This is a genomic window from Longibaculum muris, assembly GCF_004343035.1.
Classification (GTDB): Bacteria; Bacillota_I; Bacilli_A; order Erysipelotrichales; family Coprobacillaceae; genus Longibaculum; species Longibaculum muris.
The window spans coordinates 1-82,324 of the sequence record NZ_SMCQ01000013.1; the positions used below are offsets into that span (position 1 = coordinate 1).

Sequence of the window (82,324 nt, forward strand, 5' to 3'; positions counted from 1 at the left end):
TATGAGATATATCAAATGCACTTTCACCAAATGCATTATATTTTTTTACCCAGCTACTCACTATATTAGCTGCTGTATTTATTTCTTTGGCTAAAAAGATGGTTGATCCTTCACCCTCTAAATATCTTTTGACAATACTTAATTTTAATTCTTTTGAATATTTATTTTTTCTTCCCAATATAAAAACCTCCCGTATCAGTGTTTAATTATTTACACTGTCTACTGGGAGGTTATCATATCAATTTGTTATAGTTTTTTTATTCAACAATCATTGCATTAGGAATAGGTGCTTTTGGATTATCTTTATTAATATGATCATAAAAGAGTTTACCATCAAAATGATCAAGTTCATGTTGTAAGCAGATAGATAAAAATCCTCTAGCAACAATAGTTACATCTTGATGAGTTAAAACATCATATCCTTTAACTGTGACTTTTGCATGTCGAGGAACATATCCATCAACATCATCATTGACACTTAGACATCCTTCACCATCTTTTAAATAAGATTGTTTTTCTGTATAAGATACGATTTTAGGATTGACTAAGGCATAATCATCAGCTTTTTTTATATTTCCTTCATCATCATATGTAAGAACATGGATAGCACACATTCTTTTTAAAATTCCAAGTTGAACAGCAGCAATTCCAACAGCTGGTCTTAATTGATATTTTTTTGACATTTCTTCATCTTGAGAATTTACTAAAAATTCATGCATATCAAGCAATAATTTTTCATCTTCCTCACTTACTGGCATTTCAACAGGTTTTGAAATTTCACGAATAAGAGGATGATGATCATCAATAATATCTTTCATTAAAATCATTGTATTCACCTCGCGTTCTTCATTCTATCACAAAAATAAAAAATATGCTAGAAATCTAGCATATTTTCATGTGTTTAACAGATTTTTGTACATCCACAGATGATAAGCAATAAAAAGACAACTAATACAATAGCAAACCAAGTACATCCACTACCTGATCCAAATCCACATCCACAAGATGACATGACTGGGAAAGATTGACATCCACACCCACATCCACTACATCCGAATGGATTACAAGGAAATGTTGGCATATAGCTATTGCATCCGCATCCTCCATAATTATAACAAGAGTTCATTGAATTCCCTCCTTTCAATTTAAGGTATTCTTCTTTTACAAAATTGCTAGTGTTTCTACCCAATTCTTATTTTATTTTTTTTAAATATCATGTATAATAGTGAGGACAAGGAAGTGAGAGAAATGTATGATTACCCATTAGACCCTTATTGGAGTACACAAGACATTATTGATGTGATGTCATTATATAATGCAGTTGAAAAAGCTTATGAAGAAGGAATATCTAAAGCAGAGTTTATGGAATGTTATCGTAAATTTACAGCAGTTGTTGATTCAAAGAGTGAACAAAAACAAATTGATGCTGCTTTTGAGAAAGCATCCCATTATTCTATCTATCGTGTTTTTTTAAAGGCTAAAGACAACGATTGGATTGACATGCGATGATTAGTTTATTAAAAAGAATATTTAAAAGCCGGGGTGTTGATAAACTTATTTATGCCTGTGTGGTTATTTTAACAATCTATGGGATTGTTATGATTGGTAGTGCATCGGTTGGACAAACAGCTAAATATGGTCCTACATATGCAACTATGAATATGATTAAGCAAATGATCTTTGTATTGAGTGGTTTTGCTTTTATGATCTTTTTTACCCGTTGTTTTAAAAAAGGGTGGGTTAATTCACCTTCAACTTGGGTAACATATGTCATTGGTTTAGGGCTGATGATTGTCTGTTTGGCGTTTAGAGATGTAAAAGGATCACATGCATGGATTCAGATTGGTTCTTTTACTATTCAACCAGCTGAATTTATGAAGATAATTATGATCTTGTTTTTATCTTTTCATTTTGGTGAAATTGAAGAATATTGCCAGATTCCTAAAAATATTAGTCGTAAAAAGAAAGAAGAATTACAAAAAAGAAAGCTCTGGTATTGTGTTGTTAGACCAATACTTGCGATTATTGTAGTCTTTTTTGTAGGGGTTCTTTTACAAAAGGATTTAGGGAGTGCATTGATTTTAGCATTTATCTGTATGATGTTATTCTTTATTACACCGCGACCTTATTATACAAAATATAAAAAACTATCATTGATCTTATTAGTTATTGCATTTGTTGTTGCGATTTTAGGAATGAACTTTATTTTGAAGCCTCACCAATTAGGAAGAATTACAACTTGGCTTAATCCTTTATTAGATGAAAAAGGGGATGGCTGGCAATTGGTAAATGCTTTGGTCGCTTTTTCTAATGGTGGATTGTTTGGTCAAGGCTTTGGCGCTTCAAGACAAAAGTATGGTTATATTCCTGAATCACATAATGATTTTATTGTTGCAATTATTTATGAAGAATTAGGTTTAGTTGGATTTTTGTTATTTTTAATTCCTTATTGTATCATTATATATAAGATGTTTCATTATGGAATGAAAGTGAAAGAGACTAAGAGTAAATTAATTTTATATGGTGTTGGGCTTTATTTCTTTACTCATTTATTAGTTAATGTGGGTGGAGTTTCAGGATTGATTCCAATGACCGGTGTTCCGTTACTATTGATTTCTTCAGGTGGTTCATCAACATGGGCAGCAATGATTGGTATAGGAATAGCTCAATCAATTATTGCAAAATATAATCGTGATCTTTTAAAAGAACAAATTTCATAGTTTTGCATATTCTAATATAGGTGAGAATATGGAAATAGATGATTTTAAGAGTTTTATTAGAACGATTCCTTCAATTAAGGATGAGGTTGTTAAGGGACGATATACTTGGCAACAATTGTATGAATTTTATGTTCTTTATGGTGAAGATGATAAAATGTGGGAACCCTATAAGAAGTCTCAGGTAGATTTAACAGGTATTTTTGATATTATTAAAAATGTTGATTTAGATGCTCTATCAAAGAGCTTTGAAGGAATTCAGAAAGTTTTAGATTTGGTCAGTGGGTTTGTTGTGAAAGAGGAACCTAAGAATGTAAAGAATAGGCAATGGTATGATGATTGATGAAGATATTAGAATGTATTTAAGATTACATCCCAAATGGTATTTGATTCTTTCACGCTATCCACAAGAATTTCCAACTTTATTAGAAGAATATCGAGTGGAAAATAAACTAACAATGGCTGATCGTATTGAAAAGATAGGAACAATGTTACAGATGTTAGAAGTTTTATTATAGGTGAGAATATGGAAGAAATAATCAATGAACTGATTGATGCTATTTTAAAAGATGAAAAATTTAAGGCTTATCAACAAGCACAAGAGGCATTGTATGATGAAAAAACCTTAGCGTTATTGTCACGTCAAAAAACAATGCAGGAAGATTATTTGAGATTGAAAAACTATCTAGATGAGTCATCTTTAAGTCAGATGAAAGATGAATTAAGAGAAATAAAAAAAGAAGTTTTAGATAATCCTAAAATCAAAGCATACTATCAAACTTATCATGAATTAAATGATTTGTTAGAAGATGTAACAAAAACGGTTTTTCAAGGAATTAGTGAAGATATTACATTGGAAAGATTTCAATTGTGAGGGAAGTTATGAGAGTTATTGCAGGTAAATTTAAAAGTCGTCAATTAAAGAGTGTAGATTCATCTCACACGAGGCCTACAACTGATAAAAATAAAGAGAATTTGTTTAATATGATTGGTCCTTATTTTGATGGTGGAATATGTTTAGATTTGTTTGGTGGTAGTGGAGGACTTGGAATTGAAGCTTTGAGTCGAGGAATGGATGAACTTTATAGTGTTGATAAACAGTACAAGGCTTTTGCAACTATAAGAGAAAATTTTAAATTGTTGAAGATTGAGGATGTTGCTCATGTCTATAAGATGGATTTTAGAAAAGCATTACAACAATTTGCTCAATTGGGATTGAAGTTTGATTTGGTTTTATTAGATCCACCTTATGGTTTAAAGATTAATCAAGGGATTCTTTCGTTTTTAGATGAACATCATATGTTAAATGATGGTTGTCTTGTTGTTGTGGAAGATTTAAATGAAGAAGCATTTGAAATAACTCAACCATTTGTATTAAAAAAGCAACAGTCGTATGGAATTACAACATTACAAATATTAGAATATAAGGAGTAAACGATGATGAAGGCAGTATATGCAGGAACATTTGATCCCGTAACAAGTGGACATTTAGATATTATAGAACGAGCTAGTCGTATGTATGATCATTTATATGTGACTATTTTTGATAATCCAACGAAAAAAACAATGTTTTCTTTAGCTGAAAGATTAGAATTATTACAAGCTGTAACGGCTTCTTTTGAAAATGTTTCAGTTGATTATAGTAGTGCTTTAGCTGTTGAATATGCTAAAGAAGTTGGGGCGAGTGTTTTGGTGAGAGGACTTCGTGCAACAATGGATTTTGAATATGAGTTACAACTTGCTTTTTCTAATCAATATTTAGATGATAGTGTTGATATGGTCTTTTTAATGACAAGACCTAATCATTCTTATATTTCTTCATCATCGGTGAAGGAAATTGCAACTCATCATCATAGTGTTGAGGGACTTGTTCCACCAATTGTGGAAAATGCATTAAAAAAGAAAATCGATGAATAGATAATTGTCAAATCATAAGAGTTTTGGTATGATATTAAAGATAAAGGTATATCTATTCATGAAATATAAATATACCGTTAAGGTATATTTTTTTTGGAAGGAGACAAGCATGAAGAATATTGTAAATTTAGATGATTTAAGTCTTGATGAAATTAATGATTTAATTGATGAAGCATTGGCTTTTAAAAATGGTAAGGTTGTTGATTATCAACAAAAGAAAGTCGTTGCAAATCTGTTTTTTGAGCCATCTACAAGAACTCATTATAGTTTTGATATGGCAGCAGGAAATCTTGGTTGTCGTACACAAAATTTTGAAGCAAGCAATTCAAGCTTAAAAAAAGGTGAAACTTTATATGATACTTGTAAATTATTTGAAAGTATTGGTTGTGATGCATTGGTTATTCGTCATAGCGATGATGACTATTATAAACAATTAACAGCTTTAAATGTACCTATTTTAAATGCTGGTGATGGAAAAGGAAATCATCCTTCACAATCATTATTGGATTTAATGACAATCAAAGAAGAATTTGGTCATTTTGAAGGATTGAAAGTTGTCATTGTGGGGGATATTCTTCATTCAAGAGTTGCTCATTCAAATTATAATGTGATGCAACGTTTAGGAATGAGTGTATACACATCTGGACCATTAGAATATAAACAAGAAGGATATAATTATGTGGATTTTGATGAAGTGATTGAAGATATGGATATTGTGATGTTACTTCGTGTTCAACATGAAAGACATCAAGGTGATGAAAACTTCTCAAAAGAAAAATATCATCAAATTTATGGTTTGTCATTAGAAAGATATAATCGTATGAAAGATACAGCAATTATTATGCATCCGGCACCAATTAATAGGGATGTAGAAATTAAAGATGAATTAGTAGAAAGTGAGAAAAGTCGTATTTTTACGCAAATGAGAAATGGTGTTTTTGTAAGAATGGCGATGATTCATAAGGTGTTAGAAGATGAATAGTTATTTATTAAAGAATGCGCATTTGTATATTAATCATCAATTTGAGAATGTTGATATTCTTATTGAAGATGGGATGATTACAAAAATTGAAAAAAATATAGAAAGTGATGTTCCTACTTATGATTTAAAAGGAAAAATGGTTGCACATAACTTTATTGATATGCATACCCATTTAAGAGAACCTGGGTTTGAACATAAAGAAACAATCTACAGTGGAACAATGAGTGCCTTGTATGGTGGCTATGGAACTGTTGTGGCTATGGCAAATACTTTACCATGTATGGATGATTTAGAGACAATTGCTGATTTTAAAAAGAGAGTTATAAAAGATGGACAAGTGAATACTTATACATATAGTGCAATTACAAAAGATTTAAAAGGTAAAGAACTTGTTGATATGGCACATATTGTTGAAGAAGATATTGTCTTAGGTTTTTCAGATGATGGAAAAGGTGTTCAAAGTGATGAGATGATGGATTTAGCAATGCAGCTTGCAAGTAATATTGATTCTATTATTGTTGCTCATTGTGAAGATGAAAGTGAATTACATGGTGGATGTATTCATGAAGGACACTATGCAAAAGAACATGATTTAATTGGTATTAATAGTGCTTCTGAATACAAACAAGTGGCAAGAGACTTAGAAATAGTCAAACATTATCAAAATCGCTATCATGTTTGTCATATTTCAACAAAGGAAACAGTTGAATTGTTAAGACAAGCAAAAAAAGATGGCTTACCAGTTTCAGGAGAAGCAAGCCCTCATCATTTGATTTTAACAGAGGAAAATATTAAGGATTGTCATCCAAACTATAAGATGAATCCACCACTACGCTCAATTGAAGATCATCAAGCTTTAATTGATGGGTTAAATGATCAAACAATTAAAGTTATTGCGACTGATCATGCACCTCATGCCAGAGAAGAAAAAAATAAACCAATTCAAGATGCGCCGTTTGGCATTATTGGGATTCAACATGCTTTTCCATTATTGTATACATATTTAGTAAAAAAGAATTTGGTGAAATTAGAAACAATTTTAGATGCTTTAACAACTGGTCCTGCCCATGTTTTACGTTTAGAAGGAGATGTAAAATTAGGACAAAAAGCCAATTTATGTATCTTTGATTTAGATAAAGAATTTGTTATTGAAGAAGATGATATCAAATCAAAATCAATCAATACACCTTTTTTAGGAGTCAAATGTTATGGAAAGATTGTTGCCAATATTGTTAATGGAAAAATGACAGAAATGGAGGAAATGTAAATGGCAAATTATCAAGGAATAATGACTATTGTTTCAAAAAGAGAACTTGTTAAAGATGTCTATGAAATGATTTTAGAAGGTGAAGCAGCAAGCTATATTACAACACCTGGTCAATTTATTAACATTAAAATTAATGATTCTTTACAACCTTATTTAAGAAGACCAATGAGTATTTGTGATTATGATAAAAATCATATAACAATTATCTTTAGAGTTGTAGGAGAAGGAACAAAAATCTTAGCACAAAAACAAATCGGAGATCAACTCGATTGTTTAACAGGTCTTGGAAATGGATTTATTGATTTAGATCATCAAAGTGCTGTTGTCATTGGTGGAGGATTAGGAGTTCCACCAATGTATAAACTGGCAAAAGACCTTTTGGCAAAAGGTGTTAAAGTTACAGCAATTTTAGGTTTTAATACGAAAGATGCTGTATTTTATCAAAAAGAATTTGAAGCATTATGTCCAACATATGTTGCGACAATGGATGGAACGCTTGGTGAAAAGGGAACTGTTGTTGATGTTTTAAAAAATCATGATTTTGATATGGATGTGTATTATACATGTGGTCCTGAAAAAATGTTAGATGCTTTAGCGTTGGCTTATCCTGATAATGGATATTTGTCATTTGAAGCACGTATGGGATGTGGATTTGGTGCATGTATGGGATGCTCATGCAAAACCAAAACAAAACCATATAAGAGAATATGTGTAGAAGGACCGGTATTACATTCAAGCGAGGTGATTGTTAATGGCTAATTTACGAGTAAAACTACCAGGTTTAGATATGAAAAATCCAGTGATTCCAGCAAGTGGAACTTTTGGATTTGGTTATGAATTTGCAAAATTTTACGATATTAATGTTTTGGGTTCAATGATGTTAAAAGGAACAACTTTAGAACCACGTTATGGGAATCCTTTACCAAGAATTGCTGAAGGACCAAGTGGCATGTTAAATGCAATTGGTTTGCAAAATCCGGGTTCAGAAGCTGTTTTCCATGAAGAATTGGCAAAATTAAGACCATTATACCAAGATAAAGTGATTGCTAATATTGGTGGAAGTGCCATTGATGATTATGTTCAAACGGCAAAATTACTATCTTCACATGATATGGTAGGGGCATTGGAATTAAATATTTCTTGTCCTAATGTTCACTGTGGTGGAATCCAATTTGGAACAAATCCTGATATGGCTGCTGAAGTTACACGTGCTGTGAAAGCTGTTAGTCAAAAACCTGTTTATGTCAAATTGTCACCAAATGTAACAGATATTGTCGCAATGGCAAAAGCTGTTGAAGCTGCTGGAGCAGATGGAATTACAATGATCAATACAATGATTGGTATGCGTTTTGATATCAAAACGGGAAAACCAATTATTGCTAATAAAACAGGTGGATATAGTGGCCCAGCTATTTTCCCAGTGGCTTTAAGAATGGTTTATCAAGTTTCTCAAGCTGTCAATATTCCTATTATTGGTATGGGTGGAATTTCTAGTGGAAAAGACGCGATTGAAATGATGATTGCAGGAGCAAGTGCAGTTGCAGTTGGCTGCCAAAATCTTGTTGATCCATATGCTTGTCCAAAAATTATTCAAGAAATGAATGATATCTTAGATGAAATGGGAATTGAAGATATCAATGAAATCGTGGGAAAATCACATCAATATTAAGATGCATCAATGAGTGCATCTTTTTTTATTTTAAAAAGGGCAAACGTTAAAAAGTTTGTTATTCTACTAAGTTTGATTTTTTATTTTTAAATATCAATAATATAATTATGATTTCATCATAAGAAAAAATTTTTTATCTTATTAAAATTTGAATTATCCGCTTTTATTTGTGCATACTATTTTGGGTGATGAGATGTCTATATATATTCAACTTTTACTTGCAAGCTTCTTTTGGGGAAGTAATGTTATTGTTATGAAATTACTTTTAAAAGAAATACCTTTTTTATTATTGGCATCAATGAGAGTCTTTTTTTCTTTTATGTTTATTGCTATTTATATGAAATTTAAAAAGTTTGATTTTCATTATGAACATAAAAAGAAGGCATTGTTTATTGGTATTTTAGCTATCTATTTGAATTTCTTTTTTACTTTTTTAGGGATGAATGAAGTGAAAGGAATTGATAATGCTTTTATGAATGCATTATCACCAATGTTAACTTTTCTATTTTCTGTTTTATTATTAAGACAAAGAGGGAGTCTTAAAGAATATATAGCACTTTTTTTAACTGTTTTTGCATTTTTATTATCTATTCGTTTTCGAATTTTTTCTATTAAATTAGGTTTCTGGTATTTATTTTTAGGAATGATTTTATATATGCTAGCTAATGTCATGATTCAAAAATGGCATTTACATAATTCTTTAACTTTGACTTTGTATGAATTGTTATTTGGTTTTTTGTTTTTAGCAATCCATTGTTTATGGAAAGGACAATTTCAATATCAAGCATTGTTAAAGATGCCATTATTTCATTGGATCTTGTTTTTGATTATTTCTGGAATAGGTTTTGCCTTTATTCAAGTAACATATATGCAATCGATTGAAAAGATAGGGGCTTTTCAGACAAGCTTTTTTTTAAGTTTAAATCCTATTGTGACATATGTTGAATCATTAATATTTTTAAATGAAAAATTTGATTGGTTACATTTTATTGGTTTTATCATTTTAGCAATTGCAATCTATTTGATGAAAAACCACAAAGAAAAAGGAACTACTCTTTCTCATAATAATGAATAAGAGCTTGTGTTCCTTTTTCGTTTTCAGCTAATTCTTCATACATTTTTAATACTGTATCTAAAACTTTTAAATGAATATCTTCATCGCTCATTTCTTTTTGAGCTATCTTCATGTCTTTAATAAAATGTTTAATATAAAATCCGGGCTCAAAATTATTCTCAAGAATAGCTTGACCATTATGCTCTAATTGCCAACTGGCAGCTGCACCTTGACTAATACACTTCATCATCATGTCAGTATCAAGACCTACTGCTCGGGCATAATGAATAGCTTCTACTACCCCAGCGATATTTCCAGCAATGACAATTTGATTGGTCATTTTGGTATGTTGTCCTAAACCAGCTTGACCAACATACTGAATAGATTTTCCTAATACCTGTAAGATAGGATTAACTTTATTGAAGCAATCCTGATCACCACCAATCATAATTGATAATGTTCCATTTTTAGCTCCAATGTCACCACCAGAAACTGGGGCATCCAAACTGCTTAGATGTTTTGCTTTTGCATCTTGATAAATTTTTTGAGCAAGAGCAGGTGAAGATGTTGTAAAGTCTATTAATATTGCGTTCTCTTTGGCGTGATTTAAAATACCATCTTCACCATAATAAACAGCTTCAACATCACTTGGATAACCTACCATAGTCATAATAATATCTTTATCATGAATACAATCTTTTATTGTATCTTGCCAATCAATGCCTTCTTCAATTAAATCTACCACTTTATCTTTGGTACGGGTATAAATAGAAACATAGTAGCCAGCTTTTTTTAAGTTCCTAACCATTGATTTTCCCATAACCCCTACACCAATGAATCCTATTTTTTCCATAATGTTCCTCCTTGTTTTCTTATTTTACCACATTTATTTGAGATAGAAAAATCTTTTTATGAGGTATATAATGAAGTTAGGAGATGAGTGAAATGAAAAAAGTATTGATTTTGATTGGCATCATAGCAGTTGGAATATGTCTTTATACTTGTGCAACTTTTAAGTTGAAGGATGATTCTTTAGAAAAAATTGAGACTATTGAGAATCAATGGTCAATGACTTTTCCTAATCATAAGACTTTATTATATCAAAAAGATACTGTAGAAGGATTTCACAGAGATGGAAATCAATATTTTGTCTATTCTTTAGATGAAATTGATTCTCATGATTTTTCAAGTTTTCAAAAACAGCCTTCTCCAACATTAGAAAACCATATAAAATCATTATGGCATGATGATGGTTTAGATGAAACAGTGCAGCCAGATTTTAATGATGATTATACTTATTACATAGTTTCAAAAGATGAATTTAATCATTTATATGTTTTACTTTTTGAAAATCAAAGGAAACTTTATATTATTCATGAAAAAATTTGAGAAATACATAGGAAAATCTTGACATTTCCTCTATTATCCATATAATAACAAGTGCGGCTATCTCTAGGATATAAGAGTCCTCGACCTATACCTTGGATTTGGCTAAGTTAATATATAAGGAGGAAAACACATGTTAACTAAAGAAGAAAAAACTGCTATTATGAAAGAATATGCAAGAGCTGAAGGAGATACAGGTTCTCCAGAAGTACAAATCGCTGTATTAACTGCTGATATCAACAAATTAAATGGACACTTTAAAGTTCATAAAAAAGACTATCATTCAAATAGAGGTCTTTTAAAGAAAATCGGTAGAAGAAGAGATTTATTAAAATATTTAAAAAATAAAGATCTTGACAGATATACAACATTAGTTGACAAATTAGGATTAAGAAGATAAAAGATATTCAAAAAAGAATATCTTTTTTTCTTTATTTTGTTTATAATATATATGGTTTTGTCAAGAAAGGATGTGATTTGTATGTTTTATAGTAATAATGAAGTTCCCGAGCCGTTATCCTGTTTACATACAATAAATATCTTGGAGGGACAAATATGGAAAAGAGAATTGAAGAATTAGAAAATCAAATTAAAGATTTATTGAATGATAAAAAATATCATCAAATAAGAGAGTTATTAGTAGATTTAAATGAAGCAGATATTGCTGAAATTATTGAAACCATTGATAATAAAGAAGATGTTGTACGTATTTTTAGGTTATTGCCTAAAGATAGTGCAGCGGATGTTTTTTCTTATATCCCAGTTGAATATGAACAAATGATTATTGAGTCATTAACCAATCGTGAAATTGGTCAAATTATGAATGATCTTTATTCTGATGATGCGGTTGATATGTTAGAAGAAATGCCAGCAAATGTCGTTAAAAAAGTATTGGCGGCAACAGATAAAGAAACTCGTAGAGATATTAACAGTTTATTGAAATACCCAGAAGATTCTGCGGGAAGTATTATGACGGTTGAGTATGTTGATTTACGTGCTTATATGAGTGTATCTGATGCGATTGATCGTATTCGTCAAACGGGTGTTGATAAAGAAACAATCAATACTTGTTATGTGACAGATGCGCAAAAGCATCTGTTAGGGATTGTAACTTTAAGAGAAATCATTTTAGCAAAAACTGATGAGAATATTAAAGACTTAATGACTGAAAATGTTATTACTTTTCATACTTTAGATGATCAAGAAGAAGTTGCTAAACAATTCCAAAAATATGATTTTGGAGCGATGCCTGTTGTTGATAATGAAAATCGTTTGGTTGGAATTATTACGGTTGATGATGTTATGGATATCTTAGAAGAAGAAGCAACTGAAGATATCGAAATGATGGCAGCCATTACTCCAACGGATCAACCTTACATGAAAACAAGTGTTTTTGATACATATAAAAAACGTATTCCTTGGTTATTGTTGTTGATGATTTCAGCATCAATTACTGGAAAAATTATTCAAGGTTTTGAAACTGCCTTATCGACATATGTAATTTTAACTGCTTTTATTCCAATGTTGATGGATACGGGTGGAAATTGTGGTTCACAAGCTTCAGTTTCGGTTATTCGTGCTTTGTCATTGGATGAAGTGGAATTTAAAGAATTACCACTTGTTGTATGGAAAGAAATGAAAGTATCTATTTTAGTTGGTGCCACTTTAGCAATTGCTAATTTTGCTAAAATCATGTTGATTGATCAAACATCAATGCTGGTTGCTTTTGTTGTTTGTATGACTTTGTTTGTAACTGTCGTTGTAGCAAAATTTGTTGGTTGTACTTTACCGATTTTAGCTGATAAAATTGGTTTTGATCCTGCAGTTATGGCAAGTCCATTTATTACTACTATTGTTGATGCTTTATCATTACTTGTTTATTTTAATGTGGCAGGAGCATTTTTAGGGATTTAGAAAAGAGGAAAACAATGAATATCCGTTATGCAATAAAAAAAGATTATTTAGGTGTTGAAAATATTATGCAGCAAGTCCAAACAATGCATGTCTTCTGGAGTCCTGATATTTATCAAAAGGTAGATATAGCTATGCCTAAAGAAACATTTGAGATACTTGTTTTTCAAAAACAATTAATAGTAGCTGAAGATGAGAATCATCAAATATTGGGTATTGTTTCTTTTGAAGAAAAACAAAAGCAAGCTATACATCTTGTGAAAAGAAATATTATTTATATCCATGTCATAGCTATTGATGAAAAATATCGTGGTCAGGGAATTGGTCGTCAATTGCTTGATTTTATGAAAAAGATGGCTAAAGATAAACATTATGATGGGTTGGAGTTATCGGTGAATGTACACAATCAAAAAGCAAAATCAATGTATGAAAATTATGGATTTGAAGAAAAATCAATTCATATGAATTTAAAGTTATAATGTTTATGAAGGGAGATTGTGATGCTTGATTCAATATATTTATCATGGTTAGGAATTATTTATCTTATTATGCTTTTTATTCCTAATTTCTTTTGGACAAAGCATCAACCTCTTGGTTATGATGCAAAGTCAGAGAATTTGATTTTATTAATCCTAGAAAGAATAGGTCAAGGATTGGTGACTTGTTTTGCCATAATAAGTTTTCAAAAAATAATTTGGCAATGGGATATTTTATTGATAATTGCAACAATAGCTATGTTTTTGTATGAAGGTTATTGGATACGTTATTTTCGTAGTGATTGTACTTTGCAAGATTTTTATACTTCGTTTTTAAAGATTCCTTTAGCTGGAGCAACTTTACCAGTTTTAGCTTTTTTGTGTTTAGGAATCTATGAAAGACATATCTTGCTTGTTATTTCTACAATTATTTTAGGAATCGGACATATAGGAATACATTATGAACATTTTCGAAAGATAAATGCTTGATTTCGAAGATGTTTTTTTGTTTTTTTCATGATTTTAGGAATATATCAAAAATAAATAGTTTGTTATTGGGATAAATTATGCTATAATAACAAAGATAATAAATGAGGTGGAAATATAATATGTCAAAACAAGTGTTTAGCTTAGAATTTTATGGAAAGACATTAACTGTTGAAACAGGTGAACTTGCCAAACAAGCCAATGGCTCAGTATTGGTTAGATATGATGATACAGTTATTTTGTCAACAGCAGTTGCTGGGAAAGAACCAAAAGATGTGGACTTTTTCCCATTAACAGTTACATATGAAGAAAAATTATATTCTGTAGGAAAAATTCCTGGAGGATTCTTAAAAAGAGAAGGGCGTCCTAGCGAACATGGAACATTAACGGCTCGTATGATTGACCGTCCAATTCGTCCATTGTTTGCTGATGGATTTAGAAATGAAGTGCAAGTGGTGAATACTGTTTTATCAGTAGATCAAGAAGCATCACCAGAAATGGCAGCAATGTTTGGTGCATCTCTTGCGTTATGTTTATCTGATATTCCTTTTAATGGACCAATTGCTGGTGTCAATGTTGGATTAATTGATGGTGAATTTACAATCAATGCTGGTCCAGAAGATATGGAAAGAAGCTTAATTAATCTTGAAGTTGCTGGAACAAAAGAAGCAATTAACATGGTTGAAGCTGATGCTAAAGAAGTTGATGAAGAAACAATGTTGAATGCTTTAATGTTTGGTCATGAAAAGATTAAAGAATTAATTGCTTTCCAAGAAAAAATTGTTGAAGCATGTGGTAAGGAAAAAATTGAAATTCCTTTATTTGAATTAGATCCTGCAATTGTAGAAGAAGTAGAAGTTTTAGCAAAAGAAAAAATGATTGCGGCTGTTTCTATTCCTGGAAAATTAGAAAGATATGGCGCTATTGATGATATCAATGCTGAAGTTGTTGCGCTTTTTGAAGAAAGAGATTATGCAGATTTAAAAGAACATGATTCAGTCATTAAACAAGTGAAGATTGTTTTACATGACTTAGAAAAAGATGAAGTCAGAAGATTAATTACTGAAGATAAGATTAGACCAGATGGAAGAAAAATTGATGAAGTGCGTCCATTAAATGCACAAGTTGATTTATTACCAAGAGTTCATGGTTCAGCTTTATTTACCCGTGGTGAAACACAAGTTTTATCAGTGTGTACATTAGGAGCTTTAGGTGAACATCAAAAAATTGATGGTTTAGGTTTAGAAGATCAAAAACGTTTTATGCATCACTATAACTTCCCACCATATTCAGTTGGTGAAACAGGAAGAATGGGTGCGCCAGGACGTCGTGAAATTGGACATGGGGCCTTAGGAGAAAGAGCTTTGGCTCAAGTAATTCCTAGTGAAGATGAATTCCCATATACAATTCGTGTTGTTTCTGAAGTTTTAGAATCTAATGGTTCTTCTTCACAAGCTTCTATCTGTGCATCATCAATGGCTTTAATGAGTGCCGGTGTTCCTATTAGCAATCCAGTTAGTGGTGTGGCTATGGGATTAGTAAAAAAAGGTGACGATTATACAATTTTAACTGATATCCAAGGGATGGAAGATCATTTAGGTGATATGGACTTTAAAGTTGCAGGTACAAAAAATGGTATTTGTGCTTTACAAATGGATATTAAAATTGATGGTATCACAAAAGAAATTTTACAAGAAGCTTTAGCACAAGCTAAAATTGGTAGACAACAAATTATGGATTGTATGTTAGGGGCTATTCAAGAACCTAGAAAAGAATTAAGTCCATATGCTCCAAAAGTCTTTATGATGAGAATTAATCCTGATCAAATTAAAGATGTTATTGGACCAGGTGGTAAAAATATTAATGAAATTATTGAAAAATCTAATGATGTCAAGATTGATATTGAACAAGATGGTCGTGTGACAATTTATCACTTTGATCAAGATGCTATTAATACTGCAGCTAAATTAATCGAAAATATCGTGAAAAAAGCTGAAGTTGGTGAAATCTATGATGGTAAAGTTGTTCGTGTTGAAGATAAATTTGCCTTTGTTGAATTATTCGAAGGAACAAATGGATTCTTACATGTAGGTGATGTTGCTCATGAAAGAATCAATAAAGTATCTGATGTCTTAAAACTAGGAGATACTGTTAAAGTTAAAGTTACAAAAATCACAGATAAAGGTGTTAATGTTTCAAGAAAGGCTTTATTGCCAAAACCAGTTCAACCAAAGGAAGAAAAAACAAGTGAATAAAATTATCTTGGCTTCGACTTCGCCAAGACGAAAAGAATTATTAGAAAGTACGGGCATCGATTTTATAATCGATGCTTCTTCTATAGAAGAAGTCATGGATGAAACATTACCTTTATCATTAAGATTACAAAAACTAGCAACTGATAAAGCTTATCCAATTCATCAAAAATATCCTCATGATATTGTTATTGGTGCGGATACAATTGTTTATTTAGATGATGAAATCATCGGAAAAGCCCGTGATGAAGCACATGCTCGTGAGATTTTAATGAAACTTAATCATCGTAAACATAGTGTTTATAGTGCTGTGGCTATCTATTTTGGTGAAGAACTTGTGACATTTGTAGAAAAAACAGATGTTTATTTTAAAGATATAACAAATATGATTGATGATTATCTTGCTTCAAAGGAATGGATGGGTAAAGCGGGAGCTTATGGAATTCAAGGACGTGCTGATTGTTTTGTTGATCATGTTGATGGTGATAAAAACAATGTTATTGGATTACCTCTTTCAAAAGTTATGGAAGTCTTAAAACAACATATTTCATTTGAGAATCTCACTTTATAGTGAGATTTTTTTGGTGATATATGAGTAAACTGCAATGATAAGTGATAGATTCATTTTTTGTTGATGAATCGAAGATAATTTTTAAAAATAAGATAAAGAGGGTAAGATATTAAGAAAAAATGGTGGTTTTATATTTTTAGATATCTTGTGTTTTTTTATAAAAATATGTAAACGGATTCATTTTTATGTTGTAGTCTTATTGAAATTTTATTATAATAAGTGAGAAGGAAAAATGGAGGATGAAAATATGGAAAAGAAAGTTAAGAGGATTGCATTGCTTTCTGGAGGTGGAGATTGTCCAGGATTGAATGCGGTAATTAGAACTATTACAAAAACTGCTATTCGTAAATATGGTTGGGAAGTTATTGGATATGTTTATGGATACCGTGGTTTATACAATAATAACTATATTGAATTGACTGAAGAAAAAGTAGAAGATATTTATAAAGAAGGAGGAACTATTTTATATAGTTCTAATAAAGATAACCTTTTTGATTATTTAGTTGATGATGGAAAAGGTGGTAAAGTAAAGAAAGATGTCAGTGATGTTGGAGTTGAAAACTTAAAGAAAGCTGGCGTTGATGTTTTGGTTGTTTTAGGTGGAGATGGTACATTAACAAGTGCAAGAGATTTCTCTAGAAAAGGAGTTAATGTCATCGGGGTGCCTAAAACAATGGACAACGATTTAACAAGTACAGATTTAACTTATGGATTTATTAGTGCTATGAGTGTTGGAACTGATTTTATTGATCGTTTACAAACAACAGCAAAATCTCATCATCGTGTTATCTGCTGTGAATTGATGGGGAGAGATGCTGGATGGATTGCTTTATATTCAGGACTTGCTGGGAATGCTGGTGTTTGCTTAATCCCAGAAATTCCTTTCACAATTGAAAACATTGCAAAACATGTTGCTAAACGTGATGCGGAAGGATTGCCTTATACTGTTATTGCTGTAGCAGAAGGAGCTAAATATGCTGATGGAACAAAAGTTATTGGTAAAATTGTTGAAGATTCACCAGATCCAGTTCGTTATAGTGGTTTAGCTGCTAAAGTTGCTGATGATTTAGAAAAAGTGATTCCAAATCATGAAGTGCGTGCTGTTAATCCAGGACATATTATTCGTGGTGGAGATATTACAGCATATGATCGTATCTTATCAATTCGTTTTGGAGTGAAAGCTTGTGAATTAATTGATGAAGGTTTATTTGGTAATGTTGTTACCCTTCATGGTGAAGATATGGATTATACTTCTTTAGAAGAAGTTATTGGTGATGCAAAATTCGGTAAACAAAAACGTGTTGATCCTAATGGTGAATTGGTACGTGCTGCTAAAGCTATTGGTGTTTGCTTCGGAGATGAATAAGATGAAAAAAGTCATGAAAATGGCTTTTTTATTTGCTTATATTTTTTTTCTTTGATAGAATGAGGATTGCTAGTTAAAGGAGGACGAAGAATGATTGATGAATTAATACAAAGTGGTGAATATAATCAGGCACTTTCTTTATTGAATGATATGAACGATGAAAATACCCGTTATTTAAGATTGGTTTGTTTAGTTGGTCTACAAGAATATCAACAAGCTAAATTAGAAGGTGCGCTAGCCAAAGCGAAAGCTGAAGAAACATATTATGATGTTGTTTCGATGTATGTTACAACACTTAAAGAATTGGGTGAATTTGAAGAAGCAATTAATATTTTAATTGAGGAATTATCAATGCCTTACATTCCTTATCAATATGAGATGCTTTTTAATACGGCATATGATGAAATTCTATTAGAAAAACAAGAAGCTCATTATGAACTTGAATCTAAGAATCAAATCTTTTCAATTGAAGAAATTGAACAAGTTTTAAAGAAAAAAGATTGTAATGAAGATTTGTTATATATGGTTTTAGATCAACTACAACAATTAAATGTACGTATGATCATTCCAACAATTAAAGACTATTTATTGGATAGTCGTCGTCATTTCTTTGCCAAAACTTTATTAATAGAAATTATGATTGATCAACAAGTTGATGAAGATATGGAAGTAGAGAAGTTTGGTGCGTATTATCATATTAATCCAAGTTATATGCCACTTGTTTTAGCTCAAGATGCTTACCAAGGAATTGGACAGTATTTAGAAAATGCACTTGAAAATGATAATCCAACCATGTTTGAACAATGTATGGATTATCTAGAATATTTTCTTTATGCTTATTATCCTAAAGAAATATATGATGATAAGTATAATGTTGTAGCAGCTTCAATTCATTATTATGTTGCGACTTTACAATCTTATGATATAGATATGTCTGATTTAGAAGTGACATATTATTGTGATGAATCACAAATTCAAGGGGTTGTTCTTTTGTTAAAACAGATTGAAGTCTAGTAAAACATAGGGAAAGTATTGATAAATAAAGGATATTATGGTATATTTATTAAGCTATTTATCTATTAGAATAGAAATGGATTGCCAAAAAGTAGATAAATATAGAAAAGCATGAAGTACATAAATGAAATAGATTTTTAGCACTCTTACAATAAGAGTGTTAAAATAGTTGCAATCTTATATTTATTCATGTATAATATGCGTGTTGAAATAATGGAGGAAGTATAAATGGAAACAGTTTGTAACAAACTTGAAAATTGTATGGTGGAAGTCAAAGTAACTTTCACAACTGAAGAATGGAAAGATGCACAAGACAAAGCATTAAACAAATTAGCAAAAAATGTAAAAATTGATGGATTTAGACAAGGGAAAGCGCCTGCTAAATTAGTTAAAGCAAGAGTTGGTAAAGGAGCTATCTTAGAAGAAGCAACTGACATCATTTTACAAAAGAATTATGCAGGTATTTTATTAGATAATGATGTACATCCTGTAGGTCAACCAGAAGTAAAAATCGATGAATTAACTGAAGAAACTTTAAAAGTTACTGTTAACGCTCCAGTTGCACCTGAAGTGACTTTAGGACAATATAAAGGATTAGAAGTTAAAAAAGGACAAGTTAAAGTAACTAAAAAAGAAATCGAAGCTGAATTAAAGAACTATCAAAATCAATTTGCTGAATTAGTGATTAAAGAAGAAGGAACTGTTGAAAACGGAGATACTGCAGTTATCGATTTTGAAGGATTTAAAGATGGAGAAGCTTTCGAAGGTGGAAAAGGTGAAAACTATCCATTAGAAATTGGATCTGGTTCATTTATTCCTGGATTTGAAGAACAATTAGTAGGTATGGGTATTGATGAAGAAAAAGAAATTAATGTAACTTTCCCAGAAAACTATCAAGCTGCTGAATTAGCTGGTCAAGCTGTTGTTTTCAAAGTTAAAGTTCATGAAATCAAATCAAAAGTTTTACCTGAAATTGATGATGAATTAGCAAAAGATGTTAATATTGATGGTATTGAAACATTAGCTGATTTAGAAACTTATACAAAAGAACAAATTAAAAACAGAAAACAAAGTGAAGTTGAATCAAAATTCAGTGATGATATCTTCAATGCAGTTATTGAAAATACACCATTAGAAGTACCAGAAGTTATGGTTGAAACTGAAGTTCAACAAATGTTAAGAGAAGTAGAACAAAACTTATCTCAACAAGGTTTAAATATGGAATTATTCCAACAATTAACTGGTAAGACTATGGATGATATGAAAGCTGAAATGAGAGAACAAGCTGAAAAACGTGTAAAATTTAACTTAATTTTAGCTGAAATTGTAAAAGCTGAAAATATTGAAGTGTCTGAAGAAGAAGTTGATGAAGAAATCAAAGAAATCGCTACATACTATAGCAGAGAATTTGATGAAGTTAAAAAATTATTTGAAAGTCAATTAGGACAAATCAAATCTGATTTAGCAACTCGTAAGGCTGTTCAATTAATTAAAGATAACGTAAAATAAGACGCACTTGCGTCTTGTTTTATTAAGACGTTTTGATAGACAAATGACTCATTATTATATATAATGATGAAAATGGATGGATTGATGATTCATCTTTGTAAAGGAGGTAATGAATTATGGAAGAATTAGAAATTGTTGTTGATTTACCTGTCATTTGCACAAGGGGAATGATTGTTTTCCCTAAACATGAAATTTCTTTAGATGTTGGAAGAAGTTTTAGTTTAAAAGCAATAGAAAAAAGTATCAATGAGTTTGATGAAAATATAGTTTTTATTTCTCAAAAGAATCCAATTGATGAAAATACAGATTTTGAACATGTTTATCACTATGGAACTTTATGTAAAGTGAAAAGAAGAATTAAAAGAGATAATCATGGAACAATTAAATTAACTGTTGAAGGTCAAAAGCGAGTAGAAATTACTCAATTAGAAGAAAGAGATGGATGTTTATTTGCCAAAACAAAATATCTTGAAGATATTCCTGGTGAAAAAACTGAAGAAATTGCATTGGTACGTAAAGTTTCTGAACAAATGCAATCTATGAATAAGAACTTACAAATGTTTCCACGTGAAGTTTTCTCAAACTTATCACAAGGTATGAGTGCAAGTGATTTGGCTGATACAATTGGTCAATATATCAATGTTGAATTACAAACAAAACAAAAAATCTTAGCTGAATGTGATATTAATAAACGTTTACTTCTTGTTTTAGGTAGTATGGAAGAAGAAAAAGTGATTAATGAACTTGAAGAAAAGATTAATTTAAAAGTGAAAGAAAGCATTGATGAAAATCAAAAAGAATATTATCTAAGAGAAAAGTTACGTGCAATTAAAGAAGAATTAGGGGATACGCCTAATAAAGAAGATGATACAGATTATATTCGTCAAGAAATGAAGGATAAACCTTATCCACAATATATTAAAGATAAGATTGAAGAAGAATTAAGACGTTATGATATGATGCCTTCAGCATCTTCTGAAGCCAATGTTGTGAGAACATATATTGATTGGGTATTAAAGACACCTTGGTATCAAGAAACTGAGGATAATCAAAATATTGGTGATGTTGAAAGAATCTTAGATGAAGATCATTATGGTTTAAAGAAAACAAAAGAAAGAATTGTCGAACATCTTGCGGTAAAACAAATGACACAATCTTTAAATGCGCCAATTATCTGTTTGGTTGGGCCACCAGGGGTTGGGAAAACATCGATTTCTAAATCGATTGCTAGAGCATTAGGTAGAAAATTTGTAAAAGCATCATTAGGTGGTGTTAAGGATGAAGCTGAGATTCGTGGACATCGTAGAACTTATTTAGGTTCTATGCCAGGAAGAATTATTCAAGGAATGAAAAAAGCTGGCGTCGTCAATCCTGTATTCTTATTAGATGAAATTGATAAGATGTCTAGTGATTATAAAGGGGATCCAACAAGTGCAATGCTTGAAGTCTTAGATCCAGAACAAAATCAATTTTTCTCAGATAACTACTTAGAAGAACCTTATGATTTATCTAAAGTTTTATTTATTGCGACTGCTAATGATTTAGGAAGTATTCCTGAACCATTAAGAGATCGTCTTGAAATTATTGAAATTTCTTCTTATACTGAACAAGAAAAATTACAAATTGCTAAACGTCATCTTTTAAAGAAAGAATTAGAAAGACATGGTTTAAAAGCTGAACAATTAATGATTAGTGATGAAACAATGATGTCAATCATTCGTCATTACACACGTGAAGCAGGGGTTCGTCAATTAGAAAGATTGATTGCTCAAATTTGTCGTAAATCAGTTTTAAAGATTTTAAAGAATCCAGGACTTGTTTTAGATATTCAAATTGCTGATTTAGAAGAATTCTTAGGTAAAGCACCATTTGAACATACAAAGAAATTAGATAAACCACAAATTGGAGTGGTAACTGGAATGGCATATACTCAATATGGTGGAGATATTTTACCAATTGAAGTCAATCATTTTAATGGAAGTGGTAAATTTATTATTACTGGTCAATTAGGTGATGTGATGAAAGAATCTGCGTCTATTGCTTTAGATTATATGAAAGCAAATCGTGAAAAATATGGATTAGAAAATATTGCTTTTGATAAAGAAGATATTCATATCCATGTTCCTGAAGGAGCAGTGAAAAAAGATGGACCAAGTGCTGGTGTGACTTTGACAACTGCAATTCTATCTGCATTTAGTAATCGTCCTGTTCGTGATGATGTTGCGATGACTGGAGAAATCACTTTAAGAGGTCAGGTTTTACCAATTGGTGGGTTAAAAGAAAAATCTATTTCTGCTCATCGTAGTGGTATTCGTACAATTATTATTCCTAAAGATAATGAAAAGGATATTGATGATATTCCTGAATCAGTTCAAAAGGATTTAAAAATTGTTTTAGCTGATCATATTGATACAGTATTAGAAAATGCATTAGTAAAGTAGAGTCTTGATGACTCTATTTTTCTTATAGTTATTTGTTAAGAAATATGTTAAGATGGATTCAACAAGGAATAAAGGAGAATATTATGTATAAAGTCAATAAAGCACAATTTGTATTATGTGCAGCCTGGAAATCACAATGGCCAGAAAATGATTTGCCTGAAATTTGTTTGGCTGGACGTAGTAATGTAGGGAAATCAAGTTTGATTAATACAATAACAAATCATAGTAAATTAGCAAAAGTATCAGGGACACCGGGAAAAACACGTACTTTGAATTTCTTTAATATCAATGATGAGTTAAGATTAGTTGATGTGCCGGGCTATGGATATGCTAAGGTCAATGATAAAATTAAAGAAAGTTTTGGAGATATGATTGATACTTATTTAAGAGAACGAGATGTTTTAAAAGGATTGGTATTAATTGTTGACTATCGTCATAAACCAACGCGTGATGATATTGAAATGTATGAGTATGCAAAGTATTATGAAATTCCAGTTATTGTTGTGGCAACTAAAGAAGATAAATTAAAACGTAATGATTTAAAGAAAAATGAAAAAATGATTAAACAAGTTTTGGATTTTGATGAAAACGATCAATTTGTTAGATTTTCAAGTTTTAACAAGACTGGGATTCAAGAACTTTGGGATGCAATTTTGAAGCTTTGTTAAATTAAAACTTAACAAAAGGCAATGTTTGTTGTATAATCACTAGCAGGGGGTAATAGTCATGATAAATATTATGTTATGTTGTGCATCTGGGATGTCAACAAGTTTATTAGTAGAAAAAATGAAGAAGGCTGCTGCAGAAGAAGGGGTAGAAGTGAATATCTGGGCAGTTGGAGCTAATGAAGTGAAAGCAAATGCTACAAAAGCTGATATTATTTTACTTGGACCACAAGTCAGATATGCGCAAAAGAAAATTGAATCTGAAGCGCCAGGTGTTCCAGTTGCAAATATTGGAATGCGTGAATATGGTATGATGAATGGTAAGGCTGTTTTGGCTCAAGCTATTGAATTATGTAAAAAGTAAGAAGTAGAAATACTTCTTTTTTTCATATTCTGTATTTTTTTGCATACAGTTTGTTAGGAGGGAAAGTATGCAAAAAATATATTTTAAAAAAATTGTGGACTTGAATCATCGTTTGAAGGAGCTTGTATCTATTTCTGTTGATGAATCAATCAGTTATAAAATGGAAACTCAAGGTATGAGAGCCGTTGGAAGTATTATGATTAATGGTGAGTATAAAGATGACAATACCAAACAAAGCTTTCATGAAACGATTGATTTAGATATCTTAGCTCAATTTGACAAGATTACAGATAAACGTGATTTTCATGTTAAAGTTGAAGATTTTGATTATACACTCAATGAAGGAAATATGGCATTGGTTATTCAAGCCTGTGTATATGGTGTTTTAGATGATGAAGATCGTGTCATTGAAACTTCACAGATTGTTAGTGATGAAGTACAAAGTGATGAAGATGTTGCTTTAGAAATTGAAAATCTTTTAAGGGAAGAAGATGAGATCATAATGACACCACCTGTGGAAGAACCAATATTAGAGCTCGATGAAGAAATCGTTGTACCGCAAAAAGAAACAAAAGAAGTCATAACAAAGTCAAACAATGAGGATGAGGAAGATGATGAAGATATTGGTACTTATTACTTATATGTTGTATCTGATGGAGATAGTTACCAATCCATAGCCGCTCGTTATCAAGTTGATGAATATCAGCTTAAAGAATACAACCATGATCGTCCGCTTTCCAAAGGTGCGATTGTGATTGTACCTTATTATGCATGAAAGAACAGCTTGAGGAATATTATGGAATTCATGTGATTGGACAAATCACATTAAGTCAAAAAACATATAAGTTAAAATGTATTGAAGGTTATTATGTATTAAAATGTGTAAAAGATAAGCATGTACAAAGAACCTTAGAATATATTGAAACATTGCATATGACTTGTTTTGTGCATGTTTTATTAAATAAAAATAATGAGTATGTCACACCTTATCAGCAACATTATATTTATTTGATGCCCTATATTGATAATTCACAGGGACAATTAAAAGAAATGAAAATAAAGTTTTACTTTGAAACCTTAGCTTATCTTCATTACCATAGTTTTTATTATACAAAAGTCAATCAACAATATTTTGAAACATTACAACATGATATCATTACAATCATCAATGAACGTTTTGCATATTATGAACAAATGATTCAAAATTTTGAAAACATCATGATGCGTTCACCTAGTCAATGGATGTTAGTGATGAACTATTATCGTATTTATGAAGCTTTATGTAGTGCTAGACAATATTTGTCGCAATATTTAGAAAAAACGAAAGAATATCATCAAATTAGAGTTTGTATGAATTATAAGCATTTTGATTATGATCATATTTCTTTAAAAGAAAAATGTTTCTTATCAATTGATAATGTCTGTATAGATTTACCAATCTATGATTTATTTGATATTTATCAAAGAATTCCTGATATTTTATTTGATTTAGATTGTTTTAGTGAATATTATTTAAAAAAGATTGAATTAAAAGATGATGAAAAATTGTTATTGTGTTGTTTGATGAATATTGTTCCTTTAATTGATTATGGACAAGATGAAATCGAAAATATTATCAAACTTTCACGATTATTATATTATTTAGATTCTATCACCCATTTTATTCATCAATTGTAATTGACAAGACATGGTAGCTTTGTTAAAATAAGAATACGTTGATGAGGAGGAGTACATCTTGTATTCTTAAAGAGAGTCTCTGGAAGGTGTAAAGAGATAGAAGAAAAGATGGAAGGTAGCCTCGGAGTATGTTTTTTGAACTCACAGTAGGAAAACACGTAGAACTGCGTTAAAGTTTAAGAGGTATACAAATGTATACGAATTAAGGTGGTACCACGAACATTCGTCCTTAAACGAATGTTCTTTTTTATTTGAAGGAGGAAAAATTATGAGTTGGAAGATTTTATTGGTTTGGGTATTGTTTATTGCAGCTTTGATGTTTTTAAGCTATTTCTTTACTAAACGTGTCAAAATGAATAAAGAAATAAGAAAACAAATCCAGACTGAAGAAGCAGCAAGAAAACAAAAATATACATATCTTAAACCTGGTATTTTTGATGAATGTCCAAGAGAGGATGTTTCTGCAGCTGCATTATTTCATTGTATAAGAAAAGAAGATGAGGATTTTGATCACTACTTTGAAAATATGAATGAAAGTGAAAAAGTTGTTTATGGAATTTATCAAGTTGGTTTAACATTACAAGGACAAGGGGCTTCTTTACACAGTTTCTTTTTAAGCCCATCAACAAAACCATTTGTTCCTATTATTGTTGATATTTTTGAAAAAGTTGGATCACATGAATTGGCTGATTTAATGCGTGCAGCAAGACGTTTTGCTGAAATTATTGAAAATGATGAAGATGATGATGAAGATGATCCAGAAATGGGAGATTATTCACGTTATAACTTTTCTGATTTTACTAATGAATTTGCAACTTTAGTAAGTACAACTAATTTAAATGAAAAAATTACAAACTTTATTTTAGATCATAAAGAAGATTTCTATGATAAATATATTCCTGAAAAAAATGAAGAAAATGGAGTTGATGAAGATGAAGGAACTAGCAACTAAATATGATCATAAGAAAGTAGAAGAAGGAAAATATAAGACTTGGATTGATAAAAAATATTTTGAAGCAGGAGATATTTCTAAAAAGCCATATAGTATTGTTATTCCACCACCTAATGTTACAGGAAAATTACATTTAGGGCATGCTTGGGATACAACATTACAAGATATGATTATTCGTTATAAGAGAATGCAAGGATATGATGCTTTATGGTTACCTGGAATGGATCATGCTGGAATTGCAACACAAGCAAAAGTTGAAGCAAGAATGCGTGAAGAAGGGATTTCACGTTATGATTTAGGACGTGAAAAATTCTTAGAAAAAGCTTGGTCTTGGAAAGAAGAATATGCTTCTATTATTCGAAGTCAATGGGAAAAATTAGGTTTATCACTTGATTATTCAAAAGAAAGATTTACTTTGGATGAGGGATTAAGTGAAGCTGTTAAAACTGTATTCGTGACGCTTTATGAAAAAGGTTTGATTTATCAAGGTGAACGTATTATTAACTGGGATCCTGTACAAAGAACAGCTTTATCAAATATTGAAGTTATTCATAAAGAAATTGAAGGACATATGTATTATTTCAAATACAAGGTTGTGGAAACAGATGAAACACTTGTTATTGCGACAACTCGTCCTGAAACAATGTTTGCTGACCAAGCAATCTTTGTTCATCCAGATGATGAAAGATATACACATTTAATAGGAAAACATGCAATTAATCCGGCTAATGGTGAAGCTTTACCAATTATGGCTGATAGTTATATTGATATGAGCTTTGGAACTGCAGTTATGAAATGTACTCCTGCACATGATCCAAATGACTTTGCTTTAGCAAAGAAATACAATTTAAAAATGCCAATTTGTATGAATGATGATGGTACAATGAACGCTATGTGCGGTAAATATGCTGGAATGGATCGTTTTGTATGTCGTGAAGCTTTGGTTAAAGATTTTGAGGATGCTGGAGTGGTTGATCATATTGAAACACATATGCATCAAGTTGGACATTCTGAACGAAGCAATGCGATTGTTGAACCATATTTATCAAAACAATGGTTTGTTAAAATGAAACCATTGGCTGAAGCAGCTTTAGCTAATCAACAAACTGATTCAAAAGTCAATTTTGTTCCTGGACGTTTTGAGAAAACATTTAATCAATGGATGGAAAATATTGAAGATTGGTGTATTTCACGTCAATTATGGTGGGGACATCAAGTACCTGCTTGGTATCACAAAGAAACTGGAGAAGTTTATGTTGGTAAGAATCCACCCGCTGATATAGAAAATTGGAAACAAGATGAAGATGTCTTAGATACATGGTTTTCAAGTGCTTTATGGCCATTTTCAACAATGGGTTGGCCAAATACTGATAGCGAATTATTTCAACGCTATTTCCCAACAAATACATTAGTTACAGGATATGATATCATTTTCTTCTGGGTATCTCGTATGATTTTCCAATCATTAGAATTTACGCAAGAAAGACCTTTTAAAGATGTTTTGATTCATGGTTTAATTCGTGATGAACAAGGAAGAAAAATGTCTAAATCTTTAGGTAATGGGGTTGATCCAATGGATGTTATTGATGAATATGGTGCTGATACACTTCGTTTCTTCTTAACAACTAATTCAGCTCCAGGAATGGATTTAAGATATATTCCAGAAAAACTTGAAGCATCATGGAATTTCATTAATAAGATTTGGAACTCTGCACGTTTTGTTTTAATGAATATTGATGAAGATATGAAATATGAAGATTTAAGTTTTGATCATTTGAATTTATCTGATCAATGGATTTTAAATCGTTTGAATGAGGTTATTGTATCTGTTGATGAAAATATGGATAAATTTGAGTTTGTTAATGTTGGAAGTGAATTGTATAATTTTATTTGGGATGATTTCTGTTCATGGTATATTGAATTATCTAAAGTTCATTTAAATAGTGAAAATGCAAATGAAAAACAAGCAACCCAAAATACTTTGGTTTATGTTTTAAATGCGATTGTTAGATTATTACATCCATTTATGCCATTTGTGACTGAAGAAATTTATCAAACAATTCCTCATTTAGAAGAATCTATCTGTATTTCATCTTGGCCACAAGTAAATCATGAATTTGATAATCAAACAATTAATGATCAATTCCAATATTTAATTGATATTATTAAAGGAATCAGAAATATGCGTGCTCAATATGTCATTAAAAATGCGATTGAAGTTGCTTATAGTATGCAAACAAAAGATAGTGCATTAGAAGCATTATTAAAAGACTTAGCACCATATATCTATAAATTATGTCATGCACGTTGCATTGGTTATAATGTAGAAACATCACAAAATGTAGCGACTGAAATGATCAAAGGTGGAAATGCGTTGATTATTGAACTTGGTGATTATATTGATTTAGCAGCTGAAAAGAAAAAATTAGAAGCAGAACTTCAAAAATTGGCTGGCGAAATTAAACGTTGTGAAGGTATGCTTTCAAATCCTAACTTCGTTAATAAAGCACCAGCTAGTAAAGTAGAGGCAGAAAAAGAAAAATTGGCTGATTATCAATCTAAATATGAAGCTGTTCAAACAAAATTAGGGAATATGTAAAAAGTGAAATGAAAAAATTTCACTTTTTTTCATTTTTGACAAGAAAAATTGATACAAAGAAGCGTATATATAAGTAGGGGCTACTTTTGAAAGGAAGGATAATTATGAAAGAATTAACATTACAAGAACAATATGAGATTCAAGGTGGGTCATTGGTTGGGACAGCTCTTTTGTATTTATTGTTAGGAGCAGGTATTTATAAGATTTGGAAATCAAAGAAAGGACGTATTTCTATTCCAAGACTTATTAATATTGAATGGCGTAATTAAATGTGAAAGGCTTTATGCCTTTCATATTTTTTATGTTGTATGCATAGATATTAAAAGAGGTGATATGCGATGAAGTTTGAATATAAGATTGTTATTATGGGGATTCTTTTTTCTTGTTTATGTATCTTACTTTTTACATATGGAACGACACTTGGTCAAAAGACGATGTATGTTTATCAAGTAGGTATTTATAAAGAAGAAAAGAATAAGGAAGATAAATTGGATGAGTTATCTAAGCAAGGGATAAAAGGATATTGTTATCAAAAGGAAAATCAATATTATGTTTTATCTATGATTAGTGAAAATCGTCAAGAAATTGATACTCATGCCAGTCAAGTTAAAGGTATTTTAAAGACTTATAAAGTATCTAAAGATACTACTGTAGATATTTTACTGCAAAATTTAGCTAAAGGAGTTACACATGATTAAATCATTACCAAAAGAAGAAAATCCTAGAGAAAAGGCATTGAATTATGGCATTGAGTCATTGAGCAATGTTGAATTATTAGCTTTGGTTTTAAGAACAGGAAACAAAGAAGAATCAGTTATTCAATTGGCTCAGAGATTATTAAATGAAGTAGGTGGATTTGAAAGATTGAATGATATTTCCTATGCTCAATTGATATCACTTAAAGGAATTAAGCAAGCTAAAGCAATTGAAATTTTAAGTATTCTTGAAATTGCAAAGCGTCTAAAGAGTAGAGTTCAAGATGCACAATCTTTAATGACTCCGTTTGATATTTATTATTATGTGAAGGATAAAATGATGTTTTTAAAACAAGAACATTTTGTTGTTTTATGTTTGGATAATAAAAATCGGGTTATTAAAGAAAAAACCATTTTTATTGGTTCGATTAATATGAGTGTAGTGACCCCAAGAGAGGTGTTTAAAGAAGCTATTCATGTGAGTAGTGCCAAGATTGCTTTGGTGCATAATCATCCTAGCGGGGATGCTTCACCGAGTCAGGAAGATATTTATTTGACAAGACAGTTTAAAGAGTTGGGAGAAATGATGTCAATTGAAATCATTGATCATATTGTTGTAGGGTGGCATCAGTTTTATAGTATCAGTGCAACGCATCTGTTTTATGATGATGACAAAATTTAAAAAAATAAATTAATTTGATAAAATCTATATCTCGAATTGCTTTTTTTCACTCCAGATATTATAATGTACTAGATTAGGGGTGATATTTTGTATAAGAAAAATAACAAATGGAATAAACATAACAAAAGAATTGTTATTGTGACAATCGTTTTGGTTCTTTTTTCAGTTTTTACCTTAGTAACAAGTCGATCAGCTTCTGGAATTGAAACGATGTTTAAAGATACAATTGCCAACATTGAATATTATGTCATTAAGGCACCAATAGAATATGTGAGTCATCTTTTTGATGAATACAGTGATTTAAAAGATGTCTACAATGAAAATGCGAAGCTTAAAGAACAGTTAGATAATCTAGCAAGAGAATCAGCTATGAATGAAACTTTATCCAATGAAATAGAAGAATTAAAGAAGTTGACAGGAATTGATTTTCTACCAACAGAATATCAAGTCAAATACACAAATGTCATTGCTAGAGATGCTGAAAGCTGGAACAATCAAGTTACAATTAACTTAGGTAATCTTTCTGGAATTAAAGAAGGAATGGCAGTTATTAGTTCTGATGGAATGATTGGAACGGTAACAAATGTAAGTGAAATTTCTTCAACGGTTTCTTTATTATCAAGTGAAACGAGCAAGAGTCAGTTGCCTGTAATGATAATAAGTGGTGATGAAGAATATTATGGCTTATTGAATCGTTATGATTTGAGTAGTAAAAGTTATCGTATTACTTTATTGAGTGATGTGGAAAAACTAGAAAAAGGAGCCAAGGTTGTAACGAGCGGTTTAGGTGGTGTCGGCAAGAGTCCGAAAGGTATTTTAGTAGGGACAGTTGAAAATTATACTGTTGGAGATGATGCGACTGAATCTGTTTGTATGGTAAAGCCAAGTGTCAATTTTGATTCATTGAACTATGTTGCTGTGGTTCAAAGGGTGAATGAAAAATGAGAACAAGAATGAGAGATAGTTATCTTTTTAAATGTTTTGTCGTCGTTTTTCTTTGCTTTATTATAGATAGTACTATGGGTTATTTTTTACCATATAACTATACTAAAACTGGAATAACGATTATTCCATGTCTTGGTTTAATGATGTTTTCATTGTTAGTTAAAACGATTGATGGCGCAGAAAGATATTTCTTTGCAGCAATATGTGGTGTTTATTATTCTATTGTTTATTCGAATTCTTTAGCTATATATATACTTATTTATTGTTTAATCGCCTTTGTTCGATCTTATATTGTAAAATTAGAAAGCTTTAATCTTATTGAATCAATGGTTTTTTGTTGTTTGACAATATTTGCGCAAGAAAGCGTGCTATATTGGTTGATGTGGATTACCAATATGACAAGATATCCTATTTCATCATTTTTATTGATGAGGATATTACCAACGCTGATTGTGAATTTGATTCTATCGATGGGAGTTTATTGGGTCTACAATAAAGTGAAGATCGAGGTGGAATAATGAATATTGAAGTCAAAGGGGTTAATGAAATATTGATGATGAAAGTCAATCCCCATTGTTTATTTGAAGAAGTTTTAAATGATTTAAATATGCTCTTGGATCAGCCTATCTTTAAACAAGATGGCTATTATCCAAGGGCATATTTTGATTTTGGATGTCGACTTTTAAAAGATGATGAATTAAAAAGTTTGATTGTGTTGTTAAAAGCAAAAAAGCGGGTTATTTTTGAAGGATTATCTTTACCTAAAAAAGAACATGCACTTTCAATTCAACGGGAACAATTGAGAAATGGTGAAGAAATTTATATTGAAAATGAAACATTATTTTTAGGAACAGTTAATCCAGGAAGTTATGTTTATTGTCATGATAACGTTTATTTTTTAAATACTGTTAAAGGAACAATTATTGCGATGAATGAGAATGTAAAGATTTATGGGCATGATTTTCAAAAAGCACAAATCATAATAAATCAACAATCTTTGCATGATTTGACAACTTCTGCACTCACAAGTGTCTATTATAAAGATAACCAGATTAAGGCAATGAAGGAGGATGGTTATGAGAACGATTGTCATTACATCAGGTAAGGGTGGTGTAGGAAAAAGCAGTATGACGATTAATATAGGTTATGCGCTGGCTTCCTCAGGTATGAAGGTTTGTTTAATAGATGCGGATTTTGGTTTAAAGAACCTTGATGTCATGATGGGACTTGAAAATCGTGTGATTTATGATTTGAAGGATGTGATTTCAAATAAATGCTCACTTAATCAGATATTGGTAAAAGATAAAAGAATGGAATCTTTGTATTTATTACCAGCATGTAAATCATTATCATTTGAAAATTTAAATGTTGATTACATGACAAAGATGATTGAACAATTAAAAGAAGAATTTGATTACATATTGATTGATAGTCCAGCAGGAATAGAAAAAGGTTTTCAATATGCCAGTGGACTTTCCCAAGAAGCGATTATTGTTGTCACACTTGATGTTGTTTCTTTGCGTGATGCTGATCGCGTGATTGGCTTATTGTTAAAACAGGGAGTAAGTCATTTACATATGTTAGTCAATAAATACAATGATGAGGATATTCATAAAGGACGTAGCTTAAGTTTAAAAGATGCTTATGATATTTTATCTATTCCTTTATTAGGGATTGTTTATGATGATCATGCTATGATTGAAGCAAACAATAAAGGAATGCCTGTTTTTATGGATAAGAATTTAGCAGTTTCAGGTTGTTTTAGTCGTATTGTGAAGCGTTTAGAAGGGGTGGAGGTTCCATTTCAAAAAAATAAGAAAAAACCTTTGTTGGAACGTATTTTTGGTTGATTGATTTCATAAGTTGTAAAGAGGTGACAAACTTGTGAATGAAATTGATGAAATCAAAAGAAGGATGAAAAAAAGGAAAGCGTATCGTAGTCCTAGTCCTACATTGACGGATTATCATTTTTCAAAGCTTTATAATGCAATGATTAAATGTATGGTTGTTTTACTTGTTGGAATTGCGATATGCGCTTATGTGAAAGTCAGTCCAAATGGTGAATATATTAAAGATTATGTCTTGAATGATGTACATTTTACTGAATTAACAAAATGGATTAATCATCAGCTTTTATCTTTTCAATCCAAACAAGATCAAAGTGTAGCTGTTAGTAATCAGGTGAGTTATACAAATATAAAAGATAATTATTATACAAATCAATCAAATGAAGTATTGAATTTTGATAAAGGACGAGTTATTTATGTTGGTAAGCAAGATTTACTTGGTCAATATGTGACGGTTTTATTAGAAAATAACGTTGAAGTGACTTATGGTGGATTAAGTGATGTTTTTGTAGGAATGTATGATCAAGTTGATAAAGCTACAATTATTGGTACTTATCAAAAACAAGTCATGCTGGTTTTTACCCAAGGTGAAAAAGAAATTGATTATTCAACATTTGAAGAACTTATTTCATAGATTAAAGATTCATCCATTAACAGTTCTTTATTTTGGTTTTGCATTAATAGGAGGATATTTAAAATGGTATCTTTCAGCTTTAATGATTGTTTGTTTACATGAACTATGCCATCTTTTGATGGCATATTATTTTCATTTTGAAATTGAAAAAGTAGAAATCTTACCTTTTGGAGCTTATTTATCTTTACATGATTTTTATTTTCATTCGTTAATGGAAGAAATATGTGTTGTTTTAGCTGGACCATGTAGTCATTTGATTATTTATTCTATGATTTGTTTATGTTCTCAAGGTGTTTATCGAGATTATCTTTTATTAATGAATATGTGTGTTTTTGGGTTTAATCTTTTGCCTATCTATCCAATGGATGGTTATCGCTTGATCAATTTATTATTACAAAGTTTGATTGATTTAAAAAAAGCATTTTACTTCAGCTTGAAACTTTCAGTATTTTCTTTTTGCATCTTTTTTGTGTTTTATTTAAGAATCAATACGATTGTTATTTTAGGATATTTATTTGTTCAACAATTTTATTTACTCAAGTTTATTCCTGAATATTTAAGGCGATACTATAGTGAAATAGCAACTTTGAAACCTGCTAAAAAGGTGAAACTTCATCATCATTTGAGTTATCGTCGTGGTTATCATAACTATTATTTATTAGATCAGGGTATTAAAGATGAAAAGGAAATGGTCTTTATCTTTTTAAAGAATGTAAAAAAATAGAAAATATCACAATAGAACTTGTATTTTTGTCATTTATATGATATCATACAACAGGTATTTCAAAATACACACATTGTGAATTCGTAAATCGAGTGCCTAATGGTGGTTTATGTTAGAAACAATGGAGGAAAAAAACGAAAAGGAGGAAGTTACAATGGCAGTAATTTCAATGAAAAAATTATTAGAAGTTGGTGTTCATTTCGGACATCAAACAAAAAGATGGAATCCAAAAATGGCTCCATACATTTTCACAGCAAGAAATGGTATTTACATCATCGATTTAAAGAAATCATCTGATAAAATTGATGATGCTTATGCAGCTATGATGGATATCGTTGCTAAAGGTGGAAAAGTTTTATTTGTAGGAACTAAAAAACAAGCTCAAGAAGCTGTACAAATGGAAGCTGAAAGATCTGGAAGTTTCTATGTTAATTCTCGTTGGTTAGGAGGAACTTTAACAAACTTCAAAACTATTCAAAAGAGAATTAGAAGATTAAAAGAATTAGAAAAAATGGAAGAAGATGGAACTTTAGAATTGTTCACTAAGAAAGAAGCAGTTCTTATGATGAAAGAAAAAGCTAAGTTAGAAAAGAACTTAGGTGGTATCAAGGAAATGAGAAGATTACCAAATGCTTTATTCGTAGTTGATCCTAAAGTTGAACATAATGCAGTAGCAGAAGCTAAAATCTTAGGTATCCCTGTATTTGGTATCGTTGATACAAACTGTGATCCTGATGAAGTTGATTATGTTATCCCAGCTAATGATGATGCTATTAGAGCAGTAAAATTAATCGTTGCTGCTATGGCTGATGCTGTATGTGAAGCAAAAGGTGAACCTGTAACTGTTGCATACGTTAAAGATGAAGATGACAAAGAAGTATCTATGAATGATGCTGTTGCTTCTGTAGAAGAAAGTAAACAAAGAGGACCAAGATACAAAAATAACGGACGTCCAAGAAATAACAAACCTGCTGAAGTAAGCAAACCAGCTGAAGTTAAAGAAGAAAAAACTGAAGCATAGTTGTAATAAGGGGAGGCTTATGTCTTTCCCTTTTTTATAAAAAATATTAATGGAGGATAGAGAGAAATGGCTATTAGTGCAAAATTAGTAAAAGAATTACGTGAAAAAACTGGTGCTGGAATGATGGATTGTAAAAAAGCATTAGAAGCTTGTGATGGTGACTTAGAAGCATCATTTGACTGGTTAAGAGAAAAAGGAATTGCAAAAGCTGCTAAAAAAGCTGACCGTATCGCTGCTGAAGGGTTAACTGCTTTTGTTATGGATGGAAATGCTGCTGCAATCGTTGAAGTGAACTCTGAAACTGACTTCGTTGCTAAAAATGCTGAATTCCAAGAATTAGTAGCAAATGTTGCTGCAATTATTGTTAAAAATCAACCAGCTGATTTAGAAGTTGCATTAAAATTAGATGTAGATGGTAAAGATTTAGAAACAGTTATCGCTGAAAAGAGTGGTAAAATTGGTGAAAAATTAAGCTTAAGAAGATTCGTTGTTATGAATAAAGCTGATGATGAAGTTTTCGGTGCTTATTCACATATGGGTGGAAAAATGTCTGCCTTAGTAAAAGCATCAGGAATTGATGAAACAAAAGCAAAAGATGTTGCTATGCAAGTTGCTGCTATTAATCCACAATATATTGATAGAAGTGCAATTCCTGCTGAAGTTTTAGATCGTGAATTAACAGTTTTAAAAGCTCAAGCAATGGAAGAAAATGCAAATGCTGCTAAACCTAAACCAGAAAACATTATTGAAAAAATGGTTCAAGGTCGTTTGAATAAAAATTTACAAGAAATTTGCTTAGTTGATCAAGCATTTATTAAAGATTCTGATTTAACAGTTGCTAAATACTTAGGAAACGGAAAAGTATTAGAAATGGTTCGTTTCGAAGTTGGTGAAGGAATGGAAAAAAGAGAAGAAAACTTTGCTGAAGAAGTAGCTGCTCAAATGAAAGGATAATTATATACGGGGGAGGACACTTTTTGTGCCCTTTTCTTGTAAAATGAAGGAGAACGTATGAAGTACAAGAGAGTATTATTAAAGCTTAGTGGAGAAGCTTTAGCCGGGGAACAAGGTTTTGGAATTAATCCTGTTGTTGTTGCCGATGTAGCAAGACAAATTAAAGATGCAAAAGATTTAGGTGTTGAAATTGCCATTGTTTGTGGTGGTGGAAATATCTGGCGTGGTAAGACTGGTAGCGATATGGGTATGGAAAGAGCTGCTGCTGATTACATGGGGATGCTAGCAACTGTCATGAATGGTATGGCCTTACAAAATGCTTTAGAAGCGATTGGTTTAGATACAAGATTATTATCTGCGATTGATATGAAAGAAGTTGCTGAACCATATATTCGTAGACGTGCTGTTCGTCATTTGGAAAAAGGACGTATTGTTATTTTTGGTGCTGGTACTGGTAGCCCATTCTTTACAACAGATACAACTGCTGCTTTACGTGCTGCTGAAATGAATGCAGATGTTATTTTAATGGCTAAAAATGGTGTTGATGGTGTTTATTCAGCTGATCCTAAGATTGATCCTCAAGCGAAAAAATATGATCACATCACATATTTAGATGTATTAAATGAAGATTTACATATCATGGATCAAACTGCAATTACTTTATGCAAGGATAATGGTATTGATTTATGTGTATTCAACATGCAAGAAGATGGTAATATTGCGCGTGCTTGTGATGGTGAATCAATTGGAACAATTATTTCAAAAGGAGGAGAATAGACATGTTAGATTTGATTTTAGAAGAAACAAAAGAAAGAATGGAAAAATCTATCGAAGCTTTTCGTCATGAATTAGCAACTGTAAGAACTGGACGTGCGAATCCAACAATGTTAGATCGTGTTATGGTAAATTACTATGGTGAAAAGACACCATTAAATCAAACAGCTGGTATTTCTGTTGTTGAAGGTCGTCAATTATTAATTAAACCTTATGATAAAAATTCTTTAAAAGATATTGAACATGCTATCTATGAATCAGGAATTGGCTTAACACCTCAAAATGATGGTGAAGTTATTCGTATCAATGTTCCTGCTTTAACAGAAGAAACAAGAAAAGAATATGTTAAACAAGCAAAAAAATATGCTGAAGAAGCAAAAGTAGCTTTACGTAATATTAGAAGAACTTCTAATACTGAAGTTGAAAAAGCTGGTTTAACTGAAGATGAAGAAAAACAAGGTAAAGAACAAATTCAAAAATTAACAGATGAATTTGTAAAAAAGATTGATCAATTAACAAAAGAAAAAGAAACAGATTTAATGACAGTTTAATATGTTTGAGGGATATCAAAAGGGATATCCCTTTTTTTATACATCTTTTTCTTTTTGTTTTCAATACTTGTTGTTTATGGTATAATACAAAATGATTATGAGGTGAGAACATGTTTTTTAACAAAAAGAAAAAAGAAGATTATGATTTAGATATGGATAATATTCCTGCTCATATTGCTTTTATTATGGATGGTAATGGACGATGGGCAAAGAAAAGAAAGATGCCTAGAACTTATGGACATCATGAAGGAACGAAAACTATCCGTACTTTGGCTTTAGAAGCTAATCGTTTAGGGGTGAAGGCAATGACTGTTTATGCTTTTTCAACTGAAAATTTTAAACGTGAAGCAAGTGAAGTTGAATATATTTTTAAGTTACCTAAAGAATTTTTTAATCTTTATTTAAAAGAATTAATGGATAACAATGTTCAAATTCGTTATATTGGTCATTTAGAAATGGCACCAAAAGAAACTCAGGATATTATTCAGGCAGCTATTGATCAAACGGCTAATAATACAGGATTAATTTTAACTTTTGCTTTTATTTATGGTGGTCGTGATGAAATTGTTGAGACGACAAAAGAAATTTGCGAAAAGTATAAAAATGGTGAAATATCTTTAGATGATATTAATGAAGATTATTTTGAAAAGCATTTAATGACAAAAGATTTACCACCTGTTGATTTGATGGTTAGAAGTAGTGGTGAATGTCGTTTATCTAATTTTTTACCTTGGCAGTTGGCTTATGCTGAGTTTATCTTTGATGAGACATTATGGCCTGATTTTGATGAGGAACATCTTCATCGGGCAATTGCAATATATCAGGGAAGGGAACGTAGATTTGGAGGTGTAATTCAATGAAAACAAGAATTATAACAGGAATTGTATTGGTTTTGGTTATTTTACCTTGTGTTATTATTGGGCAAATTCCTTTTCAAGTTCTTTTAGCGCTTGTTGCAGGAGCCGGAATTTTTGAGATGCTTTCTATTTGTGATCGACCAAAAGCTAATATTTATCTTTATCCACTTGTTGGAATCTTTGTTTATTATTCTTTATTTTTAGATCAATCTTTGATGATTCCTACGGAAATCATTGTTTTATATTTAATTGTTTTATTAGCTTGTAGTATGTTTGATGATGGTATGAATTTTTTAAGATTGTGCTATTATTTTACAGCAGGTGTTTTAATTGCTATGGGGTTACATATGCTTTATCAATTGCGTTTAACATATGGATTTAGTTATATTCTTTTATTAGCTCTAGCAACTTTTGGAACCGATACAGGAGCTTATTTTAGTGGTATGATGTTTGGTAAACATAAATTAAATCCGAGATTATCTCCTAAAAAGACAATTGAAGGTTCAATTGGAGGAATGTTATTAGGGACTGTTCTTTCAGTTGCTTATGGTGCATATATTCATATAGAGATTCCTTTTATTTATTTGATTGGTATTTGTTTTATTTTGACAATTACAAGTCAAATTGGTGATTTGACTTTTAGTAGTATTAAGCGGGTATTTGAAGTGAAAGATTATTCACAGTTGTTACCTGGACATGGTGGAGTTTTAGATCGTTTTGATTCGATTTTATTTAATGCTATGGTGTTTGGAATTTTACTTCGATTTTTAGCAATGGTGGTGATGTAATATGAAGAAAATTACTGTTTTAGGAGTTACGGGGTCGATTGGAACACAGACAGTTGATGTTGTTAAACATCATCGTGAAGAATTTGAAATTATTGCGATGAGTGCTGGAAGAAATATTGAGTTGTTAGAAAAAATCATGGTTTCTGTGCATGTTCGTCATATTTGTGTTCAAAATAAAGAAGATAAGGAATATTTGGAAAACAAATATAAAGATTGTTATTTTTATTATGGTCAAGAAGGTCTTATTACTATTGCAACCCTTCCTGAAGTTGATGTTGTCTTAAATGCAATTGTTGGCTTTGCTGGTTTATTACCTACAATGGAAGCCATTAAAGCTCATAAAGATATTGCTTTAGCTAATAAAGAAACATTGGTTGTGGCAGGACATTTAATCATTCCTTTGGTTAAAGAATATGGTGTTGCATTATTACCTGTAGATAGTGAACATTCAGCGATTTTTCAATCTATGAATGGAGAACATCATGGTGATATTTCTAAAATTATTTTAACAGCAAGTGGTGGAAGTTTTAGAGATAAGTCACGTGAAGAATTAAAAAATGTGACGGTTGAACAAGCTTTAAAACATCCAAATTGGTCAATGGGAGCAAAGATTACAATTGATAGTGCGACATTGTTCAATAAAGGTTTAGAAGTTATGGAGGCAAAATGGTTGTTTAATGTTGATTATGATGATATTGAAGTTTTAATTCACCCTGAAAGTATTGTTCATTCAATGGTTGAATATCAAGATACTTCAGTCATTGCACAATTAGGAACACCAGATATGCGTTTGCCTATTCAATATGCTTTAACTTATCCTCGCCGTCAACCTTTGATTGGTGGAAAACGTTTATCATTGGCTGATATTGGAACTCTCCATTTCTATGCTCCAGATTTTAAACGTTTTAAAGCGTTGGAATTAGCTTATGAAGCAGGAAGAAAAGGTGGTTCCATGCCATGTGTTTTAAATGGAGCTAATGAACAAGCAAATGCTTTATTCTTAGATCGTAAAATCTGTTTCTTGGACATTGAAAGATTAGTAGAAGAAGCGATGCGTGCTCATGAATGGGTAGATCATCCATCTTTAGATCAACTTTTAGAAATTGATCAATGGGCTAGAAATTATGTTTTAAAAAGAGTAGGAGAAGATGAATGCAAACAATAATTAATATAATCGTCTTTTTATTGATTTTAGGTTCAATTATTATTATTCACGAGCTTGGACATTTTTTAGCAGCTAAGTTCTTTGGGGTCTATTGTGGTCAGTTTTCAATTGGATTTGGACCTAAACTTTGGTCAAAAAAAGGCAAAGAAACAGAATATGAAATTCGCGCTTTACCTTTTGGAGGATTTGTTGCAATGGCTGGTGAAGAAGACCAGGCTGATAATGAAGATATGCAAGATTTTCCTGTTGAAAGAACTTTAAAAGGAATTAAAACTTATCAAAAAGTCATTATCTTTTTAGCTGGTGTCTTTATGAATTTTGTTTTGGCTTTTGTGGTGACTTTAGGGGTCAATGTATTTGCTGGACAATTGCCAGTGAATGTTGCTCAAATTGGTCAAATTGAAGCCAATTCACCAGCGGCTCAATATGGTCTTGAAAAAGATGATGTCATTCAACAAATTCAAATTGTTGAAACAGGAGAATCTATTTTAGTTTCAAATTTTGAAGATGTTCATTTAACACAGGATACTCTAAAAACAAAAGCTAACACTTTAAATATGAAGATTACGGTTTTAAGAGATAATCAAAAAAAAGTGATTGACATGAAGGTCCCTTATAATGTAGAGGCAAGTCGTTATAGTTTAGGTATTCAACAGGCAACACGTGATATGAATATTGCTGAAGCTTTTCAATATACATTTATTTCTTTAAAAAGCATGAGTGTTGCGATATTTGCTGCATTAGGTCAACTTGTTACAAAGTTTTCTGAAACTGTGACTCAGTTATCAGGGCCTGCAGGTATTTATCAAATTACAGCGCAGGTAACTGAAACGGGGCAAATTGCTTATGTATTAAATTTATTAGCTTTATTATCTGTCAATATTGGAATTTTTAATCTGATGCCAATTCCTGGTTTGGATGGTTGTCAAGTTCTTTTTGCAATCGTTGAAAAGATGATTGGTAGGGAATTACCAGAAAAATTAAAGTTAACTTTACAAATGATTGGGTTAGGCTTGGTTTTATTATTGATGGTATTTGTCACATATCAAGATATATTAAGAATATTTGGATAAGGGATATTTTATCCCTTTTCATATTGAGGGAGGAATTTTATGAATAAAATGTTGATTTTATTACAACAACTCCATTTAGAAAATGAAGTCAACGAATTAAAAAGAGCAACTATTGAGAAAGTTGTTGTCAATGCTGATAATTCATATGTGTTTTATATTGTTGCTTCACATATTGTGCCATTAGAAGAAATAAGGGTTCTTTTTGCTGCTAAAAATGAATTTCCTTATCCTTGTGATTTTATTTTTGATTGGATGTCATCTTATACTGATCAAGATGTAAAAGAATATGCGCTTTTTATTTTTAATGGTTTAAAGAAACGTTTTCCTCAGATTGAATTTTTAAATCAGGATTCTTTATCTTTTGAAGAAAATACATTAAAGATGGAAGTTTTAAATGAAATTCAATTGAATCAGTTACAACATTTATATAAGATTTTTGATAAATATTTTAGTAAGTTTGGAATTCAGATTGGCTTTGATGCTTATATTGATCAAAATAATGAAACCTATCAGTCTATTCAAGAAGAAATGAGTGCTTTAAATGAAGTTCAAGTTGATGAAAAAACTTTTCATCAACAAGTAGAATCTCCTGTTGTGGAAAAGAAAGCAAAGTTTCAAAGTTATAAAAAAGAATATTTTTCATTAACAATTGATGAAATTGATGAAACTGTTAAAGAAGTTATGATTCAAGGATATGTCTTTAATGAAGATTCTAAAAAAGTCAAAACAGGAAAAACAATTCAATCACTTTATGTGACAGATTATACAAATAGTATTGTTGTTAAGCGTTTTGAAAATAAAGGTGGCAATAGCCTTGAAGAAATGAAAAAAGTGAAAAAAGGTGGCGTATGGGTCAGAGTTAAAGGAAATGTTGAATATGATACATATGCGAAAGATACTGTTATAATTGCTAGAGAGGTTGAAGTGATTCCTTCACCTAAAGTTCGACAAGATAATGCACCTAAAAAACGTGTAGAATTACATGTCCATTCAAAAATGTCAGCAATGGATGGAATTGGCAGTATGAGTGAATACATAGAGCGTGCAGCTTATTGGGGACATCAAGCGATTGCTGTGACAGATCATGGTAATGTTCAGTCTTTCCCAGAGGCCCAGATGGCTAGTATTAAAAATAAGATTAAGATGATTTATGGGGTTGAAATGTATATGATTGACCCTGAATTTAGTGTTGTCTATAATGAAAAAGATGTGCCATTAAAAGATTTGACCTTTGTTTCATTTGACCTTGAAACAACTGGACTTTCAGTCATGGATGATGATATTACTGAATTTGGTGCTGTACGTTATAAAAACGGGCAGGAAATTGGTCGTTTACAAAGTTTAATTAAACCTAATAAACGCATTTCTCAAAAGATTACAAATTTGACCCATATTACAAATGAAGATGTCAAAGATGCCCCAACAATTGATGAATTTATTCCACGTATTTTAGATTTCTTTAAGGATGATGTTATTGTTGCTCATAATGCAACATTTGATGTTGGTTTCTTAAATGAAATCTTAGTCAGACATGGTTATCAAAAATTAACGAATCCTGCTGTCGATTCTTTAACTTTAGCATGGAAATTACTACCTGAAGCAAAAGGTTATCGTTTGGGGAATGTAGCTCGTCATTATCGTATTGCCTATGATGGAGAAGCAGCCCATCGTGCTGATTATGATGCAGAAGTCTTAGCTGGTGTTTTTAATATGATGCTTCATGATATGATGCAAAATCAAAAAGACAATCTATTAGATATGAATGCAATGGAATGTGTCAATGCATATAAGATAGTACGTCCAAAACATATGTGTGTCCTAGCTAAGAATAAAGATGGTCTAAAGAATATGTTTAAATTGGTTTCTGAAGCGAATACAACTTACTTTGAAAAGACTTCACGTATTCCTCGTGAACGTTTACAATTCTATCGTGAGGGGCTTTTATTTGGGAGTGGGTGTTATAATTCAGAAATCTTTGAACTTGCAATGACGCGTAGTTTGGAGGAATTAAAGCAAGCTATTTCTTTTTATGATTATATTGAAGTTTTACCTTTGGATATTTGTGATTACTTTGTAGAAAGAGGAAGAATTGATACAGAGGAAGATTTAAAACGTATTTTACGTCGTATTGTTGATGCAGCTAAGGAAATGGGTAAAATGATAGTAGCAACAGGGGATGTTCATTATCTTGATCAAAAAGATAAGATTTTTAGAGATGTTTTTACCTGCAATCCTAAAATTGGTTTAGGTGGTACTCTCCATCCTTTAACAAACCGTAGTGATCCAAAAGCTTGGACACCGGATGAATATTTCCGTACAACGGAAGAAATGCTCGCTAGTTTCCCTTATTTAACACCAGAAGAATGTTATGAATATGTTGTTGAAAATACGAATAAGATAGCTGATATGATTGATGGTAGTTTCCATGTTGTTCATGATAAATTATTTACTCCTCATATTGATAACGCAGATGAAAATTTAAGACAATTGTGTTTTGATAATGCGCATAAACAATATGGTGAAGTTTTACCTGAAATTGTTGAAAAACGTTTATCAAAAGAGTTAGATAACATTATTAAACATGGATTTGGGGTTATTTATTATATTGCTCATAAATTAGTTAAGAAATCTAATGAAGCAGGATATCTGGTAGGAAGCCGTGGTTCAGTAGGATCTTCTTTCGTTGCGACAATGGCAAATATTTCAGAAGTTAATCCTTTGCCTCCACATTATTATTGTCCACATTGTCAATATAGTGAATTTTTACCTGATGGATTTATCGCAAATGGATTTGATTTACCAGATAAAATTTGTCCAAAATGTGGAAAGCCTTTAAAAGGTGATGGACATAATATTCCATTTGAAACGTTCTTAGGATTTAATGCGGATAAAGTTCCTGATATTGATCTTAACTTCTCAGGTGATTATCAGCCAACAGCGCATGCTTATACAAAAGAAATCTTTGGTGAAAGTCATGTCTATCGTGCCGGTACAATTTCTACTGTAGCAGAAAAAACAGCTTATGGTTATGCAAAAGGATATGCTGAATTAATGGGTAAAGAAAATAGTATACGTGCTGCTGAGCTAGAACGAATTGCTAAGGGATGTACGGGTGTTAAACGTACCACAGGACAGCATCCCGGAGGAATTATTGTTATTCCTGAAAGCATGGATGTCTATGATTTTACTCCATATCAATATCCTGCTGATGATTTGTCAGCTGAATGGAAAACAACGCATTTTGACTTCCATGCCATTCATGATAATGTCCTTAAGTTCGATATCTTAGGACATGTTGATCCAACAGTTATTAGGATGTTACAGGATTTAACGGGAATTAACCCAAAAGACATTCCAACCAATGATCCAAAAGTGATGAGTTTATTTAATTCTACTGATGCTTTAGGGATTGATTTAAGCTTCTTGAATTGTAAAACTGGAGCCTTAGGATTGCCTGAGTTTGGAACGAAGTTTGTTCGTGGAATGCTTGAACAAACTCATCCAACGTCTTTTAGTGATTTGGTTATCTTATCAGGACTTTCTCATGGGACGGATGTTTACTTAGGAAACGCCGAGACTTTAATTAGCTCAGGAACATGTACATTAAAAGAAGTTATTGGATGTCGTGATGATATTATGGTTTATTTAATTGAAAAAGGTTTACCAAATAAAGATGCCTTTGATATTATGGAGTGTGTACGTAAAGGAAAATCACCAGCAGTTTTCCCAGAAAAGAAATATGAAGAATTAATGCGCAAGCATGATGTTCCAACTTGGTATATTGAATCATGTAAGAAAATTAAATACATGTTCCCAAAAGCCCATGCTGCTGCTTATGTATTAAGTGCGATTCGTGTGGCTTGGTGGAAACTTTATTATCCACGTGAATATTATGCAGTTTATTTTACAACACGTTGTGATGCTTATGATATTGAAACTTTGATTCAAGGAAAAGAAGCTGTTTTAGCAAGATATCAGGAAATTTTAAGTGATAAACAAAATGGGGTTAAGATTTCTAATAAAGAAGAAGCTTTGATTTCAGTATTTGAAATTGCTTTAGAAATGTTTGAAAGAGATATTCATTTTAATAATATTTCTTTAGAGAATTCTGATTCACGTTGTTTTATATTAGATCCTGATGATGAAAGTGGATTATTACCTCCATTTATTTCAATTGATGGATTAGGGGCAGCCGTAGGTGATAGTGTTGTTGAAGCCCGCAAACAAAATTCTTTCTTATCTAAGGAAGATGTTATGAAACGTACGAAATTAACCAACACACAAATTGATTTTTTGACAAAAATCGGGGTTTTTGAAGATATGTCTGAAGAAAATCAGTTATCTTTGTTTGATTTGTAGAAAAATAATGATGAAAGCATTGTTTTTTCTAGTTGTGTGTGTTATATTATTAGTGTAGTCAGTGTTTTACGAGAGGGGAAACCCTCTCGTTTATATTTGTAAATGGAGGATTATATGCTAGAAAAAATAACAAGTTTAATTCAACCTATTTTAAGTGAACATGATGTTTACCTTGATGACATTGAATATGTGAAAGAAAAGAATGAATGGTATTTAAGAATTTTTATTGAAAAAAATGTTGGTCATTTAGATATGGATACTTGCGTAGCTGTTAGTGAAGCGATTAGTGATCAATTAGATGAAGCTGATATCATCACAAATGAATACTATTTAGAAGTATCTTCACCAGGTGCTGAAAAACCATTAAAGACTTTAGAAAAGGTTCAACAATCTATTGGAGAATATGTTTATATTGAATTTAAAAATCCAATGTTTGGAATGAATGATGTTTATGGAACAATTTTAAATGTTGATGGGGATACAATTGAACTTCAATATATGGTTAAGAATATAAAGAAAAAATGTTCTATTCAATATGATGATATTGCATTCATCAGATTAGCTGTTAAATTTTAAGGAGGAAAAAAGAAAAATGGCTAGTAAAAAATTTATCCAAGCTTTAGAGTTATTGGAAAGTGAAAAGGGAATTCAAAAGGAAGTTGTTTTAGATGCTTTAAAAGAAGCATTAGAAAAATCATACAAAAAGAATTATGGTGGACCTGAATCTATAATTCGTGTTGATATCAATGCTAATACAGGTAAAATCCGTTTATATGAAATTAAACATGTTGTTGATGATGTGAATGATGAGGACTATGAATTATCAATTGAAGAAGCACAAATGATTAATCCAAAATATCAAGTTGGAGATGATGTTGTCACTGAAGTTGATCCTGAAGTTTTTGGTCGTTTAGCAGCGATTCAAACAAAACAATTATTAAAACAAAAAATCAGAGAAGCTGAAAAAGAAACATTATACAATGAATATGTTGATAAAAAGGATGATATTATTACTGGTGTTGTTGATCGTGTAGAAGATCGTTTTGCGATTATCAATATTGGTAGAACTGGGGCTTTGTTGCCAGTTAATCAACAAATTCCTGGAGAAAAAATTTATGAAGGTCAACATATTAAAGTATATGTAAGTGATGTTGAAAGAAATACGAAGGGAACTCATATTGGGGTTTCTAGAACTGAACCAGGTTTAGTGAAAAGATTGTTTGAAATGGAAGTTCCAGAAATTTATGATGGAACTGTTGAAATTAAATCTGTGTCTCGTGAAGCTGGGGATCGTAGTAAAATTGCTGTTTATACAACAAATGAAAATGTTGATCCAATTGGTTCATGTGTTGGGCCAAAAGGTAGTCGTGTACGTAATGTTGTTAATGAATTAAATGGTGAAATGATTGATATTATTGAATGGAATGAAGATCCAGTTGTCTTTATTTCTCATGCTTTATCTCCATCTGTTGTTGTAAGTGTTGATATCAATGAAGAAGATCATAGTGCTTTGGTTATTGTTCCTGACAATCAGTTATCATTAGCAATTGGTAAAAGAGGTCAAAATGCACGATTAGCAGTACGTTTAACTGGATGGAAGATTGATATTAAATCTGTTAGTGAAGCTGCTAGAGAAGGTATTGTTTATGGTCAAGATGCTGAATTTGAAAAATCATTTGAAGCAGAAATGACGAAAGAAGAACCTGTAGAAGTTGAAGAACCAATTGTTGAAAAAATCGTTATGGATGTAGAAGAACCTGAAGCTGTAGAAGATTTTGAAGAAAGCTTTGAAGAAGATACAGAAGTTGAAGAAAGTGTTGAAGAAGTCGCTGATGAAGAATCATTTGATGATGAAGAAAATGATCTTGTTACAAGTGAAGAAGAATCTTTTGATGGTTATGATGATGACTATGATGAAGAAGATGATGATTATGACTACGATCCTAAATATGACGAAGATATTGACTATGATGAATTTGATAAATATTATGATGAAAAATAGAGGTGATTTTTATGAAAAAAATTCCTTTAAGAAAATGTGTTGCGACAGGTGAGCAATTACCTAAAAAAGAACTTATTCGTGTTGTGAGAAACAAAGAAGGAGAAGTATTTGTAGATCCAACGGGTAAAATGAATGGCCGTGGGGCATATTTAAAAAGAAGCCTTGAAGCGATTGAAATTGCTCAAAAAAAGGGTGTTTTAAAAAGAGCATTAGAAGTGGATATTCCAGATTCTGTTTATGAGGAATTAAAAAGCTATGCTCAATAAAGATGTATTGTCTTTGTTAGGACTTGCAAGTCGTGCGCGTTTAATTAGTACAGGAGATGTTTTATTAAAAGATATTCGTAATAATCGTGTGTACTTTGTTATGATTGCTTTAGATGCAAGTGAAAATACAAAGAAGAAATTTAAAGATAAATGTTCATATTATCATATTGATTATCAAGTGATAGGAGAAGTAGATGATTTGTCCCACGCAATTGGGAGAGATAATCGTGTTGTTGTTGGGATTAAAGATAAAGGTTTTGCAGATAAAATCAAATCAAAGTTAGGAGGTTGATATTATGGCAAAAAAGAATAATACAACAAAAAAGAAAGGGAATCAGCATAAAAAGAAATTAATTTCAAATATCCCTAATAAAAAAGAAGAAAAGATATTAGGTGATGGAATTGTTGAATATGAAGATGGTATCACTGTTGGTGAATTAGCTGAGAAAATTGGTCAAACACCTGCCAATGTTATTAAAGTTTTATTTATGCTTGGAACAATGGTTACTATTAATTCGTCTTTGGATGATGAACAAGTGGAATTAATCTGTCTTGAGTATGGTTATGAATCAAAGAAAAAAGTTGTTGTCAGTGAAATCAATTTTGAAGAAATCGAAATTGTTGATGATGAAGCTGATTTGGTTAGTCGTCCACCTGTTGTTACTATCATGGGACATGTTGACCATGGGAAAACAACGTTATTGGATTCTATTCGTAAATCAAAAGTTGTTGATGGAGAATTTGGTGGAATTACTCAACATATTGGAGCTTACCAAGTTGAAGTTAATGGAAAGAAAGTCACTTTCTTAGATACTCCAGGACATGAAGCTTTCACTGCTATGCGTGCTCGTGGAGCTCAAGTTACTGATATTGTTATTATTGTTGTTGCAGCTGATGATGGTGTTATGCCACAAACAAAAGAAGCTGTTGACCATGCTTTGGCAGCTGGTGTTCCAATTGTTGTTGCAGTAAATAAGATTGATAAAGAGGGTGCTGATCCTGAACGTATTAAAGGTGAAATGAGTGAATTAGGATTAATGCCTGAAGAATGGGGTGGAGATACTGTTTATTGCAATATTTCTGCTAAAAAAGGGATTGGTATTTCTGAATTATTAGAAACATTAACAGTTGTTGCTGAATTAGCTGATTTAAAAGCAAATCCAAAACGTTATGCATATGGAAGTGTTGTTGAGGGTAGACTAGATAAAGGTCGTGGACCAGTTGCTACATTACTTGTTCAAAATGGAACTTTAAGATCTGGTGATCCAATTGTTGTAGGTACAGCTTTTGGACGTGTTCGTCAAATGTTAGATGATTCTGGACGTGATCTTAAAGAAGCTGGACCATCAACACCTGTTGAAATTACTGGATTAAATGAAGTGCCAGTTGCTGGAGATAAGTTTATGGCTTTTGAAACTGAAAAGACAGCTCGTCATGTTGGTGAAGAAAGACAAAAAGCTAAACAAGAACTAGATCGTGGTGTTAGTTCAGCAATGAGTCTTGATGATTTATTTAATCAAATTAAAGATGGTGAAGTTGCTGATTTAAATATCATTGTAAAAGCTGATGTTAATGGAACTGCTGAAGCCGTTAAAGGTTCATTAGAAAAAATTGATATTGATGGAGCTAGAGTCCATGTTATTCGTTCAACTGTTGGTGCTATTAGTGAATCTGATGTTTTATTAGCTAGTGCTTCTAAAGCAATTATCTATGGATTTAATGTTCGTCCTGATGCTAATGTTAGAAGAAAAGCTGAAGAAGAAGGTGTTGAAATCAGATTACACAATATCATCTATAAGATGGTTGAAGAAATTGAAGCTGCCATGAAAGGTATGTTAGCACCTGAAATGGAAGAAGTTGTTACAGGACAAGCTGAAATTAGACAAGTTATTAAGGTTTCAAAAGTTGGAAATATCGCTGGATGTTATGTAACTGATGGATATATCCGTAGAGATTGTGGTATCCGTTTAATTCGTGATGGAGTTGTTATTTATGAAGGGAAATTAGCTTCATTAAAACGATTCAAAGATGATGCTAAAGAAGTTGCAAGCGGTTATGAATGTGGTATGACAATTGAAAACTACAATGATATCAAAGAAGGAGATATTGTTGAAGGATATATCATGGAAGAAGTAGAAAGAAAGTAGGAGTGATTCATTGTGGTCATGAAAAAAGAAAAAATGAATGGCATTATTCAAAGAGAGCTTTCTGATATATTACAAACTGAAGTAAGAGATCCTGCTATTGGTTTTTGTACAATCACTGGAGTAGATATCACAAGTGATTTATCAATTGCTAAAATTTATGTTTCTTTCTTGAATAAGAATACTAAAAAGAGTATGGAAGCATTAGAAAGATCAAAAGGATTTATTCGTAGTTTACTTGCGAAACGATTAACAATTCGTAAGTGTCCTGAACTTCATTTTATATTGGATACTTCTTTGGAGTATGGTAATAAAATTGAAACAATTATTGAAGAACTTAAAGAAAAATAAAAGATAAGTATTTATGTTTTATCTAATAACTAAAATGAGTCTTGTAATCAATGATTACAAGACTTTATAGATTTATAATAATGGAAAATAGTAACTGCTATTTTCCATTTTATTATGTATTGATAGTCATAAATAAAATATAGAATTTTATAAATATAATGCAAACTTTATTGAACTTATAATATGAACAACATATAATGAACTTAAGAGGTATATTGACTGAATGAGTCTCAATAATTATGTGTGTTTATCATTTTATAATTCACGGAATTCATTAGTAAAAACTATAGGTTGTGGTGGATATATGTTTTTTGATGAATATAAATTCAAATGGACAAGAGGGAGCGTGTATAATATATGAAAAAAGTCTTGGTTATTGTTTTTATATGGTTGACAATTTTAACAGGATGGCTTGCTTATCATAGTTTTTATCAAACAAATGATGATAATTTGACGCCAACGACAAGTATTCCTGCATGTAATTTATTAGGTCATTTCTATTATAGTCACTATGATCGTGATGAAGATAAAGTTCATCAAGTTGAAAAGGGATTTGATTATTATGGAACAATTCATGAATATGTAAAGAGTTTGGAACGTAATCAAATAAATGAATTAACAACAAATGCGTTATATTATATGAATAGAGATGTTTATGTCAATAAAGATGATGATAGTTATATTTATGTACGTATGGATAAAGATAATTATTCATTATTGTATTATGATGATGCCACTGAAAATAAAGTTCTTAAAATCATTCAAGCCAATCAATAAAATAGCTTTTTGAATTAATGAAAATGATATTTGTCAACGACTTTATTTCACAACTAAAAACTTAATAGATTGATAATAATGGGAAATGGATGATTGCCACTTCCCATTTTCTATTCAATTAATATATTTAGAATGTCTTTTGTCATAAAATCATTTTACATGTTTATATGTGAAATAATTGACAAGAATGCAAGAATAGACTAAAATATTGTTATATTGAAAAGAAAGAGGGACGAAAATGTTATTAGAGAATAAAGTTGCCATTGTAACTGGCGGGACAAGAGGAATTGGTTATGCAACTGTGAAAGAATTTTTAAAACAAGGAGCCAAAGTTGCTTTGTTTGGTTCACGTGAAGAAACTGTAAGAGTTGCTTTAGAAAAATTAAGAGAAGAAAATCCGGATTATCCTGTGATTGGTTTATATCCTAATTTAATGGATGCAAATGAAGTTAAAGAAGCTTTCCAAAAAGTTGTTCATGAATTTGGACATTTAGATATTTTGGTAAATAATGCAGGTATTTCACAAAGAGATAAAATCTTTGATTATAATATTGAAGATTTTGAAAAGATTATGAATTTAAATGTTAATGCAGTTTTTGTATGTTCAAAAGAAGCTGCACATATTATGAAAGAACAAGGTGGAGGTGTTATCTTAAATACAAGCTCAATGGTTTCTTTATATGGACAACCTGCAGGAGCTGGATATCCAACATCTAAATTTGCTGTTAACGGAATGACAAAATCTTTAGCAAGAGAACTTGGAAAAGATCACATTCGTGTGAACGCAGTAGCTCCAGGAGTCATTAAAACTGATATGGTTGCAGCCCTTCCAGATGAAGTGATTCAACCAATTATTAATACAATTCCATTAAGACGTGTAGGGGAACCTGAAGATGTTGCTAATGCTTTTGTTTTCTTAGCAAGTGAAATGGCAAGTTACATAACTGGGGTTGTTTTATCAGTTGATGGTGCGACAATGTCATAGAATTAGGTATACTGATGTATACCTTTTTGTATGTATTTTATTTGAAGATGAACTAATAAGTGGTATAATAAGCACAGGAGGACAAAAAAATGAAAAAATGTATTGTAAACGGGAAAATTATTTTACATGATGAAATTGTAGAAAAAAATCTTTTTATCGAAGATGATAAAATTACTGAAATTAGTGATCGTCAGCCAACTGATGAGGACGTGATTGATGCGAAAGGACAATATGTAGCACCTGGATTTATTGATGTTCATACCCATGGTCGTGGTGGTAGTGATACAATGTATCCAACTTTTGAAGATTTAAATACAATCTCAAAAGCAGCTTTAAAAACTGGAGTTACAACATTATTACCAACAACAATGACGATGCCAGTTAATGATATTGCTAAGGCAGTTGAAAATATTGCGGTTTATAAAGATAAGGTTGAAGGAGCTCAAGTTTTAGGGACACATTTAGAAGGACCTTTCTTTAATAAAAAATATAAAGGAGCTCAACCAGAAGAATGTATGATCTTACCAACAGTTGAAAATTATTTATCATTTGTTAAAGATCATCAAGATATTATCAGAAAGATTTCTATCGCTCCTGAATTGGAACATTCAATTGAATTAATTGAGTACTTAAATGATAAAAATACAGTCGTATCTTTAGGTCATACAAATGCGACATATGAAGAAGCACAAAAAGCCATTGATGCTGGAGCTACTTCAGGAACGCATACATTTAATGCAATGACACCATTAACACATCGTGCACCTGGAGTTGTTGGCGCTGTAATGATTAATGATAGTGTTTATGCTGAGTTAATATTAGATGGTATTCATGTTAATTTTGCAGCAGCTCAAGCTTTGCTTCGTACTAAAGGAAAAGATAAGCTCATTTTAATTACAGATTCTATTGAAGCAGCTGGATTACCTGATGGAACATATAAATTAGGGAACCAACCAGTATATGTTAAAAATGGTGAAGCAAGATTAGCAAATGGAGCATTAGCTGGAAGTATTGCAAATATGAATGATTGCGTTAGAAATGCTTATCGTCATTTAGGATTAACTTTAAATGAAGCTGTTAACCTTGCAAGTTATAACCCAGCTCAAAGTTTACATGAAGATTTATTAGGTGAAATTAAAGTTGGAAATTATGCTGATATTATTTTCTTTGATGAAGATATTCGTATCCAACAAACAATGATTAAAGGGCAAATGAAGTAGGAGAAAATTATGGTTACTTTAAAAAATGATGTATTAGAAGTTGAATTAAATGCTAAAGGGGCAGAAATCATTAAGATTATTGGTCAACAAGATCATTTGAATTATATGTGGAAAAGAGATCCTGAGTTATGGGCCAATAGTGCACCGATTTTATTTCCAATTGTTGGAGCTTTACAAAATAATGAATGTCGCATAGATGGAAAAACTTATACAATGACACAACATGGTTTTTCTCGTCATAATGAATATGCAACTCATCAATTATCTGATACTTGTGTTGAATTTGAATTAACACCAAATGAAGATATTTTAAAACAATATCCTTATTTGTTTGATTTAAAAGTGATTTATACATTAACTGATAATCAATTACAATGTCATTGTATTGTTAAAAATACTGATACAAAAACAATTTATTTCCAAATTGGTGGACATCCTGCTTTTGCTTGTCCCTTTATGGAAAATGAATCAAGTAATGATTATTATATTGAATTTGAGCAAAATGAAACTTTAAATCAAAAAATCATTGATGTTGCACGTAAAGGAATGTCTCATAAAACAACATTATTATTTGATAATGAAAAACGTTTCTTTGTTAGACAAGCATTGTTTAATAATGATGCAATTGTCGTAAAAGATTTTAAGTCTCATTATGTGACATTAAAATCTTTAAATCATCAAAAATCATTACGTTTCTATATGGATAATTTTAACCATTTAGGAATTTGGACAAGTAAACATGTTGGTGGTTTATTAGCTATTGAACCTTGGGTTGGACATAGTGATTATGTTGATTTTAAAGGAGAATTTAAAAATAAAGAAGGCGTTGTAGAATTACCTGAAGGTCAAGAATTTGAATGTCAATTTACTATTGAAATTAATCAATAAATGACAAAATATTTATAATTGATGTGTTATGATTTTTTCATGAAAGTTAAAATTATTGAAAAAACACATGAATTAGATTTAGAAGATGCTTTGAATGACTTTTTAGAAAAAGAAAATCCGAATATTCAAGAATTAAAGTATCAAGTCGCATTGACTTCACATAATGGCGAGTTAGAGTATAGTTTTAGTTGCATGATTGTATATTTACCAGAAATTTCGCCATAATAAATGATGTGGAGGTGAAACCATGGCTAAAGATGTAAAATGTAGCGTGGATACTTGTAAGTATTATTGTGATGGTCAATGTGAAGCAAGTTGTATTCATGTAGATAATTGTCATTGTAATGAAGCAAAACATATTTCTGAAACAGCGTGTGATACATTTGAATGTAAAGGTAAATAAAAGGCTAATTTAGCCTTTTTCTTTTGTTTTTGTACAATTTAGAAATACTTATATGAAAAATAAGAAAAATCAAGGAATATCTAATCATGACTTTCATCATTATGATAAAGATGTTATAATAGAAAAGGTGATAATATGAAAAAAATCATATGGCTGATGGTCACCTTATTGTTTTGTGTTTCATGTACACAATCACAAATTGACCCTCGTTTTGAAGAATATCAACAAATTAAAGATCATTTAATAACAAAAAAGTCTTTTGATCAGGATTTTGATTTTCAAATACGCGTTATTTTTAATCAAATGGATAAAGGTTATCGTTATGATGTTCTTATTGATCATGCTCAAGTTGATATGTATGATATACAGGCTATGGCGTATGCTGGTGAGTCTGATAAAAAAATGTGCCCAGTGATTGGTTTATTTGACGATGAACCTTATCACTTGAAAGTCGGTTTGGTTGATAAAGAAAATCATTTTTATAAAGGTATTCAATTATCTGGAGAATGTTCTTCAAAAAAATCAATTAAAGTTTATATTTCTTATTATCAAGATGAACAAAAATCTAAAAAAGTCATCAAGTATATTGAGGTGAAGGAATGAGATTAGATAAATTATTAGCCCATAGTGGTTTTGGAACACGTAAAGAAGTAAAGGAATTAATAAAAAAAGGATTTGTTAGTGTTAATGATGAAACGATAAAGACTGATAAAATGCATGTTGATCCACAAAAAGACGTGGTGAAAGTGGATGATGAAGTCATTACATATGAAGAAAAAGTTTATTATATGTTAAATAAACCAAGTGGTTATGTGAGTGCAACTGAAGATCAATTACATCCTACAGTTGTAGATTTAATCGATGATTATTATCGTAATGATTTATTTCCTGTAGGAAGATTAGATATTGATACAGTTGGGTTGCTGTTGTTGACAAATGATGGTGTTTTAGCTCATCAATTACTGTCTCCTAAAAAACATTGTCCAAAAGTTTATTATGCAAAAATAAATGGTGTTGTGACAAATGATGATGTTCAAAAGTTTTTGGATGGTATAACGATTGATGATTATCAATGTCAACCAGCCCATTTAACAATTTTATCACATGATGAGACAACAAGTGAAATTGAAGTTGAAATTTATGAGGGAAAATTTCATCAAGTGAAAAAAATGTTTTTGGCAGTAGGGAAAGAAGTTGTTTTTTTAAAGAGAATTCGTATGAAAAATTTAGAATTAGACGAATCTTTGGCACTAGGAGAGTATCGTCGATTAACGAATGAAGAATTAGATAGATTAAAAGATGAATCTATGCTACAATAATAAAAAATATTGGAGGGACATATGCGTTTAAGAAATAATCCTAAAGCAAATGAAATTTTAGAAAATCACAAAGATATTGTTGTTTTTAATCCAAATGAAAATAAAGGAAAGTGGCATGATGTTTTTGGTAATGATCATCCTATTTATATTGAGATAGGTATGGGTAAAGGTGATTTTATTATTGAAAATGCTAAGACATATCCAGATATTAATTTTATTGGTATTGAGAAGTTTCCTAGTGTCATGGTAGGAGCTTTAAAAAAGATTGATGAGGAAGAACCTTTAGCTAATTTAAGATTAATGAAAGTCGATGCGATTGAATTAAATGATATTTTTTTAGAAAATGAAGTTAGTCGAATTTATCTTAATTTTAGTGATCCTTGGCCTAAGAAAAAACATGCCAAACGTCGCTTGACTTCTGAAACGTTTTTACCGATTTATCAAAATATCTTAAAGCGTGATGGTGAATTGATTTTAAAAACTGATAATCGAACTTTATTTGAATATTCTTTAATATCATTTCAACAGTTTGGTTTACAGTTTGAAGATGTGTGCTTAGATTTACATCATAGTGATGGTTATGAAGATAACATTCAAACTGAATATGAGCGTAAATTTTCACCATTTGGACCGATATATCGTATTGTAACAAAATTTAAAGGAGATGAGTCATAATGGATAGTTTAACAAAGATTAGTACTCTAGAAGCTTATGAAGAAGCAAAGAAAGGACATGCAATGATGGTGTTTTCAACAACTTGGTGTCCAGATTGTCATTTTTTAAAAACATTTATTGATGATCTTGTCAAAGATAATGCTGAATGGACTTTTTATTACATTGATCGTGATGAGATGATTGATTTATGTATTGATTTAGAAATTATGGGTATTCCTTCTTTTATTGCCTATAAAGATGGTAAAGAAGTTGCTCGTTTAGTTAATAAATTAAGAAAAACACAAGCTGATGTACAAGCTTTTATTGATTCTATAGAATAGGGGAGAAAAAATGAACTTACATGCTTTTTATAATCAAGAACATATTGGTGATGTGTTATTAATTCGTTTAACACATATTAGAAAAGTTACACATTTTCTTCGAGAAGATGATTTATGTATTTTATATCATCAAGATAAAGTTATTGGATATAATTTATTTCATGCATCTTCTTATATTTCTCATTTATCAGAAGGTAAAGTAAAGATAACACCTACTTTTGTTGATGAGTTAAATGCAGTTTTAACAAAATATCAACAAGATACAGTTACAAGTGATTATGATGATCATTTTAGAGTTGGAAAAGTTGTCGAGATGAAAGAACATCCTGATTCTGATCATATGCATATTTGCCAAGTTGATACAGGGGATGAAATTTTACAAATTGTTTGTGGAGCACCTAACGTTGCATTAAATCAATTAGTTGTTGTTGCTAAAAATGATGCAGTTATGCCTTCAGGTCTTGTGATTCGTCCATCAAAGTTAAGAGGAATTGAATCAAATGGAATGTTATGCTCAGCACGTGAACTTGCATTACCAAATGCACCACAAGTACGTGGAATTTTAATCTTAGATGAAGCTGATTATCAAGTCGGTGATTCGTTTTTTAAATAAGGAGGGGAAGAAATATGTTTAAAAAGTTTTTTGGACACGATGATGAAGAAGATGAAGTTTTTGAATCTGTTGATCCTGTCTTAGAACAAAGAAGAAAAGAAAAATTTAGCACTCCTTTGATTTATAATGACGAAGAAGAAACAGAAGAAGTAGAAAAAAAGGAAGAAAAGAAACCAGAGCCTAAAAAAACAGTGACTTTAGATACAACTTATCATATGAGTGAGATTATTTCACCAATGACAGGTTTAAAAGAAACAAAAAAACCAGAGGTTAAAGTCAATAAACCAAAAGTTAAAAAAATAAAAAAAGAAACTGATGAACTGATTCCAATTATTAGTCCATTTTATGGACCTGCTACAAATTTAGAAGAAGAAAAAGTTGAAAAGAAGCCAGAAGTAAAAAAAGAAAAGGCTGTTCATGAAGATGAACCAAGTGTAGAAAACAATTTGAGAAATATTGCTCATATTGTTGAAGAAGAACAAGATCAATTGAAAATTATTGAAGAACGTACAGGTGAATTTAAATTAGATTTTAAAAATAAAGATGAAGATTCATTTATTGATGAAATTGATGATTCAATGAGTTTAGATGAGTTAATGAGTCTTTATGAAAAGAAATTTAAAGATTAATGAAGGGAATAGGTGTTGATATCATTGATCTTGAACGATTGGATATTGAGAACGTTCATTTTGTTAAAAGAGTATTAAGCGATAAAGAATATCAACTCTTTTTGCAAATGAATTCTTCTAAACGTCGTTTAGAATTTTTAGGTGGTCGTTTTGCTGGGAAAGAAGCATATTTAAAAGCAAATCATAAAGGATTAGGTGGAATTGATTTTCATGATATTGAGATTTTAAATCATGATGATGGGAGTCCTTATCTTAATGATGAAAATGCATGTATATCTATTTCACATGAGAATAAATATGCGATTGCCTTTGTTGTGATTGAAAAGTAATAGGAAACTATTGCTTTTTTTAATATAAATGAAATTTTTTTCTCTTTTTCTGATTATTATTAAATCGAAATTTTAAAATTTGTCGTTAAAATTATAGTTTTTTGATAATCAAAAATGTAAAAAATATAGAAATGTTTTACAAAATTAATGAAAAAATGCTGTTTGTTATAAAATATGAGAAAATTGGGTTTTTGTCGCTTTTTGTTTATACTATTAACAAGGAGGAAATATAAAAATGTTTAATGAAATTATTTTAATAGGGAAATTAGCAGGGAGACCGGTAGTAAAAGAAACCCAAAACGGTGTTAAGTTATCAACAATTGTTGTTGATGTAGAAAGACCATATCGTAATAATTTAGGTATTAAAGACCATGATTATATTCGATGTGTTTTATGGAAAGGGATTGCTCAAGAGGTAGCAGATTGTTGTGATATTGGAAGTTTTATTGGTTTAAAAGGACGCTTACAATCTAGAACATATGAAACTTCTGATCAACAAACATCAACTGTTATGGAAGTAAAGATCGAACATGTTGAATTTTTGGATAAATATTTGATAAAAAGTAGTAGCTAATACTACTTTTTTGTTTCTTTTTGGTTGAGAATTGTGTAAAATAGATGAGTATAGAGAAAGGAGTTCGATTATGAAAATAGATCAATCACATATAAGAAATTTTTCTATCATTGCACATATCGATCATGGAAAATCAACGCTTGCTGATAGAATTTTACAATTAACAGGTGCTGTTGCTGAGCGTGAAATGAAAGAACAACTCCTTGATAGTATGGATTTAGAAAGAGAACGTGGTATTACCATCAAATTAAATGCAGTACAATTAACATATACCGCTAAAAATGGTGAAACATATTTATTACATTTAATTGACACACCAGGTCACGTCGATTTTACTTATGAAGTTTCTCGTTCATTGGCTGCATGCGAAGGTGCAGTTTTGGTAGTCGATGCCGCACAAGGTGTTGAAGCCCAGACTTTAGCAAATGTTTTTTTAGCCTTGGATAATGATTTAGAAATTTTACCAGTCATTAATAAAATTGATTTGCCAAGTGCTGATCCTCAACGCGTGATACATGAAGTTGAGGAAATTATTGGCTTGCCAGCAGATGATGCTCCACTTATTTCAGCAAAAACAGGATTAAATGTTATAGATGTTTTAGAGGACATTGTTCATAATGTTCCTGCTCCTAAAGGTGATATTAATCATCCAACTCAAGCTTTAATCTTTGATTCCTTCTATGATAGCTATCGCGGTGTTATTGTCTTTGTCTGTGTTAAAGAAGGAAAAATTAAAGTTGGTGATCAAATCAAGTTTATGGCGACTGATGCCATTTATGAAGTTGTTGAAGTTGGAGTTCGTACACCTAAAGAAGTGAAGAAAGATGAACTTGTAACTGGTGAAGTTGGTTGGATTGCAGCATCAATTAAATCTATTCAGGATGTTCATGTTGGGGATACAATTACAACTTTAGACAACGAATCTTCTCATCAATTACCAGGATATCGTAAATTAAATCCAATGGTTTATTGTGGACTTTATCCTGTAGATAATGCCAAATATAAGGATTTAAGAGAAGCATTAGAAAAAATGAAACTCAGTGATTCTTCTTTAATCTTTGAACCAGAAACTTCACAAGCATTAGGCTTTGGTTTTAGATGTGGATTCTTAGGATTGTTACATATGGATGTTATTGAGGAAAGATTGGAACGTGAATTTGATTTAGAATTAATTGCAACTGCTCCATCTGTTGTTTATCATTGTTATTTAACAGATGGAACAATGGAAGAAATTGATAACCCTGCTGCATTACCAGGACCACAAAAAATAGATCATATCGAAGAACCATATGTGAAAGCTTCAATTATGACACCTAATGAATTTGTAGGTCCAATTATGGAGTTATGTCAATCAAAACGTGGTGAATATCAGGATATTGAATATATTGATGATTTACGTCGTAATGTTATTTATTTGATACCATTAAGTGAGATTGTTTATGATTTCTTTGATAAACTTAAATCATGTACAAAAGGGTATGCATCTTTTGATTATGAATTAAGTGGTTATAAAGAAAGTAAATTAACAAGAATGGATATTTTGTTAAATGGTGATATTGTTGATGCTTTATCAACAATTGTTCATAAAGATTTTGCTTATAATCGTGGTCGTATTATTTGTGAAAAGCTAAAAGAAATTATTCCTAAACAAATGTTTGAAGTTCCTATTCAGGCTGCAATTCAGGGAAAAGTCATTGCCAGAACAAATATTAAGGCTATGCGTAAAAACGTTTTAGCAAAATGCTATGGTGGAGATATTTCACGTAAAAAGAAATTGTTAGAAAAACAAAAAGAAGGTAAAAAGCGTATGAAAGCAGTAGGTAGTGTTGAAATACCACAGGAAGCTTTTATGGCTATTCTATCAGTTGATGATGATTAATTTTGAGGTAGGAAATCCTACCTTTTTTACTTTATTGACATTTTGTGAAATTCAGTTTTTCTTTTGAGTTGATTTACTTTCAAAATTGTTTATAATATAATAAGTTGTGGAGGTGCATGGAATGAGTTTTTTTAGAAAAAGCCCAATCAGATTTGATGGGACAAAAGAAATTGAAACAAAAGTAAAAAATCAAACTGATAATGTTATCTCTAGAAGATTTAAAATATTAATGGTTGGTGTTGGAGCGATTGGAGTCTTGTTGTTAGTGAGATTATTTATGACTCAAATTAGTGAAAAAGATTATTATGATACTAAATTAATTCAATACAATACAAGTATTTTTACTGCTGATACTTTTAGAGGAAATATCTATGATCGTAATTATAACCGTTTGGTTTATAATAAAAATATTAATTGTGCAACATATTATGCTGTTAAAAATATTAAAGAAGAAGAAATTAATGTTATTGTTAATTTTTTAATAAAAAATGTTCGTGTTGATATTGAAGATGTCACTGAACGTGATAAAAAAGATTTTTTAATTTTAAAAGATTCTGATTTTGTAAAAGGATTATTAAGCAAAGAAGAATTAAAGCAAGATGACAGTACAGTATATAAATTACAATTAAGTCGTATTACTGAAGATATGTTAAAACAAAAATTAACGGATCATGATATCCAGTATTATATGTTATTCTCAAAGATTCGAAATTGTACGAGTGGATCGGTTGTTTTACTAGAGGGTCTTTCAATCAAGGAAGCAAGTTTGATAGGAGAAAATTCTAACTTGTTAAGAGGAATCAAAGTGACAAATGATTGGTCCAGAGAGTATACATATGATGAGATATTCCGTTCTGTTTTAGGACGTGTCACAACTAAAAAGCAAGGGTTACCTGCTAATATGAAGGATTTGTTATTGGCTAAAGACTATAATAATGATTCACGTGTTGGAGTTAGTGGGTTAGAAGCTCAATATGAAAGTATTTTAGCGGGAACATCAGCGAAATATTCAATGTCTTATGATAATGAAGGTAATCCTATTATTAAATCGGTATCAAGTGGATCTAAAGGTGATAACATTCGTTTATCTATTGATTGGGAGTTACAAGAAATGTTAAGTAAGGACGTTGAGGACTTTTTAAAGAGTCGAACAGGTGGACCTTATAATAACCATTTATTCTTAACCCTTATTAATCCTAATAATGGTGAAATTATTGCAATGGTAGGGAAACAACGTGATCCAAAAACAGGTAAAATTACAGATTTTGCTTCTGGAAACTATTTATCTGCATATGCTGTTGGATCAACTTTTAAAGGAGCTACTATTTACACTGGATTTAAAGAAGGTGTTTTAACAAAGGGACAAACTTTTGCTGATACTTCTGATGGTATTAAAATCAAAGGAACACCAGCTAAAAAGTCATGGGATAAGAGAGGTTTGGGTGTCTTAAATGAAGTTCAAGCTTTAGCTAAATCCTCAAACGTTTATATGTTTTATGTGGCAATTCGTTTAGGAAAAGGAAATTATGTACCAAATCAACCTTTGGATATTGATGAAAAAGCTTTTGATGTTTTGCGTAAAGATGCTGGAGAACTTGGACTTGGTGTAAAAACAGGTTTGGATGTTCCAACTGAAGCATTGGGATATCGTGGACCGGTGACAAGTCGTATGGCTGGTAATTTGCTTGACTTTGCTATTGGTCAATATGATACTTATACACCTATTCAAATGGCCCAATATGTTTCAACAATTGCAAATGGAGGGAAACGTATTCAACCACATTTCTTTGTTGAATCATTTGAAGAAAATGATGAAGGTCAAAAAATATCTTTATTACAACATCAAATTCAAATTTTGGATGATGTTTCAAGTTATTCTTTAGGTCTTGAACGTGTACAAACTGGATTTAGAGAAGGTTGTGTGACTGGTCTAGCTAGAAACATGGATGGCTATTATAAGGCTGCAGGAAAGACTGGGACAGCTCAGGTACCAATAAAGGGAGTAGAGTATCAAAACCGTGCATTCGTTGGCTATGCGCCTTATGATGACCCACAAATTGCTGTTGCTTGTATGTCTGAAACACAAACTGAGAATTCAACAAGTGGATGTAGTGCTATCCCAAAGAAGGCTTTAACAAAATACTTTGATAAATATGGAATAAAAAATAAATAAAACTGTAGCAATTTGGTTGACTTTATGCTATTATAGTATGGCGAAGTCATAATGGAGGTGTAAAAATGAGAGAAAACATCATTTTGAAGTGTACAGAATGTGGTGAAGAAAACTACATTAATACTAAAAATAAAAGAAATCATCCAGAAAGAATGGAAGTTAAAAAATACTGTCCAAGATGTAACAAAAAAACTACTCATAAAGAAAAGAAATAAGCCTAAGGGCTTTTTTTCTTTAGAAAGGAATTTTAATTATGATAAAGAAATTAATATTAGGTTCTATGCAAACAAACTGTTATATTGTTTATAATGAACAAAAAGAATGTCTGGTTATTGATCCAGGAGCAAATGGACAAAAAGTTTTGAAATATCTTCGTGATAATGAATTAAATCTTCAAGCTATTTTATTGACACATGGACATTTTGATCATATAGGTGCAGTCGATTATTTGTATGAAAGATTACAGTGTCCAATATATACTCATCAAGAAACGTTTCCTTTGTTAAAAGATCAACGTTTAAATTTATCAATCTATGAAGAACCTTTTATTGTAAAAGCTCCTATATTAGCAGCTATGGATGAAATGAAAATTGCTGATTTTGATATAGAATGGCTTTTATTGGAAGGACATTGTCAAGGAAGTAGTATGATTTATATAAAAAATGAGAATGCACTATTTAGTGGTGATGTGTTGTTTGCTGGATCAGTTGGAAGATTTGATTTTCCAACATCATCTCATCTTCAAACAAAAGAATCTATGGAAAAAATCAAAGCATTAGCATTTGATGCGAGGCTGCTACCTGGACATGGGGAAGAAAGTACATTAAGCTTTGAACAACAAAATAACCCTTACTTAAGATCGTATTAAAAAAATATGATCTTTTTTTCATGAAAAAAAAGAAAAATGAGAATTTTTTGCGTATATATATAGTAGGAGGGTAATTATGGATGAACTATTTGATAAGATGTTATATCGGGCATTAAAGGCCAAAGCAACAGATATTCACCTTGTATTAAAAGAAAGATTGAAAATACGATTTCGAGTTTTTGGTAGTTTAAAGAAGTACGATGAACTAGATGAGGAGATTGGAGGAAAATTAATGAATTATATTAAATATCGTGCTTTAATCAATACAAATTATCGATTACTTCCTCAAACAGGTGATTTTTCAATCACAATACAAGAAAAAGAATATTACTTAAGAGTTTCGTATTTACCATCATTGGAATTTGAAAGTATTGTCATAAGAATTTTAAACAATCACGAAATTCAATCCATTGATGAATTAACATATCAAGAAGATATTAAAGCTTATTTACATTGGCTTACGCATCAACAAAGTGGCTTGTTTTTGATAAGTGGAGCAACTGGTTCAGGGAAATCAACAACACTCTATACAGTCTTAAAAGAAATTCTTTTACATGAAAATAAGAATGCGATTAGTATTGAAGATCCTATTGAAATTCATTTAGATGAATGTTTACAGATTGAGTTAAATGAAAAACTCGGAATTACATATCATGATACGTTAAAACAAATTTTACGACACGATCCTGATGTCATTATGATTGGAGAAGTTAGAGATGAGTTAACTGCTAAAATTGCTATTACTTGTGCTTTAACTGGACATTTAGTCTTAACGACAATTCATGCCAGTAGTGCTTTGTTGTCATTAAAAAGACTTATGAATTTAGGTGTTCATCAAATTGATATTTGTGATGTTGTCATTGGTGCAATGTCACAAAGAATGAAGTATGATTCACAAAAAGAACAAGTGATTGTTTTATCAGAATTAATGAAGAAAGGGGAGATTAAAGATTATTTTGAAAAGCAAAAGATTTCATATTTGACTTTTGATAAGGCAGCTAAGCAATTAATAAAACAAGGTTTTGATCAAAATTTATTTATAGGAGACATGGCTAATGAATAAAGAGTATCTCTTTTTAAAAAATCTTTATACTTTATTAAATGCTGGTTATACATTTGAAGAAGCCCTTATGATTTGTCAACGTATTTTTTATTTACCAATGATTGATGATATGTTAGAGGAATTGAAAAAAGGTGAAGCAATTGATAATGTTTTAATGAGTCATTCACTGCCAACTTTATTTAAAGAATATTTTTATTTCTTTAAAAACAAGAATTGTTTATCTGAAGCGATTGAAAAAACATTACATATTTGTATGATGCGCCAAGATTACCAGAATCAATTAAAGTCTAAATTGACATATCCACTTATTTTAATGACATTTTTATTTCTCTTTTCTATTTTTGTTGTGGTTATCCTCCTACCTAATGTGAATCAACTTTTTGACTCTTTTCAGATTCAAAAAAGTTTTATGATTCAAGTAATGTTTACATTCTTTTATCTTATGCCATTTTTTATTATGATAGCTGTTTTTTTGATATCCTTTTTATTAATTCGTCTTTATTATGCGCTTAAAAAGAAATCATATTTGATTATTGAATGGTATTTACATCTTCCGGTCTTTAAAGTTTGTTTACAAAAGTATTTTTCTTTAAAATTTGCAATTTATTATCATGAATTATTACAAGAAGAAATTGATTCAGCAACAATTATTCAATTGTTAAATGATCAGATGACTGAGAGTGATTTAAAGATTGTTTTATATGAAATGTATAATCGATTACATGAAGGTGAAGCTTTAGAAGATATACTGAATGATTTTGAATATTTTGATCCTTTGTTTTTGAGTTTTTTTCAAATGTATATTAAAAATCCAATTCAAAAACAATCTATTTCACATTATATTGAGTTAACTTATCAACAAATAGATGTATGGATATCACAATTTCTAAAGTATTTGGTTCCATCTATATATGGATTTGTTGCGATTTTTGTTATTACAATTTATGTATCTATTATTATTCCAATGATGAATGTCATTTCTGACATCTAGAAAGAAGGTAAAAAAATGAATAAATCTGGTTTTACTTTAATTGAGATGATCTTCTGTATTTCAGTTATTTTGGTGATTTTGCTATTGGTTATTCCAAATGTGACATCGAAGAACACGGTTGTTAAAAATAAAGGATGTGAAGCCCAAATAGAGGTTGTCAATTCACAGATATTGCTTTATGAAATAGAGAATGGTGAACTTCCTACGAGTATTTCTGATTTAACAAGTGGGTCACATCCTTACCTAACAGAAAAACAAGGAATTTGTCCTAATGGAAAAAGTATTTCAATAAGTGATGGACAAGCATATGCTGACTAATAAAGGATTCACGCTAATAGAAACACTTTTTGTTTTGATGATTATTTGTATACTTTCTTCTTTATCGATGAATTTACATATGCCACGTAAAAGTGAGGAAGTCAGCTTAGCAGAAATTGAAAGTTTTATACGTGAGGCTCAATTTATTGCCATGAATCAAAAAGTAACCATTACTTTGCAATTTTCTTCCCATCAGATAACTTATCATGGATCAGATCATGAAGGGTCTTATCAATTGCCTGAAAACTCATATTTTGAAACACATACATTAACTTTCAATGAAATGGGGCATATCAAAGGGGCAAAGACATTGACATATCATGCTCCATCAAAGAATTATCATTTTGTTTTTCAAATTGGAAGCGGGGCTTTTTATGTTCAATAAACGTGGCTCAACATTAATTGAAAGTCTTTTTGCTTTTGAAATTTTTATAACAGTTTTAGTTTTATTCGTTTCATTAATGACAAGTGTTTTTTCTCAAGAAAAACGCATTTTAGAAAATTATCAATATATTTTACAAAAGGAAGGTGAGTTAACATACGAACACGATTTTACCGAAATCATCAATCAGGTTTTACATTAATTGAAGTTCTTTTATCTTTAAGTATCACTTTAATCATCACAACGAGTTTATTTGGAATGTATCGGCTTATATCCCATAGTTCAAAGATATCACCATTTCCTGAAGATATTTATCGCGCTGTTAAGCAAGTGAGTCAATACGTGATAGGAACAAGTTATATAGAAATTGGTGATGACTATCAGTATGTTAATTATGCTGGTGAAACGATGATATTACAGCTTGATCATCATCGTTTAGTAAAAACACCAGGGTTTGAAATTCTTTTAACGGACATAGATGATCTACAATTTGGAATAATTAATGATTTGGTTTATGTAACAATAACCAGAGATAAAAATGATTATCGTTTTTTATTGACTTATGCTAAAGAAAAAGAAGAAATAAAGGAGGAAAATGAAGAAGTTATTGAATAATCAAGGTTCAGCTTTACAAATCGTTCTGGTTACGTTTTTAATAATGATTTTTTCCCTTACAACTTGCTTGTTTTTGATCCATCAGAAAGTCACTCATTATCAACATATTGATTTAATGATGAAACAGAAAAACCTAGAGATTTTATTAGTGAAATACTATGTGGAAGAAATGCAGGAAGGGGTATTGATGAGTGATGATTATGAGGATGATGATTATTTGATAGAAAGTTATGTAGATGATATGGGTTCTTTTTATGAAATTACCACACATGTTGAATCTTTAAAAATGAATTATGAATTTATTGTTGATATTAATACAACAACCTTTGAAGTTTCTCAATTTGAATATAAGAAGGAGGGATAGAATGATTTTTTTAATCATGGGAATTGTCTTTGTATGTTTTTTAATGAGTTTATATCGTCAACATGGACAAATTAATGAATCTCAGAAAAAAACAATTAATTGTATGATTGCGATTTTATTAACATTAGATATTGTATTTGTTCTATTTTGTTGATTTGGTTAGGAATAGACATATTTTTGTTTTACATATAGAAAAAAATTTGTTATAATGCAAAAGAAACTGACAAAGGAGAGATAAGATTTATGGCAATTAATATTAAAGAATTAAAACCTGGTAATGCATATACTGAAGGAAATGATTTATTCTTATGTATTTCTAATGAACAAAACAAGCAAGGAAGATTATCTGGAAAATATATGGTAAAAAGAAAAAACATGAGAACAAATTCAATTACTGAAGTTTCTTATAATCCGACTGCTAAAATTGATCCAGCAATGATTGAAAAAAGCAAAATGCAATATTTATATGATGCTGGTGGATCTTTAGTTTTCATGGATAATGAAACTTATGAACAAATTGAAATCCCAAGTGATCGTTTAAAATGGGAAATAAACTTCTTAAAACCTTCTGATGAAGTTGAAATCACAAGTTTCTCAGGTGAAGTTTTAGGTGTTCAATTAGCAACAAATGTTGCCTTTAAAATCATTGAAACTGAACCAGCTGTAAAAGGTGATACAGCTACTGGAGCTACAAAAAATGCGATTATTGAAACAGGATTCCAAATTAAAGTTCCTTTGTTCATTAATGAAGGTGAAATTGTCATCGTTAATACAGAAGATGGTAAGTATCAAGGAAGAGCGTAAGCTCTTTTTTTCATATTTTAAATAACTGAGGCATATAGTGTACAAAAAGGAGAATGGATATGAATAAACAAGCTTTTACTTTTTTGACACTTTTTAGTCTCATCCTCGTTTTATCGATTTATTATATTATGTTGCCGCCTAATCAAAATGAGAAAACCGTAACACAAACGCAAACAACAATTGAACAGTTACAAGAACAGCTGAATCAAAAAAGAGAAGATATTATTGAAAAAAACAATGAAATCATCGCCAAAGAGTCAAGTACATCTGATTCGATCAATAAAGCTTTAGCTACTATTAGTGAAACAAAGAATATTGGTGAAAAAGAAAAAAGTATTGTTGCTAAGGTTAAAGAATTGGGATATCAAGATGCTTATGTAGAAATTGAAAATCAAACAATCAAGATAACAGTTTTGAAAAAAGATGCGAAAGCTAGTGATGCATCAAAAGTCATTAAGGAAGTTTTAAAACTCGTTGGTGATGATTATCAAGTTGAAGTAAAATTTATTAATGAATAATCTTGTAATTTTATGACTTTTTATATACAATAGAAGTAGGGAAAAGAGGTAATAATATGGCACATAATGAATATTATACATTTGATCAAGGAACTGTGAACGGAAAAATATTGATGAATGTTCAAGTCTTTGATGAAATTACAAAAAGAACTGTAAATGAAATGAAAAACGTTTCTTTAGATACATCAAAAGGAATTCAGATTCCTGGAACAAAGGCAGTTGTATCTTGTTCAATTAAGGAAAATGAAGTTTATATTTGTATTCATGTACGTATTAAATATGGTGTGAATGTATCTCAAATGACAAAAGAAATTCAAGAAAAAATTGCAACTGCAATTAAACAGATGACAGGTGTATCTGTTAAACATATTGATATTGAAGTTGACGATATTGATTTTGAATAGGCTAAGTAAGAATCTCTATTCTTACTTTTCTTTTGTTTATTTTTTGTAGTATTTATGGTAAAATAGGTTTAATTTAAAGAGTGTGGAGGCAAAATAAGGTTTATGGAAAAAACACGTAGACAAATAGCGAGAGAAACTGCAACAATTGGTATTTATCAGAATTTATTGGTGGAATCTTCGCTTGAAGATATTTATCATTTTTTAAGTGAAAATGAAACCCTAACAAAGAGTCAGGAATCAATGGAATTTGCAAAATGGTTAGTTGAGAAAACTGTTCAAAATAGAAAATCTTATCAGGATTTAATTGAAAAGCATTTGAAAAAAGGATGGACTTTTACAAGATTAAGTGTCATGGAAAGAGCTATTCTTTTAATTGCAACATGTGAATTATTAGAATCAGAATTACCAAAAACAATCGTTATTAATGAAGCAGTTATTAATGCGAAAAAATTCTGTGATGATGATTCTTATAAGTTTATTAATGGTGTTTTAAGTCAAGTTATCTAATGGAAAGACAATATATTAGTGTACTTGCTTTAAATAAGTATATTAAAGCAAAGATGGGACAAGATGCTGCTTTAGCAAACGTCTATATCAAAGGTGAAATTTCTAATTATAGACCACATCCCAGTGGTCATCTTTATTTCACACTGAAAGATGAACATTCACGTATAAGTGCAATTATGTTTGCTTCTCAAGCAAAAAAATTAAAATTTGATATTGAAAATGGACAACAGGTTTTGATTCGTGCTAGTGTTTCAGTTTATGAAGCATCGGGTCAATATCAGCTATATGTACAATCGATTGAACCTGATGGAATTGGACAATTATATATTCAATTTGTTGCATTAAAGGATAAATTAGCAAAAGAAGGATTATTTGATGAATGTCATAAAAAAGATATTCCATCTTTTCCTAGAAGCATTGCTGTCTTATCAGCCAAACAAGGGGCAGCAGTTCAAGATGTTGTCAGAACAATTCATTTGAGATTTCCTTTTACAAAAGTGATTGTTTTTCCAATTCCTGTTCAAGGAAAAGAAGCTTATATAAAGATTATAGAAACCTTGAAAAAAGTAGATACCCTTCATTTTGATACCATTATTTTAGCTCGAGGTGGTGGTTCAATTGAAGATTTATGGAATTTTAATGAGGAAGCGTTAGTTCGCTGTGTGTTTGAATGCACAACCCCAATTATTACTGGTATTGGACATGAAACAGATTTTACAATCTGTGACTTTGTAAGTGATTATCGTGGTGCTACTCCAACGGCAGCGGCGGTTAAAGCAACTCCAGATCAATTAGAAATGAAATCTCACTGTGCAGCTTTACAACAACAGTTAATTTATAAAATGAAACATTATTTAGCATTACAAGAACAAACACTTCAACGACTTAAAAAATCTTATTATTTATCTAATCCTGAAGTGTTATATTCACATGAAATATTAAGATTAACCAATCTTCAAGATCAATTATCTTATCAATTTAAAATGTTTGATATGTCTATGTATCAACAGCTTAAAAGCTATCAAGATGAACTTATTCAAAAAATGAATTTTCATCTTCAAAATAAAAATTATCATTTAAAAAAGATAATTGCTCAACTAGATGCTTTAAGCCCTTTAAAAGTGATGCATAGAGGCTATTCATTAGTCAAAAAGAATAACCAAGTCATTCAATCTATTCATGATTTACATCAGGGTGAAATTGTTGATATTCAAATGGTCGATGGGATAAAAAAAGCAGAAATAAAGTAGGTGACATTATGGAAGATATGACATATGAAAAAGCAATAACTCGTTTAGAGAAAATTGTAGCAAAATTAGAAAGTAATGAAATTCCTTTAGAAGATAGTTTAGCTCTTTTCCAGGAAGGAATTGAATTGTCTCAATATTGTGATAACAAATTAAAAAACATTCAAGAAAAAGTTGCACAAATTTATGAAAATGGTCAACTTAAAGATTTTCAAAGTGAGGAATAACTATGGATCAATTAAAAGAGGAAATCAATCAACAACTATTAAAATTACTTTCTTCAGTTAAAGAAGGAAAAGTCAAAGAAGCGATGACCTATTCATTGTTAGCACCAGGAAAAAGACTGAGACCACTTTTGTTTATTTATGTGCTTAAGGCTTATCAAATGGATTATCATGCATATTTAGATATTGCATGTGCAATTGAAATGATTCATACATATTCATTGATTCATGATGATTTACCTGGTATGGATAATGATGATTTAAGACGTGGGAGACCAACTTGTCATAAACAATTTGATGAAGCCACTGCTATTTTGGCAGGAGATGCTTTATTGAATTTAAGTGTTAATACAATTTTAAATATGTCAATAGATAATGATTTAAAAGTAGCTATTATGACACGTTTATATGAAGCAAGTGGTGTTAATGGCATGATTTATGGTCAACAACAAGATTTAGCTTTTGAAAATCAAAATGCATCTTTACAACAATTACAAGATATCCATCATCATAAAACTGGTGAGTTGATTGCTGTTAGTATGCAACTTGCTGCTTTGATTGCGAAAAAAGACGATTATCAGTATTGGACACAAATTGGATTTGATTTAGGTTTAGCATTTCAAATTCAGGATGATATTTTAGATGTTGTTGGTGAGGAAGAAAAACTAGGGAAGAAAGTAGGAAGTGATTTGGATAATCATAAATCAACTTATGTGACACTTCTTGGAATTGAGGAATCGCAAAAAAAAGTTGAAGAACTATTTCAAAACTGTTATGAAAATGTTTATTCAATGCGAATTAACCATGGTTTAATTTTACAAATATTAACTGTTATTTTGAAAAGGGTGAATTAAATGAATCTTGAAAAGATTAAAAATCCTGATTTTTTAAAACAATTAAATGTTGATGAAATGGAAGCATTGGCAGCGGATATAAGGGAATTTATTATTCAAAACGTATCACATACAGGTGGCCATTTTTCAAGTAATTTAGGGGTTGTGGAGTTGACTATTGCTTTGCATTATGTCTTTAATTCACCAATTGATAAGATTATTTTTGATGTTGGTCATCAATCTTATGTTCATAAAATTTTAACCGGCAGAGTAAATGATTTTGCAACGTTGCGTCAATTTAATGGTTTAAGTGGTTTTCAAAAACGTAATGAAAGTGAACATGATGCCTGGGAAGCCGGACATTCTTCTACCGCTTTATCTGGTGGAATTGGGATGGCTGTTGCTCGTGATTTGAATCATGAAACAAATGAAATCATTTGTGTAGTTGGTGATGCCGCAATTATGAGTGGGGAATCATTTGAAGCTTTAAATTATCTAGGCTCTATTGATTCTAAAGTTATTGTTATTTTAAATGATAATGATATGTCAATTTCTAAAAATGTCGGTGGATTGAGTAATTTCTTTTCAGAAATACGTATATCTACTCAGTATAAAAATGCTAAGAATAACTATATTAGTTTTTTAAATAAGTCAAAGACTGGTCGAAAAATTTATCATATGACAAAAAAGATTAAAGATCATATTAAAGAAAATGTGATTGATGATAATATTTTTGGTGAATTTGGTTTAGATTACATAGGACCTGTCAATGGCCATGATTTTCATGATTTAATCAATGCATTGATTCTTGCAAGAGAAATGGATCATAGTGTGGTTGTTCATGTTCATACAAAAAAAGGAAAAGGATATGTTTTAGCAGAAAATGATCGTTATGGGGTATATCATGGTGTTCCACCATTTGATTATAAAGAAGGTATTTTAAAGTCTAAAGGAAACATAAAAAGCTGGAGTGCTATTATATCATCACAAGTTGAAAAGTTGATGGATGAAGATGAAGATATTGTTGTGATTACACCAGCAATGATTTCAGGAAGTTGTTTAGGAGATATTTTTAAAAAATATCCAAATCGTAGTTTTGATGTTGGGATAGCAGAAGAACATGCTATGACTTTTGCTGCTGGTTTATCTAATGGTGGGAAAAAGCCATATATTACAGTTTATTCATCATTTTTACAACGTGCTTATGATCAAATTAATCATGATATTGCACGTATGGATTTACCTTGTTTAATTGGAGTTGATCGTAGCGGACTTGTAGGATCTGATGGGGAAACACATCATGGTGTATTTGATATCAGTTTCTTGTCATCTATCCCACATCTTACTATCATGACGCCAAAGGATGCCTATGAAGCAAAAGCAATGGTTAATACTGCCATGAAACAATTTGATCATCCATACATTCTAAGATTTCCTAAAGGAAGTGTTGAAGATTGTCAAGTTGATACGTCAGAAACATTACAAATCGGAACTTGGGAGAAAATTATTGATAATCCAGATTATCATTTAACAATTGTCACATATGATGCAAAAGTCTATAAAGTTAAAGCAATGATTGAAAACAACCAGTTACCTGTTAACTTAATTAATGCACGATTTATAAAACCACTTGATTTTGCAATGTTAGATGAATTGTATGAAAATCATCAATCTTTAATTATTTATGAAACTGATTTAATGACTGGTTCATTAGGATCACTTATTTGTCAATATTATGCTTTAAAACATCGTTATATGTCAATTGATTGCATGGGTATTGATGATCATTATACACCTCAAGGTGATATTGAAACTCTGTTAAAACATGAACATATAGCAATAGATGATTTATTAACATTAACAAAGGAGAAATGCCGTGAAGAAAGAAAGAGTTGATGTTTTGTGTGTTGAACAAGGCTTGTTTGATTCTCGTGAAAAAGCAAAACGAGCAATTATGGCAGGAATTGTTCGTGATGATTATGATTATATTGATAAGCCTGGGACAAAAATACCTGTTGATTCACATTTGTATATTAAAGGCGAAAAATTAGCTTATGTTTCTCGTGGTGGACTAAAATTAGAAAAAGCGATTAAAGTGTTTCATTTAGATTTACATAATCTTTTCATGTTAGATATAGGATCATCAACAGGTGGGTTTACCGATTGTGGTCTCCAAAATGGAGTGAAAGAAGTTTATGCTCTAGATGTTGGAACAAATCAGTTGGTATGGAAATTGCGCAACGATGAGCGCGTTCATGTCATGGAACAAACAAATTTCAGATATGCAACTTTAGATATGTTTACTCATGGACAACCTGAATTTGCCAGTATTGATGTTTCTTTTATTTCACTAAAACATATCTTTAAACCTCTCAAAGATATTTTGAAAAAAGATGGTTATGTTGTTGCACTTATCAAACCTCAGTTTGAAGCAGGAAAAGATGATGTTGGAAAACATGGGATTGTGAGTGATCCTTTGATTCATCAGAGAGTTATCAAGGAAGTTATCAGTTATGCACATGATGCAGGATTTTCTTTACAAGGTTTAGATTATTCACCAATCACTGGTGGTGTTGGGAATATTGAATTTTTAGGATGTTTTAAAAATCAAGTTGATTGTGATATTGATGTTGATATTGTAGATATTGTCAATCAAGCTCATATTCATTTTAAAGGATAGGTGATAAGGATGCTTAAGAGTCTATATATTTCTTCATTTGTGATTATAGATAAAATGCGGGTTGATTTCGATGATGGGATGAGTGTTTTAACTGGTGAAACAGGAGCTGGAAAATCAATAATTATTGATGCCTTAAATCAACTTTGTGGAAATCGTTCTAAAGCTAGCCTCATTAGGAAAAATGCGCCTAAAGCGGTTATTGAAGGGATTTTTGAAGTAAATATGTCACCGGCTTTGGAAGCATTATGTGAAGAATTACATATTGAAGCTGATGAGCAATTCGTTATTACAAAAGAAATATTACAATCTGGAAAAAGTAATGTTAAAATTAATTATCAAAGTTCATCAAATAATGCTTTAAAACTTTTAACACCTTATTTTCTTGATATTCATTCTCAATTTGAAACTCAAAAATTATTTGAAGAAAAAAATCATATTTTACTTTTAGATGAATTTGCTAAAAAAGATTTAGAAAATATATTAGTAGATTACCAAAATATTTTTTTAGAATATGTTCATATGAATGAACAGTTAGAAAATGCAATAGAAGAAGATATGAGTGATGAACAACTAGATTTTTTAACAGCTCAATTGAATGAAATTGATGAATTAACATATACTGATGATGAAGTAGATGAAATGGAAGAAGAATTAAAAAAGCTTCAAAATTTTGAAAAAATTAATGAAAGTATACAAACATTTTCACAGTATATGAATCATTCTCAAGGTGTATTACCACAATTCAAAGATGCCTTATCTGCATTTCAAACATTAAGTTCATATGAAGAATTTCAAGATTCTTATGATCAGCTTTACAATCATTATTATAACTTAATGGATGAATATGAGAATATTATGGAAATCTATCATGATTTTCAATTTGATGAATATAGATTCAATGAACTACAAGAAACTTTATACAAGATTAATCGTTTGAAACGTAAATATGGATTTACGATGGAACGTATTCAAGAATATCGCCAAGAATTAAGTGAAAAAATAGATACGATTAATCATCGTGATGAATATATCGCTTCATTACAAGAACAAATCAGCCACTTAAAAAAAGACGCTACTTTAAAAGCAGAAACGATTTCTCAGATTCGCTTTCAATATGCCAAACAATTTGAAAAAGATATTCAAAAAGAATTAAAAGAAATGTATTTAGATAAAGCTGTTTTTAAAGTTCAATTTGAAAAAACAAAATTAACAAAATTAGGGATTGATAAAATAAAATTTATGGTTTCTATAAATAGTGGTCAAGATTTAAGTTTATTAAATGAAAGTGCCAGTGGTGGAGAAATTTCACGAATTATGTTGGCAATTAAAATTGTTATTTTACAATATGGATTGGTTGAAACTATTGTTTTTGATGAAGTTGATACAGGAGTCAGTGGTAAAGTAGCAACAAGTATTGGTGAAAAAATGCGTCGTTTAGCACAAAATATGCAAGTCATTTGTATTACACACTTACCACAAGTTGCATGTCTTGCTCATCATCAATATAGTATTGAAAAGAATAGTCAGGATACTCAAACAATTGCTTCAATTCATCGTTTAGATCAAGAAGAACGTGTTTTAGAAATTGCGAAAATGCTATCGGGAGAAAGCATTACACAAGAAGCTATTGAAAACGCTAAAAAATTATTAAATGTATAATCACAAGCATATATGCCAAACTAAAATGTAATCAAAAATGGTTACAAGGAGGTGTATATGCTTTGCTTTATAAAAAGTTAAGTATTACACTCATGGTTGTCGTTTGCTTGCTTTTTCCAAGTCAAGTTTTTGCAGCTGAAGTTATTTTAGGTGGACAATCGATTGGGATAGAGCTTGATTATGATGGTGTCATGATTAGCGGAACATATGAGATTTCTATTGACAATAAAAAATATAATCCGGCTAATGATGGTTACTTATCAGGTGATTTAATTGTTGCTGTTAATGGAGAACATGTTGATTCGATATCACTTTTAATGGATCGCGTTGAAAAAGAAATTGAAGATAAACAGACGATTACATTGACAATCAAACGTCATCAAAAAGAAGTCAAAAAAGAATTGAAATTCCAAGAAAATAACGGACAGTTTACTACCGGGCTCTATGTGCAAGATGGTTTAACAGGAATTGGAACAATGACTTACTATAATCCTCAAACACGCCATTTTGGAGCTTTAGGACATCTTATGTGCGATGTTTCACTCTCAAGTGATGTTATTATTAAAGAGGGTAGTATCTATAATTCCTATGTAAAAAAAGTTCACCCTTCACAAAATGGAACTCCTGGTGAAAAAGTTGCAGATATTGGTTCAATTCAAATTGGAACTATTTTTGATAACAACAATTATGGTATCTATGGTGATTATCAAGACTTACCAAGTGATAAAAAAGTTATTTCAACAGCTTCAATAGATGAAGTTGAAAAAGGTGAAGCTTATTTTTTAACGGTACTTGATGGTCATACCTTAATGAAATGTCCAATAAAAATTACTAAGCTCAAAAAACAAAATGAACCGTCTATTAAAGGAATTACTTTCGAAATTACAGATAAGAAAATTCTTTCTTTAACAAATGGTATTATTCAAGGAATGAGTGGTTCACCTATTATACAAAATGGAAAATTAGTAGGTTGTGTTACTCATGTTGATGTCAACAATGTTCATCAAGGTTATGGTTTATATATTGATTGGATGCTCGAAAACGACAAATAGGGAAGGAATCATCACTGATTCCTTTTTCTAATTTCAACATAACTAGACATTTCATAAGAAATATTGTCGAAAAAGGCAGTGAAAAAAATGACGAATCCTTATATCTTTTCTTTTGAGACTATTATTTTTCATTTTAGACTAGGAATCTTATTTTGACACATATATAATAAATTTGCTGATGAGAATAAATCGAAAGGGGAAATTGGAAAAATGAAAACTTTTATTGCTATAGATCAACAAGAATTATTGGAAAATGTAAAAATGAATTTAGAAAAAACAAACCGTTTTGAAATTATTGGAACTGCAAATAATGGAACAGATTGTTTGAATTTCTTAAATCAAAGATCTTGTGATTTATTAGTTATTGATTTAATGCTTTCTGAAATTGATGGTTTAGGAGTTCTCAATAGATTAAAAGAAATGAATAAAAAAAGTTATGGTAAAGTGATTTGTATAACACAATTTACTAATCAAATGGTTTGTGATATGTTAGAAAACTTAGCTGTTGATTATTGCTTCAAATATCCATTTGATATGCAACATTTTGTGCAATCGGCACTTTACATTACAACAAGTGATCAACAAAAACATGATCAATTGTTAAATAAAGATGAATCAGAAAAATACAAAAAAGTAAAAATCGAAAATGAAATTACTGAAATATTACATGAAGTTGGAATTCCAGCTCATATAAAAGGATATATGTATTTAAGAACTGCCATTTTAACAACTTATTACAATATTGAAATATTAGGACAAGTTACAAAAGTTCTTTATCCAGATATTGCAAGAATGTATAATACGACTTCTTCACGTGTGGAAAGAGCGATTAGACATGCTATTGAAGTTGCTTGGAATCGTGGAAATACTGATGCAATTGATGATATTTTTGGATATACTGTTTCAGCTGTCAAAGCTAAACCTACAAACTCTGAATTCATTGCAATGATTGCTGATAAATTAAGATTAGCACACAAAACTGACAATGTTAAAAAAGAAAGTCTTTATAATTATAAAAATTATATGTTAAAATAGTATAAAGACAAGGTGGTGATGGTTATGCAGATTATATTTCATATTGATTTAAATGCGTTCTTTGCTAGCGCAGAAATATCTGTTAATCCATCACTGAAAGGAAAACCTGTAGTGATATGCCGTGAGTCAAGACGTAGTATAATTACAACGGCTTCTTATGAAGCAAGAGCCTATGGAATTCACTCTGCAATGCCTTTGTTTAAGGCTAAAGAACTATGCTCACATCTTATCGTTGTTCATCCACATTTTGCTTTATATAAAACACTATCCCAACAATTTTTCAATATTGTTGCTACGTTTTCTAAGAAATTAGAAGTTGCTAGTATTGATGAATGTTATGTTGATATGACCGATTATATTAAGCAGCATTCTTTCTCTCCTATAGAAATAGCAACACTCATTCAAAAGACAGTAAACGAACAATTACATCTTCAATGTTCTATCGGAATAGCGCCTAATAAATTTTTAGCCAAGATGGCTAGTGATATGAAAAAACCAATGGGGATAACAATGATAACAAATAAGAATTATAAAGATATCATTTGGCCTTTACCAATTGAAAGTATGTTTGGGATTGGCAAGAAAACCGCTCCAAAATTACATCAATTAGGTATAGAAACAATAGGTGACTTAGCCAAAAGAGAAAACTATGAAAAAACACGTTCTATTTTTGGTAAAAATGCATTACTTTTTTATCAAAAAGCTAATGGTAAGGATTTTTCAAAAATCAATTATACAAAAAATGAATTGAAATCAGTGGGTAATTCAACGACTTTTGAAAGAGACAGTAATGATGAAGAATTTATAAAATCCATGTTTCGTCAATTATCAAATGAAGTCTCATTACGTGCTCAAAAAAGACAACTTGTCTCTAATTCCATCTCTATTACTCTTAAATATACTAGAGAAAAAAGTCGAACGAAACAAATGATTCTCGATCATTACACAAATGATTTTGAAACAATCTATGCAAGTGCATTATTACTATTTGAAAATATCTACCAAGGTGAAATGTTGCGATTAGTAGGTGTGAGTTTAAATAACGTTATTCATCAAAATGAACTCAATGAACAGATTTCTTTATTTGATACAAAGCAAGAATTAACAAAAAAACAAGTTAATTCAACTGATCAAATTATTCATCAACTGAATGAAACTTTGCCTGGTATTAAGGTGATGAAAGCTTCTTCTTTAATCAAGGAAGAAACTATTCAAAAGAAATATTTGAAAAATAATGAATAAACTCAAAAAACGCTCATATGATTTATCAAAGAGGTGATACAATCATGAGTGTTTTTTTACGTCGTTTTATTAATCATAAGAAATATATTCTTATTTTGATGAGTACGGTTTTTGTTGGTGGTTTTCTTTTTGGCTTTTTTCAATATTCATTAGCGAATCAAGATATAAAAGATTTTTTTCAAAATTTATTTTATCTCAATTGTGAAGGATATCAAAATCAGTATCAGCAATATGTGATTCAAAGTGGTGTTTATATATTGATATGTACATATCTGAGTTCGAGCTATTTTGGACATGTCGGTTTATTGTTTTTATTATTTTTAAAAGGGCTACAATTATCATTTTCATTTGTCTATGTTTTTTCTCATATTCCTGTTTCTTTTGTACTAATTGTTTTATTGTGTGTAGAAATGATTTTAGAAATAGCTATATGTTTTATCTTAAATATTGTTTGTATCCATATTTCAATTTATGTTACCTTGATTACTTTTTATATTGAACAAAATTTTAATATAAAAAGCATGATGAATTATCGTTTAAACAATATTATTATAACGCTTATTCTTTTTTCTTTGTCACTCGCTTTTCGAATTTATGTGATTCCTATGTTTTAAAAAAATCCTTGAATTGAAAACAAGGATTTTTTAAGGTTAATTCATATCTATATATTCTGCATTACAGCTAGGGACTGTAATATGTGCTCCCATAGTCGATGTATAAGTATATAAGCCATTGCATTCACCATAGACAGTGACCTTATCTTTTTCTAAGAATCGACTTTGATTATCTTTATAAATGTATCCAACTAAAATAACATTTTCATAATTTCCTTTGGTTGCTATTCTCATCTGAGCACCCTTACCACCAGAAATATCATTAATTTGAATAATACGACCAGTAAATTTCATAAGTTCTCCTTTATGCTTATTTCCATTTCTAGCCAATTCATTATACCCGATAGAGTGACATTGGGATTTATATTTTTTCTTTGATAAAGTTGTACATTTAATCTTTAAGTCACATGATAATTCATTATATTTAATTTTAAATGTTGATGTTTGATCTGTTTTCAAAGCCCCTGGATTTTCAACTTTCCATCCCTTTAAATCAACTTTAGTTCCATTTTCAGACACACCAACAACTGATATTAATGAAGTATTATCAATAAATGTTCCATCATCAGTTTTCCCTTTATAAGTAGCACTTATGGAAGTGATTTTATCTTTAATTGTAATATTGACTTTATTACTATAGAATTTTTCATTTGACTTTTTATTAACTGCATAAAATTGAATATCTGTTTCGCCAGCTTTTAAAGCTTTTAAAGTATTATCATCAGAATTAAATTCTAATAATTCATCATTATATTCAAGTCCAAACTGATAATTATCAATCTTATCTTTTGGTTCAAAATCAATATTACCGCCAAAAACATCACCAACATTAACCACATCTTTTTCAACAGATACATTTAATTTGACATCATCCTTTTTTTGACAGCCAACAATCACCAGACAAACCATGATAGATACCAAAATCTTCAATAGCTTTTTCATTTTTTTATTCCTCCTTGTTCTAGTTTATGACAAATATTTTTATTGTTTCCAAAAACTTAAGCTATTCTTTT

98 protein-coding genes and 1 other annotated feature are annotated in these 82,324 nt (G+C 30.6%); of the genes, 93 read left to right on the forward strand and 5 right to left on the reverse strand.

Features of this window, described 5'->3' with window-relative positions:
* The 3 genes from EDD60_RS16735 to EDD60_RS09310 all read right to left on the reverse strand — a co-directional run.
* On the reverse strand, positions 1 to 178 hold a 178-nt coding region (locus tag EDD60_RS16735), incomplete at its 3' end, for a transposase (RefSeq protein ID WP_165973142.1).
* A gap of 79 nt (positions 179 to 257) precedes the next feature.
* Positions 258 to 827 (reverse strand): peptide deformylase, encoded by a 570-nt coding sequence (def, locus tag EDD60_RS09305; protein ID WP_066445623.1) that lies wholly within the window; start codon positions 825 to 827, stop codon positions 258 to 260.
* 74 nt (positions 828 to 901) lie between these two features.
* Entirely contained in the window at positions 902 to 1,126 is a 225-nt protein-coding gene (locus tag EDD60_RS09310; protein ID WP_066445626.1) for a hypothetical protein, read from the reverse strand.
* 122 nt (positions 1,127 to 1,248) lie between these two features.
* On the opposite strand from EDD60_RS09310, the gene EDD60_RS09315 reads away from it, so the two are divergent.
* The 12 genes from EDD60_RS09315 to EDD60_RS09370 all read left to right on the forward strand — a co-directional run bounded on the left by EDD60_RS09315 (position 1,249) and on the right by EDD60_RS09370 (position 9,627).
* Positions 1,249 to 1,509: a UPF0223 family protein gene (locus EDD60_RS09315; protein WP_066445630.1), complete on the forward strand. Its 261-nt coding sequence runs from the start codon at positions 1,249 to 1,251 to the stop codon at positions 1,507 to 1,509.
* Positions 1,506 to 2,720 (forward strand): FtsW/RodA/SpoVE family cell cycle protein, encoded by a 1,215-nt coding sequence (locus tag EDD60_RS09320; RefSeq protein ID WP_066445632.1) that lies wholly within the window; start codon positions 1,506 to 1,508, stop codon positions 2,718 to 2,720. The genes EDD60_RS09315 and EDD60_RS09320 overlap by 4 nt, the downstream gene beginning before the upstream one ends.
* Before the next feature lie 28 nt (positions 2,721 to 2,748).
* The gene (gene ylbD, locus EDD60_RS09325) at positions 2,749 to 3,060 is read left to right on the forward strand and encodes a spore coat protein YlbD (RefSeq protein WP_195598703.1); all 312 of its coding nucleotides are present in this window, start codon (positions 2,749 to 2,751) and stop codon (positions 3,058 to 3,060) included.
* Positions 3,050 to 3,235 carry a YlbE-like family protein gene (locus EDD60_RS09330; protein WP_066445635.1) on the forward strand — a complete coding sequence of 62 codons (186 nt, stop codon included), beginning with the start codon at positions 3,050 to 3,052 and terminating at the stop codon, positions 3,233 to 3,235. The genes ylbD and EDD60_RS09330 overlap by 11 nt, the downstream gene beginning before the upstream one ends.
* 8 nt (positions 3,236 to 3,243) lie before the next feature.
* Positions 3,244 to 3,591 carry a YlbF family regulator gene (locus tag EDD60_RS09335; RefSeq protein WP_066445637.1) on the forward strand — a complete coding sequence of 116 codons (348 nt, stop codon included), beginning with the start codon at positions 3,244 to 3,246 and terminating at the stop codon, positions 3,589 to 3,591.
* A gap of 8 nt (positions 3,592 to 3,599) precedes the next feature.
* Entirely contained in the window at positions 3,600 to 4,151 is a 552-nt protein-coding gene (gene rsmD, locus EDD60_RS09340) for a 16S rRNA (guanine(966)-N(2))-methyltransferase RsmD (RefSeq protein WP_066445639.1), read from the forward strand.
* 3 nt (positions 4,152 to 4,154) lie between these two features.
* Positions 4,155 to 4,634, forward strand: a complete 480-nt coding sequence (gene coaD, locus EDD60_RS09345) for a pantetheine-phosphate adenylyltransferase (protein ID WP_066445641.1) — start codon at positions 4,155 to 4,157, stop codon at positions 4,632 to 4,634.
* Between the two features lie 109 nt (positions 4,635 to 4,743).
* Positions 4,744 to 5,616 (forward strand): aspartate carbamoyltransferase catalytic subunit, encoded by an 873-nt coding sequence (locus EDD60_RS09350; protein ID WP_066445642.1) that lies wholly within the window; start codon positions 4,744 to 4,746, stop codon positions 5,614 to 5,616.
* The gene (locus EDD60_RS09355; protein WP_066445643.1) at positions 5,609 to 6,883 is read left to right on the forward strand and encodes a dihydroorotase; all 1,275 of its coding nucleotides are present in this window, start codon (positions 5,609 to 5,611) and stop codon (positions 6,881 to 6,883) included. The genes EDD60_RS09350 and EDD60_RS09355 overlap by 8 nt, the downstream gene beginning before the upstream one ends.
* On the forward strand, positions 6,884 to 7,642 hold the full coding sequence (locus tag EDD60_RS09360; RefSeq protein WP_066445645.1) for a dihydroorotate dehydrogenase electron transfer subunit: 759 nt from the start codon (positions 6,884 to 6,886) through the stop codon (positions 7,640 to 7,642). It begins immediately after the preceding gene.
* Positions 7,635 to 8,552: a dihydroorotate dehydrogenase gene (locus tag EDD60_RS09365; protein ID WP_066445647.1), complete on the forward strand. Its 918-nt coding sequence runs from the start codon at positions 7,635 to 7,637 to the stop codon at positions 8,550 to 8,552. The genes EDD60_RS09360 and EDD60_RS09365 overlap by 8 nt, the downstream gene beginning before the upstream one ends.
* Positions 8,553 to 8,745: 193 nt before the next feature.
* A complete protein-coding gene (locus EDD60_RS09370) occupies positions 8,746 to 9,627 on the forward strand; it encodes a DMT family transporter (protein ID WP_066445649.1) in 882 nt (293 codons plus the stop codon).
* On the opposite strand, the gene EDD60_RS09375 is transcribed toward EDD60_RS09370, so the two are convergent.
* On the reverse strand, positions 9,602 to 10,459 hold the full coding sequence (locus tag EDD60_RS09375; protein ID WP_066445651.1) for an NAD(P)-dependent oxidoreductase: 858 nt from the start codon (positions 10,457 to 10,459) through the stop codon (positions 9,602 to 9,604). The two genes, EDD60_RS09370 and EDD60_RS09375, sit on opposite strands and share 26 nt — an antisense overlap.
* A gap of 92 nt (positions 10,460 to 10,551) precedes the next feature.
* On the opposite strand from EDD60_RS09375, the gene EDD60_RS09380 reads away from it, so the two are divergent.
* From EDD60_RS09380 to EDD60_RS09770, 81 genes are all read left to right on the forward strand, one after another.
* A complete protein-coding gene (locus tag EDD60_RS09380) occupies positions 10,552 to 10,995 on the forward strand; it encodes a hypothetical protein (protein ID WP_066445659.1) in 444 nt (147 codons plus the stop codon).
* Between the two features lie 130 nt (positions 10,996 to 11,125).
* Positions 11,126 to 11,392, forward strand: coding sequence for a 30S ribosomal protein S15 (rpsO, locus tag EDD60_RS09385; RefSeq protein WP_066443409.1), 267 nt, complete (start codon positions 11,126 to 11,128; stop codon positions 11,390 to 11,392).
* A 155-nt stretch (positions 11,393 to 11,547) separates the two neighbouring features.
* On the forward strand, positions 11,548 to 12,906 hold the full coding sequence (gene mgtE / locus EDD60_RS09390; RefSeq protein WP_066443407.1) for a magnesium transporter: 1,359 nt from the start codon (positions 11,548 to 11,550) through the stop codon (positions 12,904 to 12,906).
* 14 nt (positions 12,907 to 12,920) lie between these two features.
* The gene (locus EDD60_RS09395; RefSeq protein ID WP_132226384.1) at positions 12,921 to 13,382 is read left to right on the forward strand and encodes a GNAT family N-acetyltransferase; all 462 of its coding nucleotides are present in this window, start codon (positions 12,921 to 12,923) and stop codon (positions 13,380 to 13,382) included.
* Between the two features lie 21 nt (positions 13,383 to 13,403).
* On the forward strand, positions 13,404 to 13,868 hold the full coding sequence (locus EDD60_RS09400) for a hypothetical protein (protein ID WP_066443402.1): 465 nt from the start codon (positions 13,404 to 13,406) through the stop codon (positions 13,866 to 13,868).
* Positions 13,869 to 13,987: 119 nt separating this feature from the next.
* Positions 13,988 to 16,120: a polyribonucleotide nucleotidyltransferase gene (gene pnp / locus EDD60_RS09405; protein ID WP_066443398.1), complete on the forward strand. Its 2,133-nt coding sequence runs from the start codon at positions 13,988 to 13,990 to the stop codon at positions 16,118 to 16,120.
* On the forward strand, positions 16,113 to 16,688 hold the full coding sequence (locus EDD60_RS09410) for a Maf family protein (protein WP_066443395.1): 576 nt from the start codon (positions 16,113 to 16,115) through the stop codon (positions 16,686 to 16,688). Before pnp ends, EDD60_RS09410 begins: the two co-directional genes overlap by 8 nt.
* 247 nt (positions 16,689 to 16,935) lie before the next feature.
* The gene (locus tag EDD60_RS09415) at positions 16,936 to 18,054 is read left to right on the forward strand and encodes a 6-phosphofructokinase (RefSeq protein ID WP_066443392.1); all 1,119 of its coding nucleotides are present in this window, start codon (positions 16,936 to 16,938) and stop codon (positions 18,052 to 18,054) included.
* Positions 18,055 to 18,144: 90 nt separating this feature from the next.
* The gene (locus tag EDD60_RS09420) at positions 18,145 to 19,068 is read left to right on the forward strand and encodes a hypothetical protein (protein ID WP_066443389.1); all 924 of its coding nucleotides are present in this window, start codon (positions 18,145 to 18,147) and stop codon (positions 19,066 to 19,068) included.
* Positions 19,069 to 19,296: 228 nt separating this feature from the next.
* Positions 19,297 to 20,577, forward strand: a complete 1,281-nt coding sequence (tig, locus tag EDD60_RS09425; protein WP_066443386.1) for a trigger factor — start codon at positions 19,297 to 19,299, stop codon at positions 20,575 to 20,577.
* 116 nt (positions 20,578 to 20,693) lie between these two features.
* Positions 20,694 to 23,018 (forward strand): endopeptidase La, encoded by a 2,325-nt coding sequence (gene lon / locus EDD60_RS09430; protein WP_066443385.1) that lies wholly within the window; start codon positions 20,694 to 20,696, stop codon positions 23,016 to 23,018.
* 83 nt (positions 23,019 to 23,101) lie between these two features.
* Positions 23,102 to 23,686 carry a ribosome biogenesis GTP-binding protein YihA/YsxC gene (yihA, locus tag EDD60_RS09435; protein WP_066443384.1) on the forward strand — a complete coding sequence of 195 codons (585 nt, stop codon included), beginning with the start codon at positions 23,102 to 23,104 and terminating at the stop codon, positions 23,684 to 23,686.
* 58 nt (positions 23,687 to 23,744) lie between these two features.
* Positions 23,745 to 24,047 carry a PTS sugar transporter subunit IIB gene (locus EDD60_RS09440; protein WP_082787312.1) on the forward strand — a complete coding sequence of 101 codons (303 nt, stop codon included), beginning with the start codon at positions 23,745 to 23,747 and terminating at the stop codon, positions 24,045 to 24,047.
* A gap of 67 nt (positions 24,048 to 24,114) precedes the next feature.
* Entirely contained in the window at positions 24,115 to 24,822 is a 708-nt protein-coding gene (locus tag EDD60_RS09445) for a LysM peptidoglycan-binding domain-containing protein (protein ID WP_066443382.1), read from the forward strand.
* Positions 24,819 to 25,724, forward strand: coding sequence for a hypothetical protein (locus tag EDD60_RS09450; protein ID WP_066443375.1), 906 nt, complete (start codon positions 24,819 to 24,821; stop codon positions 25,722 to 25,724). The genes EDD60_RS09445 and EDD60_RS09450 overlap by 4 nt, the downstream gene beginning before the upstream one ends.
* A gap of 29 nt (positions 25,725 to 25,753) precedes the next feature.
* Positions 25,754 to 25,958: a binding site (T-box leader), on the forward strand.
* Between the two features lie 34 nt (positions 25,959 to 25,992).
* Positions 25,993 to 26,676: a DMP19 family protein gene (locus EDD60_RS09455; RefSeq protein ID WP_066443372.1), complete on the forward strand. Its 684-nt coding sequence runs from the start codon at positions 25,993 to 25,995 to the stop codon at positions 26,674 to 26,676.
* Positions 26,657 to 29,275: a valine--tRNA ligase gene (locus EDD60_RS09460; RefSeq protein ID WP_066443370.1), complete on the forward strand. Its 2,619-nt coding sequence runs from the start codon at positions 26,657 to 26,659 to the stop codon at positions 29,273 to 29,275. Before EDD60_RS09455 ends, EDD60_RS09460 begins: the two co-directional genes overlap by 20 nt.
* A gap of 104 nt (positions 29,276 to 29,379) precedes the next feature.
* The gene (locus EDD60_RS16100; RefSeq protein ID WP_165973143.1) at positions 29,380 to 29,544 is read left to right on the forward strand and encodes a hypothetical protein; all 165 of its coding nucleotides are present in this window, start codon (positions 29,380 to 29,382) and stop codon (positions 29,542 to 29,544) included.
* A gap of 69 nt (positions 29,545 to 29,613) precedes the next feature.
* A complete protein-coding gene (locus EDD60_RS09465) occupies positions 29,614 to 29,973 on the forward strand; it encodes an SPOR domain-containing protein (RefSeq protein WP_066443360.1) in 360 nt (119 codons plus the stop codon).
* Positions 29,966 to 30,652 (forward strand): RadC family protein, encoded by a 687-nt coding sequence (gene radC / locus EDD60_RS09470; protein ID WP_066443358.1) that lies wholly within the window; start codon positions 29,966 to 29,968, stop codon positions 30,650 to 30,652. The genes EDD60_RS09465 and radC overlap by 8 nt, the downstream gene beginning before the upstream one ends.
* An 87-nt stretch (positions 30,653 to 30,739) precedes the next feature.
* Positions 30,740 to 31,597: a rod shape-determining protein MreC gene (mreC, locus tag EDD60_RS09475; protein ID WP_066443357.1), complete on the forward strand. Its 858-nt coding sequence runs from the start codon at positions 30,740 to 30,742 to the stop codon at positions 31,595 to 31,597.
* A complete protein-coding gene (locus tag EDD60_RS09480) occupies positions 31,594 to 32,115 on the forward strand; it encodes a hypothetical protein (protein WP_132226385.1) in 522 nt (173 codons plus the stop codon). Before mreC ends, EDD60_RS09480 begins: the two co-directional genes overlap by 4 nt.
* Entirely contained in the window at positions 32,115 to 32,702 is a 588-nt protein-coding gene (locus tag EDD60_RS09485; RefSeq protein ID WP_066443352.1) for a septum site-determining protein MinC, read from the forward strand. The genes EDD60_RS09480 and EDD60_RS09485 overlap by 1 nt, the downstream gene beginning before the upstream one ends.
* Positions 32,674 to 33,447 (forward strand): septum site-determining protein MinD, encoded by a 774-nt coding sequence (minD, locus tag EDD60_RS09490; protein ID WP_229105139.1) that lies wholly within the window; start codon positions 32,674 to 32,676, stop codon positions 33,445 to 33,447. Before EDD60_RS09485 ends, minD begins: the two co-directional genes overlap by 29 nt.
* A gap of 34 nt (positions 33,448 to 33,481) precedes the next feature.
* Entirely contained in the window at positions 33,482 to 34,078 is a 597-nt protein-coding gene (locus tag EDD60_RS09495; RefSeq protein WP_066443349.1) for a M23 family metallopeptidase, read from the forward strand.
* Positions 34,044 to 34,802: a site-2 protease family protein gene (locus EDD60_RS09500; protein ID WP_066443345.1), complete on the forward strand. Its 759-nt coding sequence runs from the start codon at positions 34,044 to 34,046 to the stop codon at positions 34,800 to 34,802. The genes EDD60_RS09495 and EDD60_RS09500 overlap by 35 nt, the downstream gene beginning before the upstream one ends.
* Before the next feature lie 154 nt (positions 34,803 to 34,956).
* Positions 34,957 to 35,823, forward strand: a complete 867-nt coding sequence (rpsB, locus tag EDD60_RS09505; protein WP_066443343.1) for a 30S ribosomal protein S2 — start codon at positions 34,957 to 34,959, stop codon at positions 35,821 to 35,823.
* A 66-nt stretch (positions 35,824 to 35,889) separates the two neighbouring features.
* A complete protein-coding gene (gene tsf, locus EDD60_RS09510) occupies positions 35,890 to 36,777 on the forward strand; it encodes a translation elongation factor Ts (RefSeq protein WP_066443341.1) in 888 nt (295 codons plus the stop codon).
* A gap of 57 nt (positions 36,778 to 36,834) precedes the next feature.
* Positions 36,835 to 37,554 carry a UMP kinase gene (gene pyrH, locus EDD60_RS09515; RefSeq protein ID WP_066443340.1) on the forward strand — a complete coding sequence of 240 codons (720 nt, stop codon included), beginning with the start codon at positions 36,835 to 36,837 and terminating at the stop codon, positions 37,552 to 37,554.
* 2 nt (positions 37,555 to 37,556) lie between these two features.
* Positions 37,557 to 38,102, forward strand: a complete 546-nt coding sequence (gene frr, locus EDD60_RS09520) for a ribosome recycling factor (protein WP_066443333.1) — start codon at positions 37,557 to 37,559, stop codon at positions 38,100 to 38,102.
* Between the two features lie 110 nt (positions 38,103 to 38,212).
* A complete protein-coding gene (locus EDD60_RS09525; protein ID WP_066443332.1) occupies positions 38,213 to 38,962 on the forward strand; it encodes an isoprenyl transferase in 750 nt (249 codons plus the stop codon).
* On the forward strand, positions 38,959 to 39,747 hold the full coding sequence (locus EDD60_RS09530; RefSeq protein WP_066443330.1) for a phosphatidate cytidylyltransferase: 789 nt from the start codon (positions 38,959 to 38,961) through the stop codon (positions 39,745 to 39,747). Before EDD60_RS09525 ends, EDD60_RS09530 begins: the two co-directional genes overlap by 4 nt.
* Before the next feature lies 1 nt (position 39,748).
* Entirely contained in the window at positions 39,749 to 40,912 is a 1,164-nt protein-coding gene (locus EDD60_RS09535; protein WP_066443328.1) for a 1-deoxy-D-xylulose-5-phosphate reductoisomerase, read from the forward strand.
* Positions 40,900 to 41,985 (forward strand): M50 family metallopeptidase, encoded by a 1,086-nt coding sequence (locus EDD60_RS09540; RefSeq protein ID WP_066443327.1) that lies wholly within the window; start codon positions 40,900 to 40,902, stop codon positions 41,983 to 41,985. Before EDD60_RS09535 ends, EDD60_RS09540 begins: the two co-directional genes overlap by 13 nt.
* Positions 41,986 to 42,024: 39 nt before the next feature.
* Complete coding sequence (locus EDD60_RS09545) at positions 42,025 to 46,344, forward strand: PolC-type DNA polymerase III (RefSeq protein ID WP_066443324.1); 4,320 nt, start codon at positions 42,025 to 42,027, stop codon at positions 46,342 to 46,344.
* A gap of 114 nt (positions 46,345 to 46,458) precedes the next feature.
* The gene (locus EDD60_RS09550) at positions 46,459 to 46,920 is read left to right on the forward strand and encodes a ribosome maturation factor RimP (RefSeq protein WP_066443323.1); all 462 of its coding nucleotides are present in this window, start codon (positions 46,459 to 46,461) and stop codon (positions 46,918 to 46,920) included.
* A 16-nt stretch (positions 46,921 to 46,936) separates the two neighbouring features.
* Entirely contained in the window at positions 46,937 to 48,346 is a 1,410-nt protein-coding gene (gene nusA / locus EDD60_RS09555; RefSeq protein ID WP_066443320.1) for a transcription termination factor NusA, read from the forward strand.
* 11 nt (positions 48,347 to 48,357) lie between these two features.
* The gene (gene rnpM / locus EDD60_RS09560) at positions 48,358 to 48,612 is read left to right on the forward strand and encodes an RNase P modulator RnpM (RefSeq protein ID WP_066443318.1); all 255 of its coding nucleotides are present in this window, start codon (positions 48,358 to 48,360) and stop codon (positions 48,610 to 48,612) included.
* Positions 48,602 to 48,904: a L7Ae/L30e/S12e/Gadd45 family ribosomal protein gene (locus EDD60_RS09565; protein ID WP_066443317.1), complete on the forward strand. Its 303-nt coding sequence runs from the start codon at positions 48,602 to 48,604 to the stop codon at positions 48,902 to 48,904. The genes rnpM and EDD60_RS09565 overlap by 11 nt, the downstream gene beginning before the upstream one ends.
* 4 nt (positions 48,905 to 48,908) lie before the next feature.
* Positions 48,909 to 50,759, forward strand: coding sequence for a translation initiation factor IF-2 (gene infB / locus EDD60_RS09570; RefSeq protein WP_066443316.1), 1,851 nt, complete (start codon positions 48,909 to 48,911; stop codon positions 50,757 to 50,759).
* Positions 50,760 to 50,771: 12 nt separating this feature from the next.
* Positions 50,772 to 51,107, forward strand: a complete 336-nt coding sequence (gene rbfA / locus EDD60_RS09575; RefSeq protein ID WP_066443314.1) for a 30S ribosome-binding factor RbfA — start codon at positions 50,772 to 50,774, stop codon at positions 51,105 to 51,107.
* A gap of 357 nt (positions 51,108 to 51,464) precedes the next feature.
* Positions 51,465 to 51,884 (forward strand): hypothetical protein, encoded by a 420-nt coding sequence (locus EDD60_RS09580; protein ID WP_066443309.1) that lies wholly within the window; start codon positions 51,465 to 51,467, stop codon positions 51,882 to 51,884.
* 238 nt (positions 51,885 to 52,122) lie between these two features.
* Positions 52,123 to 52,869 (forward strand): SDR family NAD(P)-dependent oxidoreductase, encoded by a 747-nt coding sequence (locus EDD60_RS09585; RefSeq protein ID WP_066443308.1) that lies wholly within the window; start codon positions 52,123 to 52,125, stop codon positions 52,867 to 52,869.
* A gap of 89 nt (positions 52,870 to 52,958) precedes the next feature.
* Positions 52,959 to 54,089, forward strand: a complete 1,131-nt coding sequence (nagA, locus tag EDD60_RS09590) for an N-acetylglucosamine-6-phosphate deacetylase (protein WP_066443307.1) — start codon at positions 52,959 to 52,961, stop codon at positions 54,087 to 54,089.
* Between the two features lie 9 nt (positions 54,090 to 54,098).
* The gene (locus EDD60_RS09595) at positions 54,099 to 54,977 is read left to right on the forward strand and encodes an aldose 1-epimerase family protein (RefSeq protein ID WP_066443306.1); all 879 of its coding nucleotides are present in this window, start codon (positions 54,099 to 54,101) and stop codon (positions 54,975 to 54,977) included.
* Positions 54,978 to 55,016: 39 nt separating this feature from the next.
* Entirely contained in the window at positions 55,017 to 55,202 is a 186-nt protein-coding gene (locus EDD60_RS09600; protein WP_066443301.1) for a sporulation protein Cse60, read from the forward strand.
* A 22-nt stretch (positions 55,203 to 55,224) separates the two neighbouring features.
* Positions 55,225 to 55,380, forward strand: coding sequence for a DUF1540 domain-containing protein (locus EDD60_RS09605; RefSeq protein WP_082787311.1), 156 nt, complete (start codon positions 55,225 to 55,227; stop codon positions 55,378 to 55,380).
* A 135-nt stretch (positions 55,381 to 55,515) separates the two neighbouring features.
* The gene (locus EDD60_RS09610; protein ID WP_066443300.1) at positions 55,516 to 55,983 is read left to right on the forward strand and encodes a hypothetical protein; all 468 of its coding nucleotides are present in this window, start codon (positions 55,516 to 55,518) and stop codon (positions 55,981 to 55,983) included.
* A complete protein-coding gene (locus tag EDD60_RS09615; protein ID WP_066443298.1) occupies positions 55,980 to 56,699 on the forward strand; it encodes a pseudouridine synthase in 720 nt (239 codons plus the stop codon). The genes EDD60_RS09610 and EDD60_RS09615 overlap by 4 nt, the downstream gene beginning before the upstream one ends.
* A gap of 21 nt (positions 56,700 to 56,720) precedes the next feature.
* Positions 56,721 to 57,374, forward strand: a complete 654-nt coding sequence (trmB, locus tag EDD60_RS09620; protein ID WP_066443296.1) for a tRNA (guanosine(46)-N7)-methyltransferase TrmB — start codon at positions 56,721 to 56,723, stop codon at positions 57,372 to 57,374.
* Positions 57,374 to 57,694, forward strand: a complete 321-nt coding sequence (locus tag EDD60_RS09625) for a thioredoxin family protein (RefSeq protein ID WP_066443294.1) — start codon at positions 57,374 to 57,376, stop codon at positions 57,692 to 57,694. Before trmB ends, EDD60_RS09625 begins: the two co-directional genes overlap by 1 nt.
* A 10-nt stretch (positions 57,695 to 57,704) precedes the next feature.
* A complete protein-coding gene (gene ytpR, locus EDD60_RS09630) occupies positions 57,705 to 58,307 on the forward strand; it encodes a YtpR family tRNA-binding protein (RefSeq protein WP_066443292.1) in 603 nt (200 codons plus the stop codon).
* A 14-nt stretch (positions 58,308 to 58,321) separates the two neighbouring features.
* Positions 58,322 to 58,936: a hypothetical protein gene (locus EDD60_RS09635; protein WP_066443291.1), complete on the forward strand. Its 615-nt coding sequence runs from the start codon at positions 58,322 to 58,324 to the stop codon at positions 58,934 to 58,936.
* A complete protein-coding gene (gene acpS, locus EDD60_RS09640) occupies positions 58,936 to 59,265 on the forward strand; it encodes a holo-ACP synthase (protein WP_066443290.1) in 330 nt (109 codons plus the stop codon). The genes EDD60_RS09635 and acpS overlap by 1 nt, the downstream gene beginning before the upstream one ends.
* A 235-nt stretch (positions 59,266 to 59,500) precedes the next feature.
* Positions 59,501 to 59,839: a single-stranded DNA-binding protein gene (locus tag EDD60_RS09645; RefSeq protein WP_066443289.1), complete on the forward strand. Its 339-nt coding sequence runs from the start codon at positions 59,501 to 59,503 to the stop codon at positions 59,837 to 59,839.
* 70 nt (positions 59,840 to 59,909) lie between these two features.
* On the forward strand, positions 59,910 to 61,718 hold the full coding sequence (gene lepA, locus EDD60_RS09650) for a translation elongation factor 4 (protein ID WP_066443287.1): 1,809 nt from the start codon (positions 59,910 to 59,912) through the stop codon (positions 61,716 to 61,718).
* Positions 61,719 to 61,839: 121 nt separating this feature from the next.
* Positions 61,840 to 63,891 (forward strand): peptidoglycan D,D-transpeptidase FtsI family protein, encoded by a 2,052-nt coding sequence (locus EDD60_RS09655; RefSeq protein WP_066443286.1) that lies wholly within the window; start codon positions 61,840 to 61,842, stop codon positions 63,889 to 63,891.
* Between the two features lie 65 nt (positions 63,892 to 63,956).
* On the forward strand, positions 63,957 to 64,106 hold the full coding sequence (gene rpmG / locus EDD60_RS09660; protein ID WP_066443283.1) for a 50S ribosomal protein L33: 150 nt from the start codon (positions 63,957 to 63,959) through the stop codon (positions 64,104 to 64,106).
* 38 nt (positions 64,107 to 64,144) lie between these two features.
* Positions 64,145 to 64,759: an MBL fold metallo-hydrolase gene (locus tag EDD60_RS09665; protein WP_066443281.1), complete on the forward strand. Its 615-nt coding sequence runs from the start codon at positions 64,145 to 64,147 to the stop codon at positions 64,757 to 64,759.
* A 76-nt stretch (positions 64,760 to 64,835) separates the two neighbouring features.
* Entirely contained in the window at positions 64,836 to 65,822 is a 987-nt protein-coding gene (locus EDD60_RS09670; RefSeq protein WP_066443279.1) for an ATPase, T2SS/T4P/T4SS family, read from the forward strand.
* Complete coding sequence (locus EDD60_RS09675) at positions 65,815 to 66,813, forward strand: type II secretion system F family protein (RefSeq protein WP_066443277.1); 999 nt, start codon at positions 65,815 to 65,817, stop codon at positions 66,811 to 66,813. The genes EDD60_RS09670 and EDD60_RS09675 overlap by 8 nt, the downstream gene beginning before the upstream one ends.
* 15 nt (positions 66,814 to 66,828) lie before the next feature.
* Positions 66,829 to 67,131, forward strand: coding sequence for a competence type IV pilus major pilin ComGC (gene comGC / locus EDD60_RS09680; RefSeq protein WP_066443275.1), 303 nt, complete (start codon positions 66,829 to 66,831; stop codon positions 67,129 to 67,131).
* Positions 67,121 to 67,516: a competence type IV pilus minor pilin ComGD gene (comGD, locus tag EDD60_RS09685; RefSeq protein ID WP_066443273.1), complete on the forward strand. Its 396-nt coding sequence runs from the start codon at positions 67,121 to 67,123 to the stop codon at positions 67,514 to 67,516. Before comGC ends, comGD begins: the two co-directional genes overlap by 11 nt.
* Positions 67,506 to 67,715, forward strand: coding sequence for a type II secretion system protein (locus EDD60_RS09690; RefSeq protein ID WP_066443271.1), 210 nt, complete (start codon positions 67,506 to 67,508; stop codon positions 67,713 to 67,715). The genes comGD and EDD60_RS09690 overlap by 11 nt, the downstream gene beginning before the upstream one ends.
* Before the next feature lie 56 nt (positions 67,716 to 67,771).
* Positions 67,772 to 68,128 carry a hypothetical protein gene (locus EDD60_RS09695; protein WP_066443269.1) on the forward strand — a complete coding sequence of 119 codons (357 nt, stop codon included), beginning with the start codon at positions 67,772 to 67,774 and terminating at the stop codon, positions 68,126 to 68,128.
* Positions 68,109 to 68,492, forward strand: a complete 384-nt coding sequence (locus EDD60_RS09700) for a hypothetical protein (protein ID WP_066443267.1) — start codon at positions 68,109 to 68,111, stop codon at positions 68,490 to 68,492. Before EDD60_RS09695 ends, EDD60_RS09700 begins: the two co-directional genes overlap by 20 nt.
* A gap of 1 nt (position 68,493) precedes the next feature.
* Positions 68,494 to 68,646: a hypothetical protein gene (locus tag EDD60_RS16105; RefSeq protein ID WP_165973144.1), complete on the forward strand. Its 153-nt coding sequence runs from the start codon at positions 68,494 to 68,496 to the stop codon at positions 68,644 to 68,646.
* 89 nt (positions 68,647 to 68,735) lie between these two features.
* A complete protein-coding gene (efp, locus tag EDD60_RS09705; RefSeq protein ID WP_066443265.1) occupies positions 68,736 to 69,296 on the forward strand; it encodes an elongation factor P in 561 nt (186 codons plus the stop codon).
* Positions 69,297 to 69,355: 59 nt separating this feature from the next.
* Positions 69,356 to 69,814, forward strand: a complete 459-nt coding sequence (locus EDD60_RS09710; RefSeq protein ID WP_066443264.1) for a SpoIIIAH-like family protein — start codon at positions 69,356 to 69,358, stop codon at positions 69,812 to 69,814.
* 56 nt (positions 69,815 to 69,870) lie between these two features.
* Entirely contained in the window at positions 69,871 to 70,218 is a 348-nt protein-coding gene (locus tag EDD60_RS09715; RefSeq protein ID WP_066443260.1) for an Asp23/Gls24 family envelope stress response protein, read from the forward strand.
* Between the two features lie 102 nt (positions 70,219 to 70,320).
* Positions 70,321 to 70,725, forward strand: a complete 405-nt coding sequence (gene nusB, locus EDD60_RS09720) for a transcription antitermination factor NusB (RefSeq protein WP_066443258.1) — start codon at positions 70,321 to 70,323, stop codon at positions 70,723 to 70,725.
* Positions 70,725 to 71,975: an exodeoxyribonuclease VII large subunit gene (gene xseA / locus EDD60_RS09725; RefSeq protein ID WP_066443252.1), complete on the forward strand. Its 1,251-nt coding sequence runs from the start codon at positions 70,725 to 70,727 to the stop codon at positions 71,973 to 71,975. Before nusB ends, xseA begins: the two co-directional genes overlap by 1 nt.
* Positions 71,976 to 71,983: 8 nt before the next feature.
* On the forward strand, positions 71,984 to 72,199 hold the full coding sequence (xseB, locus tag EDD60_RS09730) for an exodeoxyribonuclease VII small subunit (protein ID WP_066443251.1): 216 nt from the start codon (positions 71,984 to 71,986) through the stop codon (positions 72,197 to 72,199).
* Between the two features lie 2 nt (positions 72,200 to 72,201).
* A complete protein-coding gene (locus EDD60_RS09735) occupies positions 72,202 to 73,050 on the forward strand; it encodes a polyprenyl synthetase family protein (RefSeq protein WP_066443249.1) in 849 nt (282 codons plus the stop codon).
* Positions 73,051 to 74,925, forward strand: a complete 1,875-nt coding sequence (gene dxs / locus EDD60_RS09740) for a 1-deoxy-D-xylulose-5-phosphate synthase (protein ID WP_066443247.1) — start codon at positions 73,051 to 73,053, stop codon at positions 74,923 to 74,925.
* Complete coding sequence (locus EDD60_RS09745; RefSeq protein ID WP_066443241.1) at positions 74,906 to 75,709, forward strand: TlyA family RNA methyltransferase; 804 nt, start codon at positions 74,906 to 74,908, stop codon at positions 75,707 to 75,709. Before dxs ends, EDD60_RS09745 begins: the two co-directional genes overlap by 20 nt.
* 9 nt (positions 75,710 to 75,718) lie before the next feature.
* Positions 75,719 to 77,368, forward strand: a complete 1,650-nt coding sequence (gene recN, locus EDD60_RS09750; protein ID WP_066443240.1) for a DNA repair protein RecN — start codon at positions 75,719 to 75,721, stop codon at positions 77,366 to 77,368.
* Between the two features lie 62 nt (positions 77,369 to 77,430).
* Positions 77,431 to 78,420: a SpoIVB peptidase S55 domain-containing protein gene (locus EDD60_RS09755; RefSeq protein ID WP_066443239.1), complete on the forward strand. Its 990-nt coding sequence runs from the start codon at positions 77,431 to 77,433 to the stop codon at positions 78,418 to 78,420.
* A gap of 210 nt (positions 78,421 to 78,630) precedes the next feature.
* Positions 78,631 to 79,455 carry a sporulation transcription factor Spo0A gene (gene spo0A / locus EDD60_RS09760; protein WP_066443237.1) on the forward strand — a complete coding sequence of 275 codons (825 nt, stop codon included), beginning with the start codon at positions 78,631 to 78,633 and terminating at the stop codon, positions 79,453 to 79,455.
* A 24-nt stretch (positions 79,456 to 79,479) separates the two neighbouring features.
* A complete protein-coding gene (locus EDD60_RS09765; protein WP_066443230.1) occupies positions 79,480 to 80,697 on the forward strand; it encodes a DNA polymerase IV in 1,218 nt (405 codons plus the stop codon).
* Positions 80,698 to 80,741: 44 nt separating this feature from the next.
* Positions 80,742 to 81,311, forward strand: coding sequence for a hypothetical protein (locus tag EDD60_RS09770; RefSeq protein ID WP_066443221.1), 570 nt, complete (start codon positions 80,742 to 80,744; stop codon positions 81,309 to 81,311).
* 36 nt (positions 81,312 to 81,347) lie between these two features.
* Here the strand turns inward: EDD60_RS09770 and EDD60_RS09775 are convergent, their stop codons facing one another.
* Positions 81,348 to 82,253 (reverse strand): hypothetical protein, encoded by a 906-nt coding sequence (locus EDD60_RS09775; protein ID WP_132226386.1) that lies wholly within the window; start codon positions 82,251 to 82,253, stop codon positions 81,348 to 81,350.
* Positions 82,254 to 82,324 lie beyond the last annotated feature (71 nt).

What these genes read in the sequence shown, in the direction of transcription:
- EDD60_RS09565 (WP_066443317.1), top strand. Translation starts at nt 48,602, where the DNA reads ATGCTCAATAAAGATGTATTGTCTTTGTTAGGACTTGCAAGTCGTGCG.
- EDD60_RS09585 (WP_066443308.1), top strand. Translation starts at nt 52,123, where the DNA reads ATGTTATTAGAGAATAAAGTTGCCATTGTAACTGGCGGGACAAGAGGA.
- EDD60_RS09450 (WP_066443375.1), top strand. Translation starts at nt 24,819, where the DNA reads ATGAAAGAACAGCTTGAGGAATATTATGGAATTCATGTGATTGGACAA.
- EDD60_RS09440 (WP_082787312.1), top strand. Translation starts at nt 23,745, where the DNA reads ATGATAAATATTATGTTATGTTGTGCATCTGGGATGTCAACAAGTTTA.
- EDD60_RS09355 (WP_066445643.1), top strand. Translation starts at nt 5,609, where the DNA reads ATGAATAGTTATTTATTAAAGAATGCGCATTTGTATATTAATCATCAA.
- EDD60_RS09775 (WP_132226386.1), bottom strand. Translation starts at nt 82,253, where the DNA reads ATGAAAAAGCTATTGAAGATTTTGGTATCTATCATGGTTTGTCTGGTG.
- EDD60_RS09460 (WP_066443370.1), top strand. Translation starts at nt 26,657, where the DNA reads ATGAAGGAACTAGCAACTAAATATGATCATAAGAAAGTAGAAGAAGGA.
- EDD60_RS09480 (WP_132226385.1), top strand. Translation starts at nt 31,594, where the DNA reads ATGAGAACAAGAATGAGAGATAGTTATCTTTTTAAATGTTTTGTCGTC.
- EDD60_RS09665 (WP_066443281.1), top strand. Translation starts at nt 64,145, where the DNA reads ATGATAAAGAAATTAATATTAGGTTCTATGCAAACAAACTGTTATATT.
- EDD60_RS09420 (WP_066443389.1), top strand. Translation starts at nt 18,145, where the DNA reads ATGATTGATGAATTAATACAAAGTGGTGAATATAATCAGGCACTTTCT.
- xseA (WP_066443252.1), top strand. Translation starts at nt 70,725, where the DNA reads ATGGAAAGACAATATATTAGTGTACTTGCTTTAAATAAGTATATTAAA.
- recN (WP_066443240.1), top strand. Translation starts at nt 75,719, where the DNA reads ATGCTTAAGAGTCTATATATTTCTTCATTTGTGATTATAGATAAAATG.
- EDD60_RS09380 (WP_066445659.1), top strand. Translation starts at nt 10,552, where the DNA reads ATGAAAAAAGTATTGATTTTGATTGGCATCATAGCAGTTGGAATATGT.
- EDD60_RS09695 (WP_066443269.1), top strand. Translation starts at nt 67,772, where the DNA reads ATGTATCGGCTTATATCCCATAGTTCAAAGATATCACCATTTCCTGAA.
- EDD60_RS09310 (WP_066445626.1), bottom strand. Translation starts at nt 1,126, where the DNA reads ATGAACTCTTGTTATAATTATGGAGGATGCGGATGCAATAGCTATATG.
- mgtE (WP_066443407.1), top strand. Translation starts at nt 11,548, where the DNA reads ATGGAAAAGAGAATTGAAGAATTAGAAAATCAAATTAAAGATTTATTG.
- EDD60_RS09350 (WP_066445642.1), top strand. Translation starts at nt 4,744, where the DNA reads ATGAAGAATATTGTAAATTTAGATGATTTAAGTCTTGATGAAATTAAT.
- EDD60_RS09550 (WP_066443323.1), top strand. Translation starts at nt 46,459, where the DNA reads ATGCTAGAAAAAATAACAAGTTTAATTCAACCTATTTTAAGTGAACAT.
- EDD60_RS09535 (WP_066443328.1), top strand. Translation starts at nt 39,749, where the DNA reads ATGAAGAAAATTACTGTTTTAGGAGTTACGGGGTCGATTGGAACACAG.
- EDD60_RS16100 (WP_165973143.1), top strand. Translation starts at nt 29,380, where the DNA reads ATGAAAGAATTAACATTACAAGAACAATATGAGATTCAAGGTGGGTCA.
- EDD60_RS09370 (WP_066445649.1), top strand. Translation starts at nt 8,746, where the DNA reads ATGTCTATATATATTCAACTTTTACTTGCAAGCTTCTTTTGGGGAAGT.
- comGD (WP_066443273.1), top strand. Translation starts at nt 67,121, where the DNA reads ATGCTGACTAATAAAGGATTCACGCTAATAGAAACACTTTTTGTTTTG.
- EDD60_RS09710 (WP_066443264.1), top strand. Translation starts at nt 69,356, where the DNA reads ATGAATAAACAAGCTTTTACTTTTTTGACACTTTTTAGTCTCATCCTC.
- EDD60_RS09615 (WP_066443298.1), top strand. Translation starts at nt 55,980, where the DNA reads ATGAGATTAGATAAATTATTAGCCCATAGTGGTTTTGGAACACGTAAA.
- pnp (WP_066443398.1), top strand. Translation starts at nt 13,988, where the DNA reads ATGTCAAAACAAGTGTTTAGCTTAGAATTTTATGGAAAGACATTAACT.
- EDD60_RS09605 (WP_082787311.1), top strand. Translation starts at nt 55,225, where the DNA reads ATGGCTAAAGATGTAAAATGTAGCGTGGATACTTGTAAGTATTATTGT.
- nusB (WP_066443258.1), top strand. Translation starts at nt 70,321, where the DNA reads ATGGAAAAAACACGTAGACAAATAGCGAGAGAAACTGCAACAATTGGT.
- efp (WP_066443265.1), top strand. Translation starts at nt 68,736, where the DNA reads ATGGCAATTAATATTAAAGAATTAAAACCTGGTAATGCATATACTGAA.
- EDD60_RS09545 (WP_066443324.1), top strand. Translation starts at nt 42,025, where the DNA reads ATGAATAAAATGTTGATTTTATTACAACAACTCCATTTAGAAAATGAA.
- EDD60_RS16105 (WP_165973144.1), top strand. Translation starts at nt 68,494, where the DNA reads ATGATTTTTTTAATCATGGGAATTGTCTTTGTATGTTTTTTAATGAGT.
- rpsO (WP_066443409.1), top strand. Translation starts at nt 11,126, where the DNA reads ATGTTAACTAAAGAAGAAAAAACTGCTATTATGAAAGAATATGCAAGA.
- rpsB (WP_066443343.1), top strand. Translation starts at nt 34,957, where the DNA reads ATGGCAGTAATTTCAATGAAAAAATTATTAGAAGTTGGTGTTCATTTC.
- EDD60_RS09455 (WP_066443372.1), top strand. Translation starts at nt 25,993, where the DNA reads ATGAGTTGGAAGATTTTATTGGTTTGGGTATTGTTTATTGCAGCTTTG.
- EDD60_RS09395 (WP_132226384.1), top strand. Translation starts at nt 12,921, where the DNA reads ATGAATATCCGTTATGCAATAAAAAAAGATTATTTAGGTGTTGAAAAT.
- rpmG (WP_066443283.1), top strand. Translation starts at nt 63,957, where the DNA reads ATGAGAGAAAACATCATTTTGAAGTGTACAGAATGTGGTGAAGAAAAC.
- EDD60_RS09335 (WP_066445637.1), top strand. Translation starts at nt 3,244, where the DNA reads ATGGAAGAAATAATCAATGAACTGATTGATGCTATTTTAAAAGATGAA.
- nagA (WP_066443307.1), top strand. Translation starts at nt 52,959, where the DNA reads ATGAAAAAATGTATTGTAAACGGGAAAATTATTTTACATGATGAAATT.
- trmB (WP_066443296.1), top strand. Translation starts at nt 56,721, where the DNA reads ATGCGTTTAAGAAATAATCCTAAAGCAAATGAAATTTTAGAAAATCAC.
- EDD60_RS09645 (WP_066443289.1), top strand. Translation starts at nt 59,501, where the DNA reads ATGTTTAATGAAATTATTTTAATAGGGAAATTAGCAGGGAGACCGGTA.
- EDD60_RS09365 (WP_066445647.1), top strand. Translation starts at nt 7,635, where the DNA reads ATGGCTAATTTACGAGTAAAACTACCAGGTTTAGATATGAAAAATCCA.
- EDD60_RS09735 (WP_066443249.1), top strand. Translation starts at nt 72,202, where the DNA reads ATGGATCAATTAAAAGAGGAAATCAATCAACAACTATTAAAATTACTT.
- coaD (WP_066445641.1), top strand. Translation starts at nt 4,155, where the DNA reads ATGATGAAGGCAGTATATGCAGGAACATTTGATCCCGTAACAAGTGGA.
- spo0A (WP_066443237.1), top strand. Translation starts at nt 78,631, where the DNA reads ATGAAAACTTTTATTGCTATAGATCAACAAGAATTATTGGAAAATGTA.
- tsf (WP_066443341.1), top strand. Translation starts at nt 35,890, where the DNA reads ATGGCTATTAGTGCAAAATTAGTAAAAGAATTACGTGAAAAAACTGGT.
- EDD60_RS09525 (WP_066443332.1), top strand. Translation starts at nt 38,213, where the DNA reads ATGTTTTTTAACAAAAAGAAAAAAGAAGATTATGATTTAGATATGGAT.
- EDD60_RS09690 (WP_066443271.1), top strand. Translation starts at nt 67,506, where the DNA reads ATGTTCAATAAACGTGGCTCAACATTAATTGAAAGTCTTTTTGCTTTT.
- EDD60_RS09320 (WP_066445632.1), top strand. Translation starts at nt 1,506, where the DNA reads ATGATTAGTTTATTAAAAAGAATATTTAAAAGCCGGGGTGTTGATAAA.
- EDD60_RS09610 (WP_066443300.1), top strand. Translation starts at nt 55,516, where the DNA reads ATGAAAAAAATCATATGGCTGATGGTCACCTTATTGTTTTGTGTTTCA.
- dxs (WP_066443247.1), top strand. Translation starts at nt 73,051, where the DNA reads ATGAATCTTGAAAAGATTAAAAATCCTGATTTTTTAAAACAATTAAAT.
- comGC (WP_066443275.1), top strand. Translation starts at nt 66,829, where the DNA reads ATGAATAAATCTGGTTTTACTTTAATTGAGATGATCTTCTGTATTTCA.
- EDD60_RS09360 (WP_066445645.1), top strand. Translation starts at nt 6,884, where the DNA reads ATGGCAAATTATCAAGGAATAATGACTATTGTTTCAAAAAGAGAACTT.
- EDD60_RS09485 (WP_066443352.1), top strand. Translation starts at nt 32,115, where the DNA reads ATGAATATTGAAGTCAAAGGGGTTAATGAAATATTGATGATGAAAGTC.
- EDD60_RS09465 (WP_066443360.1), top strand. Translation starts at nt 29,614, where the DNA reads ATGAAGTTTGAATATAAGATTGTTATTATGGGGATTCTTTTTTCTTGT.
- infB (WP_066443316.1), top strand. Translation starts at nt 48,909, where the DNA reads ATGGCAAAAAAGAATAATACAACAAAAAAGAAAGGGAATCAGCATAAA.
- frr (WP_066443333.1), top strand. Translation starts at nt 37,557, where the DNA reads ATGTTAGATTTGATTTTAGAAGAAACAAAAGAAAGAATGGAAAAATCT.
- rnpM (WP_066443318.1), top strand. Translation starts at nt 48,358, where the DNA reads ATGAAAAAAATTCCTTTAAGAAAATGTGTTGCGACAGGTGAGCAATTA.
- EDD60_RS09670 (WP_066443279.1), top strand. Translation starts at nt 64,836, where the DNA reads ATGGATGAACTATTTGATAAGATGTTATATCGGGCATTAAAGGCCAAA.
- EDD60_RS09315 (WP_066445630.1), top strand. Translation starts at nt 1,249, where the DNA reads ATGTATGATTACCCATTAGACCCTTATTGGAGTACACAAGACATTATT.
- EDD60_RS09655 (WP_066443286.1), top strand. Translation starts at nt 61,840, where the DNA reads ATGAGTTTTTTTAGAAAAAGCCCAATCAGATTTGATGGGACAAAAGAA.
- EDD60_RS09330 (WP_066445635.1), top strand. Translation starts at nt 3,050, where the DNA reads ATGATGATTGATGAAGATATTAGAATGTATTTAAGATTACATCCCAAA.
- lon (WP_066443385.1), top strand. Translation starts at nt 20,694, where the DNA reads ATGGAAGAATTAGAAATTGTTGTTGATTTACCTGTCATTTGCACAAGG.
- acpS (WP_066443290.1), top strand. Translation starts at nt 58,936, where the DNA reads ATGAAGGGAATAGGTGTTGATATCATTGATCTTGAACGATTGGATATT.
- yihA (WP_066443384.1), top strand. Translation starts at nt 23,102, where the DNA reads ATGTATAAAGTCAATAAAGCACAATTTGTATTATGTGCAGCCTGGAAA.
- EDD60_RS09715 (WP_066443260.1), top strand. Translation starts at nt 69,871, where the DNA reads ATGGCACATAATGAATATTATACATTTGATCAAGGAACTGTGAACGGA.
- tig (WP_066443386.1), top strand. Translation starts at nt 19,297, where the DNA reads ATGGAAACAGTTTGTAACAAACTTGAAAATTGTATGGTGGAAGTCAAA.
- EDD60_RS09625 (WP_066443294.1), top strand. Translation starts at nt 57,374, where the DNA reads ATGGATAGTTTAACAAAGATTAGTACTCTAGAAGCTTATGAAGAAGCA.
- EDD60_RS09415 (WP_066443392.1), top strand. Translation starts at nt 16,936, where the DNA reads ATGGAAAAGAAAGTTAAGAGGATTGCATTGCTTTCTGGAGGTGGAGAT.
- EDD60_RS09400 (WP_066443402.1), top strand. Translation starts at nt 13,404, where the DNA reads ATGCTTGATTCAATATATTTATCATGGTTAGGAATTATTTATCTTATT.
- ylbD (WP_195598703.1), top strand. Translation starts at nt 2,749, where the DNA reads ATGGAAATAGATGATTTTAAGAGTTTTATTAGAACGATTCCTTCAATT.
- EDD60_RS09675 (WP_066443277.1), top strand. Translation starts at nt 65,815, where the DNA reads ATGAATAAAGAGTATCTCTTTTTAAAAAATCTTTATACTTTATTAAAT.
- EDD60_RS09580 (WP_066443309.1), top strand. Translation starts at nt 51,465, where the DNA reads ATGAAAAAAGTCTTGGTTATTGTTTTTATATGGTTGACAATTTTAACA.
- def (WP_066445623.1), bottom strand. Translation starts at nt 827, where the DNA reads ATGATTTTAATGAAAGATATTATTGATGATCATCATCCTCTTATTCGT.
- EDD60_RS09530 (WP_066443330.1), top strand. Translation starts at nt 38,959, where the DNA reads ATGAAAACAAGAATTATAACAGGAATTGTATTGGTTTTGGTTATTTTA.
- EDD60_RS09770 (WP_066443221.1), top strand. Translation starts at nt 80,742, where the DNA reads ATGAGTGTTTTTTTACGTCGTTTTATTAATCATAAGAAATATATTCTT.
- EDD60_RS09765 (WP_066443230.1), top strand. Translation starts at nt 79,480, where the DNA reads ATGCAGATTATATTTCATATTGATTTAAATGCGTTCTTTGCTAGCGCA.
- nusA (WP_066443320.1), top strand. Translation starts at nt 46,937, where the DNA reads ATGGCTAGTAAAAAATTTATCCAAGCTTTAGAGTTATTGGAAAGTGAA.
- lepA (WP_066443287.1), top strand. Translation starts at nt 59,910, where the DNA reads ATGAAAATAGATCAATCACATATAAGAAATTTTTCTATCATTGCACAT.
- EDD60_RS09600 (WP_066443301.1), top strand. Translation starts at nt 55,017, where the DNA reads ATGAAAGTTAAAATTATTGAAAAAACACATGAATTAGATTTAGAAGAT.
- radC (WP_066443358.1), top strand. Translation starts at nt 29,966, where the DNA reads ATGATTAAATCATTACCAAAAGAAGAAAATCCTAGAGAAAAGGCATTG.
- EDD60_RS09700 (WP_066443267.1), top strand. Translation starts at nt 68,109, where the DNA reads ATGAAGAAGTTATTGAATAATCAAGGTTCAGCTTTACAAATCGTTCTG.
- xseB (WP_066443251.1), top strand. Translation starts at nt 71,984, where the DNA reads ATGGAAGATATGACATATGAAAAAGCAATAACTCGTTTAGAGAAAATT.
- EDD60_RS09595 (WP_066443306.1), top strand. Translation starts at nt 54,099, where the DNA reads ATGGTTACTTTAAAAAATGATGTATTAGAAGTTGAATTAAATGCTAAA.
- EDD60_RS09540 (WP_066443327.1), top strand. Translation starts at nt 40,900, where the DNA reads ATGCAAACAATAATTAATATAATCGTCTTTTTATTGATTTTAGGTTCA.
- pyrH (WP_066443340.1), top strand. Translation starts at nt 36,835, where the DNA reads ATGAAGTACAAGAGAGTATTATTAAAGCTTAGTGGAGAAGCTTTAGCC.
- rsmD (WP_066445639.1), top strand. Translation starts at nt 3,600, where the DNA reads ATGAGAGTTATTGCAGGTAAATTTAAAAGTCGTCAATTAAAGAGTGTA.
- minD (WP_229105139.1), top strand. Translation starts at nt 32,674, where the DNA reads ATGAGAACGATTGTCATTACATCAGGTAAGGGTGGTGTAGGAAAAAGC.
- ytpR (WP_066443292.1), top strand. Translation starts at nt 57,705, where the DNA reads ATGAACTTACATGCTTTTTATAATCAAGAACATATTGGTGATGTGTTA.
- EDD60_RS09445 (WP_066443382.1), top strand. Translation starts at nt 24,115, where the DNA reads ATGCAAAAAATATATTTTAAAAAAATTGTGGACTTGAATCATCGTTTG.
- EDD60_RS09375 (WP_066445651.1), bottom strand. Translation starts at nt 10,459, where the DNA reads ATGGAAAAAATAGGATTCATTGGTGTAGGGGTTATGGGAAAATCAATG.
- EDD60_RS09635 (WP_066443291.1), top strand. Translation starts at nt 58,322, where the DNA reads ATGTTTAAAAAGTTTTTTGGACACGATGATGAAGAAGATGAAGTTTTT.